Source organism: Facklamia sp. P13069 (genome assembly GCF_050409405.1).
In the GTDB taxonomy this organism is placed as follows: domain Bacteria; phylum Bacillota; class Bacilli; order Lactobacillales; family Aerococcaceae; genus Facklamia.
Genome location: NZ_JBNUPN010000005.1, coordinates 1 through 94086, shown reverse-complemented (window position 1 = coordinate 94086; position 94086 = coordinate 1). Strand labels below are relative to the sequence as shown.

Genomic DNA, 94086 nt, shown 5'->3' with positions numbered 1-94086 from the left:
AGTCCTGGCACAGAGTCCTTTCTATTTTAGTTACCACTTTTAATAGATCGGACTTTTGTGTTTTTATGTAGCAAAAAATAGGGTGGAAGGAAGTGTTTTTCTTCCATCCACCCTATTTATTATAGAACCTTATTTATTCAGCCTCTTTGACGTTAATAGAAAGTAAGAAAAGCTTTGCCTAGCTTATTTAGTATCCACTTTTTGTAACTCGAAGTCTTTAGGAATTAAAACTGTGTCAATGATATGAATAACTCCATTGGAAACTTCTAAATCGGTAGAAGTAATCATCGATTCACTGATCATCGGCTCGTCTTCTGAAAAATCGAAGGCCACTTTTTCTCCATTAACAGTTTCAACAGATTTTCCGTCTTTTAAATCTTCAGCCAAAATTTTACTAGCCACCAGGTGATAAGTTAATAGTTTATTAAGATCAGGCTGTGTTAGTAGCTCTTGCTCCGTGATATCAAGCTCTTCTAATAATTGCTCAAAAGCTTCATCCGTTGGGGCGAAGAGGGTATATGGTTCGTTTTCTTGTAAGATCTCAACTAAATTAGTTTTTTCAAAAGCAGCCGCTAAAATACTGAAATCATCATTATCTTGAAGGGTGGCAACAATATCCTTTTGTTTATGTATGTCTTCTTTAGAACTTATTTCTTTGGTACTCTCTTCTTTAGAGCTCTCTTTTTTAGAGCTTTTTTCTTTGGAGCTTTCTTCTTTAGAACTCTCTTTTTTAGAGCTTATTTCTTTGGAGCTTTCTTCTTTAGAACTCTCTTTTTTAGAGCTTTTTTCTTTGGTACTCTCTTCTTTAGAGCTCTCTTTTTTAGAGCTTTTTTCTTTGGAGCTTTCTTCTTTAGAACTCTCTTTTTTAGAGCTTTTTTCTTTGGTACTTTCTTCTTTAGAGCTTATTTCTTTGGTACTCTCTTCTTTAGAGCTCTCTTCTTTGGTACTTTCTTCTTTAGTTGTTTCCTCTTCAGTTTCTTCATTCATCACTTCAGTAGCTGTTGTTTCATCAACGGATGTGTCAGTATTCGTGGTAGTGTTCTCATTTGTACAACCAACTAATAGGGCAATGGCTGATAGAGATAGCACTCCCACTTTCATCTGATTTAAAATTGATTTTTTCATTCAACTCTCCCTTTCATCAATAGAATTTATTAATCAGCAACAATAAAATGAATATGTTTATTTTATGACAAACATATTTCATTCAGCTTTATTGTACGAACGAAAACGCAACAAGTCAAACAATTCAATATTAAATTAGATATAAACAACATATATTATAGATGATGAAAACTTGCTAGAAAATTTATTATTAAATTTAATTATCAAATTATTCAAAATTACTTAGCATAGATTGCTTAAGGTGAATCATGTAGCCGGCTTATCTTGAAGCTTAAATATAAAATTTAAAAAGCAAAGCCTATGAATTATGTTAAGAGGGATTTTATTTTTTTGTTAGTCGCTTTATAGAAAGAAAGTGTATAAATGAATCAGCAAAAACATCTATTATAATTTGAAAGAATTAGCGAACACCCCAATTAAAGTCATTGATTCAAAATTTAATTCAGGCGCTCAGTGACTGGTGGTTAAAAAAGCTGCAGAAGTTTTAGCCGCTAGAGAGGACTTTTAAGAAACGGTTAAAAGAATAGAAGGAACTATTAAGAAAACGCATCTCTTTATCAACGCTCCTACCTTGAAATATATGTTAAATCAGGATACATAGCTAGGGCGCAGGTTTTTGTTGCCAATAAGGTCATTTTAAAACCAGTAGTCTCGATGGATGAGGTTGGCGGCGGGGTAGCAATAGGTATGACCATTAGTTAAAAGGGTAATATTAAAAAGATTCAAAAATGAGTTAATAATTGTATGCAAGAGCATACAATTATTAACTATACTAGTGTTCATGCCTATGGAGGCCAATGCGTGCAAGAATTTGAGGAATATTAAACTTAATTAATTAGTAGGGGGCTAGATTATACGATGGAAATTTTAGCATTTGTAGCGATGAGTGCGAGGATAGGTTCGGTCGCTATCGCCTTAACTATTGAATCGAATAAGAAGGGGATTAACTGGATTTTAAAAGGGTAATTATATATAGTGTGTTATTTATAGTCACCTTGGTGATCGCCACTCAAGGCTTTACGACTAAGATGGAGGTGGCTTGATGTTGCCACTTCTTTTCCCCTTTATTTATTTCACTATTATTTTTTAAAATTAAGGGAAACTCAATTGTCGATATAGGGTGGGGCTTAGTCTTTGTGTTGCAAGGAATCTTTAATTTTATTGTCGGCTCGGTAAGCTATTCGATTATTAAATACAATCAATTTGATTTTTCTATGAGTCATAATTACATTGTAATAATTAGCTTGCTAATTGCTGACATTGGTCTGTTTGTCGAAGTGGTTGGCGATGAACAACTTAGATAACACATAAATAAAAACACAGGCAAATGACTCCGAACAGACTTATGGTCAATGCCCCGTCATCCTAATTATTTTAGAGAGATCTTAGTTTAGGTCGACCTATATATTAGTGGGTTCACCTTATTATTTATTCAAGCCGTTCATCCTGTTTATTATATCGTTCTAGTTATTTCTCCTCTAGTAATGGCGACAGTATTGATAAAAATATCTATTCCTTTATTAGAAAAAACATGTAGTAATATGAAGGTTGGCAAGAATATACTCAAAGAGTCCCTATGTTATTTCCATGGGGCAAGAAATAACATCTAATAAAATAACTTCCTAACAAACTGTTTTGAGACAGTTTGTTAGGAAGTTATTTTGTATTAAAGTTTGAAGTTAAAATGGATAGGAGGTTGGAGGTCAAATCTATTCACTACGAAGAGCTTCAACCGGGTTTTTGCGTGAAGCTTGTTTAGATGGAATTAAACCAGCAATAAATGATAGTAGAATGCTTAAGCCAATTAAGATAAGGGCATTTTTAAAAGATAAGCTGACTGTGACCTCTTCTAATAAGTGCAGCAATAAATTGTTTAAAGGAGTGTGTAATAAATAAGTAAACCCGATGCCTAATAATCCTGAAAACAAGCCGATAATAATCGTTTCAGCATTAAAAACCGTTGAAATATTTCTTTTTGAGGCGCCGATGGCTCTTAGAATACCAATTTCTTTTGTGCGTTCTAATACTGAGATATAAGTGATGATCCCGATCATAATCGATGATACGAGTAATGATACGCTGACAAAAGCAATGAGAACGTAGGTAATAACATTCACAATTTCCGAAACGGAAGACATGATTAAGCCGGCAAAGTCGGAGTAGGTAATTTTTTCCTTTTCACTAACAGTCTGATTATAAGCTTCAATTGCGTCAGAAATAGCTTCTTTATCAGCAAAATCATCTGCATAAATACTGATTGCAGAAGGATTTTCAGTAGAAACGACACCAAATTCTTTTAAATTAGTGTCGTAACTAGCCGGTGCAATTGAAGAATCATAAATTTCAAGAAGGGACGAATCATCCAGGTCTTTAACGACTTGATTAAATGGATCCGCGATATTAGCCGGATTGTCAGCTAAATTTGGCTCTGTTGTTGCGAACGGTTCTAAGCTTTGCTGTTTTGCTTGAATTTGCTTAATAAATTCAGCTTGTTGACTGAGGGTGAAATCCTCTAAATAATGATAGACATCTTCAATTTTTTCTCTATCGTTAGCTGCTTCAAAAGCTAGACCATTTAAAACGTTGGTTTTTGGTTGCTTTTTTTGTGCTTGAACGATGTCACTTTGATTGACATAAGCCATTAAAAAGTTTCTTAATTTGCGTGTATAAGCAAGCGGAGTGCGAATGGTTAAGGTTTTAGCATTATCAACTGGTTGAATGATACCGGAAATTTTTATCGGGATAGCTTTTTCTTTAACAACTTTTTCAATCGTTAAGGGATCGTCAGTCAGTTTTTGATAATTACCTCGCGCGTTTTTCTCATAGTAATCACTGCGAGGTAATAAATAAAAAGTTTGATTGCGTAGGTCTTTAAACCGAAGTGTCTTTTTTTCGAGGTGAAGTTCTTCATCATTTTCTATTTGATTGAGAATTTTCTCATAATCTTCAGAGGGGAGCATGCCAAACTCGTAAAAATCAGAAAGGCTGATTTCATTGGCTTCATTTACAACCAGCACCATCTCATTATATTTTTCAGGCCATTTACCATCGATTAAATGATAATTATCCTTTACAACTGGGCTAATAACTTGCTCACCTTGACCTGGAAGAAGTTCGCTAATTTTTGTGTTGGGTTGATTAAACGAGTTTGAAGGGGAACTAAAGTTTGTTCTTGGTTGTCGATTCACACTTTCAAAAGAACTACCATCAGTATTGATCAAACGCTCATTTTCGTCGTAGGCGAATAAATCAAAATTGATAGCGTAAGAATAAACGATACCATTTTTGCCGACATAGTTAGAAAGTTTATTGTCATCTTGATCTAAATATTTTTTGAAAGCTGTTAAATTATTTTGGCGAAAAGAAGAATTGAACTCACTCATTTGTTCAAGCGATTCATTGTTACTGTAGATGACGTCTAAATTTTCATTGTTAGAGTCGGTATCTTCTGTTTCTTTAGTAGAAGTTTCCGCTCTTCTTGCCGACATTAATTGATTAAAGTCGACAGACTCTTGTTCAATGGTTATTGGATAGGCCGACATAGTCTCTTCTTGGACGTTATCAATATAGTTCTTCACGCCGGTCGATAGCGATAGAATGAGGGCAATTCCAATAATCCCGATGGACCCTGCAAAAGCTGTCAAAAACGTTCGGGCTTTTTTAGCGTTTAAATTATTAAAACTTAACGACAAGGCCGTAAGAAACGACATGGAAGACTTGCCCATGCTTTCATGCTTAGAGTTTTTGTTTTCTTCAATGGCTAAAGGATGGGTGTCAGAAATGACTTTGCCGTCTTGCAATTCAATAATGCGGTTGGAGTATTGGTGAGCCAATTCAGCATTATGAGTAACCATCACGACCAAACGTTTTTTGGCAACGTTTTTTAATAGGTTCATTATTTGAAGGCTAGTCTGTGTATCTAAGGCTCCTGTCGGTTCATCGGCTAAAAGAATATCTGGCTCATTGACTAATGCTCGTGCGATCGCAACTCGTTGCATTTGCCCCCCAGATAATTGATTGGGCTGTTTGTTGATATGATCTTTTAACCCTACTTCCTCTAAGGCTTTGATAGCTTTTTGCTTCCGAAGCTTGGCTGAAATTCCTGAAATAGTAAGTGCCAATTCAACATTGGATAAAACGGATTGGTGAGGGATTAAATTATAGCTTTGAAAGACAAAACCGACCGAGTGGTTGCGGTATGAATCCCAGTCTTTGTCTTTATAATTTTTGGTTGAAATGCCATTAATAATAATATCACCACTGTCATAGCGGTCCAAGCCGCCAATGATATTGAGTAACGTCGTTTTACCTGACCCGCTGTGACCTAAAATAGATACAAACTCATTGTCTCTTAAATTGAACGTCACATTATCCAAGGCTTTTTGCTTAAAGCCCCCTGTATGGTAACTTTTGGTTATTTTTTCTATTTGGTGCATTGTAAAACTCCTTCATTGAAAGATTTACGAATAAATGGTAATAGTCTCATTTCAAACAAAGTATATCACTAATACCGACCTAATTCGATCCTAGCGCAAACAAAAAATAGCAACACAATATCTTCCACCTAAAAAAACTCAAGTCGAAAGTTTTAAGGTATGCGTGGGAAGCCTTGCGATAAAATAGTAAGTGTGATCAATTGTCTGATAAGGATGTTTTTTATATTGTTTGCTTAATGGGACATGAACGACTAAAATAATCCGTCAGGTAACGATTGGAGCATTATTTTATAATATAAATCTATCAGTTTCTAAAATGACACCAAGGGGAGCTAGTTTGTAGGATGCTTAAAGGGAACAGTGCATAAGTTTTCCAAGCAAAAGCCATTGTGGCCTACCACTTAATTAAATAGAATTTTAAGAAGTTATCTAATAAATCAGGCCTATTTATCAGAAACTCTGATAGGTCCGCGGCCTGTTAGTAAGTTATAATAGCATCAGGAATATTATTTAGATGCATCCATCCAAGATGTTGAGAGTGGTTTTGTTTATAGGAAGCCTGTTGTTCACAAAAGCGGTAGGACTTAAATAATGCTAGTGCAACTAATAGAAAAAGAGCGAGGGGTTAATTTTGAATAGTAAGCGTATGTTAGATTGTTTCGCAAGTGATTTTGCTACGATGACTTCCTCGGATTTACTCAATAGTATACGAGCTAATGAAGGCAGAACTTTATTAGTAGAATTAAGAGAAGATCGAACTCCTCACCTACCTGATCTTACTAACAGTGAACTTGCTCGAGCCGCTGGTGCGGATTTGATTTTGCTCAATCAAGTAGATGTTTTTAATCCAAAGATATGGGCTTTACCAGATACTCCACATCCAATTGAAACTTTGAAACAGTTTGTCCAACGTCCCATCGGTGTCAATTTAGAACCGGTAGCCAGTGAGGGACATTATTTGGAAAAAGTAAAGAGCCTAGTTGAGGGGCGTATATGTAGTGTTGAAAGCTTAAAAAGAGTGGAAGAATTGGGGTTAGATTTTATATGCTTAACAGGAAACCCACAATCCGGAGTTAGTAATCAGGCAATAGTAGAAGGTATTCGTCTGGCGAAAAACCATTATTCTGGTATTGTGATTGCTGGCAAAATGCATGGGGCAGCCTATGATGAACCTATTTCTTCAGAAGAATGGGTGCAACACTTTTTGACAGCTGGGGCTGAAATTATCATATTACCTCAAGTTGGAACCGTGCCTGGTTACTCGATAGAAGAGTTTAGGCGCAGTTGTCAGTTGATTCACAAAGTGGGGGCTTTGAGTTTAGCAGCTAACGGGACGAGTCAGGATTGTTCACAAAAAGAGGTGGTTACTCAATTGGGATTAACTGCTAAAATAGGTGGTGCAGATATTTTGCATATTGGTTGTTCAGGTAGTGGGGGCATTGCCCCGTTTGAAAATATTATGCAATTATCGATTGCCATTCGAGGGTTGAATCACACGCTTAGAAGAATGGCCATATCCAATCTTCGATAAAGACTCTGCTTCAAGACTTATTACTAAAAAAGATGGAAAGGATGTGGTAGGCTAGAATAGATAATTGTTTAGGGATTTAGTCATTCCAACAACTTAAAGAATAAAGGAGAAAAATATGAAAAAAACATTAAAAAGCATCTTAGCAGCATCGCTCACTTTATCAACTGTGTTAGCACCTTTAACAGCTATGGCTCAAGAAGAAAATGCAGGTATAGAAATTAGCTTTATGATTCCTGATTGGGGAGCTCCATCGGATGAAATGTTGGCTAGATTTGAAGAAGAGTATGGGATTAAAGTCAATGTTTTACCAACTAGTTGGGACGATATTCGTGATAAGTTAGCGATTGCAGCTGCAAGTAACACGGTGGCAGCGGATGTCTTTGAAGTAGATTGGTCTTGGATGGGAGAATTCACCAGCGCAGATTGGTTGGCTCCTATTGATTTGCCAGATGCGGATGCTTTTCCAGCAATCGAGCAATTTATGCTAAACGATGAGGTCTATGCAGTCCCTTATGCAAATGATTTTCGGATTGCCTACTACAATACAAAAATGTATGAGGAGGCTGGCTTAGAAGAACCGCCAGTAACTTGGGATCAAGTGATGGAACAAGCTAAAACTATTAAAGATGCTGGAATTACAGAATACCCAGTATCGCTTCCGTTAGGTGCGGATGAAAATTTAACGACTACTTTCTTCTGGTTGGCTTATACACGCAATGGTATTTTATTTAATGAGGATAATACTTTGAATGAAGAAGCGTCTCTCGATGCATTAACTATTATTAAGGCTTTATCAGATGAAGAATTAATTAATCCAGGTAATGTGAACGGTTCGGGAATGGACGCTTACAGACAGATTAACTCAGGAGATACTGCCTTTATAGTAGGCCCATCTTCATTTGTTGGTCGCGTTAATAATGAAGAGGAGTCAACAGTAGTTGGACAGGTAAAACCAATTTTACTGCCAGGTGTTGATGCAAACGCTGAAAGAACAGTACCTTTCCAAGAAGCAGTAGGTATTTCACCAAATACTGAAAATATGGAAGCTGCTCAAACCTTCGTTAAGTGGTATACTTCCGAAGAAACTCAATTAGAATTATTTGATGCGGTAGGAGCACTTCCTACACGATTAAGCATCTTACAGCAGCTAATTGATGAGGAAAAGATTAAAAACACAGGTGCGATGGTTGAATTGGCTGAAATGGTTGAATCGCCATTCCCAAATGGGGTGCCAGAATATTACACCGAAATGAGTGCCGAAATTTATAATACTATCAATAAAATGGTAACTTCAGATCTTTCTGCTGAAGAGGTTGTTAAAGAATTAGTTGAAAAAGTAAATAGTGTTGTTGAGGAATTTGCTGAGTAATTAATAATAAATCTAGGTGTAGTGCACTACACCTAGATTTAAATTTTTAAGGGTTGATCCGTGCTATTATAAAAATGATAGTAGGGATCAATGATTTAAAAGGAGTTTATTATGAAAAAATCTAAAAAAGCCATTTTTCTAATCTTACCCATGATGCTTATCATGGGATTGTTCGTCTACTTACCAATTGTACGCACCTTCATCTACAGTCTTCATGCGTTTAAATTAAGTAGACCAGACCGCTTTAAGTTTATCGGACTCGATAATTATAAAGAGGTTTTACTCTCAGAAGATTTTCATCATGCTTTTCAAAATAGTTTGATGGTTTTTTATTAGTCGTCTTTTTAACCGTCATTTCCAGCATTATTGTGGGACTTTTGCTCAATAAGCGGACAGTTATTAGCCCAATACTAACGGGTATTGCAATTGTTCCTTGGGCTTTGCCCCCCCTAGTTAATGGTATTGTCTGGCAATTTATTTTTCATCCCAGTTATGGTTTTATGAATAAATTATTGATGAGTCTTTCAATTATTGATCAGCCAGTTGCTTGGATTAATAATCGTTATTTACTCCTAATTGTCGTTTCAATTGTAATTGCTTGGCGGGTGGTACCTTTTTGTGCCATTTTAATTTTGGCAACCCTACAAACAATTCCTAAAGAAATCTACGAAGCGGCTAAAATGGATGGTGCCAGTCGTTATTCAGAGTTTTTCTATATAACGCTAAGAATGATTTTGCCTACACTTTCAATTGTGTTAATCCAAGCAACTATGGCAGGTTTAAATGTTTTTGATGAGGTAATTTCTTTAGTAGGTTACCGTTATGAAGGACAAACCCTTTTAATATATAATTATTTAAATACCTTTAGCTTTTTAGACTTTGGTCTAGGGTCAGCGATTACCTATATAATCATGATTTTATCGGGGATTATTGGTTACTTTTATATTCGTTCGCTAAGATTGGAGGGAGATCATGCTTAAAAATAAACGTTGGGATTGGTTATACATTATAACTGTAATTATCTTTCTGCTATTCACTTTAGGTCCCCTTATTTGGGCTTTTATAATTAGCGTCACCCCTAAAGCAGAATTAATGAAAGCGGGAGGTCGCTTTCTACCCAGTCAAGCAACTTTTACAAATTATCAAAGCTTGTTTGATCCGACAGATAAGGCACATATAACCATTTTTAATGGCTTAAAGAATTCCTTAATTAGTTCCTTATATACTCTCTTTATTGGGGTACCTTTAGCTGTTTTAACCAGTTACGCTATGGTGCGTTTTCGCTTTCGCTTACGAAAAGTGATTTTACGCTTATTATTGATTACCATCGTTATTCCTGTGTTTACCACCATCATTCCAATATTTGCTATTTTTTCAAACTATCAGTTGCTGGATAAGCTTTTCTGGATTAGTGTCATTTATGTGACTGCTTTTTTACCTCTAGCAACTTGGATGTTGATTACGCATTTTAATAAGATTCCTAAAGAAATGTGGGAAGCAGCAGAACTCGATGGTTGTACAGAATGGCAGCTTTTCTGGAGGGTGATTTTACCCATGTCACGAACAGCTATTATTACCTGTGTCTTAATTCTCTTGTTAATGAGTTGGAGCCAATTTCAAATCCCAATGATTTTAACGTCAACTCAGAATAATAAAGTAATTACCCTAGTTCTATCTGAGTTTATGACAAGAGATGCTATTGACTATAGTATGATTGCAGCCTCTGGTTTAATAGCTATTATTCCACCAGCAGTTATCGCAATGGTTTTTAGAAAAGATCTTGTATCAGGTTTATCAGCAGGGTCAATTAAAGGATAGTATTTCCTAGAAAGGAACAATCCCCACTCCAATTCCCAGAAATGAAAGATGACTTTTTGCTCTTCTTTGCAAACTAGTGATTTGAGGCATTGAGTCAGGATGGATATCTTTAGAACCATAAATATGCTCTAAGGCCATATCAGGATAGGCAGAATGGGCGATTAGGTCAAAGTTACTTGAAAAAGATAGAATATTGCTTTGAGATCCTAATAAAAATGAGTTGTTAGGATTTAAGAGCCAAGAATAACAGTAAAAGTATTGTGCTGGGAAATTAGTTAAATATCTTTTTTTAAAGGCTCGAGCTAAGTAAAAAGCAGTTGAAGAGTGTGCTTCATCAATTAAACTATCTTGCATGATGTGGACACTAATAATAGGGAGAGCATCTTGAAGGATTTTACTACCGTTATTAATGTAAGAAATGTCTTTAGGAAGAGTGGCTGAATCAAAAAGAGTAAATTCAAATTGAAGCTCGCCTAACTTGAAAATCCTAAGACGAAAGATACGTGCTAACCATTCAAAATCATCTGTTGATAAACCGACAGCCTGGGATAAGTTAATACGTAAAAAAAGGTCGGATAGTGTATTTTGTAATATATTAAGAGGGAGATCGTACTTTTTATACAGCTCTATTAAAGCTTGAATACATACAATCATAATGACCAATTGTTGCCAATCATTTAGTTGAATATTAGTTAGCAGAAAGTCTTGCTTAATAATTTGCTGTAAAACTGCCAAGTAAACTGTTTGATTATCTTTAAAGTCTTTTAACGCTCTTTGAATGGTTGTTAATTCAATCTGGCGAGACTTAATGGTTTGAGACTGATTGTATTTTTGACAAAAGGTTTGGATTTGTTGGCTATCAATCGAAAAGTTTTTAAACCAGTTTTGGTAGAAATACGAGTATGATAAGTAGGTCATGGTTGCTCCTCCTTGAAGATTTAAAATAAGTATAGCACGGGATCCTACTAAGCACACAAATTTGTTAAAGGAATGATTAAATGTCTAACGGGTTAACCATATATTTTGTCCGTCATGGTGAAACGTTTTTTAATAAGAATGGGCGTACCCAAGGGTGGTGTGATCCTTTATTGACAGCAGAAGGGATTCAAGCAGTTAAAGATTTAGGCGAAAAATTAAGTAAGGTTAAATTTGATGCGGCGATTGTAAGTGATTTAAAGAGAACACGTACCACAGCCGAAATTCTTATTGAACAAAGTATCTATCCGAATTGGATGATTCCCATTATAGAAATGGCAGATTTTCGAGAAATTAGCTTTGGTTCCTTTGAAGGTATGGAAAGCTATCAAACTTGGGATATCATAAGGAGATATTTGGGTTTTGATTCTGTAGAGAGTATGTTGAGAAATACAACAGAAAAACAAAGGCTGACAGCATTACAACCTGCTGACCCTCTAGGTCAAGGAGAAGACTATGCTGTTTATTGTAAGCGTCTTAAAGAAGGAATGGATAAATTGTTTAATGAATTAATTGAGACGGAGGCTTGTATCTTATTTGTTGGACACAGTATCAATATTCGCCATATACTTCAAATTCTATTACCAAAAACAGAACATATTGATGAGTTTTATGATATGCGGTCTATGAATAATGGGGGCGTGGTAATTATTCAAAAAGTAAGAGAGGGCTTTAAACTCAAACAGTTTATAGACAAAAAGTTCGCTTAACTAACAGAGGGTTGTTTTTGTTCACTTTATACAAAATACATTGTAAAGTTGAGCAAATATAACAATGAGAAATGAAACCGTTTTACACTATAATGTATGCAAGATACAAATGGGCAAAATTTGGAAAGGGTGCGAACTATGATAAAAATTTCACCAGCAGAAATCGATCGCCAAATGGATTGGATTTCGAGTATTTCTGATAAAGAAGGAAAAGGTACTACAAGACTTTTATATAGCAAATCATGGATTGAAGCTCAGAATGCCTTGAAAGAACTTTTTGAAAAAGAGGGGATGAAGGTAGAGTTCGACGAAGTAGGGAATATGTTTGCAACAGTTGAAGGTAGTGAAGAGCCAGAATCAATCATCGCCTCAGGATCGCATATTGATACAGTTGTTGATGGTGGTCGTCTAGATGGCCAATTGGGTATTATGTCTGCCTACTTAGCGATTAAGGGGTTGGTTGAAGAATACGGCCAACCAAAGAAATCTTTGCGAATTGTTTCGATGGCAGAAGAGGAAGGCTCTCGTTTTCCATATGCCTTTTGGGGATCTAAAAATATTTTTGGTTTAGCGAAAAAAGAAGATGTTGAAACCATTAAGGACAATGACGGTGTTCCTTTTGAGACAGCTATGAAGGAAGCAGGCTTTAATTACCTTGTAGATTCTCCACGCTTTAATCACTTTGATGCTTTTGTAGAATTACATATTGAACAAGGAAACTTCTTGGAAAATGCAGGCAAAAAAGTTGGGGTTGTTAATGCCATAGTGGGGCAAAAACGCTACACCATTAAATTAAAGGGTGAAGCTAATCATGCCGGAACGACCTTAATGAGATATCGTAAAGATGTCATCGACTGTTACGCTAGAATTGTTTCTGAAGTCATTGATAAAGCAAATGAAATTGGCGATCCTTTAGTCGTAACCTTTGGCCACGTAGAAGTAAAGCCTAATGTGGTGAATGTTGTTCCTGGAGAAATGGAATTTTCAATTGATACTAGACACACTAACCAGGAAGCTCTCGATGAGTTTGCTGTATTTATTGAAACAACTATTGAGAAACATTGTCATGAAAAAGCGATTGAAGTAGAAATGAATTTATGGATGAATGAGCCACCAGTGCCAATGGATCCTGAGATTGTTAAAGTTTTAGAAAAAGTTTGTCAGGATAACCAATTAAATTATCAAATCATGCATTCAGGAGCGGGGCATGATTCACAGATATTTGCTCCACAAGTTCCAACAGCTATGATCTTCGTTCCTTCCATCAAAGGAATTAGTCATAATCCGGAAGAACATACCGAGGCGGTGGATATTGTTGAAGGGATACAAGCTTTAGCAGAGGCCTTAAAAGAATTGGCCTATTAAAATAATTTGGAGGACTTTTAATAATGGAACATAATGATGTCTTAGTAAGACAAGAACAAATTGATTTGTTTAAATCAAGGGGATATACCAATGATGACATATTGCCTAATAAGCCAGAACAACGTAGTATGTCAACACTTAACTTCTTTACTCTGTGGATGGGATCGGTCCATAATATTCCTAATTATCTAACTGTTGGTGGCTTTCTAGCTTTAGGGGTGGCACCTATTCACGTGTTCTTAGCTATCATTTTGGCGGGACTAGCAGTAGCGGGACTAATGACAGTTAACGGTAAAGCAGGGTCTATGTATGGCATTCCATTTGCCATTCATTTACGTTCTGTTTATGGTAGTGCAGGATCTAAATTGCCTGGCTTTCTAAGGGGAGTTGTGGCAGCTATTGCTTGGTTTGGGGTCCAAAACTATGCAGGTTCGAAAGCTTTGTTGATCTTAGTAAGTAGAATTTGGCCAGCTTTCTTGAATGTTGGTGAAGGCATTAATATTTTAGGCCTTTCTGTACCGGCCTTTTTATCATTTGTAGTCTTCTTCTTGATCAATGTAATGATTGGCTTAGGGGGAGGCCGCGTATTAAACAAGTTTACAGCTATACTAAATCCACTTATTTATGTTGTGTTCGGAGGAATGGTTGTTTGGGGATTGAGTGTAGCGGGCGGGTTTGGACCAATTTTCGACCATGTAACAGCTGTTAATCAATCGGTTGCAACCCCTCTAGCCTATTTGATTATTATTGCATCTACCTTATCTGTTTGGGCAGCTCCAGGAGTAAGTGTTTCTGACTTTACTCAAAACGCAACTTCCACCAAGTCTCAAACAATAGGACAAATCTTATCGTTGTTAGTTGGGTATGTCATTTTTGCTTTTGCAAGTATCACTGTTTTAAATGGTGCGGCCATTACTGGTGTTTCACATCAAGGAGATGTCTTACAAATTATTAATCAATGGGACTCTATGCCGGCTATTTTCTTGGCTTCTTTTGTCTTATTGATGACAACCGTTTCAACTAATGCGACTGGTAATATTATTCCAGCAGCCTTCCAGTTAACAGCTCTTTTTCCACAAAAAATTAATTATCGTAAAGGTGTTATCATCGCAAGTATTATCAGTTTTATCATAATGCCTTGGAAATTCATGGAGTCAGGGAGTGTAATTCTAGTTTTCCTTAACTATATTGGAAGCTTGTTAGGCCCTGTAGCCGGTGTTATGATTGCTCACTTCTACTTTGTGGACAAACAAAAGATCGACTTGGATTTACTATACTATTCACCAGAGCAAGCAGCGGATAACCCTTATTCTGGTGTCAATAAGAAAGCTTATATCGCAACCATTTGTGGGTTTGTTGTTTCAATTGTCGGACAATTTATCCCAGCCCTAGAGTTTCTGTCCCAAATCTCTTGGATTGATGGTTTTGTAGTGGGATTACTTGTTTACTTTGTATTAAATCGTGCAGAATAATTAAATTTAATTATTTTGGACGCTTAATAAAAATTTATTAGGAGGTTATTTTATGTCATATGATTTAGTCATCAAGAATGGTCAAGTCATTTTAGAAAGCGGCGCAGTTGTGACCGATTTGGCAGTCAAAGACGGAAAGATTGCTGCAATTGGTGAAAATTTATCGGCTGAGCAAGAGGTTGACGCTAAAGGATTAATTGTTAGTCCGGGAATGTTTGATTGTCACGTTCATATTACTGAAAATGGTGGAGGGTATCGTGATGAGTGGGAAGGTTATGTTACAGGAACTTCTGCTTGTGCTAAGGGAGGAGTAACTTCTTTCTTAGAAATGCCATTGAACCAAGTACCAGCAACAACTGATGAAGCGAGTATTAAGGACAAATACCAATCTGGTCAAGGTAAATTAAAAGTGGATGTTTTCTCATTTGGAGGACTCGTTCCTTATAATGTTGAAACAGGTGGTATTCAAGAATTAAATGAGAATGGTGTAACGGCCTATAAATGTTTTATGGCAACTTGTGGCGACCGTTCAATTGATGGAGACTTCCAAAATGTGGATGACTATTCACTCTACGAAGGGATGAAACAAATTGCGAAGACAGGAAAAGTTCTAGCTATCCATGCTGAAAATGCAGCGATTACTGATCGCCTAGGTGAAAAAGCAAAAGCGGAAGGCAAATCAAAATTGTCAGAGTATGTGGCGACTCGTCCAGTCTTTACAGAGGTGGAACCTATTCAACGAGCAATTCTTTTTGCTAAAGAAACAGGCTGTCGTATTCATATCTGTCACGTGGCTTGCCCAGAAGGTGTGGAAGCAGTTATTAAAGGGCAACAAGAAGGTGTCGATGTCACTTGTGAGACTTGTTTACATTATTTATACTTTACAACAGACCAATTAGATGCTATTGGAAATGTGGCTAAATGTTCACCACCAATCCGTGATAAAGAAGCTCAAGATGGTTTATGGGATTATGTCTTTTCAGGGGATATTATTTCATCAATCTCTGATCATTCTCCATGTACCCCAGACTTGAAAGATAAAGAAAATGCATTTGATGCTTGGGGCGGTATCTCAGGCGTACAAAATGATGTCGATGTGTTCTTTGATGAAGCAGTTAATAAGCGTGGTATGTCTCTTGAGCAATTTGCACAAGTGATTGCGACACAACCAGCCCGTCGTTTTGGTATTGATGATACAAAAGGAAGCTTATCAGTAGGCAAAGATGCAGATATCGTTTTAATTGATCCTAATAAATCTTACGTCTTAACTGCTGAAGATTTAGAATATCGCAATAAGATCAGTCCTTATATTGGTAGCGAAATTGGTGCAACTGTTATGGCTACTTATGTAAGAGGACATGAGGTTTATAGCATAGATAAGGGAGTAACAGAGGAGTTTGTTGGAGAATTTAAATAATTAAATATAGACTAATTTGTTTTCAGAAGAAGCAAATAGTCCCTAAGAATAGATTGGATCTAATTCTTAGGGGTTTTTTAATACCAACAGAAGACTTTTTAATTAGAAGAGCAAAGTGATGATTGGTATGGTAACGACTGAGAGCAGAGAAGTCATAAAGACCATCTGACTAGCAAACTCAGGATGATTGTCGTAATTTTGAGCAAACATAGCTACATAAGATGCTGTCGGCATAGCTAACATGATAGTCGGAATAATTAACTCATAGTTTGAGAAATTAAAAGCTTTTAAAGTAAAGAGAATTATTAGAGGTATAAAAACGAGTTTGAGTAAAGCTTGAATATATAAGAATTTATTAGCGAATATCTTAGAAATATCACTGCGCGATAGAATTAAACCAACAACAATCATGGCTAGCGGTGAAGTTGCCGGGCTTAAAATATTCAAAACTTTATCCAAGGGTTGAGGAACTCGCCAACTAAAAAGAAAGAAGATTAAACCAACGACTATCGATAAGATGCCGGGACTTAGAACAATTTTTTTCCAATTAAATTCTACCTTACCTGAACCGTTTCTTCCCATTAAATAAATACCAATTGACCATGAGACAGTTTCAAATAAAAACCCGGCGCCGATAACAGCATAGAATAGAGCTTCTTCTCCTAAGAGATTACTAACAATAGGGTAACCCATAAAAGAGGTATTAGATAAAAGAAGGGCCACTCTAAAAACATCCTGCTCGGAAATACTTAACTTAGTTTGTTTAGCAACTAACCATCCTAATAACAACATACCAGCATAACAAATGGCTACAATTATTAGAATTGTAAAAGCTCTTTGCACACGTTCAATATTAAAATCTAATTGCATGGCATTAAAGATGGTTGCCGGCATGGTGATATACAAAACAAGGTTCGTAATATCTTTTTGACCTTGAGCACTGATTACTTTCCACCTACCAGCAAAAAAGCCAATAATAATAAGAATGAATAAGACGAGCACACTTTGAAGCGTGGACATAAAATCTAACTGCATAAAAACATCCTTTCAATTTTTATTTAATTTGATAACGAATCAAGCCACTCTATGACTTGCAGATAAACCTCTCTCCCTTTTGTTAAATTTGTTCGATCGAAATCATGATCTGCAGAAGCAACCTCAATCAAATGACTTTGATTAGCGAATTTGTTTAGTTGTTTTGATTGTTGAATGGGAACATCAGGGTCTTTATCAGCATGGACAAGAAGTAAAGGAGGTAGTAGGTTAATTTGCTCTTTAGTGAGTGAAAAACTGTTTGGATCATCCGTTAGAAATTCAATCCAATTTCCAACTTGTCTACAATAGAGGTAGATTAAATAACGCTCATTTTCGTTTCCCTGACTGATAGGTTTGTTTTGAATGAAAGTCTCGATTAATTCTTTGGACACTTTCGCAAATTTATTATGGTAAGGATTAGGATAGATAAAGTTTGCATCATTTAACTTGTAATAGCCATAAAAGCTGATGATAGTTTTCAACCATTTAGAAGACCTTCTTGTAGCTAGTTGTAGGGCAAGATAAGCTCCGGCTGACCGGCCAAATAGATTGTATGAAGGATCTATTTGGCCTGCTAATTGATAACCTGCATTTTGATACCATTCAAGAGTTTTGCTTAAAAGATTAATGATTTGCTCTAAATTACTTTCAGGAGCTAATAAGTAGTCAAGAGCTAGTATCGAATATCCTTTACTGTTAAGTAATTCGATATATTCGCCCGGCAAGTCTTCGCGTTGGCCAAAAATCAGTCCACCACCGTGAAGATAAATCAACATCTGGCTTTGTGGCAGTGAAGATCTATATAGTGTAGCTGAAATTTTATAGTGAGGAGTTTGAAAAACATCAATTATTTGTCGAATTTAAATCACCTTCTTCTAAATAGGGAGATGGAGCCCATTCTTGTAAGGTTATTTTAACATTCTTTTTAACGCATCCACTACAAATTTAAAATGAAAGAAACCTTATTTTTGTTCGAAATGAACAAAAGAAGGCGTTTTATTTGTAAACTGAGCAATCGAATTATATGAAGGAAAACGATATAATAGTAGACAAAGGGAGGGGTTTTCTTGTTATTCACAAAAATTCAAAAAGGTAATTATCAAGACTCTATTAACTTGATGCTTTTATCAGCAGAAATTAATAAAGTTGATGGTGTTACTCAAGCACAAGTTATGATGGCGACGGATGCAAATAAGGATATCTTTAAAGGGGCCGGTTTATCTACTCCTGAATTAGAATCTGCCGGTGCTAATGATTTGGCAATTGTAGTTGAAACAGAAGATCAAGCAGTTTTTGACAAAGTTTTAGAAGAAATCGATCATTTTCTGGCAGACCTAACGGTTAAGAAAGAATCTGATAATAAGGTAGATGTTGATAACTGGGAGGAAGCAATGGAAGCTTTACCAGATGCTAATTTAGCCTTAGTATCTATTCCAGGAGAGTATGCAGCCTATGAGATAGAAAAGGCGCTTGATAATAATTTACATGTTTTCTCATTCTCAGATAACGTTTCAATGGAAGATGAAGTGAGACTAAAAGAGAAGGCGCATGAAAAAGGACTCTTATTCATGGGGCCTGATTGTGGGACAGGAATCATTTCGAGTATTCCAATGGCCTTTACCAATGTTGTGAAACCAGGAAATATTGGCGTGGTTGGAGCTTCAGGGACAGGCATTCAAGAAGTCACAACTATTATTGATCGTTTAGGTGGTGGAGTAGTTCACGCTATTGGTACTGGTGGTAGAGACTTGAAGGAAGCAGTTGGCGCACGTACCATGATTGACGCCATTATCGCTTTAGAAAAGCACCCATTGACAGATGTCATCTGTGTTATTTCTAAACCACCTGCAAAAGAAGTAAGGGATCAAGTTGTTAAAGTATTACAATCCCTATCTAAGCCTGTAGTAGCCATTTTCTTAGGTGAAAAACCAACCGAACATATTGGTAATGTAGCTTTAGCTTATACATTAGAAGAAGCAGCTAGAATAGCAATAGACTTAGCTAATGGTGAAGAAGTCAAAGCTAAATATGTGGACGGGTTAGATAACCAAATCCAATCTCAATTAAAAGATAAAACAGTAAAAGGTCTCTACTCAGGTGGAACATTAGCAAATGAAGCAGCTATGCTAATTGCAGATGCTTTAGAACTAGGAGATATTCAAAACGAAGAAGGTTACATCTTAAATACGCACGGTTTCCAAGTGATGGACTTAGGAGACGATGTTTATACACAAGGTAAACCACATCCAATGATTGACCCAAGTATTCGAATTGAAAAGTTAGAAGAAGCTTTTGCAGATGAAAAGACAGGTGTTATTTTATTAGATGTTGTCTTAGGATATGGTTCACACCCAGATATGGCTAATGCTCTGATTCCTACTATTCAAGAAAATCTCTCAAAATTGGTTGATAGTGAACGTGAAGTTTATGTTGTTGCGACTGTAACGGGAACACCAAACGATCCTCAAGATTACGATAAGGCTGTAGCCAACTTAAAAGAAGCGGGCGTTTATGTTGAAACAACTAACGCAAAAGCGATTCGTTTAGCTTTAGAATTGATGGGCGTTCACTATCAATTTGCTGCTAAAGAACATGTGGCTTATACAGGCGAAAAGATCGAATTACCTAGTCCAAGTGAACACGTTCAAGAATTAGTGATGACTTCTCCACGTGTTATAAATATTGGTATCGAAAGTTTTGTGGATCCAATTATTAAGTTTGGAGGCAAAGCTATTCAATACAACTGGCGACCAAAAGCAGGTGGCAATAAGAAATTAATCAAGATCTTAAATGAACTAGAAAAACATGCAGAGGCTATTGATGAAGCCAACCAGAAAGTAATTGGTCGTATGCGAGATTCGCAACCTTACTTAATCGATGTGAAATATGCTAAAGAGGTTATCCCAGAATTAAATACGGATAAAAAAGTTGTTTTACATGCTGGACCACCAGTGAAATATGAAAACATGACGGGTCCAATGCAAGGTTCAGTTATTGGAGCGATGCTATTTGAAGGCTGGGCTTCCAATCATGAAGAAGCACAACAACAAATTGATGCTGGAGAAATCACCTTCATGCCTTGTCACCATGTGGGCGCAGTAGGCCCTATGGGCGGAATTACTACTGCTAATTTCCCTGTCTTTATCGTTGAAAATAAAGCAGACGGTACCACTGGTTACTGTATTATGAACGAAGGGATCGGAACGGTATTACGTTTCGGAGCCAACAATGAGGAAGTTATTACTCGTCTTGAATGGATGCGTGATGTATTAGGGCCTGTATTAGGACAAGCGTTACGTCAAATTGAAGGTGGTATTAATGTCAATGTTATGATTGCTAAAGCCATTACCATGGGTGATGAATTCCACCAAAGAAATATTGCGGCTTCCCTTGTATTCCTAAAAGAAATTGCTCCAATCATTACATCCTTAGATATTGATGCTAAACAAAAGCAGGAAGTGATTCAATTCTTAGCGGATACCGACCAGTTCTTCCTCAATATTGCGATGGCTACTGGCAAAGCGATTGTTGACTACGCACGTAAGATTCAAGAAGGCTGTATTGTTACCACTATGGCACGTAATGGTGAAAACTTTGGTGTTCGTATTGCAGCCATGGGTGACCAATGGTTTACTGCACCTGTTAATACGCCGAAGGGTCTATATTTCACTGGTTATAGTGAAGAAGACGGTAGTAAGGATATCGGAGACTCTGCAATTACAGAGACTATCGGTTTAGGTGGTTCAGCCATTGTAGCGGCCCCTGGAGTGACACGCTTTATCGGTGCAGGTGGTTTTGAAGACGCAGTTCGCATTTCCAATGAACAAGCAAAAATAGTCAGCGCACAAAACCCTAACTGGTCTATTCCAACTTGGGATTTCCGTGGAGCTAACTTAGGAATCGATATTCGTAAAGTTGTTGAAACAGGAATTGAACCAATTATTAATACTGGTATTGCACATAAGAAAGCAGGTGTCGGTCAAGTAGGTGCTGGAACGGTTACTGCTCCGATTGCTTGCTTTGAAAAAGCTTTAGTAGCTTTTGCGGAATCATTAGGAATTAAGGTGGATGAATAAGCTAGTAGCGGATAAAACAGCCCTATTGATCTCGACTTATCTTTTCCCCTTAGAAGATCAAATATATTGGGTCGACTCTGTCTTTGAACATGGGATTAATTTAGTCATAAGAAAGACAGAGGGTTCACAACAACTGATTTATCTTTCAGCAGTTAATCAAGAAAAGGCTTCTGTAATAGGCGTTCAGTTAGAAAACAAGCAAGTGTTTAATCAGTTGATGCGCTGTCTGAAGCCGGGTGAACAAATTCGACAGCGTAACCATTCATGGATTGTCTATACGCGCCCTTTACCCCTAAAAATTGATCTAGTCGACTATCAAAGATATTCTTGTTGTTTACCCGCTTATTCTTTAAAGCTAACCGTTAAAGATTTAAAACAGCTTATTGATAGCCTGAGAAAAGCCAAAGTTTATCAGCAATCGGCTTTTAATAAGTTAGCTACACTGCAAAATTACTATCAAAACAAATTGCTTGGCGATCTACAAAATGATTTATTGACTGATCCAGCTAAAATGTCAGATTTAGTCCAATTTCTTTTTGGTAAAGGGCTTGGACTAACTCCTTCGGGAGATGACTTTTTACAAGGAATGCTAGTTATGGAACAGAGTCTCTTAAGTCGCCGAGGTCCAATTGCTTCGTTTGAACAAACCTGTGTAATATTATCTAATCTCATCCAGCAAGCGCTGAAAGTAAAAGCAACAACTAAAGTTAGTCAAGCCTATTATCATGCTGCTTTAGCAAGACAAGTCAATCCGATATGGCTGAAATTGATTGAGGCGATAGAGAATCAAGCAACTGATCAGTTAAGTCAATCAATTCGTGCAATCCAATCGTATGGGCACACTTCAGGTAATGATATGCTCTTGGGAGCACAATTTTACTTACAACTAATACTAAAAAACAAACTTTTAAAAGGAGAGGTTTAAATGGGATATAAAAACAATAAAACAGGTTATAGAGAGGGTTTATTAGAAAGCCGTGCTGTGGTTGAGAAAGACTTATATGCAATTTTACCGCATGATGGTTTAGTGAATAATCAGATTCCAGGATTTGAAAATGTTTTGATTTCAATTTTAGGCTCACCTGCTCTTGGCGCTAGCTTTAATGATTATATTGCAGAGTTCCAAGAAGGCGGTAAGAACGAACGTGGTTTTGGTGGAGAAGGGCTTGAAACATTTGCTTATGTTATCTCAGGCAAATTAAAAGTAAGTGATGGTAAAGAAGAACACCTATTAACAGATGGTGGCTATGCTTTCTTCCCAGTAGATCAATTAATGTATCTAGAAAATGCTCAAAAAGAGATAACAGAAGTTTTCTTGTACCAACGACGTTATGATGCTATTGAAGGTCATGAAGCGCATAAAGTGGTGGGTAATAAAGCTGATTTACAACCAATTGAGTATGAAGGTATGAAAGACGTCCTCTTATGGAACTTCTTGCCAACAGATGATTTTGGCTTTGATATGAATATTCATATTCTTGAATTCCAACCAGGAGCTAGTCATGGATATATCGAAACCCACTATCAAGAACATGGTGCTTATCTACTTTCTGGTCAAGGAATGTATAACCTTGATAATAAGTGGTTCCCGGTCGAAAAAGGTGACTACATCTTTATGGGAAGATATTCTTTACAATGTGCTTATGCTGTTGGACGTGACGAACCTTTATCTTATGTTTATTCTAAAGATGCTAACCGCAACCCTAAACTATAGGAGGATAAAATGACAGATAAAAATGAAACAGTAAAAATTCAAGCCAGTCGTCTACAAGACTTAATAAAAAAGAAGTTAATGGCAGCAGGACTACCAGAAGATTCGGCTTTAGAAACGGCTAAACACTTAACTTATGCTGATTTATCTGATATTCATTCTCACGGAGCTGTTCGTGTTGCATATTATGCTGAACGCATTGCCAAGGGGGGCGTGACCAAAGAACCGAAGATTACTTATACAAAAACAGGTCCTGCGACAGCTACTTTTGATGGTGACAATGGTCAAGGACATTATATTGCTAATCTTGCTTTAGAAAAAGTCATCGAATTAGTAAAAGAAAATGGAATTGCCATGGTAGGAGTCACCCATGTTAGTCATACAGGTATGTTAGCTTACTATGTTGAGAAGTTGGCAGAAGCTGGTTATGTTAGCCTGTCGATGACACAATCTGATCCTATGGTAGTGCCTTTTGGAGGGTCTGAAAATTATTTTGGAACCAATCCGATTGCTTTTGGTGCACCTCGCAAGGAGGGTCGTCCAATCTTCTTTGATATGGCAACCACTGTTCAAGCTTGGGGCAAAGTCTTGGATGCGCGTTCAAAGGGCGAGTCAATTCCGGATACCTGGGCAGTTGATGCTGAAGGTAATTCGACCACCGATCCACATAAAGTAGCAGGTCTTTTACCAATTGCGGGTCCCAAGGGATATGGTTTAATGATGATTGTTGATATTCTTTCGGGTATGCTCTTTGGCTTACCTTTTGGTAAGAGTGTCTCTTCAATGTATAATGATTTAGACAAGGGCAGAGACTTAGGACACGTTTATATCGCGGTCGACCCAGCACGCTTTACTAGCTTGGATCAATTTACTTCCAATATTGAACAAATGGTAGAGGAGTTGCATGCTATCAAACCAGCTGATGGCTTCGATCAGGTCTACTATCCTGGAGAATTAGCGGTTTTAAGCACAGAACGTAATCTTGAAAAAGGGATTGATATTCCAAAACATATTATCGATTACCTTGAGTCAGATACTGTTCATTTTAATCAGTATGGTAATAAAGGCGCTTTTGCTGAATAAACCACATAAGCTTAGAAAAAACAAGATAATTAATAAATTTAAAAATAGTCTAACAATCTATCAATTGCTAGACTATTTTTTATATTGAAGAAAGTGATAAGCGTCAAGTCTTTTAAAAAAGGAAGATGAAAATCAGTTATAAAATTGCTCAAGCAAGAAATTGTTATTTTGGTTAGTCTCAGTCTAAGTTGTTTTATATCCTATAAAAGATGGCTTGTAAAAGTAGGAAGGAATTAAATCTCTTGGTATAATGAGTTTACTAAGGAGATGGTTTGTGTGGTATCCGTAGAAAAATTATTAACAATCGACTACCTCTCGGAGATTAAATTATTAACAGATAGAAAAACAATTGAACACCAAGAAGTTAGTAACGTCGAAATAACTGAAACACCCGATGTTGAGTTTTATATCAGTCCGGAGACGTTAATTCTTACAACCGGAATGATTTTTAAAGATGATCAGTTGCAGATGATTCCCTTTATCGATTCATTAATTCGTGCTAAAGGAGTAGGTTTAGCCATTAAATCAGGACGTTTTCTTAATGGAGAACTCCATCCCAAAGTGATTGATTATGCCAATCAGCGCAACTTTCCTATTATTAATATACCTGATAAATATCCACTCGGACGCTTACTCCATCAAATTTCAAATTATATCTGGAATCAACGAAAAGAAGAAATTGAGTTTGCGCTAAGTATTCAAAAGCAATTCTCAGACCTTTTACTTAACAATACTTCCATTGATAAAGTAATCAATGAATTCAGTAAAATCATTAAATGTCCGATTATTCTCTTGAGCCCAATAAAAAAAGTGGTGAGTTATTCGCATCATTTCACTAAAAAACCACTTCTTATCCAATCGTTGCAGGAGCAGTTTCAAAAGCGATTTAAACAAAAACAAGTCCCTAATGATTATTTTAAAATGAAAGATGAAAATGACCAGACACTTCTAATCTCTGCCAGCAGTGTCTTTGTATTTAAATACTTTCCCCATTACTTGCTCATACTAAACCCAGAGAATATGACCTACCCCATATCTGCCTTTACGATTGATCAAGCCAAATTAGTTCTTTCCTATATTCTTTATAAAACGGAAAAAGTTTTTTCCAGCTATTTACACACTTCCTCTAGTTTTATGTTAGAGACTATGGGAGGAGATACCTTAAATAAAGGGATTCTTTATAAAACGATTGAAGAAATTAAATATGTTGACTCCAACTATTACTTGGCTGTTGAAGTAAATGTTTCAAGTGCACTGGAACCTAAATTAAAAACAGTTAAACTCTATGAAAAATATGCGTTAATTTTAGATTTTCTAAAAATTTATGGTCAAGAATATTTTAAGGATATGTTTTTATTTCAAACAGACGCTAATGCCCATCTCTATCTAATCTTACAAAATCATGTCGGTAATCTGGATGAGAAATTAATGCAGTGTCATGATGATTTGTTAAAACTGGTTAATATTGACATGATTTTTAGCGTCGGCGAATCAGTCAGCTCAATTGATCAAGTATCCAGGTCGATTGACCAAGCGTCCTTAGCATTTAAAGCTCGATTGACAGATTATAATAAAGAGACTATTAGCTATTATAACAATTCGGGAGTTCAACATCTTTTTCACGATATCGACAGTAAAGATATTAATTATTTTTGCGAATCAGTACTAAAAGAGTTAGCGTATCCTCAAACAAATAATTTAAAAGAATTACGTGAAACCCTTAAGGTATACTTAGATAATCAGTGTGAGACAACGTTAACTGCCAATATACTATTTGTTCATCGAAATACCGTCAAATATCGTATTGAGAAATGTCAAGAATTATTAGGAGTTGATGTTACCGACCCAAGAGCGTCCTTAAACATTAGAATAGCCTTAATGCTTAGCGTCTAGCTTATCAGTCATATGCAGATCAGTTTGAGCAAACTCTTATGGCTCATCGCTGGAGTTAAGAGAGTTTGCTATTTTATTGCAAAGGACTTTAATAAAGATAAAAAATGCTAAAAGTTAAAACCTCTTGAAAAAAACGAACGTACGTTCTATAATGTTGAAGAGGTGATTCGATGTTGAAGGAAGAACAAGCGCTGGAAATTAATTTTTTTGATTTGGCCTATCGACAATTAGAAGAAGATTATATGAGATATTCAGCTGTAGGTTTGCCTCTTTATTGTGTAATCGACAGCATTATTAAGATGATGCAAAGAGATGAGATAACATTTTTTATCTTACCTCGAGCAAAAAGTTTAGACGGCAAAAATCATTGTTTTTATTTTCGTGTAGTTGATAAGTTCTATGAATATCGTGGCTGTGATTTGTTTTAAAATTTATTTAATGGACAAACATGCAGAACATATTATTAATAAGTAAAGATGTTATAATCAAAATGGAAACGTTTTTTTGAATTGAGTTGAGGGGTACCTAAAGGTCGTTAGTTTAAAATGTAAAAAGGAATGATAAATATGTTAGAACAAACAAAGAGTCAAGCTGTTAATAGAACAAATTTTTGGATAATAGCTGATTTCATCTCTTTTTTTCTTACCATATTTGTCAATTATTTGGGGGGATCAGGTTTAATTAATGATATGAGCCAGCAAGAAGTATCTGCTAAATATACAACACTGATTACTCCCGCTGGTTTTGCTTTTAGTATATGGGGTGTGATTTACACCTTAGTGTTAATCACGCTGACTTATTTAGCCTTTAAGCGTGATGATAAAAAAATTATGCATACTATTTCACTGATTTCTCCTTTATTTATCGTTTCCTGTCTTTTTAATATGGGTTGGATCTTTAGTTTTTCATACGAATTGATAGGTCTTTCTGTTGTGATGATTTTTATATTACTCTTAGCATTAATGAAACTGATTGAAAAAATTAATTATAATAGTAAAAACATTTCTTATAATTTACCAGCTTACGCTTTTACACTCTATGCTGCTTGGGTTTTAATCGCAACTTTTTTAAACATCTCTATTTTCTTAGTCAAAATAGGCTGGGATGGCTTTGGTATCTCAGATTCAGTGTGGTCATTGGTGGTTATTATTATTGCCATTGTTTTTGTTGTAGGCTATGTCTTTATGTATAAGAATGCTTTCTTTCCTATCTCAATAGCTTGGGCTTTCTATGGCATTTATAGTAATTATGAAGAAGGTGTACATAGTTCGGAATTAGTAACAAGTATTAAAGCTGTCTTATTAGCTGGTTTAGCTATCTTAGTAGTATCGTCTATCTATCGGTTTGTTAGGAATAAAAATAGCATCTTCCCAAAGGATCTAAACAGCCAAAATCAATGAGTAGAAAGGGAACAAATATGGTGGGTCAAAATTTCAAAAAAAGAAAGTCAATCTCTTTGGAGAAGAAATAAGTATTTAGTTCTTTCTAAATTACAAAATATTTACTTAGAGATTAAAGAGCACCTTAAAAATGATCATGTTGACCTCGAATATGTTCGTGGAAAAAAGATATTGCCGAAAAATGCCAGAAAACCAAAAGCAAAGCGTAAATGCCTTGCTTCATGGATGGGCTTATTTTAAAAAACAAGCCAATCAGCAGGAAAAAGATGATTTTTAAGCAGCTTAGAGGTCTATCCACAAGGAAAAATCGAACCAAAAGATGTCATTAAATATATCAACCATTTACTTGAGCGATACACCAATTCTTATTTGCAGGCATCGACTTTACTAAAATAAAAGCGAATTTAAATAAATTTCCAATTAGAGTCTTCTACTCATTTAATTTAAGTTTTTAACTAGGATTGAATGGTGAAAGGCTCTTTTTATTAGAAAAAACCTTCCAAAAGGAAGGTCAAAATTAATTAGAGTTAATTTGAAGGTTGATATCTACCAAATGCGATAAGCTATAGCAAAATCCATTTGGCCAATAGCTTTATCCCAACGACAAGTCATAAAGGCAGCCATGTCATCGCCATTTCCGTAATAGGCAAGGAAGGGAATAGAATCTTCATTATAGAAATAGTTATATTGGAAGTCGGTTTGAATGGGAATGATTGCTGTGATTTCATAGCCTTTGGATATTCCGTCCTTATCTGTAACAATAAATTCATTACCCGGTTCAAAATAATTGTTGCTAGCAAAGGGAGCAAAAGCTCCTGTATTAATATGGTCATAATAATGACCAAAAAAGGTACGGATACCATTCATTCCAACTTGAGGAACACCATCTATCCCTAATACATCATTCACTTGGTCAAAGTCATCTTTACTGCCTGTATTATCTTCTAAAGGAATATATTCGACGACGATCCCATTTGATTCGATGGTATTGGGGGTTTTTCCTAAAACTTTCCCCTCGGTATGCATAACGTCTAAATAGTTTTTTGGAATGATGGCTTCTTGATTTTGATAGTCTTTGTTCTTCTTATCATACTCTGTGACTTTTGAATTGCCATCCTTGATTAATTGTTCGGTCATCGCCCCTGCTTTAGCAGTTTCTTTTTTTTCTAGTTTCAAACTGGATTGAATTTTTGCAGGAATTCTCTCTTTTTCTTTATTTTCAGCACTGGCCTCAAGGGTTACTGTCATAATTCCTAATGTTAAACAGAGGACTTTAATAAAAAATTTATTCTTCATAGTGACCACCTCTCAAATGATTTGTTATTTATAATATGCTATACTAGTTATCAAATAGCAACAACTTTCACTTTAATGTAATATAGAAGAAAGATTGATATATAAATCTATAACATTAAATCAGATTATTCAGCTTAAAATTATCAAGCAATAAATTTAATTCTTAGCTAAAAAGGGTGTGTAAGATGAATATTCATTATCAAAGTAAACAAAATCTATCTAATAACGACATACAAGCAGCAAAAGATCTCTTAACACACAAACATCAAGTGGATCGAACCTTTTCTGATCCGTATCTATTTAATCGATACAATTTTGATCGATCAATGCCTAGTTTTTTTACGGCCTATAAAGATCGGAAAATGATAGGTTTATTAGCAGTTTATGCCGATGATGCTGAAGCGGAACTTTCAATAATTGTCGATCCAAACTATCGACGCAAGGGCATAGCATCTAAACTTTACGAAAACTTTCAATCAGAAACTGCTTCTTATGGAATTAAATCTCTTACTTTTAAAACGGAACGCATATTTATAGATGAAAATCCAAAATTTTTAGTCTCTTTAAACTTATTGTTAACAGATGAGGAAGTATTAATGGCTTATGGGACAAGTCCTTACTCAGTTGAAGAACGTTTTGATATTAAAGTTCTGATTGCTTCTGAGGAACATGTAGAGGAAATTGCTCGCTTTCAATCCGAAAGCTTTGAGGATGATTATGAGCTGAGCCTACGATATGCTAGAGAAACAGTAGCAAACCAAGAAAGCCCCATCTATGTAGCCCTATGCCAAGGGAATGTAGTTGCATCCATTTCTGCTGACCAAAGCTCAGATGTCAATTATTTATTTGGTGTTGCAGTGGACCCAAATTTTCAAGGGCAGGGAATTGCCACTTACCTAATGAAGCAAACAATTAATGATTTGATTCAATCAAATCATAAGCCTTTCCACTTAACAGTTGAAGCAGATAACCAAACTGCATTTAATCTTTATAAAAAGTTAGGGTTTAAGGAAATCACTCGTATTGTCCACTTAGAACTTAAAAAATAGAACATTTAGTACAGCCACTTGACTTTCTAGCTCTTAATTTATGAAAGCATTATTTACTTTCAAATAAAGTTTGACAGATCAATAATTTTGGACTATACTAGGTGAGTAGTAAAGAAATAAGTTAATTAAGTCATTTCCATTCAACAAATGTAAATCTTCTTTTTAATTATTTAGTTATTGCAATACAAAGTGCTTAAGACGCACACAGGAGGATTTATATATGAATACAGGTACAGTGAAATGGTTTAATGCCGATAAAGGTTTTGGTTTTATCGAAGGACAAGATGGGAAAGATGTTTTCGCACATTTCTCAGCTATTTCTGGAGACGGCTTCAAAACATTAGATGAAGGCCAAGCAGTGTCTTACGATGTTGTTTCAGGCGATCGTGGCGACCAAGCCGCAAACATTGTAAAACTTTAATATAATTTAAACCCACCAGCTTTGCTGGTGGGTTTTTTTGTGTTTTTTATAAAAGGATTGACAAGTGTTATATACTGTTATACACTGTTTACGAAAGGGGCAAAATGCATGCAAATAATTATCGATAATACAAGTATGACTCCTCTTTATGAACAAATTGTAGACCAGATAACTGCAATGATTCTAGCAGGAGAAATACCGACTGCAAGTGCGCTTCCTTCCGTGAGATCCCTTTCTAAGGAATTGAAGATCAGTGCGCTAACGGTCAAAAAAGCTTATGACCAATTGGAGAGAGAAGGGTTTATTGAGACAGTTCATGGTAAGGGCTCCTATGTTTTAGAAGCCAATCAAGAACTTTTACGTAATGAACAGTTGATGCAAGTGGAAGCTATAATGGCTCAAGCAATTGAGAAAGCACAACTTTTTCACTTAAGTAAAGATGAAATGCAGTCCATATTTGATTTATTAATGGGGGATTGGGATGTTAAAAGTTAATCATTTAAAGAAAAATTACGGTTCTTTTCAGCTCGATTGCAGTTTGCAAGTTAAAGAAGGAATGGTAACTGGCTTTTTGGGTAGGAACGGATCTGGCAAGACAACGACGATTAAGGCGATTCTTGGTTTGATCTTTCCTGATCAAGGGGAAGTTGAACTTTTTGGGCGTCCGGTTAATCAGTTATCTGGTCATGACAAGGAGAAGTTGGGGGTCGTTTTGTCGGATTCCAATTTTAGTCGAGTGATGAATTGTAAAGATGTTTTAGCTATCTTAAAGCGTAGCTATCGAAACTTTGATGAGGCCATGTTTAGACATTTTGTAGACCAGCAAGGCTTAACGTGGGATAAAAAGTTTGAAAAATTTTCGACAGGTATGCAGGCAAAACTGAAAGTAATTACGGCCATTTCGCATAAAGCTCAATTTTTAATAATGGATGAGCCGACCTCAGGGTTGGATGTAGTGGCGCGTGAAGAAATATTAGATATTTTGCGTGAATACTTAGACGAGTCTCCGCAAACGAGCATTTTAATTTCTTCCCATATTGCCACAGATTTGGAAGGGATTTGCGATGATTTCTACCTTATCGATCAAGGTAAAATAGTTATGTACGAGGAAATGGATCAACTTTTATCTAGCTATGGTATTTTAAAGCTTCGTCAAGAAGAACTGGATCAGATCGATCAATCGCATATCATTAAGATTGATCAGACAAATTATGGTTATTGCTGCTTAACCAATCAAAGACAGTTTTATTTGGAAAATTATCCACAAGTAATTATCGAAAAAGCTTCGGTGGATGATTTAATTAAATTAATGGTAGGTGGTCGCAAATGAAAGGATTGCTTTATAAAGATTGGCTACTAATTCGTAAGATGGGTCTGCAATTTCTGATACCAGTAGTGGTAGGAATCATTGTGCTTTATAGTGGGGACGATAAATTATTTTTTATGACTTACACCTCGATGGTAGGTCTATTCTCCATTATTTCGACTATTTCTTACGATGAGTATGATAATGGCATGCCCATGCTTTTATCGCTACCGTATACACGGCAAGACTATGTGCGTTCAAAATATTTGTTTGCAGTTATAACCATCGTTACTTTATTGATTTTTGAAGTGGGTTTAATCACCAGTATGGCTACCTTCAAAAATATTGAAGAATTTTCTTTTACTGACAACTTTCTTGAAATATTGAGTACTTTAGTGGTATCTTCTGCTATGTGTTGGATTTTGCTTCCCATTTATTTAAAATATGGTGTTAAAAAAGCAATGATTGCCATGATGGTAGTAGGTGGCTTATTATTTGGAGGAATAATGGGAGTTCTTTATCTTATTAAGGAGTTTAAGTTAATTTCATTGGATCAAATACAGTTCTTGCAAAGTTTCTTAGCAAATGATTGGAATGTTTTCTTTTTATTTATACTAGTGATAGCAGGAATGATGGGCATATCCTATTATATAAGTAACAGAATCATGCAAAAGCGGGAGTATTAAATTATGAAGGCAAATATAGAAATGTCATTGATCAAGATTAAACGTTCACTTAAGTCATTCATATTAAAATTCAGCTTAGAAAATCAATGCCCCTTTTTGATGTTCTCCACGAATAATTAATCAGTGTAAAGCGATGTAAAATTAATAAAAGGAGGTGGTGGCTTATAAAAGGTTTGCTATATAAAGATTGGCTATTAATTCGCAAGACCAAGTTACATATTTTTTTACCAATAATAATGATTTTCATTATCTTGTATATTAAATCTGGTGACCTGGCTTTGATGAGTGTTATTTCAGTTTCAATCTTATCTTTGATACTGTCACCCATGACTTATGATGAGAGGGAAAATGGGATGCCAATGCTTTTGACCCTACCATATTCGCGCGAAGATTACGTATATTCAAAATACTTTTCCTTAATCATAGGGTTAATAGGTTTATTAGTTTTTGAAGTTTATTTGACTTCACTCGTCGCTTATTTTCAAAGTCCACAAACTTTCAATTTTATAGACAATCTTTTGACGATACTAATGATTTTGGCTGTTAGCTCAATCCTGGTTTTGATACTGTTACCTATTCAATTAAAATTTGGCTCAGAAGGGACACTATTAATAATCTTTAGCTTTTTAGTCCTTTGTATTGTTGGAGTGGTTCTCTTTTTATTCAGTGAAAAGATAATTTCAACAGATTTATACAGGATTTTGAAAAACTTCTTTTCAAATAAATGGAGCCAACTCTTTACTTCCATACTAGTCATGAGTTTTACTTATTTTGCTTCCTTAATTATAAGTATGAAGATTATGAGAAGACGTGACTATTAAATGAACAAGGGAGTAAAATTCGACAATCATTTAAGTGTTTTCAGCTGAAACATTTCATCGAGTAATAATATATAGGATGTTAAAACAGTTATTTAATAATTTGTATCATTTCAATTGGCTTACAGCCACTTGACTTTCTAGCTCTTAATTTATGAAAGCATCATTTACTTTCAAATAAAGTTTGACAGATCAATAATTTTGGACTATACTAGGTGAGTAGTAAAGAAATAAGTTAATTAAGTCATTTCCATTCAACAAATGTAAATCTTCTTTTTAATTATTTAGTTATTGCAATACAAAGTGCTTAAGACGCACACAGGAGGATTTATATATGAATACAGGTACAGTGAAATGGTTTAATGCCGATAAAGGTTTTGGTTTTATCGAAGGACAAGATGGGAAAGATGTTTTCGCACATTTCTCAGCTATTTCTGGAGACGGCTTCAAAACATTAGATGAAGGCCAAGCAGTGTCTTACGATATTGTTTCAGGCGATCGTGGCGACCAAGCTGCAAATATTGTAAAACTATAATATAATTTAGACCCACCAGCTTTGTTGGTGGGCTTTTTTTGTTTGTGCTTTAAGAGTTTAATAAATTTTAAAAATCTCCGTACTGATTTCTAACATTTGAAGCGCGCATTGTCTGAGATTTCCCAATGTTTCATAAGCATAATCTTCGCCGAGAATAGCTCGTGTAGAATCACTCGGTAACAATTCTCTTTTTTCCATTTCAAGATGCTCATACCATTCTTGACTACCATAATAATCGATGAGTTTTGCTATTTTTCCGATTTGGCCTTGGAACGCATCGAGTTGTTCCATTAATTGATTAACAGATTGGTCAACGGCTAAATAGTTTGTTTCCATTTCGATAAAATGCTCAATCTTATCCATTTTATATCCCCCTAAACGAATTATTATTATTATTTTATCATCATTTATTAACCTTGCGCTAAAAAGAGTGAAACGAAAGTGGCAGGGACAGTTTATTTAGGTAATAATAGAAAGAGAACAATAAAAGGAGGCAAGATTATGAAGATTATTGAAGGAAAGATGCCTTTCAAAGGGCATGAAACCTATTACCGCGTTGTAAATCAAGCAGGTAGCAAACCCCCTCTACTCTTACTCCATGGGGGGCCGGGATCTACTCACAATTACTTGGAAGTTTTAGACCCACTTGCTGAATTGGATGATCGCCCATTGGTTATGTATGATCAAATTGGTTGTGGTTTATCGATGGTTGAAGGGCATCCTGAATTATTTACCGCACAGGTATGGAAAGAAGAATTAATTGCTTTAAGAAATTATTTAAAATTAGACCAAGTTCATATTTTAGGACAATCTTGGGGTGGGATGCTGCAGCAAATATATCAGATTGAAGAACAACCAGAGGGGATAAAATCTTATATCTTTTCATCAACGCTTTCATCCGCTAAGCTTTGGCGCCAAGAAGGGATGCGCCGAGTGAATCTAATGCCAGAAGTCTATCGTCAAGCGATATTAATGGCTGAAGAAAGCGGCAATTACCAATCACCGGAATACCTTGAAGCACTTAATGTCTTTATGGAAAGATATTGTTGTGGTCCAGTCACTGAAGATTCACCTGCTTGCCTAAAAAGAGAAAAGGCAGCTGGTTCAGAAGCTTATCTAGTGGGTTGGGGGCCTAATGAATTTACGCCGACTGGGACTTTGTCTGGCTTTGAATATACGGAGCACTTAAGGGAAATCGTACAACCATCCTTAGTGATCAGTGGGGCTATGGATCTTTCTTCTCCATACATTGCTAAAACTTTGTATGATAATCTACCCAATGCTGAATGGGAGTTGTTCCAGTATAGTCGACATATGTGTTACATTGATGAAACGGAAAAATACATTAATGTCTTAATGAATTGGTTAAATCGAAAGGATTAATGAAATCTGAGGAGGTTCTATTTAATTAGACATTCAATGCGAGACCTTACTGTTAAAAACGGATAAGTGCCTTTAACGGTTGAAGAAAAAATTGATTGAGGAGTTGGCAATTTTTTGAAGATAAAGAAATCAGTGCTATTTATGAGAGTCCATATCTTCATGTCAAACAAACCATTGAACCTACAGCTGAACGATTAAATTTAAAATTTATTTAGCAGAAAGATTTACGAGAGCGTAGGATTGGGGAAGGGGGAAGAGTTTTCTACAATTGCGCAAAACCAATGGGATAATTTTAATTATAAGTTGTCGAATAGTGAGTCATTACATGAAGTATCTCATCGAGTCGTATCTTGTTTTAAGGAAATAACAGAGCAATCACAAGCTAGTATCATTGTTGCTAGTCATGGCACAGCTTTGTCCGTACTAATGAATGTTTTGACAAAAAACAGTTTGCTTATCAAGATTTCTTAAGTATGAAACAACTGCAAGTTTATGAATTAAAACATTCTCAAAGACAAGTTGAAGAGTGGGAAAAATTAAAATTCATTAGTTCGAGAAGCGGACTATTTTACTGGACATCGCATTTTTAATGAAGGAGTGACCCTCAAGTTCAGATATTAATCAACGTATCTTAAGGCATTATTGATGGATCATGTAAGAATCATGAAAGGTAGTAATTATTATCTTCCCTCACTAAGCATAATAAAAATTGTCTTTCTCTTGTTAACAACTAGAGTATTTAGTAGGATAGAAAAAAATGAGAGGAAGGATATGAATAGCCACTTACCTTTACATGAATGGGATCATAATCCCCAAGCCATTATTAACCCTAAAGAAGTCACAGAGAAAGTAGTAAATTTTCCAGACACAGTAGTTTCTTGCTTTTCCTGCTTAACTTTCCAAAGAATGATCAGTGATTATCCACATGAAGCGATTGCTTCCACTTCTACTGCTCAGGGCGAGATTCCTATTTATCAGCTACAAATTGGAAAACAAACGATTGCTGCTTTCAATTCTCAAGTAGGAAGTCCGGCTTGTGTAGGCGTCCTGGAGCACCTATGGGCAATGGGGATGAAACGTCTCGTTTTATTTGGAACCTGTGGTGTGCTAGACCCTAGTATTGAAGAGTTATCAATTATTATTCCAAATCGAGCGGTGCGAGATGAAGGAACCTCTTTCCACTATCTTAAACCAAGCTATGAATTAGATGTAAATAAAAGGAGCTTAGAAGATTTTCAATCATGCCTCAATCAAAAAGGGGTTTCATCGCGTATTGGTAAGGCCTGGACAACGGATGCTATTTTCAGAGAAACAATTGATCGGTATAAAAAACGAAAAGAGCAAGGCTGTATCTGTGTCGATATGGAATGTTCAGCCGTAGCCGCCTGGGCTCAATTGCGATCAGTTGAAGTGTGTCACTTCTTTTATGCTGCCGATCATTTGAGTGAAGAAGCTTGGGACAGCCCGTTCTTTATCCGATCATCTTGCCTTAGATTCTAAGGCTTTCATTGCTCAAATAGCAATTGAGTTTGCTTTAATATGGAAGTAGACTAAAACAAAAGCAGCGACAAAAAGGTCGCTGCTTTTTCACTATAAAACGTCGTAAAGGTCGATTAAAGCACGCGCAGTATCCAGCGAAGAATAATTAATGATCTGATATTCAAAATTTTTATTTTTAAGTGTGTAGTGTTGATCATAGTATGAAAGGATGAGATCTTTAATGACGGATGCATAGTCACCTTGATTAAGGGATTCTATATGCATAGCCTTGCGTTGCGGGTTCATCTTATCCATTCTGTTCAAGCTTTCTTTAATCTCTGCTAAATTTTTTTGATCAGAAGCATTAATATATTCATCTTCGATTCGTTCAATTCGTAAATCTATTGGTGAATCAATGTAGACTTGATGGGGGGATTGTTTATATGCTTGATAAAGGGTGTGGGGGGTGTGCACCTTACCAATGCTAGCACTTTCTCCTTCAATAAAAACAATGCCTGGTTGGAATGATTCAAGTTTGTTAATTAGGGCTGCCTCGTAATTAGCTTGGCTAGGTTGTTGACCCAATCCAATCTGACCAAAATGCGACCCTCTATGATTCGCTAAACCTTCTAAGTCTAATACTTGGCCACCCATTGCTTCGATGTGTTTTAAAATCAAGGTTTTGCCCGTTCCAGTCATACCGTCTAAAGATACGAATTGAAAGTGATGAGGTAGTACTTCGAGTTGATCTAATACACGTTGGCGATAAGCTTGGTACCCTCCAGCTAATTGATAGACAGTCAAACCGAGTCCATCTAATAAACCAACAATTGAAGAAGAGCGAAAGCCACCACTTTTACAATAGAAAATTAATGTATGGCCATGACTAGCTGTTATAATATGTTGAAAAAAGGTCGGTAAAATACCACTCATAAAATTAATACCAACTTGTTTAGCCTGGTCAATCTGTCCTTGGCTATAAAGTGTTCCAACCTCATGGCGGGTTGAATCATCCATAACAGGAAGATTGATAGCATTTGGAAGGTGGCCTTGAGCAAATTCCTTAGGACTTCTGACATCTATCCAAAGTGGGTTTAATAAAGATTTTGATTGTTGATAAGAAATTAAATATTTCAAAAGATCACATTCCTTTAGTTACTAAATAGATAAGTTCAATATTAAATTTTACATCTAATCACTATAAAATGAAAGATTAGATTATTTTTCTTGAAGAAAGACTGTCAACCCCAAGCGATTATGTCCCGAAATTTGATTAATTTGGGTACAAGTAAGAATTGATCGAAAGTCCTACCGGGCTTTGCTTGGTTGCCTCTTCTTGTCTTCATTTTATATCAATACGGTTGATAGGAAGCTGCTTTCTACGGATGAGACAGAGGTGGGATAGAAGGTTTAGCTTGTTCAATTATCGCTTGCTCTTATAGATTTTCACTGACCGACTTATGCCGATGAATTTCTTCCAATGCATAGAGTTGATCTTTGTAAGAGGCAAACAATTCTTGTTTACGGCTTTCAATCACCAACACTTTTGTCTTTTTATTCAAATAGACGGGCTTAGCTTGCTGATCAATGAGACGATAACGATGCTTTTGATACTGAATGGCATGCTTAGCTTGAATACGACACCAATTAAAGCGTGCGAGAATAGGATCTAAATTCATACCCTTAGCTAGTCTTTCAAAGGCGGTTATGCTAGGCTTAATTGAGAGGGCAATTTGATTATTAAACGTCTCTAAATGGATGGGAGATAGCAATTGGCTTCTTGAATGGTTTGGATATTTGCAAGCTTCATCTCATTGAAAAGACGGTCTTGAAACATACCGAAGAGTCGCTCAATAGGTCCTTTGGTTTGCAGAATTGAAGTGGAACTTAATTGAATACCATGCGTCTGACACGCATATCCAAATTGAGTGGAGGCCTTTTGTTCGATAACTTCGGACAAAGAGGCCTCTTTGCGTTGTGTCCCTCTTTGATCGAAAAACGATCGATTATCTGTCAAAATTTCATAAGGTATGCCATATTTTGTAAGAAATTGTTGAGTAACTTCAGAATAGCCATTGAGGGTTTCTTGCGTATCAAACGAAGCTCCAACACCCCTTCCCATCGCGTCATCAATAGTAGTGTGAAGATGATAATAGGAAGTATCTCCTTCAAACCACTGGTGTTGTGAAGCATCCATTTGAAGGGGATCGCCAGCATATTTTTTACGTGGACATACCAGGTGAGCCTTTTCAGGAGAAAGAGTAATTACCGTTTGAGAGAGCGCCTTATCCCGTTGAGAGAATGTTCCTTTGGCTTCAATTTTTTGTTCGAGAGCTTGTCTTAGTTGACGACGTGTTTGTCTTCGCGCTTTAGGAGACACTGTCTGATGTTTTTCATGATATTTGGAAGAGTCGATTCGAAAATTTGAATCTGTTCACACGCCTTTAATTTTTCACAGAAGTGTTTAAAATTGAACCCTTCATAGACAGTTTGGTACAAATGGATAATCTTTTTTCAATTGTTTGACTTATTTTATTAATTGGGGAGTGATTAACTTTTCCATGTTGAAAGCCTAATTTAACATAGGTTTTATAGACAGTTAATCGTCGTTTATTGAGCGGCGCGATAAACCGAGCTCCACTTGGTCTTTGGCTTTTGATTTTCGGCCCTGTGCAACCGATTGAATGACAGCATATTTTCTTTGCTCGAACATTGTTAATCAAACTTTCATCTAACTACCCCTGAAAGAAGTATAACTCAGAAATGGGACATTTTGATTTGTGTTCTCTTGAGACATTATCATTTACGTTTAACAAAGAGTCGATTATTTTTAATAAAGTCTTGATTTTTTTGAATGGTCGGGCTATAATAAGGAAAAATTTTATTAGTCTTTAACCGTGTACGAGATACATGAAAGATTTATTTGAATAGTTCATTGGAGAAACTCTCTCTAATGGGATATCCTTTTATGTGCGCAAGAGGTCAGTAACGGTTTTTCGTTACTGACCTCTTTTTTGGTTAAAACTAAGCGAATTCAACTTATGAAAGGAAGTATGAAATGACGCTTACGACCCAAATTGCCAATCAACATTTTAAATCCTGTTTAATGAATGCCGCCGGGGTTCATTGCCAAACAAGAGAAGAGCTAAATGAAATTTTAGACTCTCAAGCTGCTACTTTTGTTACCAAAACAGCTACTAGTCAAGCGAGAAAGGGCAATCCTGAGCCACGCTATGTGGGGAATCTTCACGGTTCAATCAATTCGATGGGCTTACCGAATTTAGGGATTGATTATTATCTAGACTATCTTTCTGAGTTAGATCGTTCAGATCTTTTCTTGTCGGTAACGGGCCTTTCTAAAGAGGAAATCTACCAAGTTTTGCATAAAGTACAAGATGCTTCATTCAATGGCTTGATCGAATTAAACCTGTCCTGCCCAAATGTAGTCGGCAAACCCCAGACAGCCTATGATTTTGAACTCATGCACGAGATTTTGACAGAAGTGTTTAGTTTTGTAAACAAACCACTAGGAGTAAAATTACCTCCTTATTTTGATCTGGTTCACTTTGATCAAGTGGCCGCAATCTTGAATCAATTTCCGCTTTCTTTTGTCAATTCAGTCAATTCAATTGGTAATGGTTTGTGGATTCAAGATCAAACTGTTGCAATCAAACCAAAGCAAGGCTTTGGAGGGATTGGAGGAGCCGCAATTAAAGCAACGGCTCTGGCTAATGTACATGCCTTCTACCAGCGTCTAAATGACTCCATAGCCATTATTGGGACAGGGGGCGTTGCAAGTGGGCGTGATGCTTTTGAACACATTCTTTGTGGAGCTTCAATGGTTCAAGTAGGAACAGCTTTGATGGAAGAAGGACCACAAATTTTTGAGCGATTGAATCAAGAATTAAAGGCTGAAATGGCATCTTATGGCTATCAAAAAATAGAAGATTACCGCGGTAAATTACAGTACATGGAGGGATAAAATAATGAGTAATCACAACTTAGTTTTTAAGCATTTTGAATCAACCAAGAAACTAAATTCAGGAATGGTAATGAAACTAATTCATCGAGCCATCGAATTTAAAAACCTTGATCGCTCACTATTACCACAGTATCCAGGACACTTTGTTTGTAATGTTTTTTTGGAAAATTCGACAAGAACGCACCTTTCTTTTGAAATGGCTGAGAAAAAGTTAGGTATGCCGGTTATTGCTTTTGATGCTAAAACATCTTCACTTTCCAAAGGAGAAACCCTCTTAGACACTTTAATTACACTTGAATCTTTAGGGGTAGATACAGTTGTGGTACGTACTCGCGAAGAAAATTACTTCGAGCCGTTGATGAAATCACCGCACTTGAATTTGTCAATTATTAATGGTGGGGATGGGGCCTCTCAGCATCCTACACAGTGTATGCTCGACTTGATGACCATTTATGAAAAATTCCAACGTTTTATTGGTTTGAAAATAGCAATCGTAGGAGACCTCAGTCACTCTCGTGTTGCTCATTCTAACGCTGAAATTTTATCTCGTTTAGGAGCTGAACTATATTTTTCAGGACCAGAAGAGTGGTATGATGAAACCTTTGATCATTTCGGAAGCTATCTACCCATTGATGAATTGATTGGAGAAGTCGATGTCTTAATGCTCTTAAGAGTTCAATTAGAACGCCATGACCAGCCAGATAGTTTCGAAGCGGAAACCTATCATCGTTTATACGGTTTAAATACCGAAAGAGCCAGTCGCATGCAAGACCATGCAATTATTATGCACCCTGCACCGGTCAATCGAGGGGTAGAAATTGCTGATGAATTAGTCATGTCAGAAAGATCTGTAATAGCTGAACAAATGAAAAATGGTGTATTTATGCGTATGTCAATTATTGAAGCAGTTATGAACGGAAAGTAGGGGGGAAAAGATGTTATTAATTAAGAATGTGCGAATGCTAAATCGTCAAGGTGGATTTCAAGCAGTAGAGCTTTTAATTAAAGACCAAAAGATTAACGCGATTGGTCTAGATCTGTTGAATGAATTATCTCATGAAGAGCTTAAAATTTTTGATGGTCAAAACGGTTTAATTACTCCGGGGCTAATTGATTTGCATGTTCATTTTCGTCAGCCTGGTTTCGAAGGAAAAGAAACCATTGAAACCGGCTCAAAAGCAGCGGCTCGAGGCGGTTATACACAAGTTTGTGCAATGCCAAATCTAAATCCAGTTCCAGATAATCTAGCAGATTTTACAGCTTTGATGCAATTAAACGAGCAAGAAGCTTGCATCAAAGTACATCAGTATGCACCGATTTCACTAGAAATTACTTCCGAAAAAGAATTGGTTGATTTTCCTGCTTTAACACAAGCAGGAGCTGTTGCCTTTACCAATGATGGCAAGGGCGTTCAAACAGCTGGTTTAATGCTTCAAGCTATGCAAATGGCTGAGCAATTAGACCGACCAATTGTGGCCCATACTGAAGATAATTCTTTGCTTTTTGGAGGGGTCATGCATAAGGGGAAGGTAAGTGAAAAGTTAGGTTTACCAGGAATATACTCTGCGACTGAATCCAGTCAGATTGCCAGAGATTGTATTTTGGCTAAAGAGGCAAACTGCCACTACCATGTCTGTCACGTTTCAACTAAAGAAAGTGTAGCGGTTATTCGCGCTGCCAAAGCTGAGGGCGTAAAAGTAACTTGTGAAGTTTGTCCCCACCATCTTCTCTTGTGTGATGAAGATATTCCAACTGATGATGGCAATTGGAAGATGAATCCACCATTAAGAAGTCGCGCGGATCAAGCAGCCTTAATTCAAGGTCTACTAGATGGAACGATTGATTGTATAGCAACCGACCACGCTCCGCACATGGCAGAAGAAAAGAATCAGAGTATGCTTAAAGCACCTTTTGGTATTGTGGGATCAGAAACTGCTTTCGCTTTGCTGTATACTTATCTTGTTGAACGAGGAATTTGTAGTTTAGAACAGTTAATCAATTGGATGGCATGGGAACCAGCTAAAATCTTTAATATACCAGCTTCCGATCTTACTGTGGGGTCTATTGCTGACCTAGCTATTTTCGACATTGACCATGAATATCCAATCGATCCAAAGGAATTTGCTTCTAAATCGACCAATACACCCTTTGTAGGTTGGCAAGTTAAAGGTAAAACCTTAGCAACTATTTATCAGGGCCATCTTGTTTATCAGGCGTAAGAATATCTCATGAATTTTTGCTAGAGGCTAATGGCTATTCTTTAGAATGGAAATAAAATAAAGACAGGCTCTTTTGTTTGTGCTAAACTGAACATGAAGTTTTTAATAAATAGAGGAGTTTTATCAGTGAAATCAATAGATAGTTTGACCCTAGACGATCTAATCGAATGGCTAGCTCAAAGAGGAGAAAAGCCATACCGGGCAGATCAAATCTGGCAATGGCTTTACCGTCACCATGTGGCGTCCTACGAAGAGATGACTAATATCCCCAAAACGATTTTAGAACCTTTATCCGAGGAATTTATTTTTTCTCCCTTAAGGGCAAAAATTGTACAGAAAGCCCAAGATAAAACCACTAAATTTTTGTTTGAATTACAAGATAAATCAATGATTGAGACGGTTTTAATGTATCATCATTATGGTATTTCAGTGTGTGTCACAACGCAAATTGGCTGTAATATTGGCTGTAAGTTCTGTGCTTCGGGTTTGATACCCAAAGTAAGAGATCTAGAAACAGGTGAGATAGTCGCTCAAATCATGTACGTTCAACGACACTTGGACCAATTAGGTCAAGGAGAAAAGGTTTCGCATATTGTGGTTATGGGTATAGGTGAGCCTTTTGATAACTATGATAACGTGATGAAATTCTTAAGAATTGTGAATTCAGATAAGGGACTAGCTATTGGGGCACGTCATATTACTGTCTCAACTTCTGGCTTAGCACCAAAAATTCGTGAATTTGCTGATGAAGGTTTACAAGTCAATCTAGCAGTTTCCCTCCATGCCCCTAACAATGAGACTCGTTCTTCGATTATGAAGATTAACCGAGAATATCCCATTGAAGAATTATTTGATGCTATTTATGAATATATTGAAAAAACCAATCGCCGGGTAACTTTCGAATACATTATGATTGATGGTGTCAATGATACACCTCAACATGCTAAAGAATTGGCAAATCTGTTGAAACCGATGCTGAAATTAGCTTATGTTAATTTGATTCCTTATAATCCGGTTGCAGAAAATTCTTTCCGGCGTTCTAAGGCTGAAAATATTGCGCAATTCTTTGATATTTTAATGAAAAACAAGGTTAATTGTGTTGTTCGTAAAGAACACGGAACAGAAATCGAAGCGGCTTGTGGGCAGTTACGGTCTCAATACGAACGTCAAAGAAGAGCTAAAACTGCTAAAAAGACTAAAGAAGAAATCCGTCAATTTTCACAAGCACGTAAAGCTGCAAAGGCAAATGAGTCTAATAATCAATGATAAAGTAATCTTAAAGCGATTAAAATAAGCCCTCAAAAACGAAGATCTTTGGTCGTGTTTTTAAGGGCTTTTACTTTTAATATTAAAAGTTCCGGAGATGTCTATCACATTCTTAAGAAAGTATGATATAATTTCCTAGATAGTCCATATAAAGGAGGGCAACTATGTATAACGCTTTAATGATTTCATTAATTGTAGTATCTATTTTGATTATTTTATTAGTTATTATGCAACCATCTAAGAGTAATGCTGCTTCAACTTTAACAGGTGGAGGAGACGATGGCTCTGTTAAATCAAAAGCACGTGGCTTTGAAGCCTTTTTAATTCGTGCTACAACCGTTTTAGGCGTGCTGTTCTTTGTCATTGCCTTAGCTTTAGCTTACTTATCGGCTAAATAATCGTTAAAGATTTTGAATAGACGCACATGTCGGCTCATTAGGCCACATGTGCGTATTTATTTAGAAACAGAGGAATTTCTTTAGTTTCCAACAAGGTTTAGATACAATGATAATAAGAGGTTAGGAGTGAAAAGTGTGATGAATGTTCCATTTGATAAGGCGGTTTATTTAGAAGGTCAAGATAAGAAGGTAGGGATCCTACTCTTCCACGCTTATACGGGATCAACACGTGATATGAACCTATTAGGTAGGCTATTGAATCGCCAAGGCTATAACGTATTAGTGCCACAATTTAGTGGTCATGATACACAAGACATCAAATCAGTTTTGGATTTTTCTCCAAATATTTGGCGTCAAGAAGCCAATGATGCTTATCATTGGATGCTAGGACAAAAATTTGAGCACCTTTTAGTCTTTGGTCTTTCATTAGGTGGAGTTATGGCTACAGATATTATTTCTCAGAAAGATTTTCAAGGAAGTGGTGGAGGAATCTTTAATGCGCCGGTTATGACTGAGGAACCGATCAATATTTCCAACTCATTTATGCATTTAGGTAAATTTTTGGCCAGTCAACGACATGATACAGAGACATTTATGGAAGAGTTTGATGATATATTGGCAGGCCATTGGCAACAAATGAAAGAATTAGAAGAAATTAAAGAAGAAATCGCTTCACAGTTGGTGAATGTTAAGGTGCCTTTTTATATCGCTCAATCAGGCCAAGATGAATTAATTGAGCCAGATGATTCTTATTTATTACAAGATCATTTGGTAAATGCACGCATTGATTTTCATTATTTCCCACATAATACACATTCCATTCCTACAAACCGTGATCGTAAGGCTTTTGAAAAATCAGTTTTAGATTTCATCAAGCAAGTGACCCAACCCTTTTAGGGTGAGAGAGGAGAATAAATTTGAGTTTATCTAGACTAGAAAAAGACATTATTGTTTTTTTACAAGGGAATAAAGAGGATTCCTTTTCGGTGGAACAGCTTTCCCAACATTTTAATTATCGCGGAACCAAAAATTATAAAAAATTAATTAAAGCTTTAGCCTTTTTGGAAAGAATTGGCGAAATTCAATTAACATCTGAGGGCCATTTTAAAGCTTTTTCTTCAAACGAAGAAGTTATAGGAGTATACAGAGCGAATGAAAAAGGCTTTGGCTTTGTATCTCATGAAGAAGGTGAAAGTGATTTCTTCGTGCCTAGAGGTAAAAACGGAGGAGCCATGGAAGGAGACACAGTCCGTGTTCGAATCGTTAAACATGTTAATCCTACAACAGGCAAAGGTTCGGAAGCTCAAGTGCTTGAAGTAATAGACCGTAAAGTTAGTCAGTTAGTTGGCGAGTTTTATGGTTTTAATCAAGAAGAACGTGAAACCACAGGCTATGTAGGATACATTAAGCCTCAAGGCGAATTTCCAGATGAGACTAAAATTTTCATTCGTCCAGATGGTATTCATCCAGCTAACCACACTATTTGTATTGTAGAAATCGCTGAATACCCAGATAGCCATAAGCCCAATGAAATGGTAGGCCTTGTGACTAAAGAAATTGGCCATAAAGACGCTCCAGGTGTTGATATACTAGCCGTTCTCTTCCAATTTGGTATTCCGCACGAATTTCCAAAAGAGGTGGTCAAAGAATCTGAAGCCGTAGAGCAAACAATTAAATCTGAAGAAATCCAAGGACGTAAGGATTTACGTGATCAATTAATCATTACAATTGATGGAGCAGATGCCAAGGATTTAGATGATGCCATCAGTTTAGAAAAAATTTCGGATAAAGAGTACCAATTAGGTGTCCATATTGCCGATGTATCGCATTATGTAAGACCAGACACTGCTATTGATCGCGAAGCTTATGAGCGAGGAACATCTGTTTATTTGACAGATCGCGTGGTCCCTATGTTACCGCAAAGATTGTCTAACGGTATTTGTTCTTTGAATCCTCATGAGGATCGCTTAAGTCTAACTTGTGAGATGGTGATTAATAATCAAGGGCAAGTAATTAAGCATCGCATTTTCAAATCAGTCATTCATTCATCCTATCGGATGACCTATTCAGATGTGAATGCTATTTTAGATGGTGATCCAACTTTAAGACAAGATTATCAAGAAATTGTTCCTATGTTGGAGGACATGGCTGAGTTACATGATATTCTCTATCAGATGCGTCGACATAGAGGAGCACTCGATTTTGATGCGCCTGAAGCCAAGATTTTGGTAGACGAAAAAGGACACCCGACAGAGATTGTTTTACGTGAGAGGTTTACTAGTGAACGCTTAATTGAATCCTTTATGCTAGCTGCTAATGAAACGGTGGCCAAAGATTATTTAGCTAAGCAGCTACCCTTTATCTATCGAATTCATGAGCAGCCAGACTCTAATAAAATAGACCGTTTTGCGGAATTCATCTCAAGTTTTGGGGTCATTCTTAGGGGAAGTACTGAAGATATGGCACCGAAGGCCTTGCAAGAGGCGCTTAAACAGGTCAAGGGTGAAGATTACGAACAAGCTGTTTCAACTATGATGCTAAGGTCGATGCAACAAGCCAAGTATTCAGATGAAGCAGCAGGTCACTTTGGTTTAGCAGCAGAAGACTATACACATTTCACTTCGCCAATACGCCGTTATCCTGATTTGATTGTTCACCGTCTAATTAGTCAATATTTATTAGGCAATCCTTCAAATAAGGAGATTTCTAAGTTAGAAGATCAACTGCCAGCTATAGCGACTCATGCTTCTAAAATGGAGCGCCGGGCGGTTGATGCAGAAAGAGAAACTGATGCTCTCAAGAAGGCTGAGTATATGATGGATAAAGTTGGAGAAAGTTTCTGGGGAACTATTTCATCGGTTACCTCTTTTGGAATTTTTGTAGCGCTTCCCAATACAGTAGAAGGACTTGTCTCTATTCAAAATTTAGATGATGACTATTATCATTTTAATCCAGAACACATGCTGTTGATTGGTGAGCGGACACATAAAATCTTTAGAATCGGGCAAAGGGTTAAAATAGAGGTTGGTAATGTCAGTATCGAAGATCGACAAATTGATTTTAAGCTAATTGAAGCAGAAGCAGTAGAAGGTATCGATCCAAAAATCATTCAATCTTCAACAAAAAATAAGAAAAAGAATAAATCGAACAGACAAAACAAATCAAATAAAGCGAATCCTAAAATGGGTAAAAATTTAGCAGGTAAAAAAATTTCTGCTAAGGGAAACTTTAAGAAAGCAAAAAGAACTAAGAAAAAGAAATACTAGGAGTCCATCAGATGCTAGTAGGTGATGTAAAATAGACTCCTAGCACTAGCAAGGAGATTTTATGGCAAATAATAAAGCAGTACACGATAAACCACTGGCCCAAAATCGAAAGGCCAGACATGATTATGAGATTATTGATACTTATGAAGCGGGTTTAGTCCTCAAAGGAACAGAAATTAAATCCATTCGAGCAGGAAAAATAAATATTCAAGATGGCTTTATTTCAATCTATGGGGGCCAAGCCTGGGTAAAGAATGTTCATATAAGTCCTTATGACCATGGTAATTTATTTAATCATGATCCTTTAAGAGATCGAAAGTTATTATTACACCATAAGGAAATAGTGGATATGGACCAAGCAACGCGTCAGAAGGGAATGACCATTGTTCCCCTAAAGGTTTATTTAGTTAGGGGTCGAGCTAAGCTATTAATAGGAGTTGCACGTGGTAAACATCACTATGATAAGCGACAGGCGCTCAAAGAACAACAAGCTAAGCGAGATATTGATCGGGCTCTCAAAGTAAGATAAATTAAAACAGCAAGCACTCTGGAGGATTTGAGAATGCTTGCTGTTTCTTCGTTAACTGGCCTTAGAATCCTGATAAAGATTCCCATGCCATTGGAGGAGGTAATTTAGTTGAGGTAAGTCTTGTTTCTTTTCGAATGACTCACCAGAAGAAAGCCTTGAGTCGAAAATTAATTCGTCCCTAGAACTTAAAACCTTACTTGTTCCTGAATTAAATTCAATCTGAAACTCTTTTTCAATGGTTCCTACCCATTGCGATTCTTTTTGTTTAGTAAGTTGTTTGTTTAGCCGATAGCCTTGCGAACTGAGGAATATTTGACTAGCATCGAAAGAGCTTTCCTTAGAAGAATTAGGAAAAAGAGTCACTTGGCCATTAGCTAACCATTCGCCATCAGCTTCTATTATTGAAAAGCTTGACTCAAAATTGGATGGATATTCTATAAAAATAAGCGTTTTATAGAGTAAAAGTAAAGACTCAATGTCTAAAGTATCAACTTCGATTAAGTTGACTGTTTGAATTAAGGAATCACTTGTAAACAGGCCCAAGTCATTTAAGCTTTCTTTTTGTAGAAGTTGGCATTCTCTTTGAATAGATTCTTCTATGCTTTTTGTCCATTGGTCTTGGAGAACAGGACGCAGGTTAAAATCTGTTAAAAGAGTTTGAATTTGTAATTGGTAATAATTATTTGACTGGTGGATTCTTTGTCTTTGGAGAGCATTAAGTTGAATGACTCCTAAGTATATAACTTGGCTTAACATCATAAAACATAATACCATTGGTAGGATAAGCCCTTTTTTATGTTTCATCAAAATCTTCCGTTCTTATGTAATCAGTATGAAAGGTATGTGAGAAGATTTGACCATTGGTTAGCTCCACGGAGATTGTTATAAAAGGTTTTTCGGAATTTAGATGCCAAGATTTTACTTGAAAGAGGTAAGGGTGATGTCCGGGTCTGCGATAAATCTTTTGATTTCTTAAAATGACTGAGCTCTGTTCATAGTAATCCTCTTTGAGACAAAGATTTATTTCTTGTTCAGAGACACCTATAATTAAAAAATGATCAAATTCACTTTCCATCATCAGTGTGAAGTGCTGCCAATCTAGCGAACGATCTTGCCGCATATTTTCATCTAATTTGCGGTAATGTGAAACACTTATCATGAGAGTGTTCATTATTAAAGCAACAATAGAGAGTGTAATAAGGCACTCAATTAAAGTGAAGGCCCATTTTGACTGTTTATAAGGTTTGAATAGCTTGAATTTCAATCTGATAGGCACTCCCTCTCTTAAACTCTATTTGACAGGAATTAGTGTCGCATGAAAAATCATCAACCTCGACTGAAAATAATAATTGGTAACTTTCCATTGTAGATTGAATAAGTGTCTCTTTTTTTATTGAATCTAAATCAGAAAGTTGAATGTCCGCCAGTTGATAAAATAATTGCCATTCATTATTTTCTGATTTTAATTGTTTAAAAGTCCTTAATTCTTGGTTAAAACTGGGTAAATAAAAGCTCAAAATCCAAGACAAGATCAATAAACCTACTAATGCTTCAATTAGACTACTTCCCTTTTTGCTCCTTAAAAACAAATTGACCACTTCCTAGTTGAAAAACAAGCTCAAAATTATCGCCTTCTGCATTTTCAAAGTAAACAGTTTCAAAATCATTAATACGACCACTACTTAAGTAATAAAAAGAAAAAGAATTAAGTAAATTTAAATGTTTAGGGAGTTTGAGTTGACTAAAATTTTTGCGGGATTCTACTTGCCAGAAGTAGACTACTCCTCTTTTACTAAAGACAATCTGAACTGGATCTTGATCAATAATTGCTTTATCTTGAGCTAAATGTAGCTGACTCTTCAGTTGGTCTTTAAAAACTTTTGTCTGATAATCAGCTTTTAATTGTTGATAGGGTAAAGCAATTAGCAAAATCATCAATATACTAAAAATTGAAAGTACGCACAAAGCTTCGATTAGGGTAAAGGCTGATTGATTTTTTGATTTCATTAAGGGGTCAGTATTTGACTGAGGACTTCAGCTTCAATTCTCTCAGTCGCTTCGTCTGCTTGCTTTTGAGTGAGGTAACCTTCAGCAACCAAAGTTTCTAAGCTTAAAGGCTCTTGGGTATCCTCTACTAGATAATAGGCATCCGCTTGAGTTTCAACAATCTCTGTGATATTTTCAACTGCTTGTTGGTCAATACGATCTTTTTGGCCAGAAACATTGGGAATAATAATAGCCATTAATAGTGAAACAATAATAAGAACAATTAGCATTTCGATAAGTGTGAACGCTCTTTTAGACTTTAATATTTGACAAGACTTGACTTTTCTGATGGTTCTTTCTTTCATAATAGCTCCTTTTCATATCTCCATGGTTAACATCGGCAACATTAGAACAAGGTACATGGCCATTACAATAATAGCGATAATTAAAAACAGTATGGGTTGCACTAAAGTGAGCTTCTTATTAAGATCTTCGACCACCTCCTCAAATATTTTTTTAGCATAAAGCTTACATTTTTGACCGGTCTGACTGGTTAGTTCACCCTGATATATGACTAAACTAAGTGTTTTAGTGAAAATACCCATGTTTTCTAATGAATCGCTCAACTCGCTCCCAGCCAAAAATTGTTGCTGCAGATAATCAGCTATTTCACTGATTAAAGGATCAATGGGATATGAGATTAAAAGATCTAGTGTCTCTTGCATGGAAAAGCCAGCTGCGTAAAAATATGAAAGTTCATCAGCTAGACGATAGGATACATATTTCCTAATTAGCTTTCCAAAGAGAGGTATCTTAACTAAGTGTTGAAATCTGTTAATAACAGGGAGTCTTAATAAATAAAAATCAATAGCTAAGTAAATAATTAAAATGACTGCTAAAAAGCTGATGCTAATTTGTGGAAGAAAGGTAAAGAGAATGAGTAAATAACGAGCTAATAAATGAGTTTTTAAAATTTCTTGATCGATGAAGGATAAAATATGTGGAAGCATCCAATGTCTCATTGCAAACAATAAGCAGGAGAGAAAAAGCATTAAAAAACAGGGATAGATAAGTGTTTTTATTAATTTTTTTTGATAGCTTCTAATCTTTTTTAAATGGTTTACAATTTCAAAAAGCGCTTGAATAAATCGGCCTTGTCTTTGAGCAAAAAATAATTGAGCGGCAATTCGGTTTGAATACCCATAGTTTAAAAGAACTTGATCAAAGCTTTGTCCTACATTTAATTTTTCTAGCATTTGATTAATAATTAAAATTCTTTTAGGTAATAGTATTTTCATAAATTGCAGACTTTGATAAATTGAGAAACCTTCATCAAGCATTTCAGCTAAAACCTGTAAAAAATATATTTTTTCCTCTTGATTAAAGAGCAATTTTTCTTTATTAAAGAACTTCAAAGCGTTCATACTCTTTTTTAGTGATGTATCCATAGGCCCATGCCTTTCTTAGTTGATGATTAAGGGGCGAGAAGTTTAAAGGTAAATTAAAATGATTCAAATATTCTTTCAATTGTTGGCCATCTAATATTTCGAACAAAGCGGCTCGGTGAAATTTTTTAGGAATATGATTGCAGGATACTTGAACACTACTTTTACAAAAAGGACAAAAGCGAGGCACTAGTCTTTGTGAGATGACACCAATGAGAGATTGTTTTAATTGTTGCTCACTAATGGTTAACTCTTTAAGACGCGCAATCACTCCGAAAGTATCTTTAGCATGGATCGTTGCAATCATCAAATGCCCGGTTAATGCACCTCTTAAAGTCATACGCGCCGTCTCCTCATCCCGAATTTCTCCAATAAAAAGAATATCGGGATGATGTCTGAGTGATGATTTAATCAGTAGGTCATAAGAAATACCTATTTTTTCATTTACCTGCGTTTGTAAAAAAGAAGCTTCTTTGATTTCTACAGGGTCCTCCATAGTAATAATTTGTAACTTTTCTTCATTCATTCTTTCTCTTAAAAGTTGATAGATCGTCGTGGTTTTACCTGAATTGACTGGGCCAGAAATTAAAATCATCCCTGATTTTCTTCTAATTAATTTCCGAATGCGGTCAATTTGATTGGGAAAGTAGCTGTTGATTTGTTGAAAATTATGAATTTTACTAAAAATCACTCGAACCACTAAGGACTCTATGAGGTTGACGTTAGTAATAGTGGACAATCTTAATTCAATCGTTTGTTCTTCTGAGATCTTAAACGGACAAGCACCTGATTGGGGCCGTCTTTTTTCACCGACATCCATATTGGCTAAAAATTTATAATGAGCGATTATTTTTCTTCCTAGACTTAAAGGGACATTTTTGTGGAAGTGGAGTTGACCATTGACTCGAAAGAAGATTTGATAGTTATCAATTATTGGCATGAAATGAATATCGGAAGCCAACAAACTGATGGCCTCGTTAATCAATGATTTAGAAAGTTCTTCGATCATTAACTCACCCTTTTGATTAGTCTAATGATAAATACAAGATAAAGGTTAAAAGGGTGCTTATATTTTTTCTCAAATAAGCGTCTCAGTGTCTAACTATACCTATATATGAAAGTATGATAGAATAAATTGACAACGAGTGTTTAGCTCACCCACCAGTTGAAATAAAAAATAATAAAGGAGTTTTATTACATGATTTTTAAAGTAATGTACCAAGAAAGTAAAGATCAAGTTCCAACAAGAGAAAGGACACTTTCCCTTTATCTTGAAGCAGAAAATCGCGTAGAAGCGATTGAAAAAGTGACTCAAAATACATCTTACAACATCCAATATGTCCAAGCCTTAGATGAGGCGCATTTGGCATATGAAAAAGAACAAGCAGGCTTTAAGTTGGTGGAGTTCTAAGATGTCAGTAAATATTAAAAATAATGAAGTAGGCGTATTTGCCTTAGGCGGTTTAAATGAAGTTGGTAAGAATATGTATGGCGTCCAATTTCAAGATGAAATTATCATTATGGATTCTGGTGTGATGTTCCCAGAAGACGAATTGTTAGGTATTGACTATGTCATTCCTGATTATCAATACCTATTACAAAATCGTAATAAGATTAAGGGAGTTATTATCTCTCACGGTCACGAAGACCATATAGGTGGAATTCCATTCTTATTGAAAGAGATAAACGTGCCTATCTATGCTGGCAAGTTAGCCTCAGCTTTAATTCGTAATAAATTACAAGAACGCGGACTGTTGCGTGATGCAGAAATTCATGAAATTGATGAAGATTCTGTGATCCGTTTCCGTAAAACAAGCGTTAGTTTTTATCTAACAACTCACTCCATTCCAGAAGCATATGGTGTGGTAGTTAAAACACCTCCTGGAAATATTGTCTTTACAGGAGATTATAAGTTCGATTTCACACCGGTAGGCAAACCAGCCGACTTACATAAGATGGCACGAATTGGTGAAGAAGGAGTCCTATTATTACTAGGTGATTCAACAAATGCCGAAGTACCAACCTTTACTAATTCAGAAAAAATTGTCGGCCGTTCGATTCGCAACATTATCCAAAAAGAAGAAGGACGCGTTATTTTCGCTACTTTCGCATCCAATGTGTCTCGATTGCAACAAGTCGTAATGACAGCCTATGAGACAGGTCGTAAGATAATTGTTTTCGGTCGTTCGATGGAATCTTCCATTAAGACAGCTAGAGAATTAGGTTATGTGGATGACAAAGGGGCAGATATTTTCATTGAACCAAGAGATATTAATAAATATCCTGCTAATAAGATTTTAATTCTATGTACTGGTTCACAAGGGGAGCCAATGGCAGCTTTAAGCCGTATCGCTAATGGTACGCACCGACAAATTTCGCTTCAACCTAATGATACCGTTATTTTCTCTTCTTCACCTATTCCAGGAAATACTATGAGTGTTAACCGTGTCATCAATCAATTAAGCGAGCAAGGTGCCAAAGTGATTCATGGAAAGGTCAATAATATTCATACTTCTGGTCACGGTGGTCAGCAAGAGCAATTATTAATGCACCGTTTAATGAAGCCTAAATATTTCATGCCAGTTCATGGGGAATATCGCATGTTAAAAATCCAATCGGAATTAGCTCAGATGACTGGGATTCCAAAAGAAAATTGCTTTATTATGTCTAATGGCGATGTTCTAGCTCTTACTGCCGACTCTGCTCGTGTAGCAGGACGCTTTCCTGCTCAGGATGTATATGTCGATGGTAATGGTATTGGTGATATTGGTAACATTGTACTGAGAGACCGTAAAGCTCTGTCAGAAGAAGGACTAATCATTGTTTCAGCTACTATTGACTTTGAAGCTAAACAATTGATTGCCGGACCGGATATTATGTCTCGAGGCTTTATTTACATGCGAGAATCAGCAGACCTGATCAATGATATTCAAAATAAGGCGCGCGCAATTATCAACCGCGGCTTAAATGAGTCAGGCGCTAATATAAATGAACGGAGCGTGCGAGATCTATTGCTCAGTCAATTAGAACCGGCTATTTATCAGAAGACGCAGAGAAATCCGATGATTATGCCGATTTTATTAGATATTAATAAAGGGGTAAGACCTCATCAAACGAAGTAGTAGTTAGTATTAGAGTTAAAACAAGTAAAGGAGCGATCATATGTATAGAATCAACAAATTACGTCAATCACTTAAAGAACAAAAATTCGATGCAATCTATGTAACGGATATGTTAAATATAAGATATTTAACCGGCTTTACCGGCTCGGCTGGTGCCGTATTTGTAACTCAAGATAAGGCCTTCTTTATTACCGATTTCCGTTACAATACTCAAGCTAGTCATCAAGTTAAGTCTGCAACAGTTGTTATCCATCAAAACGGAGTAGATCAAGAAGTTAAAAACTTAATCGATCAAGAAAAGGTTCAAACACTAGCCATAGAAGCAGATAATATGAATGTCAGTCAATATCTAAAAATTAAAGATCTATTTGCAGCAGATATTAAAGCAAGTCAAGGGTTAATCGAAAAAATTCGCTTAATTAAAGATGAATCGGAACTTGAGACCATTCGACAAGCATGTGAAATTACCGATCAAGCGTTTGAACATATCTTAACCTTTATTAAACCTGGTGTAACTGAAATTCAGGTTGCTAATGAGTTAGAAGCTTTTCTTAAGGATAAAGGATCAACAGGCATGTCTTTTGATACTATTGTCGCTTCAGGTGAACGCTCTGCCATGCCTCACGGTGTAGCGAGTGAAAAAGTGATTGAAGATGGCGATATTGTGACGCTAGACTTTGGTTGCTACTATAAAGGTTATTCGTCTGACATGACTCGTACGATTGCGGTAGGATCGATATCAGATAAAATGAAAGAAGTCTATGAAATTGTACTTGAAGCACATCAACGCGTAATCAGAGAGGCTAAAGCTGGCATGACTGGTAAGGAAGTAGATGCGATAGCTCGTGATTATATTACGGAAAAAGGCTATGGTGAGTACTTTGGTCACTCTACTGGCCACGGTGTCGGTTTAAATGTCCATGAAGAACCTGCAGTCTCTAGTCGTTCTGAAGCGGTTTTAGAGACGAACATGGTAATTACTGATGAACCCGGTATTTACTTACCAGGTATCGGTGGTGTTCGCATTGAAGATGATTTAATTGTGCAAGCAGATCGTGTAATACCAATCAACCGTAGTCCCAAAGAATTAATAATTATATAGGAGGCTAAAGGATGTTAAATAAACAAACTGTCGCATTTGAATCTCTCAGCGAACAATACTTAGGCGAAATTAATATTACGATGGGTGTCTTGGAAGACATTGCAGCCAAAGCTGCTTCAGAAATTGATGGTGTACTTAGTTCATCACAAAAAAAAGAAGCAGGAAAATTTTTGCGTATTCAAGGATCAGGTGTTAATGCTAAAATGCGTCAAATTGAAGACCGTATTTCGATTGATATTAATGTAAGCATTGCTTACGGTAAAACAGTTCCAGTTATAGCCGCTGCTATTCAAGAACGTGTTAAAGAACAAATTCTATACATGACAGATCTTATCGTCAGTGAAGTGAATGTTCATGTCCAATCGATTGATACAGAACCAAAAATGAATTCAGAGTTAAAAACTATTAGGAATAGCGAAAAAGAAATCGGAGAATAGGATGAAAAAATTATCACGTCATCAGCTAAGAGAAAAAGCAGTCCAGAGTTTATATCAATTAGTAATTGCTAGTGACCAGTTTCAAAGTGAGGATGCTGTAGAATTCGCTTTAGAAGCCGGTAATGATCCTGAGAAGGGATACTCAGGTGAGATAGATTCTTATCTAATAACCTTAGTTAGAGGAGTAAGAGACAATCAGTTGGCGTTAGATGATATGATTAAACAATATCTCAGCCAATCTTGGACTCTTGATAGAATAGCAAGTATTGATCTAACCATTTTACGCTTAGCTTTTTTTGAAGTGCTCTTCATTGACGAAGAGAAAGTTCCAGCCAAAGTAGCGGTTGACGAAGCGATTGAATTATCTAAGACTTTTTCAGATGATCGATCACGACAATTTATCTCAGGTGTTCTCGCTAAACTTTTAGCTAACCAAATCTAAATGGCGCCAGAAGAAGAATGTGAAGAAATTATTCTTTTTCTGGCTTTTTTCTTATAAGAATTTATTAAAGAAATGGGTATAACTTGTATAAGTATTTTAGGATGGATATAATCAAAGTGTCATCATATTAATTTAAAAGGAGCATAAAATTATGAAAAAACAAAAAGTTTTACTACTTGCTTTAGCTGCTTTAACAACTTTTCCAGCCAGTATGCCTTTGATTAGCCAATCAGCTATGGCAGTTGAACAGGCTGAGCAAACTTTGCAAGTAGAAAAATTAGCTTTAGGAGCGACTTTAAATTCACAACAAGCCCAACAAACCATTCAATTATTAGGCGCTAATCAGGTAACTCCTGAGAATACAATTTATGTTGACGGTGTGATGATTGATCGCTATTTAAACATTGGATCAGATGCTTCAACAGATGTATACTCGTCCGTATATATTAAGCCTCAAGCACCTGGTACAGGAATTAAAGTTCAAATTGTAACGCCTGAAAATATCACTGCTGTTTCAGCGACAACCTATCAAAATGCAGCTATTACTGCAGGGGCTCAAAATGCTTTATTAAAAATTGGTAGTTTTTTACCTGTAACGGGTGAGGGGGCACTTACTGGCTTATACGCTCTATTAGAGTCACAAGGTGTAGAAGTTAAGCAGCATGACATGCAAACGGCACAAAAAGAAATTTCTGTCGTAAATAATGTTAAGACTGAAACAGGGTTAACCGATGCACAAGTAAACGTAATTATTGCTGAAATTAAGAAAGAAGTTGCTGCTCAAGTTCAAAATAATGGTCAAGTAAACTCGACTGAAATTGTAAACACAGTTGTAAATAATGTTATTAATAACACTAATATTGAAGGCGATGGCAATGTTGTCGATAATTCAGTTGCTACCGATGTAGAGATTTCTAATCAAACGAAGCAAGAATTAGAGCAATATGCCAATGATTTTGCCCAGACCGATGCTGCTGCTAATGAAGACACTGTTCAACAACTAGATGCATCAATCGAAGACAAAAAATGGGACAATATTCTTGCTCAACTAGAGCCTAAAATGACTATTGATGAAATTAAAGCAGTAGAAACACCTGATTTTTCTGATACTGAAAAGTATCACGAAATTTTACCTGCTTTATACAATCGTTTCAAGCAAGCAGTCGATCAGGGGATCCGTGTAGATGATATCTATGCCCATACCTTTATCATTGAAGCTATCCAACCAGAGCTTACAGTTGAAACGAAAGCAGAGTTAGATAATTTTAGAGAATTGCTTTATCAATATACAGCTTCTTTTGAAGGAGATTTAAAAGCAGCGGCTGAAAATGAAGGCTTTGAATTCCAACCAATCAAAGATCTGTGGATGGCTAAATTACAAGAAGCTGAAAATCTTGAAAGTTCTGATGCATCCTTAGCTGAGATAATTCAGTTAATAGCTAACGCTACTGGATTTGCTCCACAAGTTTATACCTATACTGACATTGAGCAAGACGATAAAGTAATTAGTCTATCTGTAGCAGAAGATAGCTCTACTAAGATCACCACAGTAGCACGTTTTGAATACGATTTAGAAACTGGAGTAATTAGTGAAGTTGACCCAGTATCCATGGAAGCTGTGCCATTAAATCAGGATACCTATGATTTCAATGCTGTTTATGGTGTCAATGTTGAAAATAATTATATTGCTAATAAAATCCCAGTTGATTATAGGATTCCTGGTTACACACCAGTTGAATCCACTGAAGAAGAAACAACTTTAGAAGAAATGGTTGAAGAGCCAGTTGATTCTGTAGAAACTCAAACCCCTGCAGAAGAGCCAACAGAAGAACTTCTTGAGGAAGAAGCAGCAAGTGAAGAAAGCGTGGATGAGACAGTTCCAACTGAAGAGACAGAGAGTGTCGATCCAGTGTAAACTGATAGATGGTCTTAAGCTATAAAAAGAACCAGGGTCAATGATTGCCTGGTTCTTTTTGTTTTCTAGTTCTCTGAATTAGATTGTGCTAAAATAGAAAAGAATGATATCAAGAGAGGTGATGGAGTGACCCAAGATCAAAAGAACTATATCACGGTAGGAGCCTTATCAAAATATATCAGTCAAAAATTTGATCGTGACCCGCATATTCAAAGGATTAGAGTCTTGGGAGAGATTTCTAACTATCGTTATCGTCCTAATTCTCATCAATATTTTTCTTTAAAAGAAGGCCAAGTCCAAATTAATGCGATTATGTTCAAGAGTCAATTTCACCGTTTAAAATTCCAATTAGAAGAAGGCATGAAAGTTTTTGTAACGGCTAGAGTAGGAGTTTATGAAGGTGGAGGAAGGTATCAACTTTATGTTGAAAATATTGAGCCTGATGGAATTGGCTCTTTATACCTAGCACTTGAACAATTAAAAGAAAAAATGAAAGCCCAGGGACTTTTTGATCGTCCCAAGAGAAAAATATGTAAATATCCTAAACGACTAGCAGTGATAACTAGCCCATCGGGTTCTGTCATACGTGACATTATTACGACTGTTCAACGTCGTTATCCAATTGTCGAAATTGTTGTCTTTCCTACTAAAGTTCAAGGTAAGGAAGCGGCTAAAGAAATTGTTGCGTCATTTAAGCGGCTAGAAGAAAGCACTATTTCTTTCGATGGTGTTATCTTAGCACGCGGAGGTGGTTCGATTGAGGACTTATGGTGTTTTAACGATGAAGGAGTTGCCCATGCTATTCTTGCATGTCCCTTGCCAGTAATATCTTCGATTGGCCATGAAACCGATACTACGATTGCTGATTTAGTGGCTGATTTAAGAGCTCCAACTCCGACTGCTGCAGCGGAACTATCTGTTCCTGTGCTGCAAGAAGTTTTAATGACGATTAGCCAGCAACAAGTACGATTAATAAATGCTTTTCGAGGGCGCTTAGAATGGTCTCAAGAGCGTCTGGCAAGATCTGCTCGATCATATGTTCTTACTCAGCCAGAAAGACTGTACCAATCCTACGTGCAGAGTGTTATGCATTTAAATGAACGATTGAAAATGCGTCAAGAACAATATTTTTCACGCCAAAAACAAAAAATCAATCAACTAAAACAGGCTGTATATGCTTATAATCCTCAACAACAAATTAGCTACCGTCAAGAAAAATTAGGGACACTTCAACTAAGTTTACAACGCTCCTTCAATGATTATTTAAGAAGAAAATACGATAGGCACATGAAGGCAAGTGCCTTATTAGATGCATATAGTCCGCTGAAAATAATGGCAAGAGGATATTCTTTAGTTGAAAAAGAAGGTCAACAAGTAACTTCAAGTCATCAATTAACTGAAGGAGACCGTTTAAATATCCAATTATATAAGGGGCGTGCGAATGTTTTAGTAGAATCACTCGATAAAAATGAGCCAATAGATAGGGAGGATTAATCGATGACAGAAAATAAAACAGTAGAATCAACCATTAGTTTTGAACAAGCTTTACAAGAGTTAGAAGAAATTGTTCAACAATTAGAAAGAGGGACACTACCACTTCAAGATGCCTTACAAGCCTTTCAAAAAGGAATTTCATTAAGTCAGCATTGCCAAGAAGAATTAACGGAAGCCGAAGCGACAGTTACCAAAATGATGACTGAATCGGGATTACAGCCTTTAGATGAGGAGAATAAAACAGAATGATATTAGGTGGGCCCTTACGTTCCAAATTTGAACAGGCTTTGCAAGAGCAAGTTATCTCTTTAAATTCACCTTTAGAAATGGTGAAGCCAATGGTCTACTCGCTTAATAGCGGTGGAAAGAGATTAAGACCCTTACTTTTACTGACAACTATTGCGATTTTTAACAAAAAGAAAATTGATCAGGCTATGTTAACAGCCATTGCTTTAGAATTTATCCATACTTATTCTTTAATCCATGATGACTTACCAGCCATGGATGATGATAAACTGCGAAGAGGCCAACCAACCTCTCACGTTAGGTTTGATGAAGCCACAGCAATCTTAGCTGGTGATGCCCTTCAAGCGGATGCTTTCGCAATTTTATCTAAAGATGAAAGCTTGCAAGCCCATCAGAAGGTCGCTCTGATCAGAGAATTGGCTCATGCTGCAGGTTCATCTGGAATGGTTGCTGGACAGCTTTATGACATTAAGGCAGAAAATAAAACGATAGACATTGAGCAGTTACAACAAATTCATTTGATGAAAACTGGCCTTTTATTTATATTTGCTATGAAAGCAGCTACAATTATTTTAGAGGCTGATCAAGCTGAAAGCGATCTAATGATTACTTTTGGACAGCACTACGGTGTTGCGTATCAAATTCATAATGATCTAAAAGATGTCATAGACTTGAATGAAGAAGTGGATAGCTTAACTTACTCAGATATTATCAATCACAAATCAACTTATCCTAGTCTTTTAGGAGTAGGACAAGCTAAAGCGAGTTTGATTGAAGAAATCAAGTTAGCAAGAAAAGCTTTAAACGATTTAGAAAAGCTTAGCCATAAATCTTTCAAACAGTTAGATAACTTTCTATCACCTCTTGAAAAATACCTATAAGGAGTAATGAATGAAAAAAGAACGAGTCGATAAGCTAGTGGTCCAAGCAGGAATTACTCACTCACGTGAACAAGCACGCCGTCTGGTTATGTCAGGAAAAATCTATGATCAAAACGATCAGCGCTATGATAAACCAGGTGAAAAAATACCGATTGATCGCGAGCTCTATCTGAAAGGGAAACCTTTCCCTTATGTATCGCGTGGGGGATTAAAGTTAGAAAAAGCCTTATCTTCTTTCAATATTGATATTACAGACCATCTACTTTTAGATATCGGTGCTTCAACAGGAGGATTTACCGATGTGGCTTTACAAAATGGCGCACGCTTATCTTATGCTTTAGATGTAGGTTACAATCAATTAGCTTATTCCTTAAGACAAGATCCTAGAGTAGTCGTAATGGAACGGCAAAACTTTCGCTATGCTCGCTTCGAAGATTTTACAAAAGGACAGCCAACAATAGCAACAATTGATGTCTCTTTTATTTCTTTAGCTTTAATTTTGCCACCATTACAGCCGATTCTAAAAAAAGATGGTTCTGTTATTGCCTTGATTAAACCACAATTTGAAGCAGGACCTAGTCGGATTGGTAAAAAGGGTGTCATAAAAGACCCAGCAGTTCATCAAGAGGTCCTTGAAGAAGTATTAGCCTTTATTAGTAAAATTGGCTTTGTTATTAAAGAGCTTACCTATTCGCCAATTACAGGAGGCGAAGGGAATATTGAATATTTAGTGCATTTAATCAATGCTAGGCAAGTAGATAATCAAAGCCACTCAACAATTGCCATCGCAAAAATTGTGGAGGAGAGCCATCAAGCTTTTGAATAAACAATGCAAAGAGGTGCCTTATGTTAATCAGTTTAAGAATTGAAAACTTTGCAATTATTGATCAAGTTTCTATTGATTTTGATGAACAGATGACAGTGCTCTCAGGGGAAACTGGAGCGGGAAAGTCGATTATTATTGATGCGATTGGTATCTTATGTGGTGGAAGAGGGTCTACTGAGTTTGTGCGAAAAGGAAGCCCAAATCTCTTTATTGAAGGTCTTTTTAGTTTACAAGGAAATGAAAAGCTCTTAATGCAATTGCAAGCAATTGGAATTGAAATTGAGGATCCAGAAGATGCCCTTTTGATTCAACGCGAGATCCATAAGAGTGGACGAAATGTTATTAAAATTAATCAACGACCAGCTAATGTGACCATGCTAAAACGAATTGGTCGTTATTTGGTAGATATTCATGGTCAAAATGAACATCAAGCTCTGTTAGACTCTTCACGACATCTTGAGTTACTGGATCTTTTTGCTAGTGAGAGCTTACTTCAAGTTAAAGAAAAATATCAGCTAGTTTATAATCACTATCAAGATTTAAGACAGCAATTGTTAACTAAGAAATTTGACGAACAAGATGCACTTCAACGTTTAAATTATTTAGAGTTTCAGTTAGAAGAATTAAAAAATTTAGATTTAGTGGCAGATGAGGATCAGCAACTGCTACAACAAAGCAAGAGACTTCAAAATGCACAGCTAATGAGTCAGTATCTTAATGAAATCAACCAGCTAATGACCGATCAAGAAGCTAGTGTCGATCAGCAAATTGAGCGAGTGCTTTATCTGTTACAGCACTTGGGAAGATTTGATAATCAATATTTGTCATTTGAGGAGCGCTTACAAGGCCTGCAAGTAGATTTAAAAGAATTAAGCCGAGAAATTGCTTTTTCTTTTGATGTGCCAGATTATGATGAACAAGTGATGGATGAAATTCAAAGAAGACTAAGTCAGTTGGAAAAAGTTCAAAAAAAATATGGGCGTAATATTGAAGAGTTAATCGATTACCAGCTTGAACTCGTTAAGGAAATTGATCAAATTAAACATTTTGAAAGTTATCAAAAACAAACACAGGAAGCCTTCCTCAAAACTTATGAAGAAGCCTTTGAATTAGCTCAAAGCATATCCAATCTCCGTAAAGAAGCAGCCAAAGCAATTGTCTCAGAAGTTGAAGGTCAATTAAAAGAACTCTACATGCCGCATACTGAATTTGAGGTCAAGATGCGACAGGTAGAGTCTGATTCTAATTTGCAACCATTCTTTTCCAATTCTTATTTACGTTTGAATGAAGCGGGTATGGACCAAGTTGAATTCTACTCAAGGACTAATTTGGGAGAAGAAAGTCAACCACTGGCTAAAATAGCATCTGGTGGTGAACTTTCACGATTTATGTTGGCCTTGAAGACAATTTTCGCAAGAAATCAAGCAGTTGAGACCTTAATATTTGATGAAATTGATACAGGGGTTTCTGGTAGAGTCGCTAGTGCTATAGCGAGTAAACTGGCTAAAATCGCTCAAAATAAACAAGTCTTATGCATCACCCATTTAGCACAAGTAGCTGCCGCAGCCAATCAACAGCTAATTATTAAAAAAGAAATTAATCAAGAGCGCACGGTTACACAAGTGGATTATTTATCAGAAGAAGAGCGAGTAGCCATGATTGCTGGCATGATGTCTGGTGAAGTACAATCTGAATCCAGTCTACAAGTAGCTCAAGACCTGCTCACATCCTATCAAAAGAATTAGGGGGTTTTTGTTTGAATAAACTACCGATAGTAGTGATTACAGGACCAACAGGAGTTGGGAAAACCACTCTTTCAATCCGTTTGGCTAAACGTTTCAAAGGGCAGATTATTAATGCGGATTCAATGCAAGTATATCGTGGATTGGATATTGGAACAGGAAAAATTAAATCGGAAGAAATGTCAGGAGTACCTCACCATCTCTTAGACATCTACGACCCGCAAGATAATTATGATGCCAGTCAGTTTCAGGCCGATGCCAATCGTGCAATCGAACAAATTTCGGCGGAAGGAGACTTGCCCATATTAGTGGGGGGGACAGGTCTTTATTTAGAGGGTTTACTTTATGACCTTTCATTTGGTGGTCAGGAATCAATGGATTCTCACTACCGTAAACATTTAGAAGAAAGATTGCAAAACGAAGGCGAAGGTATTCTATGGCAAGAATTGAATGCTATCGACCCTTTAGCTGCAAAGAAAATCCCAATACAAAATGGCCGTCGGATTGTACGAGCTTTAGAAGTTATTAAGCAAACAGGCAAACTTTTTTCAAGTCAGACCGATATAAGTAACCGTCAATCACGGTTTAATGAATTATTGATTATTTTAAATCGTCCGCGCGAGGAATTGTATAGTCGAATTAACCGCAGAGTTGAATTAATGGTCGAAGAAGGATTGGAAAATGAAGTCCATCAGCTGTATCAGCTTAACAAAAATCTAGAGCTTTCAAGTATGAAAGGTATTGGCTATAAAGAGTGGTGGCCTTATTTTGAGCAAAATCAATCACTTAAAGAAACGATTACGACTATCCAGCAAAATAGCCGGCGCTATGCAAAAAGACAATTAACTTGGTATCGTAACCGCATGAAAAATCAGCATTGGATTGATTTAAGCAATCCAGATTATGAAGATGAAGCAAATGAATTAATCGCAAATTTCCTAGAAGAAATTGAAAGGGAGAAAAATGATTGAAACAAGAAAAGGGCCTGAACGAGTCCTAATAGTGGGTATCCGAACGGATACTTATCAAGAAGATCGTTTTATGGAATTAATCTCAGAGATGGAATCCTTGACCCAAACAGCAAAGGGTGTGGTCATTAAAACAATGATACAAAACTTACCCAGACTCAATCATCATTCTGCCGTTGGGTCTGGCAAGTTAGAAGAAATCCGGCTCTATGTAGAAAGTGACGCTATTGATCTAGTTATCTTTTTTAATGCACTCTCACCAAGTATGAACAAAGTAATTGAGGCTGAATTAGGTGTGAAAGTCATTGACCGTGTTCAATTAATCCTCGATATCTTTGCCATGCGAGCTAAGAGTCGCGAAGGAAAGCTACAAGTTGGCTTAGCGCAATATCAATATTTATTACCAAGAATTGGTGGCCAAGGTAAGTCACTGTCTCGTTTGGGAGGAGGGATTGGTACCAGAGGTCCAGGTGAAACGCAATTAGAGACCGATCGCCGTCATATCCACTCTCGCATTACCCAAATAAAAAAAGATTTGCAGGAAGTGGTGCAGCATCGTAAACGAACACGCGAAAATCGCCACAGTGGTCGTGAGTTTAACATTGGCTTAGTAGGCTATACTAATGCTGGCAAATCGACTATTTTGAGTCAAGTAACGGAAAGTGAAACTTTCGTACAAGATCAATTATTTGCCACTCTAGATCCTCTCACTAGACAATTTGCCATTCATGGTCACCCAATGTTTACTTTGACAGATACCGTCGGTTTTATTGAAGAACTACCTACTCAATTAATCGAATCCTTCAAGTCAACATTGGAAGAAATCCGTTATATGGATGTCTTACTACATGTGGTTGATGCTTCCAATCCTGCCCATCTCATGCATGAAGAAACAGTCAACCGTATTTTGAAAGATATTGAAGCAGACCATATTCCGGTTTTAACGGTTTATAATAAAAAAGATGCAATGGAAGAGTCATTTGTTGCTGTTCAAAAACCAAATATAACGATTTCCGCTTTAGAAGCGACGGACATTGAAAAATTAAAAGAAGCGATTTGGGCTCTTTGTATTCAGTCAGCTGAGGCATACTCTGTAAAAATTTTACCCGAAGAAGCAGACCTCTTATCGCATTACCAACAAAATACGCTAGTCGAGAGTTTAGACTTCGATGAAGAAAATCAATTCTATCGAGTGACAGGATACCGTCGTAAACAAAATGACTAGCAGAGACTATAAAGGAGGATGAAAATGTTAACGATGAAAGATATTATTAAAGAAGGTCACCCAACCTTGCGTTTAAAAGCAAAAAAGGTAACTTTCCCAATGGATCCTTCGTTAAAACAAAAAGCCATGGAAATGTTAGAGTTTCTAAAGAATAGCCAAGATAAGGAAAAAGCAGAAAAATATGGGTTAAGACCGGGGGTAGGTTTAGCAGCCCCACAGATAAATATAAGCAAACAGATATTTGCTATGCATATTTATCAATTTGATGATGAAGGCAACATTTCTGGTGAAGAAATGAGTCAAATTTTCGTTAACCCAGTGATTACGAGACACTCTGTTCAGGAAGTCGCTTTAAGTGAAGGTGAAGGGTGCTTATCAGTGGATCGTGAAGTAGAAGGTTATGTGCCTCGTCCACAAAGAATAACACTCAAGTATCAAGATCTGGAAGGGAATGAACATAGTTTAAAATTAAGGAATTATCAAGCTGTGGTAGCTCAGCATGAAATTGATCATTTGCATGGTATCATGTTTTATGATCATATTAATGAGCAAGCGCCTTGGTATGCTAACAAGGATTTAATAATAATTTAGTTTAAGTATTAGCTAATCTAGAGAATAGATTGTTTGAATTTAATATTCTATGATATAATACTTAAGTAATTTGAAGAAGTTAGGAGAAGATAAGATGATTTCAGCAACAGATTTAAAAGCCGGTATGACTTTTGTGGACGAGGGAAACTTGATTAAAGTTTTAGAAGCTAGTCACCATAAACCGGGTAAAGGAAATACTGTTATGCGTATGAAGCTTCGTAATGTTCGCTCAGGTGCAACCTATGATACTACTTTTCGACCTGATCAAAAGTTTGAACGCGCATATTTAGACACTAAAGAAGTTCAATATCTTTACAAAATGGACGGTATGGCTGTGTTTATGGATTTAGAAACATACGAGCAATATGAACTGCCAGCTGATACCATTGAAAATGAGCTATTCTATTTATTAGATAATATGAACTGTAAAATTCAATTCTTCGGTCATGAAGTAATCGGAGTTGAATTACCAGGAACGGTTGTCTTGACTGTTTCGGAAACTCAACCTTCGATTAAGGGAGCAACCGTTACTGGCTCAGGCAAGCCGGCTACAATGGAAACAGGTTTAGTTGTAAACGTCCCTGATTTTATTGAAGCAGGTGAAGCATTAGAAATTGGAACAGCTGACGGATCTTATAAGGGAAGAGCTAACAAATAAGTTTAAAAGACGCAGCTTAATGAATTTTTTATATCATGATTGTTCGAAGATAAAAGCCCCTTGCTGATTAAAGATTCAGCAAGGGGCTTTTAATCAGTTAATCAAGTTCAGTAAAGGTTGCCCAATTATAATAAGAACCTTCATAGTTCTTAACATTTTCAAAACCTAACATTTCCATAATTAATTGCATATAGGCCGAACGAATATTGCTTGGACAATAAGTGACGATGGCATCCTCTTTATTAAATCCTTATTCTATGAAAAGAGCTTCGAATTCTTCATTTGATTTTAATAAAACCTCCTCATTATAAAGGTCTGTATTCTGTATATGAAATATTAATTGCGCCAGGCAAATGACCACCTTTTTTTAAGTGAGTCAAGGATTTTATAATCGGCAATTGTCTCAGTTAATTTGTGTGTATCAATAACAGCTGTACGATCGATATCTTTGACAGTTGCTTCCACTGGTTCTAAGGTTATTTGATCTTTAACCAATTGAATATCAGATTTAGCAATTGCTCCTGAAACATGGCCTTTTTTTGCTTCTTTTTGACCGCGGGTGTCAATAATTATAGTATCTGAATTGCCAAATCTGGAAGCCAAATAATTGACATCAACGATATAAACTCCATTGAAACGATTGAAATCAGCTTTATCTCCATTTAACTCACGCTCAGCTGTTTCAGCACTTGAGTTCTCCGTGTCACTTGCAAATGCAATAAAACTGTTATACGAGCTAAGACCTAGTGATAATAAAAATACTAAAAGTATATTTGTGATTTTTTTATAATATCCTTCCTTCATGTATTTTAGTACTATTGAGTAATAAATGGTAATAAACATCTGTGAAATAATTATATAAGTAGAAGCAACCTATCAGAATATTAAATAATCAAAATAAAAACCACCTCAACGAACTCTATTAATAGAGAACAATTGAGGTGGTTTAATGTTATAAAATATGCCAGGCAGGATTCGAACCTGCGACCTACGGTTTAGAAGACCGTTGCTCTATCCAGCTGAGCTACTGGCACATAACAGCTACATTATTATAGTTTTTTTTTTTTTGATTGTCAAGCTGTTTCATAAAAAATCACTAAATATAACAGATTATCACTGAAAATTATAACAGATAAAACAGAGTTCTTTGTGCATTTTTTATCAAAGTTTATTATAAAAACCTATGATTTAATTGTAATTGTATGCATAACTCATCTTTTTTCTTGCAATTGGGCAGCTAAGGTGTTATCGTTGAAAATGAGCAATTATTGCTACAGTTTTAATTTAACTGTTATTAAGGACAAAAAATGAGAGGAATGTGAAAGAATGGCACGAGCTAAAGCAAAAGTGACAATGGATGAATTATTGATGCCAGATAATTTTGATTTTTCAATGGTTCAAGTGATGGATGAAGCGGGGAAGATTGTTAATCCAGATCTTTTAGGTGATGTTACTGAGGAAGACATGGTTAAATTTATGGAAGAAATGGTTTGGGCTCGCGAATTATTTGAGCGTTCAACAGCGCTTAACCGTCAAGGACGTTTAGGTTTCTATGCTCCAACCTCTGGTCAAGAAGCTTCTCAATTAGGTACTGTATTGGCTACTGAAAAAGAAGATGTACTGTTACCTGGTTACCGTGATGTTCCTCAATTAATTAAGCATGGACTTCCTTTACATAAGGCTTTTCTATGGTCAAAAGGACATGTAGCTGGATCAACTTTTGATGAAGACCTAAAGGCGTATCCACCACAAATTATTATTGGTGCACAGTATGTTCAAGCAGCGGGAGTTGCCTTAGGAATTAAAAAGAATAAACGACAAGCGATTGCGATGACATGGACGGGTGATGGTGGTTCTTCACAAGGAGACTTTTATGAAGGAATTAACTTTGCTGGTGCATATCAATCACCAGCTGTCTTTGTTGTTCAAAATAATGGCTGGGCGATTTCAACGCCCCGTTCTGTCCAAACAGCCGCACCGACTTTAGCTCAAAAAGCTGTAGCAGCCGGCATTCCTGGTATTCAAGTGGATGGGATGGATATTTTAGCTGTTTATGCAGTTACAAAGGCTGCTAGGGAATATGCGATTGCAGGTAATGGACCGGTACTAATCGAGACTGTTTGTTATCGTTTTGGTCCTCATACCCTTTCTGGAGATGATCCAAAACGTTACCAAGCAGAAGGCTCTCAAGCAGAATGGCGCGCTAAAGATCCTTTAATTCGTATGCGTAACTACCTAACTGCTAAAGGACTTTGGTCAGAAGAACAAGAAGAAGAAGTTATTCAAAGGACAAAAGAAGAAGTTAGAGATGCCATTAAATTAGCTGACCAAGAACCAAAACAAAAAATCTCAGATTTTTTAAAAAATATGTATGAGACACCAGATTTTGTAACACAAGAACAAATTAGTAAATTTGAAGCAAAGGAGAATAAATAATTATGGCTAAATTAACAATGATTGAGGCTATTACAGAAGCCTTAGCCAATGAATTGCGCACAAACGACCGCACACTTGTTTTTGGAGAAGATGTGGGTAAAAATGGTGGGGTTTTCCGAGCTACTCAAGGCTTACAAGAAGAATTTGGCGAAGAACGTGTAATGGATACACCGTTAGCTGAATCTGGTATAAGTGGCATGGCTATCGGGCTAGCTCTTGAAGGATTCCGTCCAATTCCTGAGATTCAATTTAATGGATTTGTTTTTGAAACAATGGACTCTGTTGTAGCTCAAGCCGCGCGTACCCGTTACCGTATGGGAGCTTCCCGTAACCTACCAATTACATTCCGTTCTCCTTTTGGTGGAGGAGTTCACACACCTGAGCTTCATGCAGACTCATTAGAAGGTCTCTTAGCTCAATCACCAGGCCTTAAAGTGGTAATTCCTTCTAATCCATATGATGCTAAAGGCTTATTAATTTCAGCGATCCGAGATAACGATCCAGTGTACTTTTTGGAACACATGAAATTGTACCGTTCTTTCCGTGAGGAAGTTCCAGAAGGAGAATACACTGTTCCTTTAGGCAAGGCAAAAGTTGTTAAAGAAGGTACAGACTTAACTTTAATTGCATATGGTGCTATGGTACAAGAATCGGTCAAAGCAGCAGAAAAATTAGCTAAAGAAGGCGTTGATGTTGAGGTACTTGACTTAAGAACAGTTCAACCATTAGATATTGAAACAATTATTGCTTCGGTAGAAAAAACAGGAAAAGTAATTGTAGTTCAAGAAGCGCAACGTCAAGCGGGTGTTGGAAGCAAAGTGATTGCTGAGATTTCTGAACGTGCAGTTCTTTCTCTGAAAGCACCAATTGGATTCGTAGCTGCTCCTGATACGATCTTCCCATTTGGAATGGCTGAAAGAGACTGGTTACCAAATGCAGAAGATATTGTGGCCAAGGCTAAGGAATTAGAAGATTTTTAGACGATAAATGATTTCAAGCAGATGTTCCATCTGCTTGCTTTCGAGTCAAGTTAAGAAAAGGAGAAAAATTATATGGCATTCCAATTTAAATTACCAGCTTTGGGCGAAGGGATTATGGAAGGTGAAATCGTCTCTTGGGCGGTTAAAGAAGGAGACACAATTAAAGAAGATGACACTTTAGTCGAGGTCCAAAATGATAAATCCGTTGAAGAATTACCTTCTCCAGTTTCTGGAACTATAAAAAAAATTCATGTAGCAACCGGTCAAATTGCTCAGCTCGGTCAAATAATTGTTGAAATTGATGCGCCAGGATTTGAAAACGAAGCTAACCCTGAGAGAGAAGAAACGCCGGCGAGTCCAGCCAAAGAAGCATCTGATTCAAAAGTAGATCAAACAGCAAAAGATAATTCGAACACAGCATTTTTCCAATTTAAATTACCTGCTTTGGGAGAAGGGATTATGGAAGGAGAAATTGTTTCTTGGTCCGTAAAGGAAGGTGAAACAATTAAAGAAGACGAAACCTTAGTAGAAGTTCAAAATGATAAATCAATTGAAGAATTACCTTCTCCAGTTTCTGGCATCGTTAAGAAAATTCATGTACAGACTGGTCAAATTGCGCAATTAGGGCAAGTTTTAGTTGAAATTGACTCGCCAGAACACAATGGTCAAACCGACAATTCAACTAGTAGGGAAGAACAAGGAGAAGCGCTAGCAAACTCTTATGATGATGCAGCCTCGCCAGTTGAGAAAAACCCAGTAATTGAAACGACGGTAACTAAAGAGGTACCACATGTTCAAGGGTTATCGGATGAAGAGGCAGCGAACCGTCGCGTATTAGCAATGCCATCCGTTCGTAAACTTGCACGTGATAGGGCAATTGATATCACACGAGTAGCAGGAACCGGCAAGAACGGTCGCATCACAGCCGAAGATATTAATAACTTCGCCGCATCGGCCAAAATGGAGTTACCAGTTAATAAGTCTGAGCAAAAAGTGGCTACTTCTAGCACAAATGAAGAAATTGCGGCTAAAACGGAAGCTCAACAGTCAAAATCTGAAGCCAAGCCATTTGTATCCAATCAAACTGAGCGTGAAGAACGTGTGCCTTTATCAGGCACTAGAAATGCCATCGCTAAGGCAATGGTCAATTCTAAGCATACGGCTCCCCATGTTACTTTATTCGATGAAGTTGAAGTGTCTAAACTATGGGAACACCGTAAGAAATATAAGGTCATTGCTGCTGATAAAGAGGTCAAATTGACTTTTCTTCCATATGTTGTGAAGGCTTTAATCGCAGCTGCTAAGCAATATCCAGTGATAAATTCATCAATTGATGATGTTTCTAATGAAATTGTTTACAAAAACTATTATAATGTAGGTATTGCGACAGATACAGAACGGGGACTATACGTTCCAAACATTAAAGAAGCTAATACTAAGAATATGTTCCAAATTGCTAATGAAATTGTTGAGCTTTCTGAAAAGGCTCATGATGGTTCATTATTGATGTCTGAAATGTCAGGTGGAACAATGACTATTTCAAATATTGGTTCAGCCGGCGGAAAGTGGTTCAGCCCGATTATCAATCATCCTGAAGTAGTCATCTTAGGATTCGGTTCGATTGTGCAACAGCCAGTTGTCAATGAAGCGGGTGAATTAGCTGTGGGACGTGTATGTAAGTTGTCATTAAGCTTTGACCACCGTATTGTTGATGGAGCAACTGCACAGCGTGCACTGAATGAAGTGAAACGTTTTCTTGCAGACCCAGAACTATTATTAATGGAAGGATAGTGATCAAATGGTAGTTGGAGATTTCGCAATGGAATTGGATACCGTCGTAATTGGAGCAGGTCCTGGAGGCTATGTAGCAGCTATTCGTGCTGCACAGCTTGGACAAAAAGTAGCAATTATTGAAAGAGAATACTTAGGAGGCGTTTGTTTAAACGTGGGATGTATTCCTTCAAAAGCCTTGATTCAAGCAGGGCACGTGTATCATCAAGCAAAACATGGTGAAACATTTGGTGTTTCTACTTCAAATGTGGAAATTGATTGGGAAAAAACCCAAAATTGGAAGCAAAATGAAGTCGTAGCGAAAATGACTTCTGGTGTGGAAATGCTTCTTAAGAAAAATAAGGTGGAGATTATTGAAGGAGAAGCTTTCTTCTCTGATAAAGATACTCTTCGTGTTGTCAACGGTGAAGAAGCGCAAACCTATACTTTCAAAAATGCAATTGTTGCAACAGGATCTCGCCCTATTGAAATTCCAGGTTTTGAATTCAAAGGCCGTGTGATTGACTCAACAGGTGGATTAAACTTGCCTGAAATTCCTAAAGATCTAGTGGTTATCGGTGGTGGAATTATCGGTACAGAGCTAGGAGGCGTTTATGCAAACCTAGGAACAAATGTGACTATCTTAGAAGGATCTAAACAATTTATTCCTTCATTTGAAAAAGATATGACACGTCTTGTTGAAAGAGATCTAAAAGCTTTAGGAGCCGAAATTGTCACAAACGCAATGGCTAAGAAGGCTGAGGAAAAGGGAGACCGTGTGGTTGTAACTTATGAGCGCAAAGGTAAAGAAATTCAAGTTGAAGCGGACTATGTAATGGTTACTGTAGGACGCCGTCCAAACACTGACAACTGTGGTTTGGAACAAGCAGGTGTTGAATTAGATGAACGTGGATTGGTTAAAGTAGATAATCAAGGACGTACTTCTAATCCAAACATTTTTGCCATTGGCGATATCGTTCCTGGAGCCATGTTAGCCCATAAAGCTTCATTCGAAGCGAAAGTTGCTGCATCAGCAATTTCTGGTGGAAAAGACATTGTTGATTATAAAGCCATGCCGTCTGTATGTTATTCTGACACTGAATTAGCTTCAGCAGGACACACTAAGGACTCTGCTAAAGAAGCGGGGATTGATGTAACTGTAACTAAATTCCCATTCGGTGGTAATGGCCGTGCAGTAGCTTTAGATCACTATAATGGTTTTGTTCGTTTGGTTACAAGAAAAGAGGACGATGTCATTATCGGAGCTCAAGTGGCTGGGCCAAGTGCCTCAGATGTATTAGCAGAAATCACCCTCGCAATTGAAGCCGGTATGAATGCTGAAGATATTGCCTTAACTGTTCATGCGCACCCAACGTTAAGTGAAGCAACGATGGATGCAGCTGAAGCAGCACTCGGCATGCCAATTCACATGTAATAACTCTATAACCCCTGATAGAACAACTTCTATCAAGGGTTTTTTTATTCGTTTTCTAAAAGGGACAGTATTTAATAATCAACTAGGGGAAAAATTTAAGCCCCATGCAAAATCATGCAGGGGGCTTAAATTTTAAGGTTAGACGATTTGCATCCTTAAAGAGGTGGCAGTGTTCCCAGATCCTTTTTTGGCATTGATTGGAATTGATGATAAATGACATAGCTAGCTAAGATAAAAGCCATTACGTCCGCGATAGGGGCTGCCAAAGGGACTTGTTCGACACCGAACTGGTGGCCAAAAAACAAAATGAGGGGAAGCAAGAAAAAAATCTGTTTACTAAGGGCCAATAATGCACTCTTAAAGCCATAACCAATGGCTGATAGGAGATTTGCCATTCCAATGTGCATGCCTATAATAACCGTCATGAATAAAAAGCTACGTAAGTAATGCATGGCATAAGTAAAGTATAACTCCTCACCATTACCAAAGATACGGATTAAAGGACGGGTAAGGGTTTGGAAGATAACAAACATTATTAATGAGAAAGCGGCTAAAACTTTCATCTCTAATTTGAAAGTGTCTCTAACGCGCTGATAGTTTCTAGCGCCGTAATTGACACCCAAAATAGGTTGAGCTCCTTGAACGATTCCGATGACAACACCTATGAACAAGGTGTTAATTTTAATGGTAATACCAGCAGCAGCGATTGGGATATCCGCTCCGTAAATAGAGTTGGCTCCGGCAAATTTAAGAGTATTATTGAGGACAATTTGAACGACGGTATTTGACAACTGAAAGACAAAAGAGTTGATACCCAGTTTAAATATTTGCCAAAGTTCGTTCAGCTGGATAGTTATTTCACGAAAATGAATGGATACTAGTTTGAATTTTGGAATATAAGCAAGAATAAAAAGTCCTGAGACTATTTGCCCGATAATTGTGGCCAAAGCAGCACCACGCATTCCCCAATTAAATCCGAAAATAAACAGAGGGTTCAATGCTGTATTGATTGCTGCCCCTACGAGAACACTTATCATGGAGTATTTTGCACTACCATCTGCTCTAACGAGATTTGCTCCACCAATATTCAACATAAAAAAAGGAATGCCGATAGCAATAATTTGTACATATTGAACGGACAGAGGATAAACTTTTTCAGTAGCTCCGAAAAACTTCATTAGTGGACCTGCTTGCCAAAAGATTACAAGAGCGAGAAGAATTCCCGATAAAAGTAAAAATCCAAAGGCTGTTGCGAGTGTATTGCGAGCCGTAGTGAAATCTTTTCGACCAATAGTTAAATTAAAGTTAGCAGCGGCGCCAATTCCTGTGAGTAATCCGATGGCTAAACAGACCGTCGTTATCGGAAAAGCGATATTGGTTGCTGCATTTCCTAAATAGCCAACTCCTTGTCCAATAAAGATTTGATCTACGATATTGTAAAGAGAGTTGGCCAGGTTGGCAATAATACTGGGAATTGCAAATTGTTTAAGTAATTTGGACACGGGTTCAGTTTCAAGAGGGTTGTGTATGTTAGGAATTTCAAGCGAGGGATTAGTTTCTGTCACAAATTTCTTCCTTTCTTAGCAAATTTATTTTTATTATGATAATCGACTTCCCATTATAACATAAAAAAATTCTAAAGGTAAAACGATCCAATTAAAAAAGAAAATTTGTGAAATCTAGTTAATTTTTAATAAAATTTTATGGAATAGGATTATGCAATACGCGGATGTGACATAAGTTTTCGAGAGTGGAAAACATAAAATGATGATTATTCTTTATAAGAAACAGACATTCATTTTTTAACAAGTACCACTATACATGACCTAGTGGTACTTTTTTATCTTGGAAGTTTATAGTCGATATTCCTTTATGAACAATCTTCTTAGTTTCTGATCATCTTTTAGCACTAGCGATTAAATGAAGAATAATTGAAGCGGGAAGCTGGGATTACATCTCTTTTATAAACTCAGTGTTTTCTAGCTGAAGAGCGAGTATAAGATATAGAATTAATTTGCAATTAATTGATTGTTGTAAGCTATTAATAAAAAGGCTATTAAAAATAAAACATAATTAATTGAAAAAATATAAATTCAATATTAGAATATATTTGAACTTTTTAATTTCGTATAATTGTTGAGATTATGTACAATTTAGAAATGAAATTCATAGTCAATGACCGTTCATTAAAGCATTAAACATTCTAAATAATTTTAATTTATATAAAGGAGTGATAATAGAGTATTATAATGAGAGTTAAAACAATTAAGTTGCTTTGTAGTAGTTTGGGAATTTAAGTGCCAATACCTGGAAGGAGATATCTTATGTCGGAAGTAGAACGCGGAATAATGAAAGTTTCGATTCTAAAAATACAAGATATACTTCTTACGCTTTTATCAATACAAACCTTGGTGAAAGAGTTGTATTTGATGCTGGATTTTAAAATTTTATCAAGTTGTACATAGTAGTATTTGATAATTAATCAGATTGGGCGGGTTGAGTCCCGCTTTTTAAAAATGAGGGGAGCATATGAAGCGGATTTTTATTATTCTGTCGAATCTATTGGTGGGTCTCTTTTTGGTATGGGTGGTTAACATTTGGGGAGATACCTATGTTTCTTATTATTATCCAAATGTTTCGGTATTTGATGCTTCTTCTGAGGTTGATTTTGAGAAGGTGGCCGATCATTTAACCTTATTGGCACAAGATACAGATAGTCTCATCGCCATTCAGCACCAAGAACCTGGAGCAGACGGAAAGCCCGTCTTTTCTTATACCACTTTTGGAACTGGAAAATTACCACAAGGTCTCACTGCAAAATCAAGGGAAGCAGCTAAAACGAGTAGTGTACTGACTAACTATTTTATCTTTAAGGGAAATTTAGACCTAGATCTATTGAAAACAACATTAAAGGATGCAGGATTGACTAGACTCTCTCCAGCTACTCCTTCTGGGGTTACCGTTCTAGCTTCCATATTTAGTAATGGCTTTCAACTCATCGGCTTACTGATTTTCTTTTTAACCTTTGGAGCGCTTAGTTTAATTTATCAAATTCGTGCTCTAAGAACAGCGGGCATTCGTTTAATTTCTGGCGAAAGTCGTTGGGGAATTTTTCTCAGACCCATTGGTCGAGACCTCGTTAACCTTTCAATCGGTCTAGGCGCTGGTTTCCTGTTAGCAATGATTCTAAAATCAGTAGTTTCAACCCCTTTGATAGCTTTTTATACAATAGGAGCGGGTCTATTCCTTTACAATCTTTTTTTGCTGATTATTTCCTTATTCTTTGCTAGTTTATTTGCAGTCGGTATTAAAAAAGTGCACTTGATGCAGGTTATAAAAGGACAAATTTTGGTGAGGGGAATCATTAGTCTCATTTTAATGGGTCAATTTTTAGCTTTCATTATTGTTTCTATAGGGGTTAATTGGACACTAAATTATACCCATGCCTTGCAACAGCAAAAACAAGGTCAGGCTATTTGGCAAAAAGAAAATCAGCTCGTCTCTCTGAATTTTGCCCGAAGTGGCTCAATCGGAAACAAGAAAGAAATGATTGAGAAACAACAAACATGGTTTCAATTGATGGATCAAGCCATCTCAGAAAATCGTGCGATTCTTTCAAGGCATTATTTAGCAGAACAAGGGTTTCAAAGAGGACCAAGTACTGTTAGTCTACCCTTATCTGATCATGAGCTTTATCAACCACAAGGCAACGTCTTGATTGTCACTCCTAGCTATTTAAAACGGCAACAGATTGCAGTGCCTCCCGAAATCGACAGGAAACTAAATAAGTTAGCTGTAGGTGAGTTCGTTCTCCTTTTGCCAGATAAGCTTCAATCAAATGCAAGTCATTACCAGACCGTCTTTGAAGACGCTACAACAACGCTTATGGCTAGCCAGGATAACCGTCAAAAAATGAAGGCGACTGTTGCATACTTAAAAACAGGATATCAGCGATTTGTCTATAATGCAACGCCCCTTTCCTATCAACAATTCCTTAAAGATCCGATTATCATTGTTTTGACTCCACATTCAACGGGTGAACAATCTTACTTGTTTTGGCAGCAAGCGCTATCGTCCTATTTCTTTTTTGATCGTTTAGGAGATGCCCAATCACTGATTGCAAAATACGGACTTGAAAATTGGGTGGCTGAACTTCAGACAGGGTATCAAATCCATCAAACCTTACTGGATAATCTGCAACGAGAAGTTTGGGCAATGATTGCTGGGGCAGTATTAGGCATTGTGACGTCTATTTTAATGTTTCATACGATGAATCAACTTTATTTTGAAGAATTTCGACGCGATATCTTTATTAAACGCATAGCAGGCCTTCGTTTCTTAGAAATTCATAGAAACTATCTGCTAGCGCAGATACTTGTTTTCTTGCTGGGTGTTATTGGCAGCGTCTTTCTTGTAACGGATATCGTGCTTGCTTGCTTGGTATTCTTACTGTTTACCGGCATTTCAGTCCTACAATTGCATTTGCAAATGAAAAAGGAAAATAAAATGGCGATGCTAATTTTGAAAGGAGCCTAAGATGATTCGATTAGAAAAAGTGGGCAAACAGTTTGGTGACCGTGTCTTATTTTCAGATCTTTCTATGACTTTTGAAGCCAATAAGGTTTTTGCTTTGATTGGTTCAAGTGGTAGTGGTAAAACAACGCTTATGAATAGGATGGGGAAACTTGAAAGTTACGATGGGACGATTTTCTGTCGGAATAAGGATTTGAGCAAGTATCAACCGAGTGAATTCTTCCGTCAGGAGTTGGGGTATTTATTTCAAAATTTTGGTCTCATAGAAAGTCAGACGATTGAAGAAAACTTAAAACTCGGTCTAATTGGTCAAAAAATTAGTAAAACTGAGCAACACAAGAAGGAAAAAGAAGCTTTGATGCGTGTCGGACTCTCTTATTTAAGTCTCAATAAGAAAATATTTGAATTATCAGGCGGAGAATCACAGCGCGTGGCTTTAGCTAAGGTTATTCTTAAAAACCCTCCTCTTATCTTAGCGGATGAACCGACTGCATCCGTTGACCCTGAGACAGCTAAAGCGATTATGGAAATTTTGCTCTCCTTGAGAGATGAGAATAGACTCATTATCCTTGCTACTTATAATCCATCTATTTGGACAATGGCTGATGAGATTGTTTCAATGGATCGATTGGGTATGACAACAAGTTTCCATTAATTTAGAGAAAAATAGGACATTTAGTGAAGCCGTATGAATGGCTAGCGTTTCTAACTATAGAGGGTAGCGAAAACTAAGTGCTAGAGAAGACCAAAATGTGAATGGGTCTTCTCTTTTTTATCTGCCTAATACAGTCAAAAGTGCGACAACAACCTTCCATCGAGAAGTTAGCAGCCGAAGGGACATAGATTAATATTTGCAATCGGCTTCGTGTAACAATGATCCAATCCTGCTAGCTTTATGAGGAAAATGCTTGTATTAGATAAAAGCACATGGGCAATAAATAAGTACTCACTTAAAAAGAAGTAGATCGATGCTATTAATTTACCTGACGTGATTTGTACCAGAATAATTGCCAATCGGTGATTATCATACGTTGAGCTTATCACATCATAATAAAAGATTTCATAATTACATAATTACTTCAAATAGTTCATATTCATTCCGGAGAGTAATTTATTTGGCTTTCGCGCTAGAAGTATTAAGGAAATGATTGCGAAATGTTAATGAACCTGATTCAATATATTCAAATCCACTACTTGATCAACCATCTCCCAAACTAAAGGATCATGGGTGGCAATGAGGATGACACGATTATCATTACTGAGAGAGAGGAGTTTTTTCATGATAGCCTTAGCGTTTTCATTGTCAATCGATGCAGTCGGTTCGTCTGCAAGGATGAGAGGCGGATCTTTTAAGATTACCTTAGCAAGTGCGACTCGTTGGGCTTCTCCACCAGATAATTCAAAGACCTTGCGATCTAACTTCAAATAATTTAAGCCCACTTGGTCCAAGATTTCATGCATGCGAGTCTTTTTGTCCGGTTTACTTAGCTTCTTTCCGATTAGACCTAATGCTAGATTGGCTTCAACGGTTTCATTCTCGATTAAGCCAAAATTTTGGAAGAGGTAACCTAAATAATCACGAAAGAAGACGAAGTCTTTAATCGATTTAAGATCTTGGCCTTTAAAGAGGATCTGTCCTTGATCATAAACTTCAAGATGGGCAATCATATTCAATAATGTGGTTTTCCCCGATCCGCTTTGACCGGTTAGGGCATAGGACGTGCCAGCTTCAAAGTTCAAATTCAAGTCAGCAAATAGGGAACGTTGGCCGAAATTTTTATGAAGATGAGTTACTTGAATCATGTTAAGCTCCTTTCAAGAGGGTTAAAGACTGACGGTTTTCTTTTTTGCTTGGAATACTAGGGATAATAAAGCGATTGACAAAAAGATGATTATATTGATTAAAACACTCACTTTATGATTAGCTATTATCATTGATAAACCAAAAGCGATGATAAAAATTAGTAATTGCAATGCAAGATAAACCTGATGATTTTGCCAAAAATTTAACCCTGAGATTCTCTTTATTAAAATATCACGACGGAACTGGTTAAAATAAACTTGATTCATACAAATGAAAAGTAATAATGAGGATAAACATGCGAAAAAGGAAGCAAACAAATGAGTGATTAAATGAGTTTTATAATTAGTAATTTTTTCCAAGTATGTTTGTCTTGAATTAACCAAATAAGATATCTTAGAATATAAATCATATTTTTTTAAAAGACGAATTGTTTCATCATACCCTGTATACTTAATATTTTTAGCGGCATTAATCGTCCAATGCATATATGAAGGCAAAGTGCTACCGGTAGATTCAGGTGACATTACAACAATAATTGGCTGAGATAGATACTGTTGATTTGAAACAGTCTCTTTTGAAAAATTCTCTGTATTGTACAAGAACACGGAATTCAAACGATCAGAAAAAAAAGTAATCGGCTTTACATCATATAATATTTTAGAATCGTTTTCGACGCCTTCACGACTGAAGGTGGTTAGATAATTCATAAAGTGATCTTCAATAGGATTTTTTAAATGTTCAAGTTCTCTCGGAAGGATAAGACCAAATTCTCCTAGACTTAAATGATTAAATCTTTCAATTTTTTCTTCAGATAAATCAAGTTTTTCTCTCTTGACATAATTCGGACTTACAAACATTACTTTATTAAATAGGTTAGCATCTTGAGTTGGACCTGGATTAGAAAACCCATTTTCTTCCAAACCATTATTTTGAACTTTGATAAAGAAAGCATCCTGCTCATTGAATGCTTCTTGGGTAAAAGAATACCATTTTTTGAAGGATTGTTTGTCATGTTTAGAAGAATTTATCAACGGCGCGAGCCCAAATTTAATATCAAATAACTCAGCATTACCTTCCCATTTATTAGAAGCTGCCCGGAGAGTATGTAGTGAATCCGCAAGGGTTAAAGATTGATCGATCGTATAGCCTAAAATAATTACAGAAAATACTTGACCTAATAGCATGAAAATTACCAGAAAACGATAGGGTAATTTTCCTTTTATAATTGAATAAAGCCTGTATTGGTCAGTATAGATATAAAATATTAGACTCAAACAGAGATTTAAAAACAAAAGGATGCTATTAAAAATTATTAAAGAATAGAATATAATGCTAAAAAGATACCACGTTGAATGTCCGATTATTTTTAGCAAAAGGCCTGAAAGACAGGTTGTAATAAATATCATCATAATAACATAGCGTATATCCTGAGATATCAATTGGTGATAGATTGTCTTTGTAGTTGCACCTGAAATTCTTTTGATGCCTATTTCTTTTGCTTTTTTTATAATTTGTATTAAAGTCAGTGAAAAATAAGTCAACAGTAGAATTGCTAGCGTGATGATGATAGAGGAATTTAAGTACAAATCCTTTGCATTTTGAAAAGAACTCGTCGCAGGAATAACCATTGTATTAGCTCCATATTGTTCAAAATATTCCTTCAGGATAGATTGAGAGGAAGCTCCTTCGAAAACTAAGTAACTTGCTGCTAAATCACTATTTTGAATACTCTCGTTAGTGGCTTTAACTATTTTAGCGGGCAATTTTTTATCACCGTAAAGGGCATAAGTAAAATTTGTCTGGCCAGATTCATTTGGTTCTACTATTCTTTGGCCCACGAGAATTTCATGTTGTTGTGCAAAATCATGTAATGCTGCTTCAAATTCATCCCGCTGAATATTTTGATCAAAATTTATGATTTGAACCCCTGGATACTGAGAAAAAGTAAATATCTCAGCGGAAAAATTAATAACATTTATAACTAGTAGTAACATGATTAAATTTGATAAGGTAATATATATTTTTTTCACAAGATACCTTCCTTTCAGCCATGATTAACTGTTAATCCAGAAGAAATGATCGAAAGCACTTTTCAACTATCAAAGGGTCTTGAAAAGTTAATCGTTCGCTAACAAAATTTTACCGAATTTCCAAATTACTTTCTAGCCCCTTCATTAATTATTATAAAAGTGGGCTGTCATAAAAAAAGTATGCTTAACGCTCAAAGTAGTCCCGAAAGTGGAAAGAGAGTTTACCAACATTCTTTCACCGGAGTGTTATGCCTTTCTAAACAAGCAAGAAACAGATCCATGAATGAAAGATAAAAAGATACGTTGCAAATAAAACACTATTTTTAACATTTTATATTTGAGGCGTTCAAAATATTGAATGTGAGGAGTTTTTGACTGTAATTAGTATGCTCTATTGACTAGGATCCGCTTTTTGATTGAGTAGAACAATGTATCTTATTAAGAAAACGTTTTATATTCGAAATACTTTTTCATTTGCGTAAAAATGCGTTATATTAGTATTAACCGAAATGAATTTGTTGGAGGTGTAATAAGATGTCTAGTTATTCCTATCCATTAAATGAAGATTGGTCAAGTCAAGAAATTACGATCGTTGTTGATTTTTTAGCAGGGGTTGAATCCGCCTATGAAAGAGGAATTAGAGTAGAACGGATTAAAGATAAGTATCGAGCATTTAAAGAAATTGTCAATTCGATAAGTGAAGAAAAACAAATTGATCGTGAATTTCAAGCGGCTTCGGGATACTCTATCTATCGATGCATGCAAAAAGCTAAAACATTGAAAGATTCCCAAACGTTAAAAATGCCTTAGGAGGTCACTATGGATTTTCAATTACATCAACGTGTAATATCTTGGTTAAAAACAGCTGGGGACTCGTTGATCGCTTCCTTGAATACCAATTTAATGGTTGAAGAAAAAACGAACGCAAGTGATTTAGTCACACGGATGGATAAAGAAGTAGAAGCCTATTTTACCCAACAAATTAACACTTACTATCCCGACCATCGTGTATTAGGCGAAGAAGGAAAGGGACATTCGATTAAAGAGACTCATGGAGTCTTATGGATAATTGACCCGATTGATGGAACTTTGAATTTTGTCAAGCAAGGGCGTTTTTTTGGCGTCATGATTGGTATATATAAAGACGGTCGGCCGCTAGCGGGCTATATCTATGATGTAATGCAAGGCGATCTTTATTATGGGTTTGTCGGTCAAGGCGCTTTTTTGAATGATCGTCCTCTGATACCATTAGAAATTAATTCGTTAGAGCAAGGGCTTATGGTGACAAACGCCCACATTTTAGTTGAAAACCAATTTAATAGTCAAGCATTATTACATGCATCTCTGGGTTCAAGGTCTTATGGTTGTGCAGCTTATGAAATGATTTCCGTTATTAGAGGGGAATCCGCTTTTTATTTAGCAAGTCGTTTAATGCCGTGGGATTTTGCAGCGGGAGTAGCAATTTTAGAATCTTTAGGTTTTAAGTATAGTCAACCTAACGGACAGGATCTGAACCTTTTAACAGCGAATCCTGGTCTCTTCTCTAACGCTGCAGTTTATGAGGAAGTATTACAGATAATTAATTCAAAAGAAAATTAGGAGAATTTAATGAAAATAAGAAATGACATAAGAAATATTGCAATCATTGCCCACGTTGACCATGGTAAAACCACTTTGGTTAATGAGCTCCTTAAGCAATCGGATACTTTAGATGCTAGAGCTCAGATAGACGATCGTGCAATGGATCGCAATGATATTGAAAGAGAACGTGGCATTACCATCTTAGCTAAAAATACAGCTGTAAATTACAAGGGAACACGGATCAATATCATGGATACGCCTGGACACGCAGACTTCGGTGGTGAAGTAGAACGTATTATGAAAATGGTTGATGGCGTTATCTTGGTAGTAGATGCTTATGAAGGTACTATGCCTCAAACACGCTTTGTGTTGAAGAAAGCCTTAGAAGAAGGTAAGACTCCTTTAGTGGTTGTTAATAAAATTGATAAGCCATCGGCTCGTCCGGAGGTAGTTGTTGATGAAGTGCTTAACCTATTGATTGAATTAGGCGCAGATGATGATCAATTAGAGTTCCCAGTTGTTTATGCTTCAGCTATTAATGGGACTTCTTCGCTTTCTAGTGATTTGCAAGACCAAGAAAATACCATGGATCCAATTTTTGAATCAGTAATTGAACATATTCCAGCACCAATTGATAATTCAGATGACCCACTGCAGTGTCAAGTCACCATGCTTGATTACAATGACTTTGTCGGCAGAATTGGAATCGGTCGCGTTTTCCGTGGCAAGATCAAAGTTGGGGATGCGGTAACGGTTATTAAGATTGATGGCTCTAAGAAGAATTTCCGGGTGACAAAATTATATGGTTTTCTTGGATTAGACCGAATTGAAATTAAAGAAGCGATGGCCGGAGACTTAATTGCAATTTCTGGAATGGATGATATTTATGTAGGAGAAACGATTGCTTCAGTTGATAATCCAGAGGCTATGCCATTGCTTCATATCGATGAGCCAACTCTAGAAATGAACTTCTTAACCAATAATTCTCCATTCGCTGGCCGTGAAGGGAAGTATGTTACTGCGCGTAATTTGGAAGATCGTTTGATGCAGGAATTGCATACAGACGTTTCTTTAAATGTTACGCCAACAGACTCGCCAGATACTTTCAAGGTGGCTGGACGTGGGGAGTTACATTTATCGATCTTAATCGAAAATATGCGACGTCAAGGCTATGAATTCCAAGTCTCACGTCCGCAAGTGATTATAAGAGAAATCGATGGCGTTAAGTCAGAACCATTTGAACGTCTTCAAATCGATACCCCGGAAGAATACATGGGGGGCATTATCGAGGCTATCAGTAATCGTCGGGGTGAAATGGCAGATATGGTTCACTCTGGCAATGGACAGATTCGTCTGGTCTTTTCAATTCCAGCTCGTGGTTTAATTGGTTTCTCAACCGAATTTATGTCTTTAACAAGGGGATACGGCATTATGAACCATACTTATGATGAGTACCGTCCGGTGATTAATGTAGAACTTGGTCAGCGTCGTAACGGAACCTTAGTTTCCATCGATAGCGGTCAAGCAACCACATATTCAATTATGAATCTTGAGGATCGTGGAACGATTTTTGTTGAACCTGGTACGGAGGTATATGAAGGAATGATTGTTGGCGAACATAATCGTGAGAATGATTTGACGGTTAATATCACTAAAGCAAAACAATTAACGAATGTCCGTTCAGCTAACAAAGACCAAACAGCTGTGATTAAATCCACTAAAAAAATGACATTGGAAGAAGCTATACAATTCATGGCAGATGATGAATATTGTGAAATTACACCAATGGCAATCCGTTTACGCAAACGTATTCTAGACAAATCAACCCGTGAAAAAGCGAAAAAAAATAAAAAATAATATAAACATAGAACTCGAAGATAATAAAAGAGTATCTTTGGGTTCAATGCCTTTGTGAATAGATATATAAGCATATTTCTTTGTCTGACTATAGTGGCATGATATGATAAAGATCATAACAGAATTAGGAGGAGTAAAAATGACATTCAAATTACCTGAATTACCCTATGCATATGATAATTTAGAGCCCGCTATTGATCAAAAAACCATGGAGATTCACCATACTAAACACCACAATGGTTATGTTACTAAATTAAACGCAGCCGTTGAGGGAACCGAGTATGCTGACCAATCGATTGAAGAAATTATCAAGAGCTTAAAATCACTTCCAAGTGATATTCAAACAGCTGTTCGCAACAATGGTGGAGGCCACTATAACCACTCGCTATTCTGGGAATCATTACAAGCTCCTCAAGAAGACAACAAGCCTTCTGGAGACTTAGCTAAGAAAATTGATGAAGAATTTGGGTCTTTCGAAAAATTCCAAGAAGAATTTACAAAAGCTGCAACCGGTCAATTTGGATCAGGTTGGGGTTGGTTAGTTAAAGATGGCGACAAACTAAAAGTTTTAGGCACTCCAAATCAAGACAATCCTTTAACTGAAGGTTTAACTCCTTTATTAGGTTTAGACGTTTGGGAGCATGCTTACTACTTAAACTATCAAAATAGACGTCCGGACTACGTTAAAGCTTTCTGGTCTATTATTAATTGGGACAAAGTTGCAGAACGCTTTTCAGCATAATATTTATGAATAAATAAGTATAATGATTATTTTTAAAACTATCTATTTAGTTTTCACTTACTTTCCAAGTTTTTAAACTTAAGAAAAGTAAGTGCTTTTTTAATTCCTAGTCAGAGTAAATCCCGATCTTATTTTCATAAATACCCACTACTGATGCTTTATGCTATAATGTTTTTAGCGAATTAGAGAGGAATAATTATGGAAAACAAAGTCTTTCACATCACTCCTAAAACTAGAGAAGTAGATTCTAAAGAAATGAATAAAGAGCGTTTTATCACAAGCTTTAAGAAAAAATTTGATCTATATGGAAAGGGCGATAAGTTACTAAGTCTTATTGTCATTGTTTTACTACTTTTTTCCATGTTAGCCGTCTTTTCTTCTACCATGTCACAAGATCCATTAGCCATGGTGAAGAAGCAAGCCCTCTCAATTTTGATTGGTTTTTGCATGATTTTACTCGTTCGGCTTGTTCCAAACGGATGGTTTTCTAACATCTTTTTAATTAATATACTCAATTTTCTAACAATGGTTTTAATTTTTTATGCTACTTTCTTCGGTCAGGAAGGAGGAGGGGCATCTTCTTGGATCAATATTGGAGGATATAATTTTCAACCTTCTGAGCTATTTAAAATAGCTATGGTGCTCACATGTAGTCGACTGGCTGTTTATTTTAAAAGAACTTATCTGATAGCACTAGAAAAGTCTTCTTTTTGGTATATCATTTTGCCCTTTGGTTTAATGATAATATCGGCAATGTTTGTTTTAATTCAGCCTGATGTAGGCACAACAGTACTTATTGGTTTTTGTGCTTATTCTCTGTTTATGATTTTTAATTTATCAAGAAAGAAGAATATTCTTTCTCTGTTATTTTTTATTGTTGTTACTATAGTTATCTATATTGTTTCAATATACTTTGCAGACTATTTTGTGGGTACTGGAAGGCACTTTTTTGAACGTTTAGGATCTTTCATTGATCCGTTTAAATATCAACATGGGACAGGCTATCAAGTCATTCAATCCTATAAAGCAATCGCTAATGGTGGCCTTTTCGGTGTGGGCTTAGGTCAAGGAGTAATAAAAGAAATGCTTCCTGCCGCTCATACAGATTTTATTTTATCAGTGATAGCAGAAGAGACAGGATTGCTAGGGGTAAGCGCTGTAATCTTAACATTACTTGGTTTAGTTTTTTACTTACTCAGAACAGCCAGTATGATGAGTAAATTGTTTCACCGTATTTGTATTACGGGATTTGCTATTTTAATCTTTACGCAAACATTTGTAAATATTGGAGGATTGACAAGTTTAATCCCCCTTACTGGAGTGACACTTCCCTTTATATCGTATGGAGGGACGAGCATGGTAGTCAATTTGATAATAATAGGCATTGTTCAAAAATTCATCAGTGAAGAAGCTCGGATGAGACAAACAACTAATCGCTCAAAAGTATCCAATTTGAAAGGTGGACGCTAATGACATTTGAAGCAGTAAAAAGAAAATCGCTTGTTGTATGGTTATATAGTCTTAAACAATGGAAGCAATTAAGAAAATATGGCACAGTACATTATTTAAGTGAACGCTTGAAATATGCCATCATGTACGTGAATGATTCTCAGCTTGATGAAACTTTATCTTCTTTGCGTAAATTAAATTTTGTGCGGGAAGTAGAGGTTTCATACCGAGATGATATCGATATGACTTTTAAAGATGCTATAAAGGATCGAATTGATCCTGATTTAAAAGCAGAAGAGGAAGAAGAGGTTTCCTTTGACGAATTCTTTAAAGATCTCGCCCAAGAAATCGTCCCAGAAGCAAAAGATAAGAAGTAGGTGGTATGATGCGAGTCATTGCAGGAAGTTATCGATCTCGACCTTTAAAGGCGGTTCCCGGGAAAAACACACGGCCTACAACCGATAAAATAAAAGAATCGATGTTTAACCTTTTGGCTAATCGATTACCGATTGATGGCTATTGTTTGGATTTTTACGCGGGATCAGGAGCTTTGGCCATAGAGTCTGTTTCAAGAGGACTGGCAGGAGCTGTTATGTGCGAGAAAGATCGGCGAGCCGTTTTAACGATTAAAGAAAATATAAAGATGACAAAAGAAGAAGAAAAGTTTGTACTTCTAAGTGGCAAAAACCGGACAAAGTTATTAGATTGGGGTCTAAAAAACCAACGAGCCTTTGACCTTGTATTTCTTGATCCCCCTTACGCTGAAAATCAAGTTGAGCAAGACTTAGAGTGGTTAATCAAAAATGATTTTCTAAATCCGAGTTGCTTAATAGTTCTTGAGGCTGACGAAGTGCATTCCGTAAAAGAAATCCCTAATTTTCTTGAATTAAAAAATAAAAAATATGGGATTACAGTCATTCGAATATATCAATACCAAGGTGAGGAGAGCGAAGAGTATGAGTAAAAGGGTAGGTGTTTTTCCTGGTTCATTCGACCCCTTAACATATGGACACTTAGATTTGATTGAGCGATCCAGTCAATTGTTTGATGAAGTAATCGTATTAATTGCAGTGAATACCACAAAAAAGACCGTCTTTACAGTTGAGGAGCGAAAACTTTTAATCGAAGAGGCTACAGCAGCATTTAAAAATGTAAAAATTGATTACTTAGAAGATGGCTTAATTGCTCATTACTATCAAAAAGTTAAGGCGATTTCCCTTATTCGGGGAGTACGCTCGGCACAAGATTTTGAATATGAAGCGAATATTGCGACTGTTAATCGAACCCAACTCCCAGGCCTTGAAACAGTTCTTTTATTTGCGAATGAAAATTATCGCTATTTAAGCTCCAGTTTAATCAAAGAAATCGCTTATTTTGGTGGAGATATTTCGCAAATGGTTCCTCCAAATGTTGCCCAAGCACTTGCTCAAAGGATAAAATAAAAAGAGATATCCAAAGCTTATTTTAAGACCCTCAGTATTTTGATGCTGGGGGTCTTAAAAGCGCCTTTAAGAAATTCTCCTTGTATTTAAGATTGTCAAGTGAGGAGGAAAGTCATGAAGTCTTATTTTGAAGAAAGTCAAAAAGCGTCTGTTTATGCAAAAATTAGAAATAAGCCATTTTTATTGATATTAGTTGCTTGTGTATGTGTTTTTATGATGCTAAATCAAAACAATTTATTAAGGGATACTGTTGATTTACAAGCAGAAGAGCATTCACTAGCATTGGAAATGACCAGTCAAGAAAATGAGACCACTGTATTAAAACAACTTTATGTAGATTTGAAGGGAGCGGTTATGAAACCAGGAGTTTATCAATTACAGCAAGGATCACGTTTAATTGATTTAATCGATAAGGCTGGAGGTTTTACTGAAGATGCGGCACAAGACAGCTTAAATTTAGCGTTACTGTTAGAAGATCAGATGATGGTTACAGTATATAGTCAGTCGGAATGGGATACCCTAATCATAAACGAGCAATCACAGCAGAAAACATCGGCCTTAAACCAGGAGTTAATGTTGGTAGGATCTTCTAATAAAGAGGAGAGGCAAACACTCATTAATATTAATACAGCAGATCAAGCAGAATTAGAAACTTTGCCACAAATCGGTCCTTCTAAAGCTCAAAAAATCATTCAGTATCGCCAGGACCATGGTTCTTTTCAAGCCACTGAAGATATTTTACAAGTTTCAGGCATCGGTCCAAAAACCTTTGAAGGATTAAAAGACCTTATTACAGTAGGGCTTCAGCAATGAATAAATTGACAAGTTGTCGTTATCACTGGACTTTAATTGCTATGCTAATTAGTTTGTTTTTATTGTTTCTTATACATTCCACCTTGTCTTTCTTCATTCTATTTTGTTTAAGCCTTATACGAATTATTAAGTGTGATAATAAGGCCGTAATCATTTTAGCTGTCTTTTTTTTATTGTTAGTGTTCGTAAGGCATCGGTTTTTAGAAAACAAGTTACAAGAACAACTTTCTATGCTTAATGACCAAGAAAAAATTGAAGCCACTATAACTATCAATCCAAACCAAATCCAACAAAGTGAAAATACCTTTTATGGTGAAGTCTTCTTAATTATCGAAAATGATACCACTTTCCCTGTGACAGTGACCTATTGGAATGAGGAAGCTTTGCAAGAAAATTTACCTGACTTAACCCTTAGCTCCTATCGTTTAGAAATAGAAGGCGAAATTAAGCAAGTAGAACCTAATCGCAATTTTGATCTTTTTAACTATCAAAGTTACTTAAAAAGAAAAGGCATAGCTTGGGGGGTGGAGGTAAAGAAAATTAAAAAAATTTCATTGAATCAATCTAATTTAATCAACCATCCCTTAGTATTACTTGCTAATGTTAGAGCAAGGTTAACACATTATATAAGAAAATGTGGTCAGATTCCTTTAGTTAGTATTCATAATAAATTACTCTACAATTTAAATTCCACAGTTTATCAAGATTATAAACAGGCCTTTATGACTTTAGGAATTTTACACTTTTTCTCAATCTCAGGTTTTCATGTCAACTATCTCCGAAGAGTTCTCAATACTATCTTATTAAGAATAGGTATTTCTCCTCTAGTAAGTAAAAAAATCAATTTTATACTTTTAACCTTTTTTGCATGGTTAGTAGCTTGGCCTATAGGTGTTATCCGTTCTATGTCGGTTATTATAATTAATGATTTACGCAAAAGGTTTGATTGGCCACTTTCTTCTTTAGATGTTTTGTCAGTAATTTATATAACCCTCCTAATTATTAATCCCTTCAATATAAAAAGTTTAGCCTTTCTTTTATCATTCATAATGTCGTATCTGATTTATTTTTATCAAGGAAGTATAGTCGATAGCCTTTCAACTACTTGGCAAGAAAAAAGTGAACTAACTTTATTTTGTTTCTTATTTTCATGGCCCCTTTTACTCTCAAGTACTTATACCATTAATTTTTTACAGCTAGCAGTCGTGCTTTTATTTACGCCTATATTCGAAAGATGGATTTTGCCAAGCATGTTCTCTTTTTCAATTTTATTATATGTTAGTCAGTACTATCCAGCTTTATTAAAGTTCATTACTTATCTATCTAATGTCTTCCAAAGAATGTGGGAATTCCTTTCGCTTCATTCTGTTATAGAAAGCGGGACAATCTTATTAGGAAACGGAAACTTTTTCTTACCAATCTTTTTACTTGGTATAGCTATTATTTGGTTTTATTATTTAAAAAGCAACCCAAAATTAGCTTGGCAATCTTTAATTATCGGTTATTCAATCGGAATATTATTTTATCCTTATCTTGATCCACGTGAGCGAATCATCGTTTTAGATGTAGGGCAAGGAGATGCTTTACTCTATAAAAAGGCTTTTTCAAAAGAGGCTTGGTTAGTTGATACCGGAGGGAAGATGGCTAGCTACCAGGAGAAAAATAAATTGGATACTCAATTTGCTTTAAAAAATGTCATTCCAGCTTTAAAATCACAAGGAATTGCTAGTTTGGAAGGCGTCATTATCACTCATCCAGATATCGACCACCTTGGTAATTTGATAACACTTATCCAAGAGATTGAAATAAAACATTTGTATTATTCAAAATTCACTAAAGAGTCAGCAATATGGCAAACCATGGCAAATAAAATTCCTAATCAGACCCAGCATCACATCTTAAATCCGGGAACTAAGGTGAGGGTAGGAGGAAATCAAATTGAGATAATTTGTTTGGATATGCCTGCGAGTCTTAAAGATGATTTTAGTAATGCTTCTTCGCTAATCACTTCTTTTGTAATAGACGATAAAAAATTTCTTAATATGGCAGATCTACCAATTGAGCTAGAAAAATCTTTGTTACAAGTTTTTTCAAGTGAAAAAATAGACGTTTTAAAAATTGGTCATCATGGTAGTAAAACTTCTACTAGTGAAGATCTATTAGACCAACTGCAACCAGAATTAGCGCTCATATCATCTGGGAAGGACAATCCTTATAATCATCCTCATAGTGAAACAATTGAAAAATTAGAAAAAAGACACCTTAATTATTTAGATACACAAGATGTCGGTGCTATCGAAATTTCATACTTACCTTTTTATGGCTGGTCAATTAGAACAGCAATAAACAAGGAGAACTTAAATATACAGATTAGAAATTCACATTTACTATATTAGCGATATATGATATATTTTAAAAAACTGAAGTAAAGGGAGGTTTGTGATGAACATAATAGTCTTTATCTATGCATCTATAGTGTTTATAACTGGCATTTTAGGAATAAAAAATGGGCTCAATATTTCAAAGATAACGTTGACTGTTATTGATTTGCTATTTCTTTTGACCCTAATGAATTTATGGTCAAGCTTGAAACCTTTAGACATTGCTATTTCTATCTTGTTACTAGCCCTTTCCATTACGCTCTATCGCGATCGATTGGTAAGTAGTCGACAAGCTAATATAAGTCATCATCTTTTGCGTTTAATCATCCATTTTATTCTAATATACTTTTTATTTAACTAAAAATTGACAGATAATTCTTATTTCGTTACATTGGAAGCAATATAAAGGAGGAATTCCATTGGAAAAAATACCAAGTTTTACCATCAATCATTTAATCTTAAAACCCGGTATCTACTTGTCTCGAACAGATGAGATTGGTGGAAGAAAACTACATACTTATGACTTACGTTTCACAGCACCAAATGTTGAACCCGTAATGAATACAGCAGAAATACATACAATTGAGCATTTAGCAGCAACTTTTTTACGTAATCACGAAAAATATAAAAAGGAAGTCATTTATTTTGGACCAATGGGCTGTCGTACGGGCTTCTATTTAATTTTAACGGACGCCTTAGAAGGGCTAGAAGTTTTGAATTTAATTAAAGAAACCTTTAAATTCACAGCAGACTTTGAAGGGGAGATACCTGGTGCTACTGCCAGAGATTGTGGAAATTATCTCGATCAAAACCTACCAATGGCTAAATATCAAGCAAAGCGATATGTAAAAAATCTTGAAAAAGTGACTGATTTAAGCTTTACTTATCCCGAATAGTTTTTCAAAAATAAATGCAGGTTTACAATGGAGTTTAAAATGAAACTTCAACAAACCTGCTATTTATTTGACTGTGTAGTGATATAATTAATCAGTAATTAATTGGTCTCTTTCAAAGTCGAATTCAACTGCTGGATATTGAATGGTTTGGTGAAACAGCTCTTATAGCTTTTCGCATCCAAATCACATCAATAAAGCGTTCAGCTTTGCGCACTAATTTTGGGAAAGTAAGCATAGGTTTAAAGCCTTCTTTTTCATGAAAGCTTAGAGAGCGATAATTATCAGCGACAATGGTAGAAATGATGTATTCGATATTAGTTTGAGAGAGCATCAACACTATCACCGTATAAAGTTCATGACCGCCCCCCTTTACTGGACAACCTTCAGCTGTCTAGATTGAAAGTAAAGTAGCCTGAGGCAAAAAGGCTTTATAAAAACCACTAAGGTAAGCAAAGCCAATCACTTCATTTCCATGTTGAAAGCCTAATTTACCATCGGTTTTATAGACGGTTAGTCGTCGACTAATTGAGCGACGTGTTAAACCGAGCTCCACCTGGGCTCTGGCTTTTGATTTTCGGCCCTGTGCAACCGATTGAATGACGGCATATTTTCTTTGTTCGAACATTATTAAATAACTCCCCATCTAACCCCCCTGAAGGAAGTATAACTCAGAAGTGGGACATTTTGATTTGTGTTCTCTTGAGACATTATCATTTACGTTTAACAAATTTTTTAGATTTTTATTGGAATGGATGTCAACCGTAAATGAAAATGTCCTGAAATTTTAAAAATTTGCGGGATAAAACTA

General features: G+C 36.3%; 90 protein-coding genes, 1 tRNA gene and 5 pseudogenes. 71 read left to right on the top strand and 25 right to left on the bottom strand.

All coding sequences use genetic code 11. The features are described 5' to 3' along the window. Positions 1-183: 183 nt before the first annotated feature. Positions 184-1125 (bottom strand): fasciclin domain-containing protein, encoded by a 942-nt coding sequence (locus ACQV2T_RS02655; protein ID WP_428893205.1) that lies wholly within the window; start codon positions 1123-1125, stop codon positions 184-186. A gap of 1136 nt (positions 1126-2261) precedes the next feature. Between ACQV2T_RS02655 and ACQV2T_RS02650 the strand changes: the two genes are divergently transcribed. Together ACQV2T_RS02650 and ACQV2T_RS02645 are read left to right on the top strand one after the other, a co-directional pair. Then, entirely contained in the window at positions 2262-2429 is a 168-nt protein-coding gene (locus ACQV2T_RS02650) for a hypothetical protein (RefSeq protein WP_428891887.1), read from the top strand. Between the two features lie 30 nt (positions 2430-2459). Beyond that, positions 2460-2519, top strand: a pseudogene (locus ACQV2T_RS02645) (DUF1295 domain-containing protein); the annotation flags it as partial. 315 nt (positions 2520-2834) lie between these two features. Here ACQV2T_RS02645 and ACQV2T_RS02640 read toward each other — a convergent pair. Further along, positions 2835-5561: an ATP-binding cassette domain-containing protein gene (locus tag ACQV2T_RS02640; protein ID WP_428893204.1), complete on the bottom strand. Its 2727-nt coding sequence runs from the start codon at positions 5559-5561 to the stop codon at positions 2835-2837. A 631-nt stretch (positions 5562-6192) separates the two neighbouring features. Here ACQV2T_RS02640 and ACQV2T_RS02635 point away from each other — a divergent pair. The 5 genes from ACQV2T_RS02635 (at position 6193) to ACQV2T_RS02615 (ending at position 10279) form a co-directional block, all read left to right on the top strand. Continuing rightward, a complete protein-coding gene (locus ACQV2T_RS02635) occupies positions 6193-7092 on the top strand; it encodes a haloacid dehalogenase-like hydrolase (RefSeq protein ID WP_428891885.1) in 900 nt (299 codons plus the stop codon). Positions 7093-7207: 115 nt separating this feature from the next. Further along, positions 7208-8461 carry an ABC transporter substrate-binding protein gene (locus ACQV2T_RS02630; protein WP_428874201.1) on the top strand — a complete coding sequence of 418 codons (1254 nt, stop codon included), beginning with the start codon at positions 7208-7210 and terminating at the stop codon, positions 8459-8461. A 111-nt stretch (positions 8462-8572) separates the two neighbouring features. Further along, the gene (locus ACQV2T_RS02625) at positions 8573-8797 is read left to right on the top strand and encodes a hypothetical protein (protein ID WP_428893203.1); all 225 of its coding nucleotides are present in this window, start codon (positions 8573-8575) and stop codon (positions 8795-8797) included. 32 nt (positions 8798-8829) lie between these two features. Then, entirely contained in the window at positions 8830-9441 is a 612-nt protein-coding gene (locus tag ACQV2T_RS02620) for a carbohydrate ABC transporter permease (protein ID WP_428893202.1), read from the top strand. After that, entirely contained in the window at positions 9434-10279 is an 846-nt protein-coding gene (locus tag ACQV2T_RS02615) for a carbohydrate ABC transporter permease (protein WP_428874203.1), read from the top strand. The genes ACQV2T_RS02620 and ACQV2T_RS02615 overlap by 8 nt, the downstream gene beginning before the upstream one ends. A gap of 6 nt (positions 10280-10285) precedes the next feature. Here ACQV2T_RS02615 and ACQV2T_RS02610 read toward each other — a convergent pair whose 3' ends face one another. Then, positions 10286-11197, bottom strand: coding sequence for a hypothetical protein (locus tag ACQV2T_RS02610; RefSeq protein WP_428893201.1), 912 nt, complete (start codon positions 11195-11197; stop codon positions 10286-10288). Between the two features lie 80 nt (positions 11198-11277). Here ACQV2T_RS02610 and ACQV2T_RS02605 point away from each other — a divergent pair, with 80 nt between their 5' ends. The 4 genes from ACQV2T_RS02605 to allB all read left to right on the top strand — a co-directional run bounded on the left by ACQV2T_RS02605 (position 11278) and on the right by allB (position 16218). Beyond that, entirely contained in the window at positions 11278-11964 is a 687-nt protein-coding gene (locus ACQV2T_RS02605) for a histidine phosphatase family protein (RefSeq protein ID WP_428874206.1), read from the top strand. A 138-nt stretch (positions 11965-12102) separates the two neighbouring features. After that, the gene (gene allC, locus ACQV2T_RS02600; protein WP_428874230.1) at positions 12103-13329 is read left to right on the top strand and encodes an allantoate deiminase; all 1227 of its coding nucleotides are present in this window, start codon (positions 12103-12105) and stop codon (positions 13327-13329) included. 23 nt (positions 13330-13352) lie between these two features. After that, entirely contained in the window at positions 13353-14801 is a 1449-nt protein-coding gene (allW, locus tag ACQV2T_RS02595) for an allantoin permease (protein WP_428874207.1), read from the top strand. 52 nt (positions 14802-14853) lie between these two features. Continuing rightward, complete coding sequence (gene allB / locus ACQV2T_RS02590; protein WP_428875337.1) at positions 14854-16218, top strand: allantoinase AllB; 1365 nt, start codon at positions 14854-14856, stop codon at positions 16216-16218. A 102-nt stretch (positions 16219-16320) separates the two neighbouring features. Here allB and ACQV2T_RS02585 read toward each other — a convergent pair whose 3' ends face one another. Both ACQV2T_RS02585 and ACQV2T_RS02580 read right to left on the bottom strand, forming a co-directional pair. Beyond that, entirely contained in the window at positions 16321-17253 is a 933-nt protein-coding gene (locus ACQV2T_RS02585) for an AEC family transporter (RefSeq protein WP_428891882.1), read from the bottom strand. A 23-nt stretch (positions 17254-17276) separates the two neighbouring features. After that, positions 17277-18029, bottom strand: a complete 753-nt coding sequence (locus tag ACQV2T_RS02580) for an alpha/beta hydrolase (RefSeq protein ID WP_428874211.1) — start codon at positions 18027-18029, stop codon at positions 17277-17279. Between the two features lie 291 nt (positions 18030-18320). Here ACQV2T_RS02580 and fdrA point away from each other — a divergent pair, with 291 nt between their 5' ends. From fdrA to ACQV2T_RS02540, 8 genes and pseudogenes are all read left to right on the top strand, one after another. After that, positions 18321-21329 carry an acyl-CoA synthetase FdrA gene (gene fdrA / locus ACQV2T_RS02575; RefSeq protein WP_428891881.1) on the top strand — a complete coding sequence of 1003 codons (3009 nt, stop codon included), beginning with the start codon at positions 18321-18323 and terminating at the stop codon, positions 21327-21329. Beyond that, a complete protein-coding gene (locus ACQV2T_RS02570) occupies positions 21322-22254 on the top strand; it encodes a DUF2877 domain-containing protein (RefSeq protein WP_428893200.1) in 933 nt (310 codons plus the stop codon). The genes fdrA and ACQV2T_RS02570 overlap by 8 nt, the downstream gene beginning before the upstream one ends. Continuing rightward, positions 22255-23043: a (S)-ureidoglycine aminohydrolase gene (allE, locus tag ACQV2T_RS02565; RefSeq protein WP_428875333.1), complete on the top strand. Its 789-nt coding sequence runs from the start codon at positions 22255-22257 to the stop codon at positions 23041-23043. A 9-nt stretch (positions 23044-23052) separates the two neighbouring features. Then, positions 23053-24123 (top strand): ureidoglycolate dehydrogenase, encoded by a 1071-nt coding sequence (allD, locus tag ACQV2T_RS02560; protein ID WP_428874216.1) that lies wholly within the window; start codon positions 23053-23055, stop codon positions 24121-24123. Positions 24124-24399: 276 nt separating this feature from the next. Further along, positions 24400-26016, top strand: a complete 1617-nt coding sequence (locus tag ACQV2T_RS02555; protein WP_428874217.1) for a PucR family transcriptional regulator — start codon at positions 24400-24402, stop codon at positions 26014-26016. Positions 26017-26186: 170 nt separating this feature from the next. Further along, positions 26187-26444: a DUF5960 family protein gene (locus ACQV2T_RS02550; RefSeq protein WP_428874218.1), complete on the top strand. Its 258-nt coding sequence runs from the start codon at positions 26187-26189 to the stop codon at positions 26442-26444. A gap of 138 nt (positions 26445-26582) precedes the next feature. Beyond that, the gene (locus ACQV2T_RS02545; protein ID WP_428891880.1) at positions 26583-27416 is read left to right on the top strand and encodes a TspO/MBR family protein; all 834 of its coding nucleotides are present in this window, start codon (positions 26583-26585) and stop codon (positions 27414-27416) included. A 130-nt stretch (positions 27417-27546) separates the two neighbouring features. After that, positions 27547-27812, top strand: a pseudogene (locus ACQV2T_RS02540) (DUF1722 domain-containing protein). 150 nt (positions 27813-27962) lie between these two features. Here the strand turns inward: ACQV2T_RS02540 and ACQV2T_RS02535 are convergent. Further along, on the bottom strand, positions 27963-28712 hold the full coding sequence (locus ACQV2T_RS02535) for a hypothetical protein (RefSeq protein WP_428891879.1): 750 nt from the start codon (positions 28710-28712) through the stop codon (positions 27963-27965). Positions 28713-28897: 185 nt separating this feature from the next. Between ACQV2T_RS02535 and ACQV2T_RS02530 the strand changes: the two genes are divergently transcribed. The 7 genes from ACQV2T_RS02530 to ACQV2T_RS02500 all read left to right on the top strand — a co-directional run bounded on the left by ACQV2T_RS02530 (position 28898) and on the right by ACQV2T_RS02500 (position 33527). Then, positions 28898-29761, top strand: coding sequence for a GNAT family N-acetyltransferase (locus ACQV2T_RS02530; RefSeq protein WP_428885290.1), 864 nt, complete (start codon positions 28898-28900; stop codon positions 29759-29761). A 220-nt stretch (positions 29762-29981) separates the two neighbouring features. After that, positions 29982-30182, top strand: coding sequence for a cold-shock protein (locus tag ACQV2T_RS02525; protein WP_428885289.1), 201 nt, complete (start codon positions 29982-29984; stop codon positions 30180-30182). A gap of 108 nt (positions 30183-30290) precedes the next feature. Beyond that, on the top strand, positions 30291-30677 hold the full coding sequence (locus ACQV2T_RS02520) for a GntR family transcriptional regulator (RefSeq protein WP_428875552.1): 387 nt from the start codon (positions 30291-30293) through the stop codon (positions 30675-30677). Next, complete coding sequence (locus tag ACQV2T_RS02515) at positions 30664-31512, top strand: ABC transporter ATP-binding protein (RefSeq protein ID WP_428893199.1); 849 nt, start codon at positions 30664-30666, stop codon at positions 31510-31512. Before ACQV2T_RS02520 ends, ACQV2T_RS02515 begins: the two co-directional genes overlap by 14 nt. Further along, positions 31509-32174, top strand: a complete 666-nt coding sequence (locus ACQV2T_RS02510; RefSeq protein ID WP_428885286.1) for an ABC-2 transporter permease — start codon at positions 31509-31511, stop codon at positions 32172-32174. The genes ACQV2T_RS02515 and ACQV2T_RS02510 overlap by 4 nt, the downstream gene beginning before the upstream one ends. Positions 32175-32347: 173 nt before the next feature. Next, positions 32348-32995 carry an ABC-2 transporter permease gene (locus tag ACQV2T_RS02505; RefSeq protein ID WP_428893198.1) on the top strand — a complete coding sequence of 216 codons (648 nt, stop codon included), beginning with the start codon at positions 32348-32350 and terminating at the stop codon, positions 32993-32995. 331 nt (positions 32996-33326) lie between these two features. After that, entirely contained in the window at positions 33327-33527 is a 201-nt protein-coding gene (locus ACQV2T_RS02500) for a cold-shock protein (protein WP_428874223.1), read from the top strand. A 57-nt stretch (positions 33528-33584) separates the two neighbouring features. Here the strand turns inward: ACQV2T_RS02500 and ACQV2T_RS02495 are convergent, their stop codons facing one another. After that, on the bottom strand, positions 33585-33890 hold the full coding sequence (locus tag ACQV2T_RS02495) for a DUF4298 domain-containing protein (RefSeq protein ID WP_428893197.1): 306 nt from the start codon (positions 33888-33890) through the stop codon (positions 33585-33587). 138 nt (positions 33891-34028) lie between these two features. Here ACQV2T_RS02495 and pepI point away from each other — a divergent pair, with 138 nt between their 5' ends. From pepI to ACQV2T_RS02480, 3 genes and pseudogenes are all read left to right on the top strand, one after another. Further along, entirely contained in the window at positions 34029-34910 is an 882-nt protein-coding gene (gene pepI, locus ACQV2T_RS02490; RefSeq protein ID WP_428875557.1) for a proline iminopeptidase, read from the top strand. Between the two features lie 240 nt (positions 34911-35150). Further along, entirely contained in the window at positions 35151-35381 is a 231-nt protein-coding gene (locus ACQV2T_RS02485; RefSeq protein WP_428875556.1) for a histidine phosphatase family protein, read from the top strand. 300 nt (positions 35382-35681) lie between these two features. Beyond that, positions 35682-36459 (top strand): annotated as a pseudogene (locus tag ACQV2T_RS02480) (nucleoside phosphorylase). A gap of 41 nt (positions 36460-36500) precedes the next feature. Here ACQV2T_RS02480 and mnmH read toward each other — a convergent pair. The 3 genes from mnmH to ACQV2T_RS02465 form a co-directional block, all read right to left on the bottom strand. Continuing rightward, on the bottom strand, positions 36501-37526 hold the full coding sequence (mnmH, locus tag ACQV2T_RS02475; protein ID WP_428875313.1) for a tRNA 2-selenouridine(34) synthase MnmH: 1026 nt from the start codon (positions 37524-37526) through the stop codon (positions 36501-36503). A gap of 299 nt (positions 37527-37825) precedes the next feature. Further along, positions 37826-38068, bottom strand: coding sequence for a hypothetical protein (locus tag ACQV2T_RS02470; protein ID WP_428882395.1), 243 nt, complete (start codon positions 38066-38068; stop codon positions 37826-37828). Between the two features lie 71 nt (positions 38069-38139). After that, positions 38140-38769 (bottom strand): hypothetical protein, encoded by a 630-nt coding sequence (locus ACQV2T_RS02465; RefSeq protein WP_428893196.1) that lies wholly within the window; start codon positions 38767-38769, stop codon positions 38140-38142. 678 nt (positions 38770-39447) lie between these two features. Between ACQV2T_RS02465 and ACQV2T_RS02460 the strand changes: the two genes are divergently transcribed. The 8 genes from ACQV2T_RS02460 (at position 39448) to smpB (ending at position 48049) form a co-directional block, all read left to right on the top strand. Further along, the gene (locus tag ACQV2T_RS02460; protein WP_428875311.1) at positions 39448-40371 is read left to right on the top strand and encodes a dihydroorotate oxidase; all 924 of its coding nucleotides are present in this window, start codon (positions 39448-39450) and stop codon (positions 40369-40371) included. Between the two features lie 4 nt (positions 40372-40375). After that, the gene (locus ACQV2T_RS02455) at positions 40376-41296 is read left to right on the top strand and encodes an aspartate carbamoyltransferase catalytic subunit (RefSeq protein ID WP_428874264.1); all 921 of its coding nucleotides are present in this window, start codon (positions 40376-40378) and stop codon (positions 41294-41296) included. A gap of 10 nt (positions 41297-41306) precedes the next feature. Continuing rightward, positions 41307-42590, top strand: a complete 1284-nt coding sequence (locus ACQV2T_RS02450; protein ID WP_428874265.1) for a dihydroorotase — start codon at positions 41307-41309, stop codon at positions 42588-42590. 126 nt (positions 42591-42716) lie between these two features. Further along, the gene (rlmN, locus tag ACQV2T_RS02445; protein ID WP_428874266.1) at positions 42717-43856 is read left to right on the top strand and encodes a 23S rRNA (adenine(2503)-C(2))-methyltransferase RlmN; all 1140 of its coding nucleotides are present in this window, start codon (positions 42717-42719) and stop codon (positions 43854-43856) included. Between the two features lie 164 nt (positions 43857-44020). After that, positions 44021-44254, top strand: a complete 234-nt coding sequence (gene secG, locus ACQV2T_RS02440) for a preprotein translocase subunit SecG (protein ID WP_090290184.1) — start codon at positions 44021-44023, stop codon at positions 44252-44254. A 126-nt stretch (positions 44255-44380) separates the two neighbouring features. Then, complete coding sequence (locus ACQV2T_RS02435) at positions 44381-45151, top strand: alpha/beta hydrolase (RefSeq protein ID WP_428876150.1); 771 nt, start codon at positions 44381-44383, stop codon at positions 45149-45151. A 20-nt stretch (positions 45152-45171) separates the two neighbouring features. Then, entirely contained in the window at positions 45172-47520 is a 2349-nt protein-coding gene (gene rnr, locus ACQV2T_RS02430; RefSeq protein ID WP_428893195.1) for a ribonuclease R, read from the top strand. 61 nt (positions 47521-47581) lie between these two features. Further along, positions 47582-48049, top strand: coding sequence for an SsrA-binding protein SmpB (gene smpB / locus ACQV2T_RS02425; protein WP_428874269.1), 468 nt, complete (start codon positions 47582-47584; stop codon positions 48047-48049). Between the two features lie 51 nt (positions 48050-48100). Here smpB and ACQV2T_RS02420 read toward each other — a convergent pair whose 3' ends face one another. Genes ACQV2T_RS02420 through comGA form a run of 7 tightly spaced genes read right to left on the bottom strand, consistent with a single transcriptional unit; the run spans position 48101 to position 52489 of the window. After that, a complete protein-coding gene (locus ACQV2T_RS02420; RefSeq protein ID WP_428874270.1) occupies positions 48101-48853 on the bottom strand; it encodes a hypothetical protein in 753 nt (250 codons plus the stop codon). Next, positions 48843-49325: a competence type IV pilus minor pilin ComGF gene (locus ACQV2T_RS02415; RefSeq protein ID WP_428882397.1), complete on the bottom strand. Its 483-nt coding sequence runs from the start codon at positions 49323-49325 to the stop codon at positions 48843-48845. The genes ACQV2T_RS02420 and ACQV2T_RS02415 overlap by 11 nt, the downstream gene beginning before the upstream one ends. Next, entirely contained in the window at positions 49285-49578 is a 294-nt protein-coding gene (locus ACQV2T_RS02410; protein WP_428875306.1) for a hypothetical protein, read from the bottom strand. Before ACQV2T_RS02410 ends, ACQV2T_RS02415 begins: the two co-directional genes overlap by 41 nt. A gap of 31 nt (positions 49579-49609) precedes the next feature. Beyond that, positions 49610-50056, bottom strand: a complete 447-nt coding sequence (gene comGD, locus ACQV2T_RS02405) for a competence type IV pilus minor pilin ComGD (RefSeq protein WP_428875304.1) — start codon at positions 50054-50056, stop codon at positions 49610-49612. Beyond that, the gene (comGC, locus tag ACQV2T_RS02400; RefSeq protein ID WP_428874273.1) at positions 50056-50400 is read right to left on the bottom strand and encodes a competence type IV pilus major pilin ComGC; all 345 of its coding nucleotides are present in this window, start codon (positions 50398-50400) and stop codon (positions 50056-50058) included. Before comGC ends, comGD begins: the two co-directional genes overlap by 1 nt. Positions 50401-50412: 12 nt before the next feature. Beyond that, positions 50413-51483 (bottom strand): competence type IV pilus assembly protein ComGB, encoded by a 1071-nt coding sequence (gene comGB / locus ACQV2T_RS02395; protein WP_428893194.1) that lies wholly within the window; start codon positions 51481-51483, stop codon positions 50413-50415. Further along, complete coding sequence (gene comGA / locus ACQV2T_RS02390) at positions 51437-52489, bottom strand: competence type IV pilus ATPase ComGA (RefSeq protein WP_428893193.1); 1053 nt, start codon at positions 52487-52489, stop codon at positions 51437-51439. The genes comGB and comGA overlap by 47 nt, the downstream gene beginning before the upstream one ends. 189 nt (positions 52490-52678) lie before the next feature. On the opposite strand from comGA, the gene ACQV2T_RS02385 reads away from it, so the two are divergent. The 15 genes from ACQV2T_RS02385 (at position 52679) to efp (ending at position 67129) form a co-directional block, all read left to right on the top strand. Continuing rightward, positions 52679-52891, top strand: coding sequence for a DNA-directed RNA polymerase subunit epsilon (locus ACQV2T_RS02385; protein ID WP_428874278.1), 213 nt, complete (start codon positions 52679-52681; stop codon positions 52889-52891). A gap of 1 nt (position 52892) precedes the next feature. After that, positions 52893-54602 carry a ribonuclease J1 gene (rnjA, locus tag ACQV2T_RS02380; protein WP_428874279.1) on the top strand — a complete coding sequence of 570 codons (1710 nt, stop codon included), beginning with the start codon at positions 52893-52895 and terminating at the stop codon, positions 54600-54602. A 40-nt stretch (positions 54603-54642) separates the two neighbouring features. Beyond that, a complete protein-coding gene (locus ACQV2T_RS02375; protein WP_428874280.1) occupies positions 54643-55704 on the top strand; it encodes a M24 family metallopeptidase in 1062 nt (353 codons plus the stop codon). An 11-nt stretch (positions 55705-55715) separates the two neighbouring features. Continuing rightward, positions 55716-56141, top strand: coding sequence for an Asp23/Gls24 family envelope stress response protein (locus ACQV2T_RS02370; RefSeq protein WP_428875302.1), 426 nt, complete (start codon positions 55716-55718; stop codon positions 56139-56141). Position 56142: 1 nt separating this feature from the next. After that, the gene (gene nusB / locus ACQV2T_RS02365; protein WP_428874282.1) at positions 56143-56583 is read left to right on the top strand and encodes a transcription antitermination factor NusB; all 441 of its coding nucleotides are present in this window, start codon (positions 56143-56145) and stop codon (positions 56581-56583) included. 151 nt (positions 56584-56734) lie between these two features. After that, on the top strand, positions 56735-58498 hold the full coding sequence (locus ACQV2T_RS02360) for a DUF1002 domain-containing protein (RefSeq protein WP_428893192.1): 1764 nt from the start codon (positions 56735-56737) through the stop codon (positions 58496-58498). Between the two features lie 126 nt (positions 58499-58624). Next, positions 58625-59992 (top strand): exodeoxyribonuclease VII large subunit, encoded by a 1368-nt coding sequence (gene xseA, locus ACQV2T_RS02355; RefSeq protein ID WP_428874284.1) that lies wholly within the window; start codon positions 58625-58627, stop codon positions 59990-59992. Positions 59993-59995: 3 nt separating this feature from the next. Next, positions 59996-60241 (top strand): exodeoxyribonuclease VII small subunit, encoded by a 246-nt coding sequence (locus ACQV2T_RS02350; protein WP_428874285.1) that lies wholly within the window; start codon positions 59996-59998, stop codon positions 60239-60241. Continuing rightward, positions 60238-61119, top strand: coding sequence for a polyprenyl synthetase family protein (locus ACQV2T_RS02345; protein WP_428893191.1), 882 nt, complete (start codon positions 60238-60240; stop codon positions 61117-61119). The genes ACQV2T_RS02350 and ACQV2T_RS02345 overlap by 4 nt, the downstream gene beginning before the upstream one ends. Before the next feature lie 10 nt (positions 61120-61129). Then, the gene (locus ACQV2T_RS02340; protein ID WP_428874288.1) at positions 61130-61945 is read left to right on the top strand and encodes a TlyA family RNA methyltransferase; all 816 of its coding nucleotides are present in this window, start codon (positions 61130-61132) and stop codon (positions 61943-61945) included. 20 nt (positions 61946-61965) lie between these two features. Continuing rightward, a complete protein-coding gene (recN, locus tag ACQV2T_RS02335; RefSeq protein ID WP_428875299.1) occupies positions 61966-63690 on the top strand; it encodes a DNA repair protein RecN in 1725 nt (574 codons plus the stop codon). A gap of 11 nt (positions 63691-63701) precedes the next feature. Further along, positions 63702-64658 (top strand): tRNA (adenosine(37)-N6)-dimethylallyltransferase MiaA, encoded by a 957-nt coding sequence (gene miaA / locus ACQV2T_RS02330; RefSeq protein ID WP_428876143.1) that lies wholly within the window; start codon positions 63702-63704, stop codon positions 64656-64658. Beyond that, positions 64651-65880, top strand: coding sequence for a GTPase HflX (gene hflX / locus ACQV2T_RS02325; protein WP_428893190.1), 1230 nt, complete (start codon positions 64651-64653; stop codon positions 65878-65880). The genes miaA and hflX overlap by 8 nt, the downstream gene beginning before the upstream one ends. Before the next feature lie 24 nt (positions 65881-65904). Further along, positions 65905-66471: a peptide deformylase gene (gene def / locus ACQV2T_RS02320; RefSeq protein WP_428874293.1), complete on the top strand. Its 567-nt coding sequence runs from the start codon at positions 65905-65907 to the stop codon at positions 66469-66471. A gap of 94 nt (positions 66472-66565) precedes the next feature. After that, a complete protein-coding gene (efp, locus tag ACQV2T_RS02315; protein ID WP_428874295.1) occupies positions 66566-67129 on the top strand; it encodes an elongation factor P in 564 nt (187 codons plus the stop codon). A gap of 97 nt (positions 67130-67226) precedes the next feature. Here efp and ACQV2T_RS02310 read toward each other — a convergent pair. The 3 genes and pseudogenes from ACQV2T_RS02310 to ACQV2T_RS02300 all read right to left on the bottom strand — a co-directional run. Then, positions 67227-67361: pseudogene (locus ACQV2T_RS02310) on the bottom strand (rhodanese-like domain-containing protein); the annotation flags it as partial. A gap of 104 nt (positions 67362-67465) precedes the next feature. Then, entirely contained in the window at positions 67466-67933 is a 468-nt protein-coding gene (locus ACQV2T_RS02305) for a hypothetical protein (RefSeq protein WP_428893189.1), read from the bottom strand. A 156-nt stretch (positions 67934-68089) separates the two neighbouring features. Further along, a tRNA-Arg gene (locus tag ACQV2T_RS02300) sits at positions 68090-68163 on the bottom strand. A gap of 292 nt (positions 68164-68455) precedes the next feature. Here ACQV2T_RS02300 and pdhA point away from each other — a divergent pair. From pdhA to lpdA, 4 genes are all read left to right on the top strand, one after another. Next, positions 68456-69565 (top strand): pyruvate dehydrogenase (acetyl-transferring) E1 component subunit alpha, encoded by a 1110-nt coding sequence (pdhA, locus tag ACQV2T_RS02295; RefSeq protein WP_428875356.1) that lies wholly within the window; start codon positions 68456-68458, stop codon positions 69563-69565. A 2-nt stretch (positions 69566-69567) separates the two neighbouring features. Further along, complete coding sequence (locus tag ACQV2T_RS02290; RefSeq protein WP_428874299.1) at positions 69568-70545, top strand: alpha-ketoacid dehydrogenase subunit beta; 978 nt, start codon at positions 69568-69570, stop codon at positions 70543-70545. A gap of 72 nt (positions 70546-70617) precedes the next feature. Then, positions 70618-72336 carry a dihydrolipoyllysine-residue acetyltransferase gene (locus ACQV2T_RS02285; protein WP_428893188.1) on the top strand — a complete coding sequence of 573 codons (1719 nt, stop codon included), beginning with the start codon at positions 70618-70620 and terminating at the stop codon, positions 72334-72336. 7 nt (positions 72337-72343) lie between these two features. Then, positions 72344-73750 carry a dihydrolipoyl dehydrogenase gene (gene lpdA / locus ACQV2T_RS02280; RefSeq protein WP_428874301.1) on the top strand — a complete coding sequence of 469 codons (1407 nt, stop codon included), beginning with the start codon at positions 72344-72346 and terminating at the stop codon, positions 73748-73750. Positions 73751-73905: 155 nt separating this feature from the next. Here the strand turns inward: lpdA and ACQV2T_RS02275 are convergent, their stop codons facing one another. Then, complete coding sequence (locus ACQV2T_RS02275; RefSeq protein ID WP_428891869.1) at positions 73906-75315, bottom strand: MATE family efflux transporter; 1410 nt, start codon at positions 75313-75315, stop codon at positions 73906-73908. 759 nt (positions 75316-76074) lie between these two features. On the opposite strand from ACQV2T_RS02275, the gene ACQV2T_RS02270 reads away from it, so the two are divergent. The 3 genes from ACQV2T_RS02270 (at position 76075) to ACQV2T_RS02260 (ending at position 78938) form a co-directional block, all read left to right on the top strand. After that, entirely contained in the window at positions 76075-76215 is a 141-nt protein-coding gene (locus ACQV2T_RS02270) for a hypothetical protein (RefSeq protein WP_428893187.1), read from the top strand. A gap of 64 nt (positions 76216-76279) precedes the next feature. Further along, positions 76280-78286 carry a DUF1430 domain-containing protein gene (locus ACQV2T_RS02265; RefSeq protein ID WP_428893186.1) on the top strand — a complete coding sequence of 669 codons (2007 nt, stop codon included), beginning with the start codon at positions 76280-76282 and terminating at the stop codon, positions 78284-78286. A 1-nt stretch (position 78287) separates the two neighbouring features. Further along, the gene (locus ACQV2T_RS02260) at positions 78288-78938 is read left to right on the top strand and encodes an ATP-binding cassette domain-containing protein (protein WP_428874305.1); all 651 of its coding nucleotides are present in this window, start codon (positions 78288-78290) and stop codon (positions 78936-78938) included. Between the two features lie 503 nt (positions 78939-79441). On the opposite strand, the gene ACQV2T_RS02255 is transcribed toward ACQV2T_RS02260, so the two are convergent. After that, the gene (locus tag ACQV2T_RS02255) at positions 79442-80086 is read right to left on the bottom strand and encodes an ABC transporter ATP-binding protein (RefSeq protein WP_428874307.1); all 645 of its coding nucleotides are present in this window, start codon (positions 80084-80086) and stop codon (positions 79442-79444) included. 21 nt (positions 80087-80107) lie between these two features. Further along, positions 80108-82117, bottom strand: coding sequence for a DUF1430 domain-containing protein (locus ACQV2T_RS02250; RefSeq protein ID WP_428893185.1), 2010 nt, complete (start codon positions 82115-82117; stop codon positions 80108-80110). A 534-nt stretch (positions 82118-82651) separates the two neighbouring features. On the opposite strand from ACQV2T_RS02250, the gene ACQV2T_RS02245 reads away from it, so the two are divergent. The 12 genes from ACQV2T_RS02245 (at position 82652) to ACQV2T_RS02190 (ending at position 93278) form a co-directional block, all read left to right on the top strand. Beyond that, positions 82652-82927, top strand: coding sequence for a UPF0223 family protein (locus ACQV2T_RS02245; RefSeq protein WP_428875364.1), 276 nt, complete (start codon positions 82652-82654; stop codon positions 82925-82927). A gap of 9 nt (positions 82928-82936) precedes the next feature. Continuing rightward, on the top strand, positions 82937-83716 hold the full coding sequence (locus tag ACQV2T_RS02240) for an inositol monophosphatase family protein (protein WP_428875365.1): 780 nt from the start codon (positions 82937-82939) through the stop codon (positions 83714-83716). A 9-nt stretch (positions 83717-83725) separates the two neighbouring features. Then, entirely contained in the window at positions 83726-85555 is a 1830-nt protein-coding gene (gene typA, locus ACQV2T_RS02235; protein WP_428874312.1) for a translational GTPase TypA, read from the top strand. A gap of 139 nt (positions 85556-85694) precedes the next feature. Next, positions 85695-86297, top strand: coding sequence for a superoxide dismutase (locus ACQV2T_RS02230; protein ID WP_428874313.1), 603 nt, complete (start codon positions 85695-85697; stop codon positions 86295-86297). Between the two features lie 198 nt (positions 86298-86495). Then, on the top strand, positions 86496-87767 hold the full coding sequence (locus ACQV2T_RS02225) for an FtsW/RodA/SpoVE family cell cycle protein (RefSeq protein ID WP_428874314.1): 1272 nt from the start codon (positions 86496-86498) through the stop codon (positions 87765-87767). Further along, positions 87767-88123, top strand: coding sequence for a YlbG family protein (locus tag ACQV2T_RS02220; protein WP_428874316.1), 357 nt, complete (start codon positions 87767-87769; stop codon positions 88121-88123). The genes ACQV2T_RS02225 and ACQV2T_RS02220 overlap by 1 nt, the downstream gene beginning before the upstream one ends. Before the next feature lie 5 nt (positions 88124-88128). Then, the gene (rsmD, locus tag ACQV2T_RS02215) at positions 88129-88710 is read left to right on the top strand and encodes a 16S rRNA (guanine(966)-N(2))-methyltransferase RsmD (protein ID WP_428874317.1); all 582 of its coding nucleotides are present in this window, start codon (positions 88129-88131) and stop codon (positions 88708-88710) included. Beyond that, positions 88703-89188 carry a pantetheine-phosphate adenylyltransferase gene (gene coaD, locus ACQV2T_RS02210; RefSeq protein WP_428875366.1) on the top strand — a complete coding sequence of 162 codons (486 nt, stop codon included), beginning with the start codon at positions 88703-88705 and terminating at the stop codon, positions 89186-89188. The genes rsmD and coaD overlap by 8 nt, the downstream gene beginning before the upstream one ends. Positions 89189-89302: 114 nt before the next feature. Further along, a complete protein-coding gene (locus ACQV2T_RS02205) occupies positions 89303-90001 on the top strand; it encodes a helix-hairpin-helix domain-containing protein (RefSeq protein WP_428874321.1) in 699 nt (232 codons plus the stop codon). After that, positions 89998-92397 (top strand): DNA internalization-related competence protein ComEC/Rec2, encoded by a 2400-nt coding sequence (locus ACQV2T_RS02200; RefSeq protein ID WP_428893184.1) that lies wholly within the window; start codon positions 89998-90000, stop codon positions 92395-92397. The genes ACQV2T_RS02205 and ACQV2T_RS02200 overlap by 4 nt, the downstream gene beginning before the upstream one ends. A gap of 46 nt (positions 92398-92443) precedes the next feature. Further along, positions 92444-92743, top strand: a complete 300-nt coding sequence (locus ACQV2T_RS02195; protein WP_428874322.1) for a hypothetical protein — start codon at positions 92444-92446, stop codon at positions 92741-92743. Between the two features lie 58 nt (positions 92744-92801). Next, positions 92802-93278 (top strand): S-ribosylhomocysteine lyase, encoded by a 477-nt coding sequence (locus ACQV2T_RS02190; protein ID WP_428876612.1) that lies wholly within the window; start codon positions 92802-92804, stop codon positions 93276-93278. Positions 93279-93402: 124 nt separating this feature from the next. Here the strand turns inward: ACQV2T_RS02190 and ACQV2T_RS02185 are convergent. Beyond that, positions 93403-93633, bottom strand: a pseudogene (locus tag ACQV2T_RS02185) (N-acetyltransferase family protein); the annotation flags it as partial. A gap of 36 nt (positions 93634-93669) precedes the next feature. Beyond that, positions 93670-93921, bottom strand: coding sequence for a hypothetical protein (locus ACQV2T_RS02180; RefSeq protein WP_428874325.1), 252 nt, complete (start codon positions 93919-93921; stop codon positions 93670-93672). Positions 93922-94086 lie beyond the last annotated feature (165 nt).

Excerpts from the sequence above, each read along its gene's own strand:
- ACQV2T_RS02420 (WP_428874270.1), bottom strand. The coding sequence starts at position 48,853 with ATGAAACATAAAAAAGGGCTTATCCTACCAATGGTATTATGTTTTATG.
- coaD (WP_428875366.1), top strand. The coding sequence starts at position 88,703 with ATGAGTAAAAGGGTAGGTGTTTTTCCTGGTTCATTCGACCCCTTAACA.
- ACQV2T_RS02305 (WP_428893189.1), bottom strand. The coding sequence starts at position 67,933 with ATGAAGGAAGGATATTATAAAAAAATCACAAATATACTTTTAGTATTT.
- ACQV2T_RS02525 (WP_428885289.1), top strand. The coding sequence starts at position 29,982 with ATGAATACAGGTACAGTGAAATGGTTTAATGCCGATAAAGGTTTTGGT.
- ACQV2T_RS02585 (WP_428891882.1), bottom strand. The coding sequence starts at position 17,253 with ATGCAGTTAGATTTTATGTCCACGCTTCAAAGTGTGCTCGTCTTATTC.
- ACQV2T_RS02350 (WP_428874285.1), top strand. The coding sequence starts at position 59,996 with ATGACAGAAAATAAAACAGTAGAATCAACCATTAGTTTTGAACAAGCT.
- ACQV2T_RS02640 (WP_428893204.1), bottom strand. The coding sequence starts at position 5,561 with ATGCACCAAATAGAAAAAATAACCAAAAGTTACCATACAGGGGGCTTT.
- smpB (WP_428874269.1), top strand. The coding sequence starts at position 47,582 with ATGGCAAATAATAAAGCAGTACACGATAAACCACTGGCCCAAAATCGA.
- ACQV2T_RS02340 (WP_428874288.1), top strand. The coding sequence starts at position 61,130 with ATGAAAAAAGAACGAGTCGATAAGCTAGTGGTCCAAGCAGGAATTACT.
- ACQV2T_RS02615 (WP_428874203.1), top strand. The coding sequence starts at position 9,434 with ATGCTTAAAAATAAACGTTGGGATTGGTTATACATTATAACTGTAATT.
- ACQV2T_RS02605 (WP_428874206.1), top strand. The coding sequence starts at position 11,278 with ATGTCTAACGGGTTAACCATATATTTTGTCCGTCATGGTGAAACGTTT.
- ACQV2T_RS02610 (WP_428893201.1), bottom strand. The coding sequence starts at position 11,197 with ATGACCTACTTATCATACTCGTATTTCTACCAAAACTGGTTTAAAAAC.
- recN (WP_428875299.1), top strand. The coding sequence starts at position 61,966 with ATGTTAATCAGTTTAAGAATTGAAAACTTTGCAATTATTGATCAAGTT.
- efp (WP_428874295.1), top strand. The coding sequence starts at position 66,566 with ATGATTTCAGCAACAGATTTAAAAGCCGGTATGACTTTTGTGGACGAG.
- hflX (WP_428893190.1), top strand. The coding sequence starts at position 64,651 with ATGATTGAAACAAGAAAAGGGCCTGAACGAGTCCTAATAGTGGGTATC.
- ACQV2T_RS02630 (WP_428874201.1), top strand. The coding sequence starts at position 7,208 with ATGAAAAAAACATTAAAAAGCATCTTAGCAGCATCGCTCACTTTATCA.
- comGB (WP_428893194.1), bottom strand. The coding sequence starts at position 51,483 with ATGGATACATCACTAAAAAAGAGTATGAACGCTTTGAAGTTCTTTAAT.
- ACQV2T_RS02240 (WP_428875365.1), top strand. The coding sequence starts at position 82,937 with ATGGATTTTCAATTACATCAACGTGTAATATCTTGGTTAAAAACAGCT.
- ACQV2T_RS02270 (WP_428893187.1), top strand. The coding sequence starts at position 76,075 with ATGTCGGAAGTAGAACGCGGAATAATGAAAGTTTCGATTCTAAAAATA.
- ACQV2T_RS02225 (WP_428874314.1), top strand. The coding sequence starts at position 86,496 with ATGGAAAACAAAGTCTTTCACATCACTCCTAAAACTAGAGAAGTAGAT.
- ACQV2T_RS02385 (WP_428874278.1), top strand. The coding sequence starts at position 52,679 with ATGATTTTTAAAGTAATGTACCAAGAAAGTAAAGATCAAGTTCCAACA.
- allD (WP_428874216.1), top strand. The coding sequence starts at position 23,053 with ATGACAGATAAAAATGAAACAGTAAAAATTCAAGCCAGTCGTCTACAA.
- ACQV2T_RS02195 (WP_428874322.1), top strand. The coding sequence starts at position 92,444 with ATGAACATAATAGTCTTTATCTATGCATCTATAGTGTTTATAACTGGC.
- comGA (WP_428893193.1), bottom strand. The coding sequence starts at position 52,489 with ATGATCGAAGAACTTTCTAAATCATTGATTAACGAGGCCATCAGTTTG.
- nusB (WP_428874282.1), top strand. The coding sequence starts at position 56,143 with ATGAAAAAATTATCACGTCATCAGCTAAGAGAAAAAGCAGTCCAGAGT.
- secG (WP_090290184.1), top strand. The coding sequence starts at position 44,021 with ATGTATAACGCTTTAATGATTTCATTAATTGTAGTATCTATTTTGATT.
- ACQV2T_RS02510 (WP_428885286.1), top strand. The coding sequence starts at position 31,509 with ATGAAAGGATTGCTTTATAAAGATTGGCTACTAATTCGTAAGATGGGT.
- ACQV2T_RS02550 (WP_428874218.1), top strand. The coding sequence starts at position 26,187 with ATGTTGAAGGAAGAACAAGCGCTGGAAATTAATTTTTTTGATTTGGCC.
- rnjA (WP_428874279.1), top strand. The coding sequence starts at position 52,893 with ATGTCAGTAAATATTAAAAATAATGAAGTAGGCGTATTTGCCTTAGGC.
- ACQV2T_RS02545 (WP_428891880.1), top strand. The coding sequence starts at position 26,583 with ATGTTAGAACAAACAAAGAGTCAAGCTGTTAATAGAACAAATTTTTGG.
- allC (WP_428874230.1), top strand. The coding sequence starts at position 12,103 with ATGATAAAAATTTCACCAGCAGAAATCGATCGCCAAATGGATTGGATT.
- ACQV2T_RS02265 (WP_428893186.1), top strand. The coding sequence starts at position 76,280 with ATGAAGCGGATTTTTATTATTCTGTCGAATCTATTGGTGGGTCTCTTT.
- lpdA (WP_428874301.1), top strand. The coding sequence starts at position 72,344 with ATGGTAGTTGGAGATTTCGCAATGGAATTGGATACCGTCGTAATTGGA.
- ACQV2T_RS02180 (WP_428874325.1), bottom strand. The coding sequence starts at position 93,921 with ATGGGGAGTTATTTAATAATGTTCGAACAAAGAAAATATGCCGTCATT.
- ACQV2T_RS02370 (WP_428875302.1), top strand. The coding sequence starts at position 55,716 with ATGTTAAATAAACAAACTGTCGCATTTGAATCTCTCAGCGAACAATAC.
- ACQV2T_RS02255 (WP_428874307.1), bottom strand. The coding sequence starts at position 80,086 with ATGATTCAAGTAACTCATCTTCATAAAAATTTCGGCCAACGTTCCCTA.
- ACQV2T_RS02285 (WP_428893188.1), top strand. The coding sequence starts at position 70,618 with ATGGCATTCCAATTTAAATTACCAGCTTTGGGCGAAGGGATTATGGAA.
- ACQV2T_RS02460 (WP_428875311.1), top strand. The coding sequence starts at position 39,448 with ATGACGCTTACGACCCAAATTGCCAATCAACATTTTAAATCCTGTTTA.
- rsmD (WP_428874317.1), top strand. The coding sequence starts at position 88,129 with ATGATGCGAGTCATTGCAGGAAGTTATCGATCTCGACCTTTAAAGGCG.
- ACQV2T_RS02375 (WP_428874280.1), top strand. The coding sequence starts at position 54,643 with ATGTATAGAATCAACAAATTACGTCAATCACTTAAAGAACAAAAATTC.
- ACQV2T_RS02455 (WP_428874264.1), top strand. The coding sequence starts at position 40,376 with ATGAGTAATCACAACTTAGTTTTTAAGCATTTTGAATCAACCAAGAAA.
- ACQV2T_RS02530 (WP_428885290.1), top strand. The coding sequence starts at position 28,898 with ATGAATATTCATTATCAAAGTAAACAAAATCTATCTAATAACGACATA.
- ACQV2T_RS02220 (WP_428874316.1), top strand. The coding sequence starts at position 87,767 with ATGACATTTGAAGCAGTAAAAAGAAAATCGCTTGTTGTATGGTTATAT.
- ACQV2T_RS02360 (WP_428893192.1), top strand. The coding sequence starts at position 56,735 with ATGAAAAAACAAAAAGTTTTACTACTTGCTTTAGCTGCTTTAACAACT.
- ACQV2T_RS02495 (WP_428893197.1), bottom strand. The coding sequence starts at position 33,890 with ATGGATAAGATTGAGCATTTTATCGAAATGGAAACAAACTATTTAGCC.
- pepI (WP_428875557.1), top strand. The coding sequence starts at position 34,029 with ATGAAGATTATTGAAGGAAAGATGCCTTTCAAAGGGCATGAAACCTAT.
- ACQV2T_RS02655 (WP_428893205.1), bottom strand. The coding sequence starts at position 1,125 with ATGAAAAAATCAATTTTAAATCAGATGAAAGTGGGAGTGCTATCTCTA.
- comGC (WP_428874273.1), bottom strand. The coding sequence starts at position 50,400 with ATGAAAGAAAGAACCATCAGAAAAGTCAAGTCTTGTCAAATATTAAAG.
- typA (WP_428874312.1), top strand. The coding sequence starts at position 83,726 with ATGAAAATAAGAAATGACATAAGAAATATTGCAATCATTGCCCACGTT.
- allE (WP_428875333.1), top strand. The coding sequence starts at position 22,255 with ATGGGATATAAAAACAATAAAACAGGTTATAGAGAGGGTTTATTAGAA.
- def (WP_428874293.1), top strand. The coding sequence starts at position 65,905 with ATGTTAACGATGAAAGATATTATTAAAGAAGGTCACCCAACCTTGCGT.
- allB (WP_428875337.1), top strand. The coding sequence starts at position 14,854 with ATGTCATATGATTTAGTCATCAAGAATGGTCAAGTCATTTTAGAAAGC.
- ACQV2T_RS02205 (WP_428874321.1), top strand. The coding sequence starts at position 89,303 with ATGAAGTCTTATTTTGAAGAAAGTCAAAAAGCGTCTGTTTATGCAAAA.
- ACQV2T_RS02260 (WP_428874305.1), top strand. The coding sequence starts at position 78,288 with ATGATTCGATTAGAAAAAGTGGGCAAACAGTTTGGTGACCGTGTCTTA.
- ACQV2T_RS02290 (WP_428874299.1), top strand. The coding sequence starts at position 69,568 with ATGGCTAAATTAACAATGATTGAGGCTATTACAGAAGCCTTAGCCAAT.
- ACQV2T_RS02470 (WP_428882395.1), bottom strand. The coding sequence starts at position 38,068 with ATGAATTTAGATCCTATTCTCGCACGCTTTAATTGGTGTCGTATTCAA.
- comGD (WP_428875304.1), bottom strand. The coding sequence starts at position 50,056 with ATGAAATCAAAAAATCAATCAGCCTTTACCCTAATCGAAGCTTTGTGC.
- ACQV2T_RS02230 (WP_428874313.1), top strand. The coding sequence starts at position 85,695 with ATGACATTCAAATTACCTGAATTACCCTATGCATATGATAATTTAGAG.
- ACQV2T_RS02535 (WP_428891879.1), bottom strand. The coding sequence starts at position 28,712 with ATGAAGAATAAATTTTTTATTAAAGTCCTCTGTTTAACATTAGGAATT.
- ACQV2T_RS02345 (WP_428893191.1), top strand. The coding sequence starts at position 60,238 with ATGATATTAGGTGGGCCCTTACGTTCCAAATTTGAACAGGCTTTGCAA.
- ACQV2T_RS02625 (WP_428893203.1), top strand. The coding sequence starts at position 8,573 with ATGAAAAAATCTAAAAAAGCCATTTTTCTAATCTTACCCATGATGCTT.
- ACQV2T_RS02580 (WP_428874211.1), bottom strand. The coding sequence starts at position 18,029 with ATGTTGATTTATCTTCACGGTGGTGGACTGATTTTTGGCCAACGCGAA.
- ACQV2T_RS02515 (WP_428893199.1), top strand. The coding sequence starts at position 30,664 with ATGTTAAAAGTTAATCATTTAAAGAAAAATTACGGTTCTTTTCAGCTC.
- ACQV2T_RS02520 (WP_428875552.1), top strand. The coding sequence starts at position 30,291 with ATGCAAATAATTATCGATAATACAAGTATGACTCCTCTTTATGAACAA.
- ACQV2T_RS02450 (WP_428874265.1), top strand. The coding sequence starts at position 41,307 with ATGTTATTAATTAAGAATGTGCGAATGCTAAATCGTCAAGGTGGATTT.
- ACQV2T_RS02200 (WP_428893184.1), top strand. The coding sequence starts at position 89,998 with ATGAATAAATTGACAAGTTGTCGTTATCACTGGACTTTAATTGCTATG.
- allW (WP_428874207.1), top strand. The coding sequence starts at position 13,353 with ATGGAACATAATGATGTCTTAGTAAGACAAGAACAAATTGATTTGTTT.
- ACQV2T_RS02245 (WP_428875364.1), top strand. The coding sequence starts at position 82,652 with ATGTCTAGTTATTCCTATCCATTAAATGAAGATTGGTCAAGTCAAGAA.
- pdhA (WP_428875356.1), top strand. The coding sequence starts at position 68,456 with ATGGCACGAGCTAAAGCAAAAGTGACAATGGATGAATTATTGATGCCA.
- ACQV2T_RS02570 (WP_428893200.1), top strand. The coding sequence starts at position 21,322 with ATGAATAAGCTAGTAGCGGATAAAACAGCCCTATTGATCTCGACTTAT.
- ACQV2T_RS02500 (WP_428874223.1), top strand. The coding sequence starts at position 33,327 with ATGAATACAGGTACAGTGAAATGGTTTAATGCCGATAAAGGTTTTGGT.